Source organism: Ewingella sp. S1.OA.A_B6 (assembly GCF_049889095.1).
Taxonomy (GTDB): domain Bacteria; phylum Pseudomonadota; class Gammaproteobacteria; order Enterobacterales; family Enterobacteriaceae; genus Ewingella.
This window is the reverse complement of sequence record NZ_JBLJFK010000001.1, coordinates 798,501-913,843: the sequence shown is the minus strand read 5'-3', so window position 1 is coordinate 913,843 and position 115,343 is coordinate 798,501. Positions and strand designations below refer to the sequence as shown.

General features: G+C 51.2%; 98 protein-coding genes, 1 tRNA gene, 2 other RNA genes, 1 pseudogene and 1 other annotated feature (2 of these 103 cut by a window edge). Of the genes and pseudogenes, 48 read left to right on the top strand and 54 right to left on the bottom strand.

Annotated features, from left to right (window positions below; all coding sequences use genetic code 11):
• The 5 genes from nirB to ACMV8I_RS04410 all read right to left on the bottom strand — a co-directional run.
• Nucleotides 1-3,194 carry the 5' portion of a nitrite reductase large subunit NirB gene (gene nirB, locus ACMV8I_RS04430; protein ID WP_498863979.1) on the bottom strand. The gene continues 1,048 nt to the left of window position 1, outside the view, so 3,194 of the gene's 4,242 nt are visible here — the first part of the coding sequence; the start codon lies at nucleotides 3,192-3,194; its stop codon lies beyond the left edge, outside the window.
• Between the two features lie 22 nt (nucleotides 3,195-3,216).
• The gene (locus ACMV8I_RS04425; protein WP_498863978.1) at nucleotides 3,217-4,014 is read right to left on the bottom strand and encodes an ABC transporter ATP-binding protein; all 798 of its coding nucleotides are present in this window, start codon (nucleotides 4,012-4,014) and stop codon (nucleotides 3,217-3,219) included.
• A 9-nt stretch (nucleotides 4,015-4,023) separates the two neighbouring features.
• Complete coding sequence (ntrB, locus tag ACMV8I_RS04420) at nucleotides 4,024-4,932, bottom strand: nitrate ABC transporter permease (RefSeq protein WP_498863977.1); 909 nt, start codon at nucleotides 4,930-4,932, stop codon at nucleotides 4,024-4,026.
• Between the two features lie 13 nt (nucleotides 4,933-4,945).
• A complete protein-coding gene (locus ACMV8I_RS04415; RefSeq protein WP_498863976.1) occupies nucleotides 4,946-6,208 on the bottom strand; it encodes a CmpA/NrtA family ABC transporter substrate-binding protein in 1,263 nt (420 codons plus the stop codon).
• A 313-nt stretch (nucleotides 6,209-6,521) separates the two neighbouring features.
• Entirely contained in the window at nucleotides 6,522-7,754 is a 1,233-nt protein-coding gene (locus ACMV8I_RS04410) for a nitrate- and nitrite sensing domain-containing protein (RefSeq protein WP_498863975.1), read from the bottom strand.
• A 192-nt stretch (nucleotides 7,755-7,946) separates the two neighbouring features.
• On the opposite strand from ACMV8I_RS04410, the gene ACMV8I_RS04405 reads away from it, so the two are divergent.
• The 5 genes from ACMV8I_RS04405 (at nucleotide 7,947) to fhuB (ending at nucleotide 14,857) form a co-directional block, all read left to right on the top strand.
• Nucleotides 7,947-8,483, top strand: coding sequence for an RNA polymerase sigma factor (locus ACMV8I_RS04405; RefSeq protein WP_498863974.1), 537 nt, complete (start codon nucleotides 7,947-7,949; stop codon nucleotides 8,481-8,483).
• A complete protein-coding gene (locus ACMV8I_RS04400) occupies nucleotides 8,473-9,510 on the top strand; it encodes a FecR family protein (RefSeq protein WP_498863973.1) in 1,038 nt (345 codons plus the stop codon). Before ACMV8I_RS04405 ends, ACMV8I_RS04400 begins: the two co-directional genes overlap by 11 nt.
• Before the next feature lie 157 nt (nucleotides 9,511-9,667).
• Nucleotides 9,668-12,022, top strand: coding sequence for a TonB-dependent siderophore receptor (locus ACMV8I_RS04395; RefSeq protein ID WP_498863972.1), 2,355 nt, complete (start codon nucleotides 9,668-9,670; stop codon nucleotides 12,020-12,022).
• Nucleotides 12,022-12,924 carry an ABC transporter substrate-binding protein gene (locus ACMV8I_RS04390; RefSeq protein ID WP_498863971.1) on the top strand — a complete coding sequence of 301 codons (903 nt, stop codon included), beginning with the start codon at nucleotides 12,022-12,024 and terminating at the stop codon, nucleotides 12,922-12,924. Before ACMV8I_RS04395 ends, ACMV8I_RS04390 begins: the two co-directional genes overlap by 1 nt.
• Nucleotides 12,917-14,857: a Fe(3+)-hydroxamate ABC transporter permease FhuB gene (gene fhuB / locus ACMV8I_RS04385; protein ID WP_498863970.1), complete on the top strand. Its 1,941-nt coding sequence runs from the start codon at nucleotides 12,917-12,919 to the stop codon at nucleotides 14,855-14,857. Before ACMV8I_RS04390 ends, fhuB begins: the two co-directional genes overlap by 8 nt.
• Nucleotides 14,858-14,967: 110 nt before the next feature.
• Here fhuB and ACMV8I_RS04380 read toward each other — a convergent pair whose 3' ends face one another.
• Nucleotides 14,968-16,398, bottom strand: a complete 1,431-nt coding sequence (locus tag ACMV8I_RS04380; RefSeq protein WP_498863969.1) for a 6-phospho-beta-glucosidase — start codon at nucleotides 16,396-16,398, stop codon at nucleotides 14,968-14,970.
• A gap of 35 nt (nucleotides 16,399-16,433) precedes the next feature.
• Nucleotides 16,434-17,897 (bottom strand): PTS cellobiose/arbutin/salicin transporter subunit IIBC, encoded by a 1,464-nt coding sequence (gene ascF, locus ACMV8I_RS04375; RefSeq protein WP_498863968.1) that lies wholly within the window; start codon nucleotides 17,895-17,897, stop codon nucleotides 16,434-16,436.
• Nucleotides 17,898-18,166: 269 nt separating this feature from the next.
• Here ascF and ACMV8I_RS04370 point away from each other — a divergent pair, with 269 nt between their 5' ends.
• From ACMV8I_RS04370 to ACMV8I_RS04360, 3 genes are all read left to right on the top strand, one after another.
• Nucleotides 18,167-19,198 (top strand): LacI family DNA-binding transcriptional regulator, encoded by a 1,032-nt coding sequence (locus tag ACMV8I_RS04370; RefSeq protein ID WP_498863967.1) that lies wholly within the window; start codon nucleotides 18,167-18,169, stop codon nucleotides 19,196-19,198.
• A gap of 217 nt (nucleotides 19,199-19,415) precedes the next feature.
• Nucleotides 19,416-19,838, top strand: coding sequence for a DUF1090 family protein (locus ACMV8I_RS04365; protein ID WP_498863966.1), 423 nt, complete (start codon nucleotides 19,416-19,418; stop codon nucleotides 19,836-19,838).
• A 48-nt stretch (nucleotides 19,839-19,886) separates the two neighbouring features.
• The gene (locus ACMV8I_RS04360) at nucleotides 19,887-20,624 is read left to right on the top strand and encodes a carbonic anhydrase (protein ID WP_498863965.1); all 738 of its coding nucleotides are present in this window, start codon (nucleotides 19,887-19,889) and stop codon (nucleotides 20,622-20,624) included.
• 105 nt (nucleotides 20,625-20,729) lie between these two features.
• Here ACMV8I_RS04360 and gdhA read toward each other — a convergent pair whose 3' ends face one another.
• Nucleotides 20,730-22,073, bottom strand: coding sequence for an NADP-specific glutamate dehydrogenase (gene gdhA / locus ACMV8I_RS04355; RefSeq protein ID WP_498863964.1), 1,344 nt, complete (start codon nucleotides 22,071-22,073; stop codon nucleotides 20,730-20,732).
• A gap of 407 nt (nucleotides 22,074-22,480) precedes the next feature.
• Here gdhA and ACMV8I_RS04350 point away from each other — a divergent pair, with 407 nt between their 5' ends.
• The 5 genes from ACMV8I_RS04350 to ACMV8I_RS04330 all read left to right on the top strand — a co-directional run bounded on the left by ACMV8I_RS04350 (nucleotide 22,481) and on the right by ACMV8I_RS04330 (nucleotide 28,692).
• The gene (locus ACMV8I_RS04350; protein ID WP_498863963.1) at nucleotides 22,481-24,577 is read left to right on the top strand and encodes a sensor domain-containing protein; all 2,097 of its coding nucleotides are present in this window, start codon (nucleotides 22,481-22,483) and stop codon (nucleotides 24,575-24,577) included.
• Between the two features lie 241 nt (nucleotides 24,578-24,818).
• Nucleotides 24,819-25,580 (top strand): siderophore-iron reductase FhuF, encoded by a 762-nt coding sequence (fhuF, locus tag ACMV8I_RS04345; RefSeq protein WP_498863962.1) that lies wholly within the window; start codon nucleotides 24,819-24,821, stop codon nucleotides 25,578-25,580.
• Between the two features lie 258 nt (nucleotides 25,581-25,838).
• Nucleotides 25,839-26,147, top strand: a complete 309-nt coding sequence (locus ACMV8I_RS04340) for a hypothetical protein (RefSeq protein WP_498863961.1) — start codon at nucleotides 25,839-25,841, stop codon at nucleotides 26,145-26,147.
• Between the two features lie 408 nt (nucleotides 26,148-26,555).
• Entirely contained in the window at nucleotides 26,556-27,818 is a 1,263-nt protein-coding gene (locus ACMV8I_RS04335) for an MFS transporter (protein WP_498864715.1), read from the top strand.
• 1 nt (nucleotide 27,819) lies between these two features.
• Nucleotides 27,820-28,692 (top strand): MurR/RpiR family transcriptional regulator, encoded by an 873-nt coding sequence (locus ACMV8I_RS04330; protein ID WP_498863960.1) that lies wholly within the window; start codon nucleotides 27,820-27,822, stop codon nucleotides 28,690-28,692.
• Nucleotides 28,693-28,894: 202 nt separating this feature from the next.
• Here the strand turns inward: ACMV8I_RS04330 and ACMV8I_RS04325 are convergent.
• From ACMV8I_RS04325 to ACMV8I_RS04300, 6 genes are all read right to left on the bottom strand, one after another.
• Nucleotides 28,895-29,018: non-coding RNA, RtT sRNA (locus ACMV8I_RS04325), on the bottom strand.
• A gap of 394 nt (nucleotides 29,019-29,412) precedes the next feature.
• The gene (gene astE / locus ACMV8I_RS04320) at nucleotides 29,413-30,393 is read right to left on the bottom strand and encodes a succinylglutamate desuccinylase (protein ID WP_498863959.1); all 981 of its coding nucleotides are present in this window, start codon (nucleotides 30,391-30,393) and stop codon (nucleotides 29,413-29,415) included.
• A 17-nt stretch (nucleotides 30,394-30,410) separates the two neighbouring features.
• On the bottom strand, nucleotides 30,411-31,754 hold the full coding sequence (astB, locus tag ACMV8I_RS04315; RefSeq protein WP_498863958.1) for an N-succinylarginine dihydrolase: 1,344 nt from the start codon (nucleotides 31,752-31,754) through the stop codon (nucleotides 30,411-30,413).
• A gap of 31 nt (nucleotides 31,755-31,785) precedes the next feature.
• Nucleotides 31,786-33,264, bottom strand: a complete 1,479-nt coding sequence (gene astD, locus ACMV8I_RS04310; protein WP_498863957.1) for a succinylglutamate-semialdehyde dehydrogenase — start codon at nucleotides 33,262-33,264, stop codon at nucleotides 31,786-31,788.
• Nucleotides 33,261-34,340 (bottom strand): arginine N-succinyltransferase, encoded by a 1,080-nt coding sequence (gene astA / locus ACMV8I_RS04305; RefSeq protein WP_498863956.1) that lies wholly within the window; start codon nucleotides 34,338-34,340, stop codon nucleotides 33,261-33,263. Before astA ends, astD begins: the two co-directional genes overlap by 4 nt.
• Before the next feature lie 29 nt (nucleotides 34,341-34,369).
• Nucleotides 34,370-35,581 (bottom strand): aspartate aminotransferase family protein, encoded by a 1,212-nt coding sequence (locus tag ACMV8I_RS04300; protein ID WP_498863955.1) that lies wholly within the window; start codon nucleotides 35,579-35,581, stop codon nucleotides 34,370-34,372.
• A gap of 674 nt (nucleotides 35,582-36,255) precedes the next feature.
• Here ACMV8I_RS04300 and ACMV8I_RS04295 point away from each other — a divergent pair.
• Complete coding sequence (locus ACMV8I_RS04295; RefSeq protein ID WP_498863954.1) at nucleotides 36,256-37,431, top strand: oligogalacturonate lyase family protein; 1,176 nt, start codon at nucleotides 36,256-36,258, stop codon at nucleotides 37,429-37,431.
• A gap of 66 nt (nucleotides 37,432-37,497) precedes the next feature.
• On the opposite strand, the gene ACMV8I_RS04290 is transcribed toward ACMV8I_RS04295, so the two are convergent.
• The 4 genes from ACMV8I_RS04290 to ACMV8I_RS04275 all read right to left on the bottom strand — a co-directional run bounded on the left by ACMV8I_RS04290 (nucleotide 37,498) and on the right by ACMV8I_RS04275 (nucleotide 43,783).
• Entirely contained in the window at nucleotides 37,498-38,178 is a 681-nt protein-coding gene (locus tag ACMV8I_RS04290) for an oligogalacturonate-specific porin KdgM family protein (protein WP_498863953.1), read from the bottom strand.
• A gap of 65 nt (nucleotides 38,179-38,243) precedes the next feature.
• Nucleotides 38,244-40,415, bottom strand: a complete 2,172-nt coding sequence (locus ACMV8I_RS04285; RefSeq protein ID WP_498863952.1) for a right-handed parallel beta-helix repeat-containing protein — start codon at nucleotides 40,413-40,415, stop codon at nucleotides 38,244-38,246.
• An 89-nt stretch (nucleotides 40,416-40,504) separates the two neighbouring features.
• Entirely contained in the window at nucleotides 40,505-42,070 is a 1,566-nt protein-coding gene (locus ACMV8I_RS04280; protein ID WP_498863951.1) for an MFS transporter, read from the bottom strand.
• Nucleotides 42,071-42,349: 279 nt separating this feature from the next.
• Nucleotides 42,350-43,783: an aminotransferase-like domain-containing protein gene (locus ACMV8I_RS04275; protein ID WP_498863950.1), complete on the bottom strand. Its 1,434-nt coding sequence runs from the start codon at nucleotides 43,781-43,783 to the stop codon at nucleotides 42,350-42,352.
• A gap of 366 nt (nucleotides 43,784-44,149) precedes the next feature.
• Between ACMV8I_RS04275 and spy the strand changes: the two genes are divergently transcribed.
• The 3 genes from spy (at nucleotide 44,150) to ACMV8I_RS04260 (ending at nucleotide 47,245) form a co-directional block, all read left to right on the top strand.
• Nucleotides 44,150-44,647 carry an ATP-independent periplasmic protein-refolding chaperone Spy gene (gene spy / locus ACMV8I_RS04270; RefSeq protein ID WP_498863949.1) on the top strand — a complete coding sequence of 166 codons (498 nt, stop codon included), beginning with the start codon at nucleotides 44,150-44,152 and terminating at the stop codon, nucleotides 44,645-44,647.
• 233 nt (nucleotides 44,648-44,880) lie between these two features.
• Nucleotides 44,881-46,947, top strand: coding sequence for a carbon starvation CstA family protein (locus ACMV8I_RS04265; protein ID WP_498863948.1), 2,067 nt, complete (start codon nucleotides 44,881-44,883; stop codon nucleotides 46,945-46,947).
• Nucleotides 46,940-47,245, top strand: coding sequence for a YbdD/YjiX family protein (locus ACMV8I_RS04260; RefSeq protein ID WP_498863947.1), 306 nt, complete (start codon nucleotides 46,940-46,942; stop codon nucleotides 47,243-47,245). The genes ACMV8I_RS04265 and ACMV8I_RS04260 overlap by 8 nt, the downstream gene beginning before the upstream one ends.
• Before the next feature lie 88 nt (nucleotides 47,246-47,333).
• Here the strand turns inward: ACMV8I_RS04260 and kdgT are convergent, their stop codons facing one another.
• The 3 genes from kdgT to araD all read right to left on the bottom strand — a co-directional run bounded on the left by kdgT (nucleotide 47,334) and on the right by araD (nucleotide 50,168).
• Entirely contained in the window at nucleotides 47,334-48,332 is a 999-nt protein-coding gene (gene kdgT / locus ACMV8I_RS04255; protein WP_498863946.1) for a 2-keto-3-deoxygluconate transporter, read from the bottom strand.
• Between the two features lie 378 nt (nucleotides 48,333-48,710).
• Nucleotides 48,711-49,376 (bottom strand): fructose-6-phosphate aldolase, encoded by a 666-nt coding sequence (fsa, locus tag ACMV8I_RS04250; RefSeq protein WP_498863945.1) that lies wholly within the window; start codon nucleotides 49,374-49,376, stop codon nucleotides 48,711-48,713.
• 96 nt (nucleotides 49,377-49,472) lie between these two features.
• Entirely contained in the window at nucleotides 49,473-50,168 is a 696-nt protein-coding gene (gene araD, locus ACMV8I_RS04245; protein WP_498863944.1) for an L-ribulose-5-phosphate 4-epimerase, read from the bottom strand.
• A 340-nt stretch (nucleotides 50,169-50,508) separates the two neighbouring features.
• On the opposite strand from araD, the gene osmB reads away from it, so the two are divergent.
• The gene (osmB, locus tag ACMV8I_RS04240) at nucleotides 50,509-50,736 is read left to right on the top strand and encodes an osmotically-inducible lipoprotein OsmB (RefSeq protein ID WP_498864714.1); all 228 of its coding nucleotides are present in this window, start codon (nucleotides 50,509-50,511) and stop codon (nucleotides 50,734-50,736) included.
• A 193-nt stretch (nucleotides 50,737-50,929) separates the two neighbouring features.
• On the opposite strand, the gene yciH is transcribed toward osmB, so the two are convergent.
• A complete protein-coding gene (gene yciH / locus ACMV8I_RS04235; protein WP_498863943.1) occupies nucleotides 50,930-51,259 on the bottom strand; it encodes a stress response translation initiation inhibitor YciH in 330 nt (109 codons plus the stop codon).
• Nucleotides 51,260-51,270: 11 nt separating this feature from the next.
• The gene (gene pyrF / locus ACMV8I_RS04230) at nucleotides 51,271-51,999 is read right to left on the bottom strand and encodes an orotidine-5'-phosphate decarboxylase (protein WP_498863942.1); all 729 of its coding nucleotides are present in this window, start codon (nucleotides 51,997-51,999) and stop codon (nucleotides 51,271-51,273) included.
• 191 nt (nucleotides 52,000-52,190) lie between these two features.
• Between pyrF and ACMV8I_RS04225 the strand changes: the two genes are divergently transcribed.
• Nucleotides 52,191-52,472, top strand: coding sequence for an Arc family DNA-binding protein (locus ACMV8I_RS04225; protein ID WP_498863941.1), 282 nt, complete (start codon nucleotides 52,191-52,193; stop codon nucleotides 52,470-52,472).
• Between the two features lie 151 nt (nucleotides 52,473-52,623).
• Here ACMV8I_RS04225 and lapB read toward each other — a convergent pair whose 3' ends face one another.
• The 3 genes from lapB to pgpB form a co-directional block, all read right to left on the bottom strand.
• Complete coding sequence (gene lapB / locus ACMV8I_RS04220) at nucleotides 52,624-53,793, bottom strand: lipopolysaccharide assembly protein LapB (protein WP_498863940.1); 1,170 nt, start codon at nucleotides 53,791-53,793, stop codon at nucleotides 52,624-52,626.
• Between the two features lie 6 nt (nucleotides 53,794-53,799).
• Complete coding sequence (locus ACMV8I_RS04215) at nucleotides 53,800-54,111, bottom strand: LapA family protein (RefSeq protein WP_498863939.1); 312 nt, start codon at nucleotides 54,109-54,111, stop codon at nucleotides 53,800-53,802.
• Between the two features lie 273 nt (nucleotides 54,112-54,384).
• Complete coding sequence (gene pgpB, locus ACMV8I_RS04210; RefSeq protein WP_498863938.1) at nucleotides 54,385-55,155, bottom strand: phosphatidylglycerophosphatase B; 771 nt, start codon at nucleotides 55,153-55,155, stop codon at nucleotides 54,385-54,387.
• Between the two features lie 358 nt (nucleotides 55,156-55,513).
• Here pgpB and ribA point away from each other — a divergent pair, with 358 nt between their 5' ends.
• Nucleotides 55,514-56,104 (top strand): GTP cyclohydrolase II, encoded by a 591-nt coding sequence (ribA, locus tag ACMV8I_RS04205; protein WP_498863937.1) that lies wholly within the window; start codon nucleotides 55,514-55,516, stop codon nucleotides 56,102-56,104.
• 110 nt (nucleotides 56,105-56,214) lie between these two features.
• Here ribA and acnA read toward each other — a convergent pair whose 3' ends face one another.
• The 3 genes from acnA to topA form a co-directional block, all read right to left on the bottom strand.
• Entirely contained in the window at nucleotides 56,215-58,890 is a 2,676-nt protein-coding gene (gene acnA, locus ACMV8I_RS04200; RefSeq protein ID WP_498863936.1) for an aconitate hydratase AcnA, read from the bottom strand.
• Nucleotides 58,891-59,167: 277 nt separating this feature from the next.
• Nucleotides 59,168-60,142 (bottom strand): HTH-type transcriptional regulator CysB, encoded by a 975-nt coding sequence (cysB, locus tag ACMV8I_RS04195; protein ID WP_498863935.1) that lies wholly within the window; start codon nucleotides 60,140-60,142, stop codon nucleotides 59,168-59,170.
• Nucleotides 60,143-60,508: 366 nt separating this feature from the next.
• Complete coding sequence (gene topA, locus ACMV8I_RS04190) at nucleotides 60,509-63,109, bottom strand: type I DNA topoisomerase (protein WP_498863934.1); 2,601 nt, start codon at nucleotides 63,107-63,109, stop codon at nucleotides 60,509-60,511.
• Nucleotides 63,110-63,548: 439 nt separating this feature from the next.
• Between topA and ACMV8I_RS04185 the strand changes: the two genes are divergently transcribed.
• Nucleotides 63,549-63,800 carry a YciN family protein gene (locus ACMV8I_RS04185; RefSeq protein ID WP_498863933.1) on the top strand — a complete coding sequence of 84 codons (252 nt, stop codon included), beginning with the start codon at nucleotides 63,549-63,551 and terminating at the stop codon, nucleotides 63,798-63,800.
• A 137-nt stretch (nucleotides 63,801-63,937) separates the two neighbouring features.
• Here ACMV8I_RS04185 and sohB read toward each other — a convergent pair whose 3' ends face one another.
• Nucleotides 63,938-64,981 (bottom strand): protease SohB, encoded by a 1,044-nt coding sequence (gene sohB / locus ACMV8I_RS04180; RefSeq protein WP_498863932.1) that lies wholly within the window; start codon nucleotides 64,979-64,981, stop codon nucleotides 63,938-63,940.
• Between the two features lie 382 nt (nucleotides 64,982-65,363).
• Here sohB and ACMV8I_RS04175 point away from each other — a divergent pair, with 382 nt between their 5' ends.
• Complete coding sequence (locus tag ACMV8I_RS04175; RefSeq protein WP_498863931.1) at nucleotides 65,364-66,125, top strand: YciK family oxidoreductase; 762 nt, start codon at nucleotides 65,364-65,366, stop codon at nucleotides 66,123-66,125.
• Between the two features lie 13 nt (nucleotides 66,126-66,138).
• Nucleotides 66,139-66,744 (top strand): cob(I)yrinic acid a,c-diamide adenosyltransferase, encoded by a 606-nt coding sequence (gene cobO / locus ACMV8I_RS04170; protein ID WP_498863930.1) that lies wholly within the window; start codon nucleotides 66,139-66,141, stop codon nucleotides 66,742-66,744.
• A 44-nt stretch (nucleotides 66,745-66,788) separates the two neighbouring features.
• Here cobO and ACMV8I_RS04165 read toward each other — a convergent pair whose 3' ends face one another.
• The 4 genes from ACMV8I_RS04165 to rnm form a co-directional block, all read right to left on the bottom strand.
• Entirely contained in the window at nucleotides 66,789-67,385 is a 597-nt protein-coding gene (locus tag ACMV8I_RS04165; protein ID WP_498863929.1) for a histidine phosphatase family protein, read from the bottom strand.
• Between the two features lie 105 nt (nucleotides 67,386-67,490).
• Nucleotides 67,491-68,357, bottom strand: coding sequence for a 23S rRNA pseudouridine(2605) synthase RluB (gene rluB / locus ACMV8I_RS04160; RefSeq protein ID WP_498864713.1), 867 nt, complete (start codon nucleotides 68,355-68,357; stop codon nucleotides 67,491-67,493).
• Nucleotides 68,358-69,106: 749 nt separating this feature from the next.
• Nucleotides 69,107-69,727: an L-threonylcarbamoyladenylate synthase gene (locus ACMV8I_RS04155; RefSeq protein ID WP_498863928.1), complete on the bottom strand. Its 621-nt coding sequence runs from the start codon at nucleotides 69,725-69,727 to the stop codon at nucleotides 69,107-69,109.
• A 15-nt stretch (nucleotides 69,728-69,742) separates the two neighbouring features.
• Nucleotides 69,743-70,648: an RNase RNM gene (gene rnm / locus ACMV8I_RS04150; RefSeq protein WP_498863927.1), complete on the bottom strand. Its 906-nt coding sequence runs from the start codon at nucleotides 70,646-70,648 to the stop codon at nucleotides 69,743-69,745.
• 294 nt (nucleotides 70,649-70,942) lie between these two features.
• Nucleotides 70,943-71,044, top strand: a sequence feature (Trp leader region).
• 44 nt (nucleotides 71,045-71,088) lie between these two features.
• Here rnm and ACMV8I_RS04145 point away from each other — a divergent pair.
• From ACMV8I_RS04145 to ACMV8I_RS04120, 6 genes and pseudogenes are all read left to right on the top strand, one after another.
• On the top strand, nucleotides 71,089-72,651 hold the full coding sequence (locus ACMV8I_RS04145; RefSeq protein WP_498863926.1) for an anthranilate synthase component 1: 1,563 nt from the start codon (nucleotides 71,089-71,091) through the stop codon (nucleotides 72,649-72,651).
• Between the two features lies 1 nt (nucleotide 72,652).
• A pseudogene (gene trpD, locus ACMV8I_RS04140) lies at nucleotides 72,653-74,263 on the top strand (bifunctional anthranilate synthase glutamate amidotransferase component TrpG/anthranilate phosphoribosyltransferase TrpD).
• 3 nt (nucleotides 74,264-74,266) lie between these two features.
• The gene (gene trpCF, locus ACMV8I_RS04135; RefSeq protein ID WP_498863925.1) at nucleotides 74,267-75,631 is read left to right on the top strand and encodes a bifunctional indole-3-glycerol-phosphate synthase TrpC/phosphoribosylanthranilate isomerase TrpF; all 1,365 of its coding nucleotides are present in this window, start codon (nucleotides 74,267-74,269) and stop codon (nucleotides 75,629-75,631) included.
• Between the two features lie 45 nt (nucleotides 75,632-75,676).
• Nucleotides 75,677-76,867 carry a tryptophan synthase subunit beta gene (gene trpB, locus ACMV8I_RS04130; RefSeq protein ID WP_498863924.1) on the top strand — a complete coding sequence of 397 codons (1,191 nt, stop codon included), beginning with the start codon at nucleotides 75,677-75,679 and terminating at the stop codon, nucleotides 76,865-76,867.
• Nucleotides 76,867-77,673, top strand: coding sequence for a tryptophan synthase subunit alpha (gene trpA / locus ACMV8I_RS04125; RefSeq protein ID WP_498863923.1), 807 nt, complete (start codon nucleotides 76,867-76,869; stop codon nucleotides 77,671-77,673). The genes trpB and trpA overlap by 1 nt, the downstream gene beginning before the upstream one ends.
• A gap of 224 nt (nucleotides 77,674-77,897) precedes the next feature.
• Complete coding sequence (locus ACMV8I_RS04120; RefSeq protein ID WP_498863922.1) at nucleotides 77,898-78,212, top strand: BON domain-containing protein; 315 nt, start codon at nucleotides 77,898-77,900, stop codon at nucleotides 78,210-78,212.
• A gap of 66 nt (nucleotides 78,213-78,278) precedes the next feature.
• Here the strand turns inward: ACMV8I_RS04120 and ompW are convergent, their stop codons facing one another.
• The gene (gene ompW, locus ACMV8I_RS04115) at nucleotides 78,279-78,911 is read right to left on the bottom strand and encodes an outer membrane protein OmpW (RefSeq protein WP_498863921.1); all 633 of its coding nucleotides are present in this window, start codon (nucleotides 78,909-78,911) and stop codon (nucleotides 78,279-78,281) included.
• Nucleotides 78,912-79,255: 344 nt separating this feature from the next.
• On the opposite strand from ompW, the gene ACMV8I_RS04110 reads away from it, so the two are divergent.
• The 3 genes from ACMV8I_RS04110 to yciA all read left to right on the top strand — a co-directional run bounded on the left by ACMV8I_RS04110 (nucleotide 79,256) and on the right by yciA (nucleotide 81,158).
• Complete coding sequence (locus tag ACMV8I_RS04110) at nucleotides 79,256-80,008, top strand: YciC family protein (RefSeq protein ID WP_498863920.1); 753 nt, start codon at nucleotides 79,256-79,258, stop codon at nucleotides 80,006-80,008.
• 102 nt (nucleotides 80,009-80,110) lie between these two features.
• Nucleotides 80,111-80,650, top strand: coding sequence for a septation protein A (locus ACMV8I_RS04105; protein ID WP_498863919.1), 540 nt, complete (start codon nucleotides 80,111-80,113; stop codon nucleotides 80,648-80,650).
• 67 nt (nucleotides 80,651-80,717) lie between these two features.
• The gene (gene yciA / locus ACMV8I_RS04100) at nucleotides 80,718-81,158 is read left to right on the top strand and encodes an acyl-CoA thioester hydrolase YciA (protein ID WP_498863918.1); all 441 of its coding nucleotides are present in this window, start codon (nucleotides 80,718-80,720) and stop codon (nucleotides 81,156-81,158) included.
• 80 nt (nucleotides 81,159-81,238) lie between these two features.
• On the opposite strand, the gene ACMV8I_RS04095 is transcribed toward yciA, so the two are convergent.
• The gene (locus ACMV8I_RS04095; protein WP_498863917.1) at nucleotides 81,239-81,985 is read right to left on the bottom strand and encodes an energy transducer TonB; all 747 of its coding nucleotides are present in this window, start codon (nucleotides 81,983-81,985) and stop codon (nucleotides 81,239-81,241) included.
• 214 nt (nucleotides 81,986-82,199) lie between these two features.
• Here ACMV8I_RS04095 and ACMV8I_RS04090 point away from each other — a divergent pair, with 214 nt between their 5' ends.
• From ACMV8I_RS04090 to ACMV8I_RS04060, 7 genes are all read left to right on the top strand, one after another.
• Entirely contained in the window at nucleotides 82,200-82,496 is a 297-nt protein-coding gene (locus ACMV8I_RS04090; RefSeq protein ID WP_498863916.1) for a YciI family protein, read from the top strand.
• A gap of 135 nt (nucleotides 82,497-82,631) precedes the next feature.
• Nucleotides 82,632-82,832, top strand: coding sequence for a YnfU family zinc-binding protein (locus ACMV8I_RS04085; RefSeq protein WP_498863915.1), 201 nt, complete (start codon nucleotides 82,632-82,634; stop codon nucleotides 82,830-82,832).
• Between the two features lie 68 nt (nucleotides 82,833-82,900).
• Complete coding sequence (locus tag ACMV8I_RS04080) at nucleotides 82,901-82,999, top strand: YoaK family small membrane protein (protein WP_444542659.1); 99 nt, start codon at nucleotides 82,901-82,903, stop codon at nucleotides 82,997-82,999.
• Between the two features lie 601 nt (nucleotides 83,000-83,600).
• Complete coding sequence (locus tag ACMV8I_RS04075) at nucleotides 83,601-84,188, top strand: cytochrome b/b6 domain-containing protein (protein ID WP_498863914.1); 588 nt, start codon at nucleotides 83,601-83,603, stop codon at nucleotides 84,186-84,188.
• Between the two features lie 97 nt (nucleotides 84,189-84,285).
• Nucleotides 84,286-84,975, top strand: coding sequence for a VIT1/CCC1 transporter family protein (locus tag ACMV8I_RS04070; RefSeq protein ID WP_498863913.1), 690 nt, complete (start codon nucleotides 84,286-84,288; stop codon nucleotides 84,973-84,975).
• An 891-nt stretch (nucleotides 84,976-85,866) separates the two neighbouring features.
• Nucleotides 85,867-87,327 carry a cardiolipin synthase gene (gene cls / locus ACMV8I_RS04065; protein WP_188471783.1) on the top strand — a complete coding sequence of 487 codons (1,461 nt, stop codon included), beginning with the start codon at nucleotides 85,867-85,869 and terminating at the stop codon, nucleotides 87,325-87,327.
• Nucleotides 87,328-87,390: 63 nt separating this feature from the next.
• Nucleotides 87,391-87,714 carry an HI1450 family dsDNA-mimic protein gene (locus tag ACMV8I_RS04060; RefSeq protein WP_498863912.1) on the top strand — a complete coding sequence of 108 codons (324 nt, stop codon included), beginning with the start codon at nucleotides 87,391-87,393 and terminating at the stop codon, nucleotides 87,712-87,714.
• A 137-nt stretch (nucleotides 87,715-87,851) separates the two neighbouring features.
• Here ACMV8I_RS04060 and oppF read toward each other — a convergent pair whose 3' ends face one another.
• From oppF to ACMV8I_RS04030, 6 genes are all read right to left on the bottom strand, one after another.
• Nucleotides 87,852-88,892 (bottom strand): murein tripeptide/oligopeptide ABC transporter ATP binding protein OppF, encoded by a 1,041-nt coding sequence (gene oppF, locus ACMV8I_RS04055; protein ID WP_498863911.1) that lies wholly within the window; start codon nucleotides 88,890-88,892, stop codon nucleotides 87,852-87,854.
• A complete protein-coding gene (locus ACMV8I_RS04050) occupies nucleotides 88,889-89,914 on the bottom strand; it encodes an ABC transporter ATP-binding protein (RefSeq protein ID WP_498863910.1) in 1,026 nt (341 codons plus the stop codon). The genes oppF and ACMV8I_RS04050 overlap by 4 nt, the downstream gene beginning before the upstream one ends.
• An 11-nt stretch (nucleotides 89,915-89,925) precedes the next feature.
• Nucleotides 89,926-90,834 carry an oligopeptide ABC transporter permease OppC gene (gene oppC, locus ACMV8I_RS04045; RefSeq protein WP_498863909.1) on the bottom strand — a complete coding sequence of 303 codons (909 nt, stop codon included), beginning with the start codon at nucleotides 90,832-90,834 and terminating at the stop codon, nucleotides 89,926-89,928.
• A 15-nt stretch (nucleotides 90,835-90,849) separates the two neighbouring features.
• Nucleotides 90,850-91,770: an oligopeptide ABC transporter permease OppB gene (gene oppB / locus ACMV8I_RS04040; protein WP_498863908.1), complete on the bottom strand. Its 921-nt coding sequence runs from the start codon at nucleotides 91,768-91,770 to the stop codon at nucleotides 90,850-90,852.
• 179 nt (nucleotides 91,771-91,949) lie between these two features.
• The gene (gene oppA / locus ACMV8I_RS04035; RefSeq protein ID WP_498863907.1) at nucleotides 91,950-93,590 is read right to left on the bottom strand and encodes an oligopeptide ABC transporter substrate-binding protein OppA; all 1,641 of its coding nucleotides are present in this window, start codon (nucleotides 93,588-93,590) and stop codon (nucleotides 91,950-91,952) included.
• Between the two features lie 1,165 nt (nucleotides 93,591-94,755).
• The gene (locus ACMV8I_RS04030; RefSeq protein WP_498863906.1) at nucleotides 94,756-95,400 is read right to left on the bottom strand and encodes a YchE family NAAT transporter; all 645 of its coding nucleotides are present in this window, start codon (nucleotides 95,398-95,400) and stop codon (nucleotides 94,756-94,758) included.
• A gap of 106 nt (nucleotides 95,401-95,506) precedes the next feature.
• On the opposite strand from ACMV8I_RS04030, the gene ACMV8I_RS04025 reads away from it, so the two are divergent.
• Both ACMV8I_RS04025 and adhE read left to right on the top strand, forming a co-directional pair.
• Entirely contained in the window at nucleotides 95,507-95,653 is a 147-nt protein-coding gene (locus ACMV8I_RS04025) for a hypothetical protein (RefSeq protein WP_498863905.1), read from the top strand.
• Between the two features lie 274 nt (nucleotides 95,654-95,927).
• Nucleotides 95,928-98,600, top strand: coding sequence for a bifunctional acetaldehyde-CoA/alcohol dehydrogenase (adhE, locus tag ACMV8I_RS04020; protein ID WP_498863904.1), 2,673 nt, complete (start codon nucleotides 95,928-95,930; stop codon nucleotides 98,598-98,600).
• Between the two features lie 78 nt (nucleotides 98,601-98,678).
• On the opposite strand, the gene ACMV8I_RS04015 is transcribed toward adhE, so the two are convergent.
• A complete protein-coding gene (locus ACMV8I_RS04015; protein WP_498863903.1) occupies nucleotides 98,679-99,284 on the bottom strand; it encodes a thymidine kinase in 606 nt (201 codons plus the stop codon).
• 651 nt (nucleotides 99,285-99,935) lie between these two features.
• Between ACMV8I_RS04015 and hns the strand changes: the two genes are divergently transcribed.
• A complete protein-coding gene (gene hns / locus ACMV8I_RS04010; protein ID WP_188471801.1) occupies nucleotides 99,936-100,343 on the top strand; it encodes a histone-like nucleoid-structuring protein H-NS in 408 nt (135 codons plus the stop codon).
• Nucleotides 100,344-100,723: 380 nt separating this feature from the next.
• On the opposite strand, the gene ACMV8I_RS04005 is transcribed toward hns, so the two are convergent.
• The 4 genes from ACMV8I_RS04005 to rssA form a co-directional block, all read right to left on the bottom strand.
• A complete protein-coding gene (locus ACMV8I_RS04005) occupies nucleotides 100,724-101,731 on the bottom strand; it encodes an NAD-dependent epimerase (RefSeq protein ID WP_498863902.1) in 1,008 nt (335 codons plus the stop codon).
• Between the two features lie 8 nt (nucleotides 101,732-101,739).
• A complete protein-coding gene (locus ACMV8I_RS04000; protein ID WP_498863901.1) occupies nucleotides 101,740-103,083 on the bottom strand; it encodes a UDP-glucose dehydrogenase family protein in 1,344 nt (447 codons plus the stop codon).
• Nucleotides 103,084-103,296: 213 nt separating this feature from the next.
• Nucleotides 103,297-104,310: a two-component system response regulator RssB gene (gene rssB / locus ACMV8I_RS03995; RefSeq protein WP_498863900.1), complete on the bottom strand. Its 1,014-nt coding sequence runs from the start codon at nucleotides 104,308-104,310 to the stop codon at nucleotides 103,297-103,299.
• Between the two features lie 96 nt (nucleotides 104,311-104,406).
• Nucleotides 104,407-105,330, bottom strand: coding sequence for a patatin-like phospholipase RssA (rssA, locus tag ACMV8I_RS03990; protein ID WP_498863899.1), 924 nt, complete (start codon nucleotides 105,328-105,330; stop codon nucleotides 104,407-104,409).
• Between the two features lie 142 nt (nucleotides 105,331-105,472).
• Here rssA and ACMV8I_RS03985 point away from each other — a divergent pair, with 142 nt between their 5' ends.
• The 4 genes from ACMV8I_RS03985 (at nucleotide 105,473) to ACMV8I_RS03970 (ending at nucleotide 107,316) form a co-directional block, all read left to right on the top strand.
• Nucleotides 105,473-105,937, top strand: coding sequence for a YchJ family protein (locus ACMV8I_RS03985; protein WP_498863898.1), 465 nt, complete (start codon nucleotides 105,473-105,475; stop codon nucleotides 105,935-105,937).
• Nucleotides 105,938-106,012: 75 nt separating this feature from the next.
• Complete coding sequence (gene purU, locus ACMV8I_RS03980) at nucleotides 106,013-106,861, top strand: formyltetrahydrofolate deformylase (RefSeq protein ID WP_498863897.1); 849 nt, start codon at nucleotides 106,013-106,015, stop codon at nucleotides 106,859-106,861.
• Between the two features lie 196 nt (nucleotides 106,862-107,057).
• Nucleotides 107,058-107,142 (top strand) — tRNA-Tyr (locus tag ACMV8I_RS03975).
• A 44-nt stretch (nucleotides 107,143-107,186) separates the two neighbouring features.
• Nucleotides 107,187-107,316: non-coding RNA, RtT sRNA (locus ACMV8I_RS03970), on the top strand.
• 50 nt (nucleotides 107,317-107,366) lie between these two features.
• Here ACMV8I_RS03970 and ACMV8I_RS03965 read toward each other — a convergent pair.
• From ACMV8I_RS03965 to pspA, 6 genes are all read right to left on the bottom strand, one after another.
• Entirely contained in the window at nucleotides 107,367-108,437 is a 1,071-nt protein-coding gene (locus ACMV8I_RS03965) for a TIGR01620 family protein (protein WP_498863896.1), read from the bottom strand.
• On the bottom strand, nucleotides 108,434-109,831 hold the full coding sequence (locus tag ACMV8I_RS03960) for a YcjX family GTP-binding protein (RefSeq protein ID WP_498863895.1): 1,398 nt from the start codon (nucleotides 109,829-109,831) through the stop codon (nucleotides 108,434-108,436). The genes ACMV8I_RS03965 and ACMV8I_RS03960 overlap by 4 nt, the downstream gene beginning before the upstream one ends.
• Entirely contained in the window at nucleotides 109,806-110,054 is a 249-nt protein-coding gene (locus ACMV8I_RS03955; RefSeq protein ID WP_498863894.1) for a phage shock protein PspD, read from the bottom strand. The genes ACMV8I_RS03960 and ACMV8I_RS03955 overlap by 26 nt, the downstream gene beginning before the upstream one ends.
• Before the next feature lie 124 nt (nucleotides 110,055-110,178).
• Complete coding sequence (gene pspC, locus ACMV8I_RS03950) at nucleotides 110,179-110,538, bottom strand: envelope stress response membrane protein PspC (RefSeq protein WP_498863893.1); 360 nt, start codon at nucleotides 110,536-110,538, stop codon at nucleotides 110,179-110,181.
• Nucleotides 110,538-110,765 (bottom strand): envelope stress response membrane protein PspB, encoded by a 228-nt coding sequence (pspB, locus tag ACMV8I_RS03945; RefSeq protein WP_498863892.1) that lies wholly within the window; start codon nucleotides 110,763-110,765, stop codon nucleotides 110,538-110,540. Before pspB ends, pspC begins: the two co-directional genes overlap by 1 nt.
• An 88-nt stretch (nucleotides 110,766-110,853) precedes the next feature.
• On the bottom strand, nucleotides 110,854-111,525 hold the full coding sequence (pspA, locus tag ACMV8I_RS03940; RefSeq protein WP_498863891.1) for a phage shock protein PspA: 672 nt from the start codon (nucleotides 111,523-111,525) through the stop codon (nucleotides 110,854-110,856).
• A 230-nt stretch (nucleotides 111,526-111,755) separates the two neighbouring features.
• Between pspA and pspF the strand changes: the two genes are divergently transcribed.
• On the top strand, nucleotides 111,756-112,763 hold the full coding sequence (pspF, locus tag ACMV8I_RS03935; RefSeq protein ID WP_498863890.1) for a phage shock protein operon transcriptional activator: 1,008 nt from the start codon (nucleotides 111,756-111,758) through the stop codon (nucleotides 112,761-112,763).
• A 232-nt stretch (nucleotides 112,764-112,995) separates the two neighbouring features.
• Here pspF and zigA read toward each other — a convergent pair whose 3' ends face one another.
• Nucleotides 112,996-114,183: a zinc metallochaperone GTPase ZigA gene (gene zigA / locus ACMV8I_RS03930; protein WP_498863889.1), complete on the bottom strand. Its 1,188-nt coding sequence runs from the start codon at nucleotides 114,181-114,183 to the stop codon at nucleotides 112,996-112,998.
• 216 nt (nucleotides 114,184-114,399) lie between these two features.
• Between zigA and sapA the strand changes: the two genes are divergently transcribed.
• On the top strand, nucleotides 114,400-115,343 hold the 5' portion of the coding sequence (gene sapA / locus ACMV8I_RS03925; protein ID WP_498864712.1) for an ABC transporter substrate-binding protein SapA. The gene runs 733 nt beyond the window's last position; only the first 944 of its 1,677 coding nucleotides appear in the window; its start codon is at nucleotides 114,400-114,402; the stop codon falls past the right edge of the window.

The window sequence follows — 115,343 nt, the reverse complement described above, 5'->3', positions numbered from 1 at the left end:
GCGTGGCCGGTTTCGAAACCGGCATCGACCAGTTGCTGCCAGATCTCCGGCAACTGTTCCAGCCGCGCGCCGAACAGATCGACACGCTGCCCACCGGTGATTTTGGTGTAGAGGTTATAGCGTTTGGCGACCAGACCGATGGCAATCAGTCCGTCCGGCGTGATTTCCCCGGCCGGCACGCGCGGCACCACCGAGTAAGTCCCGTCTTTCTGGATGTTGGCGAAGTAGCGGTCGTTGGTGTCCTGCAACGGCAGATGCTGCGGTTTGAGCAGGTAATCGTTCCAGCACGATGCCAGAATCGAACCCACCAGCGGCTTACAGATTTCACAGCCGTGACCGTGACCATGTTTCAACACCAGCTCATCGAAGCTGCGGATATTCCCCATGCGGACGAGGTGATAAATCTCCTGCCGTGAATAGGCAAAATGCTCGCAGACGTCTTTCTTTACTTCGACGCCCATTTCAGTCAGCGCGTACTCCATCACCTGTTTGGTCAGCGCCGCGCAGCCGCCGCAGCCGGTCGCCGCTTTGGTACAGAACTTTATCGCGGCCATGTCACCGCATCCACCTTTTACCGCGTCGCAGATATCGGCTTTGCTGACGTTATGGCAGGAGCAAATTTGTGCACCGTCAGGCAGCGCAGCAACGCCGAGACTGTGCGGCGCTGCGCCGGCGCGGGCCGGTAAAATCAGTCCTTCAGGGTTGGCTGGCAGCGGCATGTCGTTGAGCATCATCTGCAACAGCGTGCTGTATTCGTTGCTGTCGCCTACCAGTACCGCACCAAGCAGGCGTTTACTGTCCTGTGATACCACAATTTTTTTATACACTTGTGCCGGACCATCTACCCAACTGTAGCTCTGACTGCCCGGGGTGCGGCCATGTGCATCACCGATGGACGCCACGTCGACACCCAGCAGCTTGAGTTTAGTGCTCATGTCAGCACCTTTGAAGGCAACATCGCTGCCGCACAGCGTATCCGCCAGCGTACGCGCCATTTGATAACCGGGCGCCACCAGCCCAAAGATCTGACCGTTCCACAACGCACATTCGCCGATGGCGAAAATGGCCGGATCGGAGGTCCGGCACTGGTCGTTAATGACAATGCCACCGCGCGGCCCCACTTCCAGCCCGCACTCTCTGGCCAGTTGATCGCGTGGACGGATGCCGGCGGAGAACAGCACCAGATCGGTATCCAGATGGCTGCCGTCAGCGAACTCCATGCGGTAACTACAAGTTTCGCCCGTAACAATGCCGCGCGTTTCTTTGCCGGTGTGCACCTGCACACCCAGCGCTTCAATCTTATGGCGTAACATTGCGGCCCCGCCGTCATCAAGCTGAACGCCCATCAGCCGGGGGGCGAACTCAATGACATGCGTTTGCAGCCCGAGGTGCTTCAGCGCGTTGGCGGCTTCCAGCCCCAGCAAGCCGCCGCCGACCACCACGCCGATTTTGCCCTTTTCGGCACAGGCCTGAATGGCCGCCAGATCCTCCAGGGTGCGATAGACCAGACAACCTGGTGCATCGTTGCCAGGGATCGGTGGCACAAACGGATAGGAACCGGTCGCCAACACCAGTAAATCGTAGGCAGTCTGTCGCCCCTGACGGTCAATCACACAATGACGTTGGTTATCGACGTGTTCAATGCTGTGCCCGAGACGCAGTTCAATGCCGCTCGATGCAAAGAAATCCTCTTCCACCATCGACAGCGATTCGGCGCTGCGGCCGGAGAAAAATTCGGACAGGTGAACGCGGTCATAAGCCGGTGATTTTTCTTCGGCAAACACAATCACCTGATATTGCAAATGCAGTTCACGTTCGACCAGTTGTTGCAGAAAATGGTGGCCTACCATGCCGTGTCCGGCCATCACTAATACAGGTTTAGACATCGCATTGCTCCTCGCTACCTCTTGGGGTAACGGTTCTGTTGGGGGTTTGATGTCCATCGCATACGTTTCACCGGGATGGGTTTCATCAGGATTGAAAACGCTCAGTTGCGCCTGCTGAATAGAGGGGCTGCAAAGGCGTGCGAAATAGCCCGGACCGTCGCTGATATCGCCCCACAACAGCACGCCTTTTAACTGGTTATTGCGCAGTAAAAGGCGACGGTAATGGCCGTCGATTGGGTCAAACGCGCTGTGGATTTGTGCTTCATGGGCGACGTGAAGATCGCGGGTGCAGAACAGTTCACCGGCACAAAACAAGTCAATGCCGGTGACTTTTAACCGCAGCGGCACGTTCTGTACGCTGAAAGGCGGTGTTTCCACGCCCGCCAGCCGGGCCGCCAGTATTTCGGCCTGCTGCCAGCACGGTGCCACCAGGCCAAACGTCAGTTCACCTAACTGACAACATTCGCCGATGGCAGAAATATGCGGATCGGAGGTTTGCAGTTGGCCGCTGACCAGAATGCCGCGCGCGCATTCCAGCCCGGCGGCCTGTGCCAGCACGATATTCGGCCGGACACCGGCGGTAACCACCACGCGATGTGCGGGGATTTCGCGCCCATCGATCAGTTTCACTGCCTGAACGCCGCCCGTGGTGTCCTGTGACGTGCCCCGTAAATAAGCGACCGTTTCCGCCAGCAAGACCGTTTCGATTCCGCGCGCCGACAGGCTAATGCGCAGCAGTTCAGCGGCGTGTTCATCAAGCTGCTGGTCCATCAAATGCGCTCCACGGTGCAAAATGCTAACCTGCATGCCGCGCAGCGCCAGCGCGGCGGCAGCTTCCACACCTAACACGCCGCCACCGATCACCACCGCCGGTTGCCCTGCGTAATGCCCGCGCAAAATATTTTCGACGTCGCGCTGATTGCGAAAACCATGAATGCCCTGCAACTCCGCCCCCGGCAGACGCGGGATAAAAGGCCGGGAACCGGTCGCTATCGCCAGATGGTCGTAATGCAGTGTCTGTGCGCCGGCCCTGACGGTGCGGGCTTCACGGTTGATTTCCGTGACCGATACATCCGAGATAAAAGTGACGTTGTGACGTCCGTACCACTGCACATCGTGCGTTACGATGTCATCAAAGCCTTTCTCGCCCGACAACACCGGCGTGAGCATAATGCGGTTGTAAGCGGTCTGCGCTTCGTCGCCAATAATCAGGATGCGATAACGCGCCGGTGCCAGCTCGCACAGTTTTTCAACCAGCCGCACACCGGCCATTCCGTTACCAATCACCACCAGAGTGGGTTTATCCATTGCGCTCACCTCGCCCGCGAATTCAGGCCACGGCCTGATGTTTTTCATACAGGAATTGCAGCACCTGCTGACGGTACTGGTGGAACAACGGATCGTTGGCCAGCGCCAAACGTGAGCGCGGGCGCTCCAGCGCGACCTGCAACACTTCACCAACTTTCGCCGCCGGGCCGTTGGTCATCATCATTACGCGGTCGGAAAGCAGCACTGCTTCATCAACATCGTGGGTGATCAGCAAAATGGTGGTTTTCAGGCGCGACTGAATCTCCATCACTGCATCTTGCAAATGGGCGCGGGTTAAGGCGTCGAGTGCACCGAAGGGTTCGTCCATCAGCAGCACTTTCGGCTTCATGGCCAACGCACGGGCAATCCCCACGCGCTGTTTCATGCCGCCGGAGATCTCACCGGGCCGTTTTTCCATCGCATGACGCATATGCACCAGCTCGAGGTTGTGTTCGATCCACTCGCGCATCTCGCTTTTACTCATCTGGCCTTTAAACACCTGATGCACCGCCAGCGCGACGTTGTCGTAGGTGGTCAGCCACGGCAACAGCGAATGGTTCTGAAACACTACGCCACGCTCAGGACCGGGGCCGTTGATTTCCTGGTTATCACAGAGCAACACGCCACCGGTCGGGCGGCTCAGCCCGGCGATCAGGTTCAGCAAGGTGGATTTCCCGCAGCCGGAATGGCCGATCAGGCTGACGGTTTCGCCTTTGGCGATATCAAAACTGACGTTGTCGAGCGCCAGAAATGGGCCTTTGGCGGTCGGAAAACTCTGCGTCACGTTCTCTACGCGGATAATGGCTTTATCATTTTTCATATCTGGCTCCTAACGGTTGTCGTAGCTAAAACGGCGGGCAATGCCCATCAGGCCCAGTTCCAGCAACATGCCCACCACGCCAATCAGCAGGATTGCGATGATGATGTTTTCCACGTTCAGGTTGTTCCATTCGTTCCAGATCCAAAAACCGATACCCACGCCGCCGGTCAGCATTTCTGCCGCCACAATCACCAGCCAGGCGATGCCAATCGACAAGCGGACGCCGGTCAGGATGTACGGCAGCACGGCCGGAAACAGAATTTTTCGCATGACGGTAAATTCACTGAGTTTCAGCACTCGCGCGACGTTGAGGTAATCCTGTGGAATGCGAATCACACCTTCCGCCGTGTTAAGGATCATCGGCCAGATAGAGCAGATGAAGATGGTCCACGCCGACGCCGGCTCTGCGCGCTGGAACAGCAGCAGGCCAATCGGCAGCCAGGCCAACGGGCTGACCGGGCGCAGCAATGAGATGATCGGGTTGAGCATATTGGCGACAAAGCGGAAGCGGCCAATCAGAAATCCGGTCGGGATGCCGACCAACGCCGCCAGTCCGAAGCCTGTCGCCACGCGTTTCAGCGATGCCAGTACGTTCCAGCCGATACCCATATCGTTAGGACCGGCGATGTAAAACGGATCGGCAAAAATGACTTTCGCCGCTTCCCAGGTTTTCAGCGGCGTCGGAAACCCTTTACTGCTGAGGGCGGCAATCTGCCAGAGGGCAATCAGCACCATCGCGCCCAGAATGCCCGGAACGACTTTTTGCATCATGCGGCGCCCAATGGCGCGCAGCTTAGGGTCGGACGGTGATTTCGCCACGACCGGCGAGGTGACGGCGACAGGTTTAAGCGGCAGGATCTCAGCACTTTCCGGCTCAGCGCCCAGCGCAACAACATGAGTTTTGGCGTTAACAGACATTATTCGGCCTCACTTAGCGTTTCATGGCAAAACTGTTGGCATATACAGCAGGGTTGCTGCCATCCCAGACTTTTCCATCAAACAACGTGCTGCTGCGCATGTCGCTGGATGGCAGAGTGATCCCGCCCACCGCCGTGGCCGCCTGCTTGTAAACGTCGATGCGGTTGATCTTTTTAGCGACCGCCAGATAGTCAGGATCGGCATCAAGCAGCCCCCAACGTTTGTGCTGGGTCAGGAACCACATGCCGTCGGAGAGATACGGGTAGCTGACCGCGCCATCGTTGAAAAAGCGCATGCTGTGGGCGTCTTTCCACTTTTTGCCCAAGCCATTTTCATAGTCGCCGAGCATCCGCCCCTGAATGGTCTCTGCGGAGGTATTGATGTAGGCACGCGCCGCCACAACCTGGGCGGTTTCGATGCGGTTGGCATCGGAGGTGTCAATCCAGCGGGAGGCATCCAACACGGCGGCGGTGAGTGCCCGGGCAGCGTTGGGGTTAGCAGCGACCCAAGAGGATGTCGTGCCGAGCACTTTTTCAGGATGATCCGGCCAGATTTCCTGCGTAGTGGCGACGGTAAAACCGATGTCATCAAGAATGGCGCGCTGGTTCCAGGGTTCGCCGACGCAAAAACCGCTCATGTTGCCGATTTTCATGTTCACCACCATCTGTGGTGGTGGAACCACCACGTTGCGCACATCGTTAAACGGATGAATTCCGGCGTTGGCCAGCCAGTAATACAACCACATGGCGTGAGTGCCGGTGGGGAATGTCTGCGCAAAGGTGTATGTCCCTTTTGCGCTGGCATCGACCATTTTTTTCAGCGACGCGGCATCGGTGACGCCCGCCTGTTTTAATTGATTTGATAAGGTGATGGCCTGCCCGTTGTTGTTGAGCGTCATCAGCATCGCCATGTCATGCTGTGGCCCCGAAACGCCGAGCTGCAATCCGTACACCAGGCCGTACAGCACGTGCGCAGCGTCGAGTTCACCGGACACCAGTTTGTCGCGCACCGACGCCCAACTGGACTCTTTGCTGGGAATGATCTTGATGCCGTACTTCTCATCAAACTTTTTCACCGCCGCCATCACCACCGAGGCGCAGTCCGTTAATGGAATGAAGCCCACGCGGATTTCTTTCTTCTCCGGCGCATCAGAACCGGCCGCCCAGACGCTGTTCATAAAGCCGGGCATCACCATGCTGCCGCCCAGTGCCGCACTGCCGGCAATAAAGCGGCGGCGGGAAAATTGCCCCAGAGGTTTGTTATCGTCTTGCTTCATTGCGGCTTCCTGTACGTGAAAAATGAGCAAAAAAAAGCGTCCAGTTAGCGCTCAGTTTCCTGAACGCTAACGGACGCCTTTATCCGTAACTCTGACTAAACCGCCATTGGCTTAGTGCTTATGTATAAATAGTAATGCAACGGATATGCCAACTTGGTGTAGTGCTTTAAAATCAGTAGATTTTAGTGATAACACACCGTCTATTGGCCGTTTTTATGCACCGGAGTCGCACCTGATGCACATCCGGATGGCACATGAACAGTGCAGCTACTCCGAATGGAGTAGTCTGCTGAGATCCCTGCGCAATGAGGCGTTAGATGTCCTTCTTGCCCAATACCTCGGCCACCGAGAGCATCGCTTCGGCGATCTGCGGCAGCTTTTTATTCTGGTTCATTGCCATATCACGCAGGGTTTTATGCGCCTGCGGCTCGGTGATCCCCTGATGTTGCATCAGCCAGCTTTTAGCACGTTCAACCAATTTACGTTCAACCAGCGTGGTGCGAAGCCCTGCCAGTTCGGCATCCAACGCCTGTAGCTGGCGTGATTGTTTCTCGACAAGTTCGAGGATTGAGCGGCTGAGCTGCGGCGGGATCAGCGCCGCATAGTGGTTATCCTGTAGGGGCATCTGTCCGATTTCCTGCTGCTGCAATGCGCGCGAAACCTCTGCGTCGCGGATCCGCTGGCGGCAGCATTCCATCAGAATATCCTCCAGCAAGTCTTCGACCGTTTTCATGCCGTCGATACGCACCGTGGTCACATCAAACCAGCGCAGCGCCATGTCACTGGCCTCGTCGGTAAATGATGTGCAGGTGCAGGCGATACGTCGGAAACGCTCGAGCTCGCTGTTGTCCGCGCTCAGCTGTTGCTGCCACAGCGCCAGACAGCGGGCGTCGGTAAACTCAGCGAAGGTCTGGAAACAGCGCTCCTGTCCTTCAATCAGCGCCAGTAGTTGCTGATGCGCAGGGGCGTCAAAATGCCGCCCGGCAAAGCCCGCCGCGCCCAGCGCACGTTCCTGAGCGGCCAGCTCCTTGCCCTGCATAAAACTGAACATTGCCAGCAACGCCCGTGAAACCGACGGGTCGCCCGAGGTGTCAGCGGCTTCAAAGACCAGCGCCAGATGGGTACGGATCACCTCGCTATAGTGGTTCATTGCATCGGGCTGGCTGATGCTCAGCGCCTGAACCTGTTGGCGCAGCGGCGGCAACGTGCTCAGGCTGTACAACACGGTAGCAATGCGGCTGAACAGCCGTGATGCGTTCGCCACGCTATGTCCATTGAGTACATGACCGCTGAGATCCAGCGCTACCAATTGGTGGTTCACCGCCTGCCCGGCTATCTGAACCTGTAACGCCCGTTCGCTCAGTTGGTCGCCCCAGATTTCGCCCTGAGAACAGAGATAAATGTTCGACGTGCCGCGCTCGCGTTGCAGTACGTGAATCAACTGGCTGACCGCGCCGACCAGTTTGCCCATTTGCAATAGCTGTTGCAGATCGGTGATTTCACTTTTCTTCGATGCCAGTACAAAATCGAGAGCAGAAAGGGCCATGGATGAACCTGAACAAGTGAAGGAGTTTTGATCGTGATGCAAATAATGTGCCGGATGAATCAGCGCAACGTCTTATGCTTAGAATAGATTAATTTATTTCGCGAATGATTATCATTTAAGAATGAACAATGGGCACGATTATGCGTAATATAGGCATCGCTGAATCCCTCTCCTTCACCACCAGAGAATCAAGTGCCTGCTTTCGAGAAGTATTACACTGAATTATATCGGTTTATAAACCGGAAGCTTCGTGACCGCGAACATGCACAAGACATGGCGCAGGAAACATTTATTCGGGCGCTGACGGTCACGCAGCCCATTCGCTCGCATCGAAGTCTGCTCTACCGCATCGCCCGCAATTTGCTGGTCGATCACTATCGTCGACCAGCACTGTCTTCAAACGATGTGTCTGAAGACACTGATGCCGAACATTTCGCTGCCCCCTCTTATCTGCAACCTTACGAATTAATCGAAGAAAATCAGTATACTGAACTGATGACAAAAACCATCGAAACCTTACCGCCGCGCTGCCGCGAAGCCTTTATTCTGCACCGTTTTGACGGCCTGTCGCAGAAGGACGTCGCCAGCCATATGGGGATCTCCATCAATATGGTCGAGAAACATATTATTCGCGCCATGATGGCCTGCCGGAACAGTAACGACATCTGGCAGCAGGAGCATAGCGGCAGGAAAGCCAGTTATAAGAATAAGGATGTTCATGATGAATAAGGCCATTGATGAGTCTTTGTCCGCTGATGAACAGGCTGCACTCTGGCTGACAAAACAGCTGGCCGGATTGTCGCCCAGTGAACAGCGTGAGTTTGCGGACTGGCTGTTGCAGGATGCAAACGCGGGGCGCTACCAGTCGATGCAACAACTGTGGCAACGCGTCGGTGAATTGCCACAGGATAACGTGGCGCGGTTACGTGCTTCACTTGCGGCTACGCCGCGAAAAACCGCACACCGCAACGTCTGGCGAGGAACATTTACCGTAGCAGCCCTCCTTCTGGTGCTGTTGTGGCCAGCGTGGCAATGGTTGACGCCTCCATTGATGACCACCTCGCTGTACACCGGGCGCGGCGAGTTACAACAGATTACCCTGCCGGATGGCACCGTACTCAGCCTTGATGCAGAAACAGAGTTGCAGGTGGCGTATTACCCGCAGCGACGCGAAGTGACACTCAGCAAAGGTCAGGTTTATTTTCAGGTCAAACATCTGGAAGATAAACCGTTTGTGGTACTGAGCGGCCCCTCCCGCGTGACGGTTCTGGGCACCAGTTTCAGCCTACGTTACATCCCACAATCGATGAGCGGTGACGGCGTTGACGTTGCCGTGAGCAGCGGCGCGGTGCGTATCGGCCCGCGCACATGGCTGCAAAATATGCGCTGGCGGGCAATGGCCAGGCTGCAACTGAGTGCGCACGATCGGCATTTGATGGTGCTGCGCGCCACGCAGCGGGCGACCAGCGATGCCAACGGTTACCTGATCCGCCAGCTTCCGGTCGCGCCAGACGCCATCGCCGACTGGCGGCAGTCACGCATTAATTTTGATAACACACCGCTGAGTCTGGCGCTGGCTGAGTTCTCGCGCTACGGCGACATGCCTTACCGGGCGGCCTCCACCGACGTCGCGTCCATGCGCATCAGCGGCAGTTTTAATGTCCATCGTCCGGACAGTTTTGCCGGTGCGCTACCGAAAGTGTTGCCGGTGAAAATCAGTACACAGCCTGGTGGAACGCAGATCCTGAAACGCTGAGGCTTAATCGCTGCCCTTTGTGCGCAAAATCATCGCTAAAAGACCGCCCGCTGAAAAAAATTAAAAATATTCAGGAGATGACGTCAGGGTTTTGGCGTCAGTCTCGTCTTCAGAAAGGAGAATGATTCTTATTTGATTTATTTCTGGGGAAAACTGCATGACGATTTTTACTTTTTATCAGGGTGCTCACGTTAAGTCTGGCCTCACCGCACTGGCGTTTGGCGTCTGTTCGCCGTTCGCCGTGTGTCAGGCTGCGACCGCTATGCCCATCTCACTTCCGGCTCAGCCTTTAATCAACTCGCTTAATGCACTGGCACAGCAGGCGGGAGTACAACTGATCGCTGCACCGGACTCCGTGGCACAAAAGCGTGCCCCTGCGCTACAGGGAAATATGACGCTGGAAGCCGCGCTCAGCCGCCTGCTAAGCGGGAGCGGTTTGGATTTCAGCATCGACAATGGCACCGTGGTCGTCTCGCCTCAGCCTGCCACAGCCGATACCCTGACCGTAACCGGGCAATCCAGCCCTTACTCCAGCATTCCACAGCAAAGTAATTCCGCAACCAAAACCGACACGCCGCTGCTTGAAGTGCCTCAGTCGGTGTCAGTGGTCACCCGCGAACGAATGGACCGACAAAACGTGCAAAGCGTCACTGAAGCGCTACGTTATGTTCCGGGCGTAAAAACTGAAACTTACGGTGTTGATCCCAAAGGTTATGACTGGATTTACATTCGTGGTTTTAATGCCCTGACCACCAACGACTACCGCGACGGACTCCGCCAGCTCAACAACAGTTACAGCTATTTCCGCACCGAGCCTTACGCGCTGGAACGTATTGATATCGTGCGCGGGCCGTCATCGACGTTGTTTGGCCTGGGTGATGCGGGCGGTATCGTTAACCGCATCAGCAAACTGCCCTCCGCACAGGGTGTGCATGAGGTGGAAGTCGAACTGGGTAATTTCAACCGCCGTCAGGCGCAGTTTGATATGAGCGACAAAATCGACGATGACAGCCATTATCTTTATCGTCTGATCGGCCTTGCCCGCGACAGTGACACACAGTTCCAGTACCGCGACGGCCCGGATGTGGAAGATAACCGCGTTTATCTTGCGCCCTCTTTCACCTGGTTACCCAATACGGATACCAGCCTGACCGTGCGCGCCGACTATATGCGTGATACTTCCGGCGGCACCGTAGCCGTGCTCACCAAACCCGGTGGCAAAATCACCGATACCCTGCTTGGCGATCACAGCTATAACCATTTTCGTCAGGAACAGTTCACCGTCGGGTATGAGCTGAGCCATCAGTTCAACGATACGTTCCAGTTGCGCCAGAATGTGCGTTACGGGCAAACCGACACCATTTTGAATAATCTGCTGCCCGGCTCGGTGAATTTCGATGCTGGCACCGTTTCGCGCAATGCCATTCGTTTTGATGAACACATGAACGCGTTCAACATCGATAACCAGTTGCAGGCCGATTTTTCAACCGCATCGGTTACACACCGCCTGTTAACCGGGCTTGATTACAGCCGCCTTGATGGCAACGCCAAACGCTTTGGTGCCGTCGCCCCAACACTCGATATCTACAATCCGGTGTATGGCCTTGATATTGCCGATCCAACTTATGCGCTGAACAATAACGACCAGACCACTGAGCAACTGGGTCTGTACATGCAAGACCAGATTTCGCTGACGCCGAAATGGCTGCTGACCTTAGGTGGCCGCCACGATGACATCAGTATGCGCACCGAAAATAATCTGACCGAAAACACCAGTTGGATGGATAAAGGCGCATGGACCGGACGTGCTGGTTTGACCTATCTGGCAGAGAGCGGGCTTGCGCCTTATATCAGCTATGCCGAATCTTTCGTACCTAACAGCGGCACCGATCGGCAAAACCGAACATTTGACCCGAGCAAGGCGCATCAGTATGAAGTCGGCGTGAAATATCAGCCGGACCCAAGCCTGCTGATGACCCTTGCCGCCTTTGACATCACCAAAAGTAACGTGCTCACTAACGAGGTGGTGAACAACCTGGTGACGGGTTATCAGGTCGCCTCTGGCGAAGTACGGTCACGCGGCGTTGAAGCGGAAAGCACGGTGAAACTGACGCAAAATCTCGATTTACTGGCCTCATACACCTACACCGCAACCGAAATTACCGCCAGCAACAACGGCGATCGCGGTAATCAGCAGGCCAACGTGCCGAAGCATATGGCCTCAACCTGGCTGAACTACGGCTTCCATCAGGGCGTATTGGATGGATTGCTGCTCAGCACTGGCGTGCGTTATGTGGGTAGCATGTACGGCGATAATGCCAATACGATACCGGTGAAGAATTTCGCCCTGGTGGACGCTGGCGCGAAATATCAGGTTAATCAGCATGTTTCGGTCGGTTTTAACATCCAGAACTTGCTGGATCACAGCTATGTCGGAACCTGCGATGATGACACCAGTTGCTATCCGGGACAGGAACGGACGTTCATCGGCTCGCTGAAATACAGCTTCTGATGTCAGGCATGTTACTCAGCCGTCGTGACTGCCTGAAGGCGTTGCTGGCGCTGCCGTTGCTTAATGCACCGGCGGCGCTGGCCGCCCCTTTATCTCACCGCATCGTCGCCATTAACTGGCTGGCAGCAGAAACGTTGCTATTGCTGGGCGTCACACCAGTGGCGGTGTCCGACAGTGATTATTTCCGTCGCCGGATTGCCACGCCTGAGTTACCGTCCGACGTTCAGGATATCGGCCCTTACTGGGAGCCAAACATTGAGCGGGTGGCAGCACTCAACCCGGCGCTGATCCTCAGCGACATGCTCGCCCCGGAGATCCTCGACAGCCTGCGCCGCATCGCGCCAGTGCAGGTGGTGTCGGTCTATCCGCCCGCCGGCCAACTTTGGCCATCATTACTGGCATTTACCGGCGATCTGGGGCTGACCCTGAATATTCCTACCACGGCGAAACGGATCATGCATGCCACCACCCTCGCCGTTCAACAATCTAAACAGCAGATTGAACACGCCGCAGGACAACGCATTCTGGTTGCCGTTCGCAGCCAGGACGGTAAGTACGCTACGGTCTATGGCGCTAATAGCCTGCCGGATGCCATCCTTACCCAGCTTAGGCTGTGCAATGCCTGGACGTTGCCGGTTGGGGCAATGGGAACGGCCAATGTGGGCGTCGAGAAGCTGGCGTCATTGCAGGCAGACTGGTTATTTTACACCGAATTACCGACGACCCTGACGCGCGTTTCCCGGCTGCGTCAGCCGGACGGGCTGTGGCAGCAGTTGCCGCTGGTTCGCGGCGGGCGGGCGCGTGAACTGTCGCATTTCTTCCCGTTTGGCGGATTAGCCACGGCGGTCAGTCTGGCGCAGTACATCGCTGCGGCGATTGGGGAGTCGGACCGTCATGCATAAAAGCATCCGTTCTTTATTCCCTTGGCTGATCGTCCTGCCGCTGACACTGCTGTGCGCATTTTTGCTGTTCAGCAATCTTTCACGGATAAGTCACGGTAATACCCCTGCGACGGCCAGTCTTCTGCTGCATTACAGTTTCCTGCCGCGCCTGGCGATCGGTGTGATCGCCGGTATGGCACTGGCGCTGGCTGGTTTACTCTTTCAGCAGGTGTTGCGCAATCCGCTGGCTGAACCCGCAACGCTCGGCATTGCTGCCGGTGCTAATCTGGCGATGTCCGCCAGCATCATTCTGTTCCCCGGTTTGCTGTTTATCGGCCTGACCAACCTGGCGCTGGCGGGGGCCGCGCTGACCGCGCTGGTGCTCTATATCCTGATTGCCCGTCAGGGACTGGATCCGCTGAAAGTCATTCTGACCGGCATGGTGATAAGCCTCTATGGCAACGCCATCAATACGCTGATGGTGTTGTTCAATCATGATTATCTCAGCGATTTATTCAGTTGGCAGGCCGGTTCGCTGAGCCAGAGCGGTTGGCAGGCGACGCAGTTTTTGCTGCTGCCGGTGCTGTTGTTGATGGCAGCGAGTGTCTTGTTGGCAAGGCCGCTGATGTTGATCGGCCTGTCAGATCAAAGCGCCAGTGCGCTGGGAGTATCGGTGGTGAAAGTGAGGATCGCCACCCTCGCCGTTGCTGTGGCGATCAGTGCGCTGGTCACCAGTCAGGTCGGCATTATCGGCTTTATTGGGTTGGCGGCTCCGGCGCTGATCAGGCTGACGGGCGTTCGTGTATTCTCGCATCAGCTGTTCTGGGTGCCGCTCTCCGGCGCGGTGTTACTGACGCTGGTCGATCAGCTCGCGCAGTTTCTCTCACCTGCCGGTGGAGATTTGCCGACCGGCGCGCTGTCCGGATTACTCAGCGCACCGCTGATGCTGATCCTGCTGTTTCGCCAACGTAATCCGCTTATCACACCGTCGCCTTTCGGCGCAGCCCAGCCCGGCAGAGCGATCACACATGCAGGTCTGGCAGGACTGCTGCTGATCTTACTGGGCGGCATCGTCGTCTCCCTGTGGGTCAACCGATCCCCTGACGCCTCAACGTCCTGGCAACTGCTTGCGTGGCGCTGGCCGCGGATGGTCGGCGCGCTCAGCGCGGGCGCGATGCTGGCGGTCGCCGGCGTGCTTATCCAGCGACAGAGTGGCAATCCGCTTGCCAGCCCGGAGTTGCTCGGTATCAGCAGCGGTGCTTCGTTGATGGTGATGTTGCTGGTGATCCTGTTCAACCAGCCGCTTTCACAACTGTTTCCGGCGGCACTGGCGGGCAGTCTACTGGCCACTTTCTTGTTATTTATGTTTGGATTGCGTTCGCGCTTTCAGCCGCAGTCAATGGTGATGGTCGGGCTGTGCATGACCAATCTGAGCATGGCGCTGAGTATGCTGTTGCTGATGAGCGGCGATCCGCGCGCGATGATGTTGCTCAACTGGAGCACCGGCTCCACGGCAGGTATCACCGCAGACCGTGCTCTGTGGGGCGCAGGTCAGGCACTGTTGCTGATCCCACTGGCATTGCTGTTACAACGCTGGGTGCAGTTGCTCGGTCTCGGACACCCCACCGCACGTGCGGTGGGCATCGGGCTGCGGCGCAGCAATATGCTGATTTTACTGCTCGCGGCGGCGCTGACGGCGGGCGGCACGTTGCTTATCGGCCCGCTCAGTTTTGTCGGGCTGATTGCCCCACAGCTGGCACGCTACAGCGGCGCGTACCGGTTCCGCTCACAATGTCTGGTCGCGGCGCTGTTTGGCGCCTTACTGATGGTCATCGCCGACTGGCTGGGTCGTAACATTGCCTGGCCGTGGCCGGTTTCCGCAGGATTACTCTGCGCACTGATCGGCGCACCGTGGTTTTTATGGCTGTTAATAAGATCGGGAGGAAATAGGTAGCACGAAGCAGGAAACGGGCCGCTAAACACTCAATCACCTAAATTCTGAATCAAAAAAGGCCAGCATCTCTGCTGGCCTCACTTTTTATTTCTCTAACGCTTCTTGTAAATCTACTCTAAATCCGCCCCATTACTGGCAATCACTTTCTTATACCAATAAAACGATTTCTTTCTCTTTCTTTCCAGCGTGCCGTGGCCGTGGTCATCGCGATCGACGTAGACGAAGCCGTAGCGTTTGCTCATTTCGCCGGTGGAGGCGGACACCAGATCGATGCAGCCCCACGACGTGTAGCCGATCACCGGGATACCGTCGGTGATGGCTTCGCCCATCGCCCTGATGTGCTCACGCAGGTAGCTGATGCGGTAATCGTCGACAATGTCGCCCTGCGGGTTGATTTCGTCTTTCGCACCGAGGCCGTTTTCGACCAGGAATAGCGGTTTTTGGTAGCGGTCGTACATCATATTCATGGTGATACGCAGGCCCAACGGGTCGATGCCCCAGCCCCATTCACTGGCTTCGATGTACGGATTCTTCAGCGATTTGACGATATTAGCCGCGCTGCTGTTGTTGTCGTTCATGTCAGCCGAGGCGCAGCGTGAAGCGTAATAACTGAAGGAGACAAAATCAACGGTGTTTTTGAGGATCTCGTCATCGCCCGGTTCTTTGGCAATGGTAATGCCTTTTTCGGCAAATACGCGTTGGGTGTAGGACGGATAAGCACCACGCGCCTGCACGTCGATAAAAAACAGATTCTCACGGTCTTTTTGCAGCGCCGCCCAAACGTCTTCCGGTTTGCAGGTGCGTGGGTAGAAATTACCACCTGCCAGCATACAGCCGACCTGATTCTCTGGGTTGACCTGGTGGGCTATTTTCGTCGCCAGCGCGCTGGCGAGCAGCTCATGGTGCGCCGCCTGATATTTGACCTGCTCCTGATCCTCACCCGCTTCGAACACCAGACCCGCACCGGAGAATGGGCTGTGCAGCAGGATGTTGATCTCGTTGAAGGTCAGCCAGTATTTCACCAGCCCGTCAAAGGCTTCAAAACAGGTGCGCGCATAGCGGGCGAAAAAATCGACCATTTTGCGGTTGCGCCATGAACCGTATTCAACCACCAAATGCATCGGGACGTCGAAGTGGCACAGCGTCACCAGCGGTTCGATGCCGTACTTTTGGCATTCGGCAAACACAGCGCGGTAAAACGCAATACCTTCCGCGTTCGGCGTCAACTCGTCGCCGTTGGGATAAAGGCGGCTCCAGGCAATTGACATCCTAAAGACGGTGAAACCCATTTCTGCCATCAGCGCGATGTCTTCTTTATAACGATGATAAAAATCAATCGCCTGATGGCTCGGATAAAACTCATCGTCTTTGAGCGTAAAACGTTTTTCCTGACCGATTTTAATCGCCAACCGGTGCGCGCCGTGCGGGATCATATCAACCGTCGTCAGGCCCTTTCCTCCGTCAAAACTGGCACCTTCGGCCTGGTTGGCGGCAATCGCGCCACCCCATAAGAAACCGTCGGGAAATGATGATGCTGCCATGTAAAAGTCCTCTTTTTTACGTTCTTTAATGTTTTTTACAGCGCTTTGCCATACGGCAAACGGGGCGAAGTCTCAGCGTCAGTGGCCTCGTGGTTTTTTTCCTGCGGTATCTCGACCGGAATATCTTCAAAGCCGAGCAGCAAGGTGGTCACAAACGAAATGACAATCGCCAGGATCATCACGCCGAACACCCAAACGATACTCATCGGATTAGACGGATCGAAGAACTGGACGCTGGTGAACAGTCCCGGAGAGGCCATAGAGTGGCTGGCGAGTCCGCCTAAACCGGCAACGCCGCCGCAGATAAATCCGCTGATTAAGCAGGCAATCAGTGGGCGTTTTAAGCGCAACGCGACGCCGTACAGCGCCGGTTCTGAAATGCCGGCGATAATCGCCGAAGCCGCGGCAGCCAGTGCTGTCTGGCGCAGTTCAGGGTTCTTAGTACGCCAGGCCACCGCCAGTGATGAGCCTCCAAGGGACAGATTGGCGCCAATCTCAGACGGCATCACCATGGCTTCTTTGCCGGTCTCAGCGATGGTCTGAATGATGGTCGGCGTAAACACGCGGTGCATGCCGGTCATCACCAGCAGCGGCCAAGCTGCGCCCATTATGGCAACGGATAGCCAGCCGAGATAGCTGTGGACGGTATACACCACGGCGGAAATGCCGGTGCCGATCCAGATCCCCAGTGGGCCAATCAGCATGATGGCGATCGGTGCAGCAATCAGCATGATCAGCATCGGTTTGAGGAAGTTTTTAGTGACCACCGGCGTAATGCGGTCAACCCATTTTTCGATGTAAGACAGCAACCAGGTCATGCACAGCGCCGGAATCACGGTGTAAGTATATTTCACGGCCGTAATGGAAATACCAATGAATTCGACTTTCTGCCCCTGCGCCGCTTTCGCCATCAGTTCGATAAACGCCGGATGGACGAGCACCCCGGCGATAGCAATGGCCAGCGACATATTGGTTTTGAACTTCACCGCAGCGGACGCTGCTACCATCACAGGAAGGAAGAAGAACGCACCGTCGCCGATAGTATTGAGGATCACCAAAGTAGACGCGCCCTTCTCAAATACGCCGCTCATGTCGAGGATCATCGCCAGCAGTTTCACCATCGAGCCGCCGATGATCGCCGGTATCAGCGGTGACATTGTGCCGATCAACGCGTCGAGAATGCCTGCGCCAATGCGTCTTAACGTAATTTTACTTTTAGCCGGTGCTGTGCTTGCGCCAGACAGCCCTTCCGGCAGCAGCTTCAGGACTTCGGAGTAGGCCTGTGACACGTTATTACCAATGATCACCTGACACTGTGTGTCATTGCGCACCACACCCATGACGCCGGTGATGGCCCTGAGTTTATCGCCATCAACCAGAGATTCATCGTTGAGAACGAAACGTAGACGCGTCATGCAGTGCGTAACTGCCACTACGTTGCCTGCGCCGCCGATGGCGTCGACGATTGACTGCGAAATTGCTGCGAAATTCTTAGGCATGAGGGGTAACTCTCTAAAGTTCATAGGGTTATGAGTTATTTTATTGCCGATGACCTGTTCTTCGGTTGTTTTTAGTTTGCTTCTGAAATAATAGGTAACCGGTTACATACAAGAATGTGCAGTTCTCTTTCTGACTTCAACAAATAATGATCACGCCGCTTCATTTTTGTGATGACGATCCCTATGCGGAGGCATTCGATGTCGAAATCATCGAAAAACTGGCGGAATGTGTAGAATGGCGAATCATTTTTCTCTTTCAGGTATGCCGGATGTCGACAATGCAGGAAGTGGCCTCCAGAGCAGGCGTCTCAAAAGCCACGGTTTCACGCGTGCTTTCAGGGAAAGGCTATGTCAGCCAGGAAACCAAGGATCAGGTTTTTAAGGCCATCGAAGAAACGGGATATCGCCCGAATTTACTGGCACGCAATCTGGCTACCAGTAAATCCATGTGTATCGGGCTGGTGGTAACTAACACGCTATATAACGGTAATTACTTCAGTGAACTGATCTCTCAGGCGGCTAAAAAACTGGATGCCAACGGGCGTAAGCTGATTCTGGTGGATGGGAAAAACAGCGCTGCAGAAGAACAAGAAGCCATTGAGTTTCTGCATGACTTAGGCTGTGACGGCATCATTATTTATCCGCGTTTTTTATCCATCGATAAAATGGACACTATTATCGATAAATATAAAAAGCCCGTCATGGTGGTGAACCGTAAACTGAGAAAGCATCAGAGCCATTGTATTTATTGCGACCACCAGGGTTCTAGTTTCAATGCCACTAAAGCGTTAATTGAACGCGGTCACCGGGATATTGTCTTTATTACCGGCTCCATGGACTCCCCGACGGCCATTGAACGTCTTTCCGGTTACAAAGAGGCACTGGCAGCGTGCGATTTACCGGTTCAGGAAGCGCTGATCGTACAGGGTAAATGGTCACCGGCCAGCGGTGCAGCGGCCATCAGCGTGCTGCTGGAGGCAGACATATCTTTTAGCGCCGTGCTGGCAAGCAACGATGAAATGGCGATTGGTGCAATGAAGAAATTAAGTGAAGCCGGAATTAGCGTACCTGAAAAAGTGTCAGTGATCGGTTTTGATAATATTCCAACCGCACCGTTTCTTATTCCCGCGCTATCCAGTGTGAAAGATCCGGTCAGCGATATGGTCAGCGAAGTGATTAATCAGATTATTTCGATGCTCGATGGTGGATATTTGTCCAACGATAATGTGTTCATATCAGAATTGCTGATCAGAGATTCAGTCAACAACGGTCCATTTTTCGCGCCAGTTGAAGCTCAATAGTGGTCGGCTAATGGGTTTAATCTTCGAGTATGACAGTGGGGAAAGTGCATGCATGATGAGACTTTGTCGTCTTAAATTATTTATATTAATAAAATAGTTATGCGCACATTCGCGGTGAACTGTCCCATTTTTAACAAAAATACAGAATAATCCCGCTAGGCAGAAACAGATTTAGAACTATAGAATGCACACTCTTTATAAGGATATATGAGGATTTATGAAAAAGGCTTTTCTATCGGCCGTTCTTTCCGGATTCGTTTTCAGCAGTTATGCAGCAACCAACAGCTGCGCAGAACGCAAAGCGGATATAAAACAAAAAATCGAGGTAGCAGAAGCAAGCGGAAATGTGTACGCAGAAAGAGGGTTAAAAACTGCCCTGTCCGATGTCAATACGTATTGTAATGATTCTCAGCAAAAAAACAGAGCGAAATACGAGGTTTCACAGAAAGAGCAGAGGCTCAGAAATGCGGAACTTGATCTTCAATCAGCTGAAAATGAGCTTGATGAAGCAAAGTCTGACGGGCGGAGTTCGAAGATTAACCAAAAACGCCACAAAGTTGAAGAAAAGAAATTCAAGTTGAAAGCGGCCGAAGAAGAATTACAGCAAGCCAAAAATGATTATAAAAGACTAAACAAGTAATGACTTAACGTCGCTATGTTTATTGTGTAAAGATGAAAAGGAAATTTCATGAAATCAGCACTATTAGCCATCGGTATGATGGTGTTTACCAGCCACGCATTGGCAAATGAACCCGCACACTGGTCATATGAAGGGGAAGTTGCTCCTCAATATTGGTCAAAACTTAATCCAGATTACATGCTGTGTGAAAAGGGTAAAAATCAGTCCCCGATCAATATCCATAATTCGATGAAGGTCCATGCACGACCTCTGCATGTTAATTACCAGATGCCTCCGGTAAGCCTCATCAATAATGGCCACAGCATTCAGGCCAACGTGCAGGAAGGCGACGTTGTCCTGCTAGACGGCGATAAGTTTACGCTGCAGCAATTCCATTTTCATTCTCCAAGTGAAAATACCATCAACGGTAAATCCTTCCCGCTGGAAGCACACTTTGTCAATATGGATGCTGACGGCGAAATTGCTGTCATTGCGGTGATGTTTAAAATCGGCAAAGCCAACCCCGCGCTGACACAAATATCACAACAACTTCCGAAGGATATTGGCGAGACAGTGGTTCTGAAGCAGAAAGTAGATATCAAGAGATTATTACCAGAGAGTCTCACTCATTATCGTTACAATGGGTCTCTGACTACACCACCATGCACTGAAGGCGTTCGCTGGATGGTGGTGAAACAACCTCTGACGTTATCAGCTGAGCAGCTCACCTGGTTCACTTCTGCCATGCATCATGCTAATAACCGTCCGTTGCAAGACTTACATGGTCGCGTGGTTCTCGACGACTAACAGGTATTGCGCGTTATTTTAGTGGTTTTCAAAACGACCAAATACAAAAGACGACAGTAAACCCATTACTGTCGTCTCATTTCCTGCTGGCTAGTTTAACACCGGTTATAAAACGCCCTGCGCCAGCATGGCATCTGCCACGTTGACAAAACCGGCAATATTCGCGCCGTGCACATAGTGGGTCTGCTTACCTTCTCCACCGTGCGACACACAGGACTGGTGAATATCCAGCATGATGTGTTGTAAACGCATGTCGACTTCCTCGGACTTCCAGCTCAGGCGTGCGGCATTCTGCGCCATTTCCAAACCGGAGGTCGCCACCCCCCCTGCATTGGCGGCTTTACCCGGTGCGAACAGCACACCTGCATCGAGGAATGCGTCGGTCGCCTGGATGGTCGTCGGCATATTGGCGCCCTCTGCCACCGCTTTCACGCCATTGGCGATAAGCTGACGGGCGGCATCAATATCCAATTCGTTCTGCGTGGCGCACGGCAGTGCGATATCTACCGGCACGCTCCACGGTTGCTGGCCGGCTAAATAGACCAGGCCACGTTCACTGGCGTACTCTTCGATGCTGCCGTAACGGTTATTTTTGATTTCAGCCAGGTGCGCCAGTTTTTCTGGCGTGAAACCGGCTTCGTCCACCACCGTACCGCCTGAATCTGACGCGGTAACCACGCGAGCACCAAGCTGCATCGCTTTCTCAATGGCGTATTGCGCTACATTGCCTGCACCAGAAACAGAAACCCGGCTCCCTTCAAATCCCAGACCGTGACGTTGCAGCATGGCGTCAGTGAAATAGACCAGACCGTACCCCGTTGCCTCTGGGCGTATCAGGCTGCCGCCAAACGACAACCCTTTGCCGGTAAACACACAAGCGGTGTTATTAGACAATTTTTTCATCATGCCTGACATAAAGGCCACTTCGCGGCCACCTACGCCGATGTCCCCTGCCGGTACATCGGTATCGGGCCCAAGATGCCGGTACAGCTCGGTCATCAGCGACTGACAAAAACGCATCACTTCGTACTGGCTTTTACCCTTCGGATTGAAATCAGACCCGCCTTTCCCGCCGCCCATTGGCAACGTGGTCAGGGCATTTTTTAAGGTCTGTTCAAAGCCGAGAAATTTCAAAATGGATAGATTGACTGACGGGTGAAAACGCATTCCACCTTTATACGGGCCAATCGCCGAGTTGAACTGCACCCGCCAGGCGCGGTTTACCTGCACCTGATTGCGATCGTCAGTCCACGCAACGCGAAACTGAATCACGCGCTCCGGCTCGACTAAGCGCTCCAGCAGGCTCTGTTCAAGGTAATGAGGATGTTGTTCCAAAAAGGGCCACAGCGAGGTGAAGACTTCGCGCACCGCCTGCAGATACTCCGGCTGGTGTGCATCACGTTGGTGTAATGACTCTAAAAACGATTCCAGAGAGGTCAAAACCTTCATTATTAATTCCTTTTACTCAGTAAATTTCCTCAACAACTTTTAAGCCATTTTATTATAAATAACAGTGAGGAGAGGGTGTTGTGCATCCTGAATATATCACTGCTTTATGTTCATCCAGCAAGACCTCTGAAAAAAAATCTTATAGCCATAAAGTTATTGTGGAATTGGCCGATACCTCCTTTCTGTTACATACGCCCTGCGAAGTAAATTGCCTTTAAGTCAGGGGATTTTCTGTGAAAGACAAAATATAAACACGTTACAGTCCAATCCTGGACGCGACTCGAACTTTCTTATGCTCACGTCTGGCTACACAACATAGCAAAATGCGTCGGGACAGACGCAAATCAAAGCCGGACCCTGGTTTGGGAGGATTCTGAACCGTGGTGGTCCGCTATCAGGCAAATAAAATGAACGAAGATTCTGATGTAATGTATCGATTGCTGGTTCAAAGCGTGGAAGATTACGCCATTTATATGCTCACGCCAGAGGGGATTATCGCCAACTGGAATGCCGGTGCACAACGCGCTAAAGGCTACCTGCATGATGAAATTGTGGGCCAACATTTTTCCTGTTTCTACACTCAGGAAGACCAAAATAAAGGGTCGCCTGCGCACGGTCTGGAAACCGCCCGCAGCATAGGCCGTTATGAAGACCAAGGCTGGCGGCAACGTAAAGATGGCAGCCAGTTTTGGGCGCACGTGATCATTGAAGCGTTGTGCGAAGCGGGTAAGCTGATTGGTTTTGCCAAAGTAACCCGTGACATTACCGAACGTCGCAACTATGAGCAGCAATTACTGACGGCTAAAGATCAGGCCGAAGCAAACAATGAGCAAATGACGGTTCTGTCGCAATTTCTCAACACGGTGATCGCCAACATTCCCTTGTCGGTCATCGTTGAAAACGCCGTCTCGCGTGAAATTTTGCTGGTCAACCGTCAGGCAGAATTATTGCTGGGGATATCACGCGACCAACTGATGGGTAAGCGTCCGCAGGATTGCCTCAAACAAGGGATCAGTGATTATCTCAATAAACAGTCCAACGAGTGCCTGCGCGCTGAGGGCCTGCACAAAAGTGAGCAACAACTGATCACGCCGATGGGTGAGCGCATCCTGCAAACCACCGCCTCGATGATAAACGGCAGCGATGCACAAACCAGCTACGTTTTGATGATTGCCGATGATGTCACCGACCAGCACGCCGCCCATACGCAAATTCATCACATGGCCCATCATGACAACCTGACCAGCTTGCCTAACCGTGTGCTGTTCAACCAGCGCCTGTATGAAGCGTTGAATTTGTCGCAATTATCCAACCGGCTCACCGCTACCCTCTGTCTGGATCTGGATAACTTCAAAAATGTGAATGATGCCCTTGGCCACCAGATTGGTGATGAACTGCTGCGCGGTATCGCCAAACGGTTACGCTTTGTGTTGCGTGAAGAAGATACGCTGGCCCGCGTCGGAGGCGATGAGTTTGCTATCGTTCTGCCCAATCTGCCGAATGTGGAAAAGGCTCATCAGATTGCTCAGCGCCTAATCGAAGCCGTCAATCCACCCATTAATATTGAAGGACACTCGCTGAGTGTCGGACTGAGCGTGGGGATTGCCATCGCGGAGAACAGTGATGATTCGGCGGATCATCTGCTGCGCTGCGCGGATATGGCGCTGTACGAAGCTAAACGTAACGGCCGCAACCGCTACGAGTTGTTCCAGGTCGAAATGGACGAAGCGGCCCGCAAACGGCGCGGCATCGAATTGGACTTGCGCGACGCCATTACCGGGCAACAGCTGAAGCTCTATTACCAGCCAATCACCGACAGTGCCCATAACAAAATCATTGGTTATGAAGCACTGATGCGCTGGAATCATCCAGTTAATGGTCTGATCATGCCGATGGATTTTATTCCGATTGCCGAAGAGACTGGGCTGATTCACAGCATCGGCGCCTTTGCCCTGCACGAGGCTTGCCACGAAGCCGCCAGTTGGGAAGGCGAACAGACCATTGCGGTTAACCTCTCGCCGGTACAGTTCAAAAATAGCTCACTGCTTTCGGTTATTGAAACCGCACTGACGGAGTCCGGGCTGGCACCGCACAGGCTGGAAGTCGAAATCACCGAATCGGTGCTGCTCGATAATAACCACAGCAACGTGTCGATGCTGGAAAAAATCAAGGCGCTGGGCGTACGCATTGCCCTGGACGACTTTGGCACGGGTTATTCGTCGTTAAGCTACCTGCGTTCATTTCCGTTCGACAAAATCAAGATTGACAAGTCTTTTATCAATGACATGCATGAAAGCCGCGAAGCCCTGGCGATTATCCGTGCTATCACCGGCATGAGCCGCAGCCTGGATATTCAAATCACGGCAGAAGGCGTTGAGACGGGCGAACAGTTCCGCCGCCTAAAAGAAGAAGGCTGTTCACTATTCCAGGGCTATTTCTTTGGTCGTCCACAACCGTCTGAGACACGGTTGACCGGATTTTTACCCGTGGATTTATCACTCTAGTCTGTACTAGTAGCACCCTACAAATAAGGAATTTAATGGGCTGGTAAAAGACTGATTTATTTCGCTTATTTGGTGATTATCTGGCCGGACAGGTCTGCAAAGCATGACTTACTCTGCTCTGCCGCATTGCAGGATAAATGACGTCGCCAATGCCAATACAAATAGAAATCATTACTATTTCACTTTATTTTTGGTTACCCTGTTTTCATTAGCATGATTTATAGAATCTTTTCATAAAGCGATGATGCAGACGATCCTGAGCAGTTTCCGCGACACCCCAATAAGCTGGGTTGCCGACAGTTTCAAACCGATGACGCCCCTGGTGACAAACGCCCTGCCAATGTCCTTGCTGACCACCGTCGAGGGCTGCAGCCGTGTGCTCAATCATTATCTGTCTTTGCACGCGGATGACGCAGCCCAGACAGAAAAGCGCCGCGCACGCATTTCTATGTGGTCTCAGTGGTATTTCGCCAACCTGCTGCCGAGCTGGGTGATCGTCTCTCTCAGTCACGGCTGGCAACTGCCTATCGCCGCAGAGAATGTCTATCTCTCCCTGCAGGACGAGGGGCTGCCGAATCAGATATACCTTGACGGCCCCGGCGAAAGACTGCTGTCTATGCAGCCGATGGCGCGCTTTGACCAGATGATCGAACAGCATCTGCGCCCGGTATGTCAGGCGCTGGCCGACATTTCCGGCCTGAAACCAGGAATTTACTGGAGCAACGCGGGGATCCGCGTCGGCTGGGGTATTAAGCAGGCTGAACTGGTCAATGCCGATATCTCAGACGGCATGGCGCTGCTTAATGCCCGGGAACTGCATTACGGCGGCAAAAACCCGCTGTATCAGCCTATGCGTCCGGAAGATCCGCAAGATGAAAACAGCACGCAATTTCGCCGACAGTGCTGCCTGCGCTATGAATTAGCCGACCACGTTATGTGCCCTTCTTGCCCCTTATTGCTTGCAGAGCGCAAATCCGGAAAAAAAAGAAAAAGCCCGGCCTGAATTAAGCGTTGTGATCTCCGGCACTTAACTCGTGTAAATCAATAATGCCTAAGCTTATGTGAAAAAAACATTGGCTATTAATCGAAGGAAATTATAAGTATTAAGTCATAAGCCCCTAAATAATTCGAGTGGCATCAAGCTGGCCACTGAATAAACTCCCTGGAGCTTACATGAGTAAGTGACTGGGGGTAAATGAAGACAGCCAACGCAGAAGACACTTGAAAGATGACGGGAATAGACCAACGAGGTATTCACTCTATGACTATCAAATCGCTGGCCTCAGCTGTGCTTGCCACACTGTCGCAACCCATTAAGCGGGTATGGAGCATGTTAACCGGCCAGCAGCAGCCTCTCCGAGCAAGGATTGTTCAACGTTATGCCATTCCCTCATCGCGCACTTTTAGCGTGGCGGAAGGTTTCTTCGGTTTTATCCCGATCAACGCTTACGAAAATGAACGATACATTCTTGAAGTTGCCTGCGACGACCAGCAGTATCAGGTGGAAGTCCCGCGTAACTATTATCAGAACAGTAATATCGGTGATGGTATCGATATTCATACCCTATAAATATCCCCTGCAATCCATGCTCCTGGGATTCATGAGATTGCCGCCTTCCTGCAACTTGAATTATTTTGGGTAGAACGATGTAAAAGGCATATCCAGCCCTTTATAAAAACAGGCTGCCCCTAAAAGGAGCAGCCTGTTTTTTTGCCTGTACCCGCCCTATCTCCTCTAAAACGTCGCCTGCTCCACATCTTTCGCTTTTATTTTGTTCAAAACATGAAAACAATTGACATTAATTCAGCATAAATTTAGAAAATTGTTTACATGATTATTTCAACACCCACTTACGCTTATAAAAAACGATCTTCACCACTTTTGAGGTAGCTAATGAGCAGTTCCGGGAATACAACAGCACACAACCCAAACACCCCATCGCCAGCGGTCAGCACCAGTCAATCACGCAGAGCGCTGATGGCCGGTTCGGTCGGTAACTTTATCGAATGGTATGAATTCGGCGTTTACGGTTATCTGGCAACCCTGATCGCCGGTAACTTCTTCACTCTCGAAGGCCAGAGCGGCATGACAGGTTTGCTCCTCACTTACGCTTCATTTGCGCTGGCATTTTTCTGTCGCCCGATTGGCGCCATCATCTTTGGCCGCATTGGCGATCGCATTGGCCGCAAACCGACCCTGATTGCGGTGGTCTTGCTGATGACTTTCGCCACCGCGCTCATTGGTTTGTTACCGACCTACGCACAAATTGGCGTCGCCGCACCGTTGTTACTGACGCTGCTGCGGATGCTCCAGGGACTGTTTGCCGGTGGTGAATTTGGCGGTGCAGTATCGCTAATGACCGAGTTTGCCCCGAAGGGCAAACGCGGCCTTTACGGTGCCTGGCAGTCATTCACCGTCGCGCTTGGCCTGCTGACGGGCGTTGGCCTGGTGGCGCTGTTAGTACAAACCCTGCCCGCAGAACACATGAAAGAGTGGGGCTGGCGTATTCCCTTCCTGCTGGCACTGCCGATGGGCTTGGTTGCCCTCTGGCTGCGACTAAAACTCGATGAAACACCAAGTTTTCAGGCAAGCCAGCAAACGCCGGTCACCAGCAAAAATACGGCGGATGAGAAAGCTTCAACCACTGCCACACTCAAAGCCATCGCGTTGGGTATCGGCCGCATGATGGGCTGGTCCGCAGGCGGTTACACCTTCCTGGTCGTCATGCCCTCTTATCTGCAAACCTCGCTGCACGCCACCTTCCTGCAGGCGCTGGTTGCCACGGTGCTGGCAAATATTGGTTTTGCACTGGCTATCCTGCCTGCCGGGATCCTTAGCGATAAAATTGGCCGTAAGAAGGTAATGATCATAGCGGTGCTGGCTGTGATTATTCTCAGCTTCCCACTGCTGCATCTGTTGCAGGACACAGGGAGCAGCCTGATGACGAAAGGGATCGCGGTACTGATCGCCGGTGCGGCCATCGGCATGATTGCCGGTCCCGGCCCGGCGATGCTGGCGGAAATGTTCCCAACCCGCGTGCGCTATACCGGTCTTGGTTTGTCCTATTCGCTCTCCAATGCGATCTTTTCCGGCTGTGCAGGACTCATCATTACCGGTTTGATCAAAGAGACCGGCAATCTGGATATTCCGGCCTATTACGTGGTGGGAACCTGCATTGTCAGTCTGCTGGCGCTAATGACGCTGCGCAAAGATGACCACCTGCGCGATCTGGAAAAATAATATGAATGTTTTTTCAGGCGGTCTGGGGCTGGAAGCCCGTTTGCGGGCGCTACAGGGCAGCTTTTCACAGGCTGAACAGCGGGTGATCAACCTAATCGCCGCAGATCCACAGCGCATCGTCCACATCAGTGTCACCGCGTTGGCGAAACAGGCAGCAACCAGCACCGCCACCGTGGTGCGTGCCAGCCGTCGTCTGGGGTTTGACGGCTATCCCGCACTGCGCCTGGCACTGGCCGCAGAACTTTCCCGCGACGAGACAAAGTCATCCTCACCGCTGGTGGCCGACATCACCGATCAGGACAGCCCGCAGCAGATCCTGCAAAAGCTGCTGGCATTTGAAGTTGAAGGGGCGACGGCGACGGCAGAGTTAATTGCCAGCGACGGGCTGGAACAGGCGATAAATGCCCTCAGTCAGGCCAGGAGGATAGATGTCTATGGTGTCGGGGCTTCGGGGCTGGTTGCGCAGGATTTCTGCCAGAAGTTGCGGCGGATCGGCATTGCCTGCCAGACCTACGGCAGCGGAGATGAAAGTCTGGTCAGTGCCTGCCTGCTGACCTCCATGGACGTCGCGCTGGCTATCTCCCATTCCGGCGAAACCAGCGAAGCGGTAGATGCCCTGCAACAGGCCAAGAATGCAGGCGCTTTTACCCTGGCGATCACGGCGAATGCCCGTTCTCCACTTGCACGCAAAGCCGACTGTATCTTACTGACCAGCGGCCGCGAACTGGGTTTTCGCGCCGCCGCCATGGCCAGCCGTACCAGTCAGCTGTTGATCATTGACTGTCTGTTTATTGGCGTCACTCAGCGACTACCCGCCGCGCGCGATGCACTGCAACGCACCCATGAGGTGGTGGCAGCTAAACGGCGCAGATAATCGCTGGCGGGCTACATTGTCGCTATTAACTCTTCAACTTCAGGGTCAAGACCTTGGGTTGCCACCCAAACTGGCCTCAAGGGTGGCTTATCGCCACCACCCTTGAGAATCCCGGGCTCTTTTAAAAATAGCAGCTGCGCAGGTCACAATGGCCGTGTTTCAGATATCTCAGTGATAGCCGCAAAATGTCATCGCTCCGCGATGCTCGGCTGCGGGTTTACTCGACCTTTGGCCTCGCCCTTCGGGCCGTCGCAGTGCGACGTTGTCTCGCTACGCTCGGCTTAAGCCAACGGTAAGGATGTTGTCTCGCCACCGACTTGCCGGTGACATTTTGAATGCGGCCGAAGCTTTTCTAAATTCAAAACCCACACCCCATCCCCACCTTCCCCTCGTGAGAGGTGAAGGAGCAAACCGAGTGCTGTTTTAAGAGCCAAGGCCGCATTCAAAAATGGCGCTGAATGAGCGGTGAGAAACGGCGAGTGGGTTTATTGCGAGCTGGTCCGAACCCGAAGTGAAGGGACCGCCTAAGCGGCGGCATTTGGCGGCTATAACAACGGTGACTGAAACACGGCCATTGTGACCTGCGCAGCAGCTGTAATTCCATGAAAAAAACGCAGGATTGTCAAGGGTGGCGTTTACCACCCTTGACCCGGTGTGGGCCGGCGCCCACGACCTTGAAGTTGAAGTTGAATCTGAGTTGAAAAAATTTCCAACGCTTTATCAAAAGCGCTCCAACATCAGTCCAGCCCTGAGTCCCACCGCTACTGAAGCATTCGGGAAAAGGACATATTCCTCTGCGGCTTCAACCCGGTAAACCTTACCGGCCTCTTGCGCAATCACAAACCCCTTCGGGTATGGGGTAAAGTTGAGTGCATCGGCGGGAATATGCAGCTGGAATGCTTCCTGCGAACGGATAACATCCTGCGTGACGCGGTAACTTTTCATAGGGACAGCAGACTGCCTCTCTGGCAAAGGGACATCGCTAACCAGTGCTTCCAGCGCATGGCGGATACCCGCGAACTGCTGGTGGTCATTGCTGCCAAACGGCCGGGCTTTGCCGAGCTCCAGCGTGCAACTGTCGGCGAGAAACACTTCGCTGCTGAAATGCGTAAAGGTGCCACCGGGAGATCGGTGAAAGACCAGTGCATCCAGTCCGGCGGCGTCCAGCCAACTGAGCATCTCCGCGTCGTGCGGACGGATCTGCAATGGCAGTAAACCAAAACGCACATGCAGCGAACCGCGGATCGCAGTATGCAGATCATAATGAAAACGCCGGGTGGCACCGGCGGCGGAAGATGTGCGGTAAAACAGCGCCATTATCTGCTCAAGTTGGTGCGCACGGCCGGTTTCACCGTTCGGGCAATAGCGCGCATGACGACCACCGAACATGCGGTTCATGTCGGCATCCACAAAGCGCTTATTCATCCGCATCGACGGAGGATTGCCCAACAACACCAGCAGCCGCACCTTCAGCAGTCGCACGCCGCTCAGGAGTTCAGACACCAACTGATTAAGCAGTTCGATTGGTGCAGTTTCATTCCCGTGAATACCGGCTGAAATCACGACCGCACTGTCGCAGGCATGGTGCGGCGAAAGCTCAAGAATGCCCTCGCCCCGCCATATCCAGTCAAACTGTGTCGTCTGACCGGTGGTGACCGCAGGCGGTTCACCACTCAGCGTCTGGCTTAGAAAATCAAACATAGATACTCCGTGTTAACTCAGCGCTGGAACGGGTAAATAGCGCCCAAACCCAGGATCAGCGTCAATTCATCCAACGCGTAGCGCACTTCGGTCAGCAGTTGCGGATCGGCCAAATCTTTGGCCTGCATGCGGTCACGGTAATGCCGGTCTACCCATTGATTGAGACGGGTAAACGACACGTCGTTGATCAGCGAGCCGTCATTGACTGCGGAGAGTTCAGCGCGGTTCAATGCCACCCGCAGACGTAGACAGGCAGGCCCGCCGCCGTTACGCATACTTTCGCGCAAGTCGAACACTTCTATTTGATCGATCGGCCCACCACTTTCCTGCAATTCGCAGAGATAACTCCACACGCCAATGTGCTGACGGGACTCTTCCGGTACCACGATCATCATCTTGCCGTCGTTCTTACTCAGCAACTGGCTGTTAAACAGGTAGGTCGCCACCGCATCGTCAAGCGACACCTTGCTCTGCGGCACCGCGATGGGCTGAAAATCCAGCTCCAGCGCAGCCATTTTGTCGCGGATCTCACCCAGCGCATGGTCAGAATTGAGGAATGCCTGCTGATGGTGAAAGAGGACGTGGCGGTTGCTGACACAAATCACGTCGTTATGAAACACGCCGCGGTCAATCGCTTCGGGGTTTTGCTGCACGAAAACCGTACGTATCGGGCTGAGCTGATGCAACCTCGCCACGGCTTCACTGGCTAAGCGGGTCTGACGCGCGGGATAGCGCACCGGCTCGTTTTCACCGGCCACCAGCCCGTCGCGGCCATACACAAATACCTGCACGCCAGGCTGGTCGTGATCGCCACACAGCCGGTTATGGTTGGCAGCACCTTCGTCGCCCAATGCAGCTACCTGCGGCAGCGCATCATGATGGGCAAAGTGCCCCTCGTGCTTAAAGGTGGCGCGCAAAATGGCTGAGGTAGTATCGGCTTCGATCGCCCGGTGAAGCTTGTTATTGAGATTGGCGACGGTGAAATGTGCGCGTCCGTCAGCGCTGTCCGCAGAAGGGGAAACCGTCGCGGCGTTCGCTACCCACATGGATGATGCGGAACTGAGCGATGAAAGCAGGCGTGGCGAGTAAGCCTGCGCCTGTGCCAGCACCTCACGATCGCTGCCGCCAAATCCCATCTGGCGCAGCGTAGCTAAGTGAGGTCTCTCATGCGGTGGCAGAACACCTTGAGCAAAGCCGAGATCGGCCAGAGACTTCATCTTCAGCAAACCCTGTTTAGCCGCCAGTTTTGGGTTCGCAACCGCATGCTGATTGCGTGTCGAGGCCTCGTTACCGAACGACAAACCGGCGTAGTGGTGCGTCGGCCCGACCAGCCCGTCGAAATTTGCTTCACATCCTGACATTCGTCTCTCCTTGTGCATGATGTAATGGCATTCAGACGCGGCTGAAATCCATTCCAGGTGACAACGTCACGGGAAGTTCCAACTTGTCACTTTCCAGTGATGCCATCGGCCAGGCACAGTAATCTGCGGCATAATAAGCGCTCGGGCGGTGGTTTCCGGATGCCCCGATACCACCAAAGGGTGCATTACTCGAAGCACCGGTCAGCGATTTATTCCAGTTGACGATCCCAGCGCGGGCTTCGATCAACAACTGGTCAAACTGCCGACGCTGATGAGAAATCAGCCCGATTGCCAGGCCGAAGCGGGTCTGATTGGCCAGTTCAATGGCCTGGTCGAAGTCAGTGTAGCGAATAACGCTGAGCAGCGGCCCGAAGTACTCTTCGTCCGGCACGCCTGATACACCGGTCAGATCGATAATACCCGGTTTAAGTAAGGTACTGTGTGGGTCCGGGCGTATCAGCGTCAGTAACTGTTTGCCGCCAAGCGCAATTAAGTCGTCCTGTGCTTTAAGCATACCGCGGGCGGCGGCATCGGAAATCACTCCGCCCATAAACGGCTGAGGTTGATCGTCCCAGTGACCAACAATCAGTGACACCGTCACTTCCACCAGCCGTTGGATAAATGCATCCCCCGCTGCACCCTGCTTAACCAGCAGGCGCCGCGCGCAGGTGCAGCGCTGTCCGGCGGAAATAAATGCCGACTGAATCGTCAGGTTCACTGCCGCATCGATATCCTCCACAGGTTCAACGATCAGCGCATTATTGCCACCCATTTCCAGGGCCAGAATTTTCTCCGGCTGCCCGGCCAACTGTCGGTGTAATTGATAGCCGGTCCCTGCGCTGCCGGTAAACAGCAAACCGTCGATCTGCGAAGACGCCGCCAGCGCTTCACCGGTGGAGCGTCCGCCCTGTACCAGGTTGAGTACACCGTCAGGCAGTCCCGCCTGTTGCCATAGTTTTACGGTCTCTTCCGCCGTTTTGGGCGTCAGTTCGCTGGGTTTAAATACCAGGGTATTACCCGCCAGCAACGCCGGAACAATGTGGCCATTGGGCAGGTGTCCGGGGAAATTATAAGGGCCGAACACCGCCAGTACACCGTGCGGACGATGACGCAAGACGGCTTCACCGTCGGGCATTGGTGTATGTTTTTCGCCGGTTCGCGCCTGATTGGCTTCGAGCGAGATCGCCACTTTGCCGATCATCGCCTGAATTTCTGTTAACGTTTCCCAGTGTGGTTTGGTGGTTTCGAGGCTGATCACTTCCGCCAGGCGATTTTTATGTTCGGTGAGTAATTCGGCAAAGCGGCCGATCACCACGGCGCGCTCGGCCAGTGTTTTACGCGCCCAGGCAGGGAACGCATTACGTGCAGCGGCACAGGCAGACTCGACATCTTCCGCGCTGGCACACAGCGCAGACCACAGCGCGGCGTTATCAGCCGGATTCGTTTTCTCCAGTAACGTACCTTTTCCGCTACGCCACTGGCCTTCTATAAACAGTGCGGGATGCATCATGCGGGGCTCTCCTCCATGCTTGAATCGGTGTGTTGGTCAATTAAGGGTGCCGGAGAGGGAAACAGCGCCACAGCGCGGAGTTTATCTCCGGCAGTAACACCCAGTTCCAGAGCAGTTGCAGCATTAATCTTCAGGTCATTCAGTAACTGCCCACCCGGAACCAGTGCCGCACGAAACACCTGATAGTCTTCATTGGCAACCAGGTAGAGCGGTGCATCTTCCTCAAACGTTTGCTCACTGATTTTTACGGTCAGCAGACGGCTGTTTTTCACCGCCCGCAAGTCATCAATTTCACCTTCCAACGTCGGACCGCCGTCGAAAATATCCACGTAGCCAGCGTAGCGCAGTCCTTCACCTTCCAGTACGGTGCGGGCCGGTGCGGTTTGCGGATGCACCTGACCAATCACTTCACGTGCTTCGGGGCTGAGCAAATCGGTATAAAGAGGGTGTTTCGGCATCAGCTCAGCGATAAAGGATTTTTGCCCCATGCCCGTCAGGCGGTCAGCTTCGGCGAATTCCATACCAAAAAAGTGCCGCCCTACGCTGTCCCAGAATGGCGAATGGCCGCTGTCATCCGACATACCGCGCATTTCCGCAATCACTTTGCTGGAGAAGTGTTCGCGGAACGCCGCCATAAAGAGGAAACGGACTTTCGACAATAACTGGCCGTTCTTGCCATGGCGTTGATCGGGGTCGAGAAACAGCGTACAAAGTTCGGTATATCCCGTGTGATCGTTGCTGAGAAACAGCGTCGGTACGGGTTTATAGATGTTCAAACTTTTAGAAGCGTGCACCAGCGTGCCAAGACGGAAGTTGTACCAGGGTTCACTCAGCCCCACCGCCACTTCGATGGCGCTGACACCGACCACCTGCTTCAGATCGGTATCTTCCAGCACAAACAGATAGCCCTGTTCAGCTCTGCCCAGCCGCCCCTCCCAGGTGGCCACTGAGCGCTCAATGCGCGTGCGCAGATGTGCCTCATCTTTTGGCAAAGAGGTTAAGCCGATGCCGGTTTTGCCTGACAACTGCAGGATGTCGGCGAGATCGCCGGGCCGCACAGGACGTATCAACATCATGGTGTTTACCTCGTTAACTGAGTTGGATCTTACACACAGAGGCGTTTTACCGCGCGTTCGAGTCTGTTCAGGCCTTCTTCAATATCGGAACCCGGAATGATCAGCGACGGCGCAAAACGCAGTACATCGGGACCGGCGATCAACGCAATCACCCCCTCCTCAGCAGCCAGAGTGTTGAGCTGTTTAGCCTGACCGACATAACGTTCGCTCATTACGGCACCCAGCAGCAATCCGGCACCGCGCACTTCACTAAATACGTGGAACTGATCGTTAATGCGTTTCAGGCCATCAATAAACCACTGATGACGTTTCTGCACGCCGTTCAGCACTTCGGGCGTATTGATAAGCGCAAATACCTTGCCCGCCACCGCCGTCGCCAGCGGGTTACCGCCGTATGTTGTACCGTGGGTACCCGGCTGGAACAGCACGGCGTAGCGATCCAGTGTCAGCATCGCACCGATCGGGAAACCACCACCCAGCGCTTTGGCGCTGGTCAGGATATCCGGCACTACGCCGTAGCACTGATAGGCGTAAAGCTCACCGGTACGACCGACACCCGTCTGGACCTCATCGAAAATCAGCAACGCATGATGTTTGTCGCACAGTTCACGCAGACCTTGCAGGAAGTGGGCATCGGCAGGCAATACGCCACCCTCGCCCTGAATCGGCTCGACGATCACCGCGCAAGTGCGGTCAGAAATTTGGCTGGCAACGGCGGCCAAATCGTTAAATGGCAGATGGGTAATGTCCTGCGGCAATGGCGCGAAATCTTCGGAGTATTTTGGTTGTCCGCCCGCGGTCACGGTGAACAGTGTGCGTCCGTGGAAAGCATTGTTGAAAGCAATGATCTCGCTCTTGTTGCCGCCCAGTTTACGCCCATACAGACGCGCCAGTTTCAATGCCGCTTCGTTGGCTTCCGCCCCCGAATTACAGAAAAACACTTTGTCAGCAAAGGTGGCATCAATCAGTTGTTTCGCCAGACGCAACACGGGTTCGTTGGTATAACCGTTACCCAGATGCCAGACTTTATCCGCCTGCTCCATCAACGTTTTCTTGATCTCCGGGTGCGCGTGGCCCAACGCATTGACCGCAATGCCGCCGGCGAAATCGACATAATCTTTGCCCTCCTGGTCCCACAACCAGGAACCGTCACCGCGAACCGGAATAAAAGTGGCGGGTGCGTACACTGGCACCATCCAGTCATCAAAGTTTTGGCGGCTGACGTTTTGTTGTTGTTGCATATCTACCTCAGAGTCAAAGGGGGTCGGACTGCTGCGAAATTGTTATTTTAAAGTTAAAAATTCAACTCTCTTGGCTTGATAATAGATTGCACCGTTCGTGCCAGCAAAGGAAAAAAATGCATAAAATTGACCAGACCATGAAAAAACAATGAGTTAAAAATGACAGCCATTCACTTAAAGTGCATAAAAAATGAATAATTTAAATAATTCCCTTTCAAAGCATGAAAACCATTCGACTGAATATGCAGGCATAAATTTTCTAATTTTTCGCTCAGGAATGTGATCGGCGGCATGCAGAGATAATGCGCAACGCAATGTAATGCACCGTTTCAGGGCGATGGGTGCACTTTGTTTGTGATGTTGCGTTCAGGTTTATGGGGTAATGGCTCAGCATGTTCGGCAGATTGCTGTTTCATTGTATTGATTCCGGTTTCGGCTACGGAACTTCGTTGATAAGAACTGCCCCTCTCTGACCTGCATTGATCTGCGTTACCCCCTTGATAGAATATTTTTGCGCAGGTGAAAAACGTGATCAACCTTACATTTCCGGCAGGGTCTGCCGCCAATCCCTCACGCCAAGTGGTAATGTGTTTTTAATTTAATGAAATAACATTTCAATTAATAAAGCGAAGCCATTCTAACGGCTGATTTTGTTGCCACTTATGAGGTGAATCATGGCGAAAGGCTCTCAGATTCAATTCAGTTTTCATACCGTTCAGGATCCCCGGACCGGTGCGTGCGTCACACGTCTGACGCCTCCCGATGTACTCTGCCACCGTAACTATTTCTATCAGAAATGTTTTACCTGCGACGGCAGCAAGGTACTGTTTGCTGGCGAATTTGACGGACATCGCAACTATTACCTGCTGGATCTTAGCACCCAGACAGCGGTGCAACTTACCGAAGGCACAGGCGACAATACTTTTGGCGGATTCCTTTCCCCGGACGATCAATACCTGTACTACGTCAAGAATGAACGCCGTTTGCAAAGGGTAAAACTGGCTGATTTCAGCGAAGCCACTGTGTATCAGGTACCGGAAGAATGGGTAGGATATGGGACCTGGGTGGCAAACAGCGAATGTACGAGTCTGGTGGGGATCGAAATCAGCCGCGAAGACTGGACGCCGCTGTCAGACTGGAAAATTTTCCAGGAGTTCTACCACAGCAATCCGCATTGTCGCTTGCTGCGGGTAGATTTACTGAATGGTCAATCTACCGTGATCCATGAGAAGAATGAATGGCTCGGTCATCCGATTTATCGTCCGTTCGACGACAGCTCCGTCGCGTTCTGTCACGAAGGTCCGCACGATCTGGTCGATGCGCGTATGTGGCTGGTTAATGAAGATGGCACTAATGTGCGCAAGGTGAAAGAACATGCGCCGGGCGAAAGCTGCACGCACGAGTTCTGGGTACCGGATGGTTCCGCACTGATGTATGTATCCTATCTGAAAGGCCAACACGATCGCCATATTCGTCGCTTTGACCCGCAAACGGGCGAAGATATCAGTCTGATGACCATGCCTGCGTGCTCACATCTGATGAGCAATGAAAACGGCTCGCTGCTGGTGGGTGACGGCTCGGGGACGCCGGTCGATGTGAAAGATACGGCCAGCCATACCATCGAAAACGATCCCTGGCTGTATATTTTCGACGCCAAAAACCGTCAATATGCACCGCTGGCGGCGCATAACAGCTCATGGCGCGTACTCGATGGTGACCGTCAGGTGACGCATCCGCACCCTTCATTCTCGCCGGACGATCGTCACGTACTGTTCACGACTGATTATGAAGGACTACCGGCGCTGTATCTGGCTGAAATTCCTGACGCCCTGCTCAGCTTAAATCGATAAACCCAAACGCCGGTCAGCATGAACGGACCGGCGTTGATTAACCAAAGTGTTTATCAGATATACTCGTCAAAAATTGTATTGCACACCTATGCGGAACCGCGTCTGGCGTTCATCTGTGGTTTTACGCACCGAAACATTGCCGACCTCAGCGTAAGGTGTCCATTGCTTATTAATATTATAAGCGACTTTTAAATCCTGCTCGTAATCCCACTTATCATTATCGTATAACACTTGATCACTGTGTTTATAAATATAGTTATATTCAAAGCGCCAGTCAGCCAGACGATAACCCAGCCAGAATTCACCACGATTTGTTTTACGGTCTTCGGTATTTTCTTTGGTATAACGGGTATATTCATAGCGATAACGGGCATTAAAATAAATCCCGCTATCAAACGTATATCCCGCGGTCAGATACGGTTTGTAGATACTGCTGTCCGAGCTGGACTCCAGCGTAAAACCGGGTTGCAGGAAGAATGCCGGCGCCACCTTATACTGATAGCTAATGGTGCTTTCCGTTCCGTTATCTACCAGGTTATTAAAAGGTTTATTTTCATTGTCACCGCCGGATTTCCACTTGGATTCCAGCGAGAAACCAAATCCGTTATCAAAACGGTGGGATATTAGCGCCCGGTCTTTATTTTGCTTACTGTCATCGAGCCATTCATGTCGCAAATCGATCGTCACAGCCTGACTGCTGGCGCTAGCCAGCAGCAGACCGCAGAGCAGCAGTCTGTTATTTTTCATGTTTTATTAATCCCAAAGATATTGATCAGTGTTTTTATAAGTAATTTATAGAACGTGTTTTTACTTCATTTATTTATTTGCAAGAAATCCTTATAATCGAATTCACCATCCGGTTTATGCAACACCGGGTTTGGCAACTTAAGTGTTCTAAAATTATCAGGCTTTATTTTTTTCCCCGCTTTATTCACGCTTTTATGATCCATATAGAAATAATTACTGTTATCCACATTGCCGCTGACCGCATCGTCATACTTGCCTGCCGTGGTGCGCAACGAAATATTGTCTTTGAAGTCGCCCTGCTTGTTTGCGGTAGTGTAAGGCGACGGACGAAACAGGAAGTTGAAGCGTTTGTTGTCCACCGCGTGGTTACCCTCAACCACCAGTGCGCCAGGGTTGAAGTTGTCGGTGAAGCCGTCCATGCCGTTTTCCACCGCAACGTTATCATGGGCGACGTGCGCGACGGGGAGTCCTTCGCCACCGAGTTTGAAACCGTTGCTGCCGTTGTGGACGGACAGACTGTTTTCAATGGTGACGCTGCCGTTCGGGCCGTCTTCAATCTTATTGAACAGGTCAAAACCGTCATCAATGTTGTCGTGGGAATAGCAATTCACCAGCCGATTTCCCTCGCCCACGCGCATTTTCACCGCAAAACCGTCGGCATTCTTACGCCCGGGATCTTGATTTCCCCAGGATTCTGAATTGCTGATCAGATTATGGCTGGCCCACAGCGCGCGGCCGATACCGTCTGGTGATGCCACCCAGATGCCAGTGTCGTCGGCGTTATGGGCCTTAACACGGTCGATATGGTTGAAACTTCCGGCAATGTGAAAGCTTTTCTGCGTGACGGTAATGCCCTGAATATTCCAGTAACTGCCATCGAGTTTCAGTCCGTTGAACACCACGTCATCGCCCTGTGCGCGCAACGTTTTCATGCTGTTTTTCATACCGCTGGCCGTCGCCGGGATCAGGCTGGCCAGATACTCACCGTCAGCAACCCACAGGGTCCCACCTGGTGCTAAAAGATTGACTGCACTGGCGAAATCCAACGGATGTGCATGTGAACCGTCGTTGCCTGCCTTGCCCTGTGGCGAGACATAAAGTTCATCAGGATTGCTAACCACCGCCATGCGGATCGGGAATTCCTGCTTCAGGATCTGACCGTTTTCCGGCGTAAATGTCACGTTCAGCATGGCCATTGGCTGATCGATATTGAACGGCACGGTAACCACTTCGCCGCCGCGCACGTTTTTTTGTCGCAGTAACGACTTGCCGCCCTGTTCGATCTGCAACTGACCACCACCGTTGGTGCGCAGCTGGAATAGGCTGTCACGGCGTGCGATCACCGGAGATGACATCACTTCGATGCGCGCTTTAAGTGACGGCGTCACGTAAAGCGCAGACGGCTGCGTATGCGCTTCACTGAGCGCCAGCTTAGCGTGGTTCACGGTGATACTGGCATTGCGCGAGGCGAAGAACCCGACGTAATAACCGGTTTTATCAAGCTGCGTGACAAGGTCCGCCCCTTCAACGGTTTTGCTTGTCCACTGGTCGCTGCCCTGCGGCGCATAGGCGACATTAAAGCCGGTGTCAGTGCGGGTCAGCCGCAATAAAAAATGTTGAGATGTGGTGAGCGGATGATAGCCCTCACGCAGAATACCGATACCAGTATTGCCCCAAGGTTGCTGCACACCCTGCCTTACAATCAGCGCCACCGCCGGCGGTTTATCACCGATCGCCATCACGCTGTTCATCACCATGTTGGACGCCGCCGGTAATTCTTCAATGCCCGGTTTAGTTACCAACTGGCGTGGTGCGCCTAAAATATCGCGCACCAGTAATCCGGCACCTTCCTGCCCCGCCGGTTTCGCGCCGTTTTCGGGGCCAAACTGATTAAGCGTGATATCGGCTTCCAACTGGAAGTTCACATCCACCGGTAAGCGCGTGTAGAAATAAGTTAATCCATCGTGGCTGTTGCCCACTTTCCCACCGCGGCTTTCAATGGTAAATGGCGTGGTCAACGACGCACCGGCTTTCGGGATGTTTTTCCCGTCGGCCAGACGCGTTGCGTTCATGCCGACTTTTTCCGGTAAAACGTTGGTGGCGAAATTGATATCGGTTGACTGACCAAAAGTGATGCTGTGCCAAATCAGACTGCTGGCGGCAGGCAATGCGGCAGCCATGCCATGTGCGCTCACTCCGAGAGACAGCGCGACAATAAACAAGTTACGTTCCCACATAGTCGTTCTCATCTTAAAAACGTAAGGCGTCACTGGCCGGTTTTCCCGGCCAGTCGATAAGGTGGTTAATCAGGTGGTAAAGCTAAGGTTTACCGGTGTTGCGTGGTGCCCACCATGGGCTTCGGCTTGGTTAGCTCAATAGCTGGCGTATCGAAGATTTTGCGGCAGACTTCACTATTGCCCCAGCATTGTTCGTATGGATAGCCAATCAGTTCTTCCATCACCACGCGTACATCCGGTTGAATCCCGCGGATCTCACCGCCGGCTTTGATGCGCGCGACTTCACCGAGGACAACAAGGTGCGTTTTGCGGTTTAATTTCATCTGATTACTGAACACCATGGCCATCAGGGCCAGCGTGATCACCCCGATACCGAACACCATCGCGATCGCCATCACGGCGCTTTCCGGTTGGGTATGTGATTTGGACTGGAAGCCGTAAAAGCTGAGGATAGCACCCATCACGAACACGATGACCGAACGCGTCAGCTTACCCGAGAAGGTCATTGCGCCAGCGTAGATACCTTCGCGACGACGGCCAGTGAAGGCCTCATCAATGTCCGCCAGGAAGGTGTAAACCGTCCAGGGAATGTAATACACGCCACCGGTACCAATACCAAAGATCACGGTGATGGTCAGCATCGCAGCCGTTGCATACTGCTGTGGCAGATGCAGGAAGTGCAGCAAGCAGTAACAAGCGACAGAGAACACAACGATGCTCAGCGCCAGAATATAAGGCTTACTGAAACCGTGCTTCACACAAATACCGATAAAGATTGCAGTAGAAAACAGTTGCAGAATCGAGTTCAGGCTGCTGAGTCCGGCGACCATGGTCGGGTCATATTGCAGTACGAAAATGATGAAGTAGGTGAAGGCTGAAGCAAACAGCCATTCCGCGCCGAAACCACACAGGTACATGCCCAAATGTTTACGGAATACGCGCAGGTGAAAGGTTGATTTCATGTCGCGAAACAGCGTGAGCATGGTTTTGCCCAGGCTTTGTTTCTTATCATCAACCGGCGTGGTTTCTTCGGTCGGCCGTTCCCATGAAGATAAATACAACATGCCGATGGCAACACATAAAATCACGCCATAGGTCAGCGCAGTGTAGAAGAACGGTTCGGCGGAATCTTTACCGTAGATCAGAATGAACTGACCGGGGATGAACGCGGCGAGGAAGTTCGCGACTTTACCGAAAATTGCTTTGTAACCGGTCAGCTTGGAGCGTGCAGAAAAGTCAGTGGTCATTTCCGTCGCGAGGGTTTCATACGGCACCATCACGGAGGTGTAGATCAACTCGAACACGACATAGGTTGAAAGGTAGTACCAGAAACCAAAGCCTTCGACCCACAGCAGCGGGTAAAACATCATCAGCGGTATGCCGAGCAGGATGAAGAATCTACGGCGACCGAAACGTTTGCCAAGGCGCGTTTTACCGAAGTTATCGGAAAGGTAACCCATCAGTGGGTTACTGATCGCATCGATAACGCTCGCAACGGAGAAGATCGCCGCTGCCTGTAACAATGTTAGACCACAGAAGGTGGTGTAGAAGTAAAGCAGCCAGATACCGGCAATGGCCAGCGCTCCGCTGCCTAGTAAATTACCACCACCATAGGCCAGCTGATGTCTGAATAAAATTGGTTTTTCTGCGTTCATTATTTTTCCCGCCCAGAGAGTGACTTAATATTTATGAACCGGTGTTTTATTTTTTTAGAGATAACGTTTTATATAGGCGAGATTGATGAATAGATGTGAATGAGTTCACATTTGAAATAACAGACAGATAGTTGAACGTGTAATTTGTGAGGTGATTATCATTCTTCTTCAAAAAAAATAAAATAACCAAGGTTATCATTTTAATTGAATTAATTCACAGACTACCTATTGCAAGGCGAGCGCTTCACCGGGTCGCGACTCACAGAAATATAAGGAAGCTTAAGTTCTCAGCTCCTCATTCACCAGGTTAGCCAGAATCTCTACAGCCCGTGAGGTATGCGGCCCCCACTCAAAAGAGGTATTGATGCGTATGCAATGACGATAACGGTCGTCGACGGCGAACATAGTGCCAGGCGCAATGCTAACACCTTGCGCCAGCGCCCGTTGATAGACTCTGGCTGCATCGACTTTTTCGCTTAAATCCAGCCACAAAAAGTAACCGCCTTCGGGTTGGCTGAGCGAAACGCAGTCAGGAAAAGCATCAGTGATAGCATTGACCATCGCCATCATACGCTGCTCCAGTTGTCGCCGCAGACGGCGCAGATGAGTTTCATACCCGCCTGGCGGTCCTCCTTTCTGCAAAAAGTCAGCCAATGCCAGCTGTACCGGCACGCTGGCTGACAAGGTACTCATCAATTGCAAGCGCTGAATATGTTCAGCATAGGCGCCTGCCGCCACCCAGCCCACCCGGAAACCAGGCGCCAGACATTTAGAAAACGACGAACAATGCAGGATCTGGCTACGGTTCTCTGACGCCTTAAGCGGCATTGGGCGCTCTGTGCCGAAATAGAGCTCACCATAAACATCATCTTCAATCACCGCCACACCGTGGGCCTGTAAGATAGCCACCAGGCGCGATTTCTTCTGCGGCGACAGCGTACATCCCAGAGGGTTCTGGAAATTCGACATCAGCCAGCAGGCTTTAATCGGATAGGTGTTGAGAGCCTGTTCCAGCGCATTAAGATCCATCCCGGTGCGCACATCAGTCGGGATTGCCACTGCTTTCAGCTTACGCCGCTCAATGGCCTGCAAAACACCATAAAAAGCCGGGGACTCAATAGCCACCCAGTCTCCCGGTTCGGTCACGGCCTGTAAACTTAGCCCCAAAGACTCCATCGCACCCGACGTAATAACGATTTCATCAGGCGCCACTTCCATGCCGTTCTGCGCGTAACGCTGGGCAATGCTGCGGCGCAGCTCTTCATTACCGGGAGGCAGATTGGCCATGGCGCTGTGCGGTGACATACGGCGTACCGCGCTGGCAAGAGAGCGCGCCAAACGGGGTTGAGGAAAGAGGGTTGGGTCGGGAAAAGCCGAGCCGAAAGGAACTATTGATGCATCCTGTCCGGCTTTGAGAATATCGAAAATAGCATCGTTGATATCCACCTGTTCGGCGGCGTGTAATGTTTGATCAGATTTACGGCTCATAGTCCGCATTTTACGCGGCGCAACGTAATAACCTGACTGAGGCCGGGCGACAATCAGTCCCTGACTTTCCAGCAATTGATACGCCTGTAATACGGTCATCAGACTCAGGCCCGACTGTTTGCAGCTCTCCCGTAGCGAAGGCAGTTTGTCTCCGGGTAGCCAGATTTGAGTATCAATCTGGCGACGCAAGGTTTGGGCGAGGGTTTCGTAACGGGTTAGGGCCATAATTCACTTCACTGTTATAGATAGTGTTAATACAATGCTAACTATTATAGGCGCAATGGTTACTTCAACGCGTGTTAAACAGAATGACAAGGGTCAAATAGTTTCATTCTCAGTGTCTGGCACTGATTCATTAAACCTGATAATGTTTTGAAAATGACTTCCTGTTAGGAATAGTCTCACTGAATGGCAGGATTTTGTTCGCAAGCTTACGCTTTCTAAACATTTTCTCCACGATTGTCTGAATATCGACACCACGCCTTTCACTCTTTTACAACTTCCTCGTATTACTATTCATTCATGAGTTTAGACTTTCCTTCGTCAACACGAAACGGGCGACGTGCCTGAAATTTTATGAGGAATTAAATTATGCGTAAACTTACCGCAATGATTGTGGCTTCTACTCTGGCTCTTAGCTCTGCGTCTTTCGCTTTCGCCGCTGAAACGACTCCGGCCCCTGCCGCAACAGCCCAGGGTAAAATGATGCAACATAAAGGCCCGCAACGTATGAACCCATTCGCTGGCCTGAATCTCACTGAGCAGCAAAAAACTCAGATGAAAGAGATCATGAAAGACAGCGGCCCGCGTCCTGACCGCGCCGCGATGAAAGCGCAGATGGACAATATGCACAGCCTGGTCACTGCTGATAGCTTCGACGAAGCCAAAGTGAAGTCACAGATTGACACCATCACTCAGGCGCAGTCCCAGCACATGCTGGATCGTGCGCGCGCTGAGAACAAAATGTATAACTTGCTGACACCTGAGCAGAAAAAACAGTTCAATGAGAACTACCAGAAACGTGCTGATAAAATGGGGAAAATGCACGAACACAAACCAGGTCAGGCAGCCCCTGCCAGCGCTGAATAATCGTTAACCTGAGTTTGTATGACGGCCAGCTATGCTGGCCGTTTTTTTATGTTTACCGCCCACTTCACCGTTTTGCACCGCCTCCTCACTGAAAGCACAAACCTCATCACACTTCTGCCGTTTACTTATCGCCAATTACTCCGAAAACACTATTTTTAAACAGAAAGTCAACATCACAGCAATGTATTTCCTTTTGCCCTGCCGCAGACCCTTTATTCAAGGAGTAATTAATCATGAAAAACGTCAAGTCCAGGATAACCTGGCTGGTGGTGGCGTTAGTCGGCGCCTTTGCCTTTGGCATGCTGGCCCTAAGCCGTGGTGAGCACATTAACGCGGTCTGGTTGGTAGTCGCAGCCCTCGCCTGTTATAGCATCGCTTACCGATTCTACAGCAGGTTTATTGCTGAGAAAGTCTTCGATCTTGATGACCGGCGCATGACGCCAGCCGAGCGGCATAATGACGGTCTGGATTATGTCCCGACCAATAAATGGGTCCTGTTCGGCCACCACTTTGCCGCGATTGCCGGTGCGGGTCCGCTGGTCGGTCCGATTCTGGCGGCGCAAATGGGGTTTCTGCCGGGCACAATCTGGATTTTAGTCGGCGTGATGCTGGCGGGTGCGGTACAGGATTTCCTGATCCTGTTTATTTCGACCCGCCGAGATGGCCGTTCGCTTGGTGAAATGGCCAAACAGGAGTTAGGTCATTTCGCCGGCGTGGTCACAATGCTCGGCGCGCTCGGCGTAATGATCATTATTCTGTCGGCACTGGCGCTGGTGGTGGTGAAAGCGCTGGCGGACAGCCCTTGGGGCTTGTTCACCATTGCGGCGACGATCCCAATTGCGCTGTTTATGGGCATTTATATGCGTTTTCTGCGCCCAGGCAAAATTGCCGAAGTGTCAGCCATCGGTTTTGTGCTGATGATGCTGGCGATTATTTACGGCGGTAACGTGGCTGCTGACCTGTTCTGGGGGCCTATTTTCACTCTGCACGGCACCACGCTGACCTGGGTGCTGGTGATTTACGGGTTTATCGCCTCCGTGTTACCGGTCTGGCTGCTGCTGGCTCCGCGTGACTATCTTTCGACATTTTTGAAAATCGGTGTAATTGCCGGCCTGGCCGTCGGCATTGTGTTTGCGATGCCGGAAATGAGAATGCCGGCGGTAACGAAATTTATCGACGGCAGCGGTCCTGTGTTCTCCGGTAGTCTGTTCCCGTTCCTGTTTATTACCATTGCCTGTGGTTCTATCTCCGGCTTCCACGCGCTGGTTTCCAGCGGCACCACGCCGAAACTGATTGAGCGTGAAAGCCATATCCGTTTCATTGGTTATGGCGCGATGCTGATGGAATCTTTTGTGGCGATCATGGCAATGATTTGCGCCTCGGTTATCGACCCCGGCGTCTACTTTGCCATGAACTCACCGGCCGCGCTGATTGGCACCACGGTAGAAAGCGCATCGCAGGTGATCAACAGCTGGGGCTTCGTGGTTACCCCTGAGACTCTGGCCATGATCGCCAAAGACGTCGGCGAACACTCGATTCTGTCCCGAGCCGGTGGCGCTCCGACCTTCGCGGTTGGCATGGCGCATATTATCACCGAGGTGTTCAACAGCCGCGCCATGATGGCCTTCTGGTATCACTTCGCCATTCTGTTTGAAGCCCTGTTTATCCTGACAGCCGTCGATGCCGGGACCCGTGCCTGCCGCTTTATGGTGCAGGATCTGGTCGGCGTCGCGGTGCCGTCTCTCGCCAATAATCGCTCATGGGTCGGTACGATTGCCGGAACTACAGTAGCCGTAGCCGGTTGGGGTTTTTTTGTCTATCAGGGCGTGGTTGACCCACTCGGCGGTATCAATACGCTGTGGCCGTTGTTTGGTATCGGCAACCAGATGCTGGCATCGATGGCGCTGATTCTGGGTACCGTGGTGTTGTTCAAGATGAAGAAACAACGTTACGCATGGGTAACTATTCTGCCCACCGTCTGGCTGTTTATTACGTCGATGACGGCTGGCTGGCAGAAAATTTTCCACGAGAAGCCGTCGATTGGTTTCCTGGCACAGGCGAAGAAATTCTCCGCTGGAATCGACAGTGGTGAGATTATCAAACCGGCTAAAACGCTGGCAGACATGCATACCATCGTGCTGAATAATCAGATCAACGCTGCACTGTGCGCCTTCTTTATGTTAGTGGCAGTCACCATGCTGGTTTCATCGTTCTTTGTGATCCGCCGCGCGCTGAATTCAGCCACGCCGACGGTACATGAAACAGCAGTCGTTCAGCGCCGGGAGGCCCGCAATGTCTGAAAACCGCCTGATATTCACTCCACTGCACCCGGGCGCGCTGACGATTATCCGCTGCCAGCCGCTGTTTGTGGTCGAACCCAGACCGCAGAATACTGCGCAGTGGCTAAAGCTGATCGCCCGTCGCACCGCCCAAAGCTTTCGTCTGATGGTCGGCGTGCAGGATTACGGCAACTACGTCGCCCACTTTAGCATTCGTAACCCGCACGGTATTCCGCTCTCTGAGCGGGATTTTCACCGAAGATGCCTTGAGGCGAGGTTTCCAAGCGAAGGGGGGAAAATGGGGAAATGTCCCTGTTGATGAGCAAGTGTGGGGCGATTTGTCTTTCGCCCTTTAAATTCAGCTTCTTTATTTTTAATTTAAAAAGGCATGTTCGCATGCCTGAAACCTACTTAATTCTCGCCATTTGGTCGTCCAGACTCACTTTATCTTTGATTGCCTTATTTCGCATCCGGCGAGACCACATGGCGGTGATGATGGGTACAAGTACCGAGGTAACAATCACTGAGGTCGCGACCAGTGCGGTGGCAGCCGGAGCGACGGCTTTAAACTGCGGCACCATTTCCGCAATGAGTACCGGCGTCGCGACAGCAGCACCGGCAGAACTGGAAGCTGCTATTCCGGCCGTTCCGTCACCACCTCCGATAAACTTATCAGTCAGCATCAGAGGAATGCCGGTAACGATGATCACTGACACACCCAGAGCTATACCCAGCAAACCAGTCTGCGCAATCACGGTCAGATTGATGGTATTACCGAGTGCAAAAGCGAAGAATGGAATGAGAGTCTGTACAGCTTTGCCGAAAAATTCGCGCAGTTCAGGGTCAAGATTACCGAGGGCGAAACCAACCAGGAAAGGCAATACCGCGCCGACAAAGACGTGCGGCTCAAAAGAGGCAATACCGGCGGTACCGAGGATGATCATGGTCATCAGCGGGCCGGACTCCAGCGACATCAGTACAAACGCACCGGCCTCTTCCTTAGTACCATATTGCTGCATAATTGAGGCATACAGGCCGCCATTAGTCATGTCCATGGAAGCCACTAGCGCCAGTGTGGATAGCCCAGCAAAGAAGCCGAACTCTACGCCATTCTCCGGAATAAAGTGTGATGCCAACGCAGCAACAACCCAAGCTACAGCGATTTTCGTTAGCACCAGCGTACCAGATTTACGCAGTACCGTTCCAGTGGCACTGAGCTTGATGGAAGCACCCATGCAGAAGAACCAGACTGCCAGAATAGGCACGGTGCCGGAAAGCAGCCCGTTAGTGAATGAACCAAAATACTTTCCGGCTTCCGGGGCAAAAGTGTGGCAAATCGCCCCGATAAATAACGGCACTAACATCATCCCGCCTGGGATCTTTTCTATAGCACGTTTTATACGCATGTTATTTCCACCTGATCTTTATGCTCATTAGCAAAATCCTCGATACAAGTCCCTGCAAGCTATTGTTAAACAACAACAAGTGATTGTATGAAGTGTTTTTTCGATTGACGTAACTGCCGATGATGTCTCATAAACGAACTCAATGGTCGCTAAGGTATCTATTTAAGGGGCTTATGAAAGTGATCAAATTCATGTAAATGAAACATTGTTTCTTTTTTTATGGATCATTGGTTTTATTTAAATGAAACATTGGTTTTTGATCATAAATGGCGACCACATTTCTGTGCGCTATTTGGCAGAGTTAGTGAACAGACGTAAAAAAACCCGCATCGGGAAGACCGGTGCAGGTTTAGACAAAAAAGAAAGAGACTCCTGGCGTTAATTCAGCGCGCAGGTTCCAAAGGCCTGTTGCCAATCCTCATCAAACTGAGCAACGGCGGCGGTGACGGCCGGTGTCCCCAGGAACTGTTCTGCCACATCCACCGGCAAAGTGATCGACTGGCAACCCGCCAGCATGCAATCCACCACCTGACGCGGGGTTCGGAAACTGGCGGCCAGCACTTTGGCGGCCGGTGCGTGTAAACGCAGCAGCGTTTGCAGTTCAGTCACCATCACGATACCGTTCCCGCCCTGCGCGTCGAGACGGTTAACATAAGGCGCAACGTATTCCGCCCCGGCCAGCGCCGAGAGTAACCCCTGACCTGCGCCGTAAACCGCCGTTCCGAGCGTCGGAATGTTCATCAGTTTGAGTTTTTTTATCGCCGCCAGCCCTTCTGCCGTCGCCGGTATTTTAACCACCAGGCCAGGAACACGCTGGGTCAACAGAACAGCTTCGGCTACCATTTGTTCAGCATCCGCCGCCAGCACCTGCGCAAAAAGTTTGCCCGTACCGCCCAAAGCATCCCGCAGCGCTGGCAGGACTTCCCATAATGATTTGCGCTCTTTAGCTACGATGCTCGGATTGGTGGTCACACCCTGCAATGGCAGAATGCGCGACAGGCGTTTTACCGCGCTGACATCGGCGGTGTCCAGATATAACTCCATAACTTTCTCCTTGAAACCTGTAAGCAAATGCAAAGTATTCAAGAGTCTACTCTTTCAGACGCGGTTTTTGTTAAGAGTCATTTAAATGACAGAACCTTACTGACCATAGTAGGCATTTTTACCGTGTTTACGCAGGAAGTGTTTATCCAGCAATTGTGGCTGCATATCGGCAAGGTCTGGCGTCAGCTGGCGGGAGAAGATCCCCATGTAAGCCACCTCCTCAAGCACCACCGCATTATGCACGGCGGTCTCGGCATCTTTTCCCCACGTAAAGGGTCCGTGGGAATGCACCAGAACGGCGGGAACATCACGTGCCGACAGTTTCCGCTCGGCAAAGGTTTTAACAATCACCTCCCCCGTTTCCCATTCATAACGCCCGGCGATCTCCGCTTCGGTCATTTTTCGCGTACAGGGTATATTACCGTAGAAATAGTCAGCATGCGTCGTACCCCACGCAGGAATGTCTTTGCCTGCCTGAGCCCAGATAGTGGCATGGCGCGAATGAGTATGCACAATGCCGCCCGCTTCTGCGAAATTAAGGTACAGCACGCGGTGTGTGTCAGTATCCGATGAAGGCTTTTTGCTGCCTTCCACTACTTTCCCTGTCTCCAACTCGACCACCACCATGTCATCAAGATGCATGTTTTCATATTCCACACCCGACGGTTTAATCACCATCAGTCCCTGCTGACGGTCAACCGCGCTGACATTTCCCCAGGTAAAGGTCACCAGATGGTGTTTTGGCAGCGATAAATTGCCGTGTAAAACCTGTTCTTTAAGTTGCTTTAGCATCGGATATCCCTCAGTGGCCGAAGTTTCCTTTATTCTCTGGTCGGAGCCGACTGTCAGGTATGGGGGAAATAGCTAAAGAGTGCGTAAGGATCTGCTGCAACCTCAAGTTTGCAGCGTGACGCAGTTAGAAGCACAGAGAAAGGTAGAATGGTGTTATTGTGCTATCAGCCCGAGCCATAAAAGCGAATTAAGACTATTCACCTAGTGAATGAACTAGAATTTCACTACTTTATATTCCACTGGGTCGATGTTGCATCCAGATAAAAGGTGAATTAACGGTTATTACCTATACTTATTCATGAGTATGCGGGCTAAATCGTTCCTAAGGAGAGTTACCATGATGACATTTTCAAGTTGTACAACAAAACGTATTGCCAGTGTTGCACTGGTTCTGACTTTGGCGATGTCTGTCAGTGCCTGTGGCAACTGGTCAAAACGCGACCGTAATACCGCTATCGGTGCAGGTGCAGGTGCTTTGGGTGGTGCAGTCCTGACTGACGGAAGTACATTAGGGACATTAGGCGGTGCAGCAGTCGGTGGGATTGTCGGTCACCAGGTGAGTAAATAATAGTGGTTAAAAAAGTATGAAATAGAATAAAGGTTAAAAACTAAAAAAATTTATTTGCTGTGCTTTCATGTCTTTCTTTATTTACTTGTCCTCCCTTAAGAGGATAAACCGGTTATTAAAAAATGCTGCTTCGATGAGGAAGCAGCATTTTTATCAAACGTATTAAACAACATTATTCCTGCTGCGCATGATGTTAACCGCCCGCAAGCTTAACTTTATGACCTTTATCTTCTAACAGCTGCTTCAGTAATTCCCGCTTGTCGCCCTGAATTTCAATAACACCATCTTTCACCGAGCCTCCACAGCCACATTTCTTTTTCAACTCGGCGGCCAATTTGTCAAGAGCCACATCATCGAGACTCAGCCCCAAGAGCAGGCAAACCCCCTTGCCTTTACGGCCGCTGGTCTGTCGTTGAATGCGCACAATACCATCACCTTTAGGGCGTTCGACTTGCGCTTTGGGCGCATCAATTCTGCCGGAATCCGTGGAGTACACCAATCGGCTATTGCTGTCACTTCTCATTTAGGTTCGCCTTAACGCAAGGATTCGCGGATATCACGCAGGGTTTGTGCGGGATCAGCTGACTGAGTTATTGGACGGCCAATCACCATGTAATCGGCACCAACGGCCAGCGCTTGCTGAGGTGTCATCACTCGGCGCTGATCGTCAGCCTGGCTACCTGCGGGGCGAATACCGGGAGTGACCAATTTAAAGTCTCGCCCCAGGGCCGTTTTGAAACGGGTAGCTTCCTGCGCAGAGCAGACCACACCATCAAGGCCACAATCGCGGGCCAGGCGCGCCAGGCGTTCGGCGTAATCAGCCGGAGAAAGCTGGATACCTAAATCGGCTAAATCGCTCTCTTCCATGCTGGTCAGTACAGTAACTGCAATCAGTAAAGGGGCATCACGACCAAAAGAGCTCAGCGCCTCTTTGGCTGCCGTCATCATACGCGCACCACCGCTGGCATGGACATTAACCATCCACACACCCAGTTCAGCCGCAGCGGCTACGGCATGCGCCGTAGTATTAGGAATATCATGGAATTTCAGATCCAAAAAAACATCAAAACCACGCAATTGCAGGTCTTTGACAATTTGCGGGCCAAAATGGGTAAACATCTCTTTGCCGATTTTTAGACGGCAATCACACGGGTCAATGCAATCGGCAAAAGCAAGTGCGGCGGACCTATCGGCATAGTCGAGTGCGACAACAATGGGTGATGATTTCAAGTCATTGTTATGGATGCTATTTTCAGACTTCATTTCGCCAACCTCTTGTCAGTGTTCAGGGAATATTGCCATCTGGCACTTTCTGCCGCCAGCATTTTACCTTTCATCTATTGCAAATCCCAGCCACATCTAATGTTACGTTTTTATGAATTTTTTATGACCCTCTAGACGGCGTAACGCGTGTGGCATAGCGTGGAGTTTTAAGCTGAAGGAAATAGAGCAAAATGAGTGAGATATCCACCCTGACCATCAAGATTCCTGTGGAATTAAAAGAACAGATCCGCGCCGCCGCCGCTGAGGCAGAACATTCACTGAGCGTTGAGGTTTGCGCACGTTTGGAGGAGAGTTTCACTCACAAGGAGAAGAAAAGCGCGAAAGCCAGCGAACATGATATCGATAACCAGCACACCAGCGAAAATGCCGAACCCGCGCTGACGCAAAAAGAACTTAAGAAACTCCGTACCCTGCTTGTCTCTGCACGTAAAACTACCAGTAAGAAGAAGTAGTTTTAAGCTTAGCTCCAAAATTATTTCCTCTAAATCATTCGTGATGCATCAAGGTGGCAACGGTAGGAAACCCTGGGAACTGACATAAGTCAGTGACCAGGGTGACAATCGGCAGCCAACGCAGAAGCTACGCGAAGGAGGAGGAGGATTTTTATTGACCGTCGAGGCCGCGTATCGGCTTGACCGTAGCCCAGGCCCGGCAGGATGGACAATGCCAGTAAAGGGAATGTGCTGTAAAACCACATTTATGACATCGATAGCGCGGTTTGGTGCGTATTTGCTCGCCTACCATATCGCGTAGCAGCATCAGGCTCTCTTTCGCACGCCCTTCCTCTGCATCGGCCAGATGGTAGTCCATCAGATGGTGGAACACGCGCATAGTCGGATGACGCTGTAGCTGGCGGTTCATATAGACCTGAGCAACTTCACGGCCTTCATCTAATTGAATAATCTCTGCCAGCATCAGCTCCGCGCTAGCGCCGGTGTTTTCATCCACACAGCGTTTGAGAAATTCAGCCCAGGGCTGTTGCTCGCCGAGATGCTGGTAGCACTCCTGTAGCATCACCAGCGTTTCGCTGACCACTTCTTTGTCCTGCTCAAGTACGCGTTTTAGCGCATCGGCGGCTTTGGCATATTCACCCTGAGCCATCAGGATACGCCCCTGCATGATTGAGACGCGGGCACAGAGCTTATCGGACGAGGCGGCTTTTTTAAGTAAACCCGTGGCTTTATCCAGATCGTCTGAGGCCATCGCCTGCAGCGCAAGCTCACACCAAAAATGAGCAATCTCTTTACGCCGATTGTCTTTCCCGAGCTTAACCAAACGTTCGGCTACTTCAATGGCATTCTGCCAGTCGCTGGTCGCCTGATGGATAATGAGCAGTTGTTCGAGCGCGAACAGCTGATAATCCTGCTCTTTCACCAGTTGGTTAAACATGTCTTCAGCACGATCATACAACCCGGCAGCCATGTAATCACGCCCCAGTTGCTGTACGGCCAGTAAACGCTGATCGAAAGTCAGTGAGGCACTCTCCATCAATGACTGATGGATGCGAATAGCACGGTCAACTTCACCGCGGGAACGGAACAGGTTGCCCAGCGTCAGATGAGCCTCGACAGTGCTGCTGTCCTCTTTTAGCATTTCGAGAAACAGGTCAACGGCCTTATCCTGCTGGTTAGACAGCAAGAAGTTAACGCCCGCAACGTATTCACGCGACAGGCGGTTGGCGTTTTCCTGTTTATCCTGCTGAGAACTTCTGCGCCCCATGTACCAGCCATAGGCGGCCGCAACGGGCAACAACAGAAACAGCAGCTCTAACATAAAGGGTTATTCCTTGCTGGCAGCGGAAGGCACGACGGGAGTCACAACCGCAGGTATCGGTGCGATCTGCTGTTCCAGACGTTTAATTTTACGCTGAGCACGCCCAAGTGAAAGCCGCACACGCAAATAGAACAAACCACAAATAACCCATCCCAGCACGAAGCCGGTCGCGAACAGCACAGCGAGCAGCGTGGAAACACGGTAATCGCCCTGTGCCAGCAAATAATTGAAGTTTACTATCTGATCGTTATGGGCACCGAGAGTAATGGAGATGACCACAACAACCAGCACAAGCAAAAAAATTAGCAAATATTTCACATTCATTCCTGTAATGCCGGGTGTACCGGATGAATTATGCCAAAAACTCACGTCCTGACCTAATAAGTTAGCATTTCCACTCAAAGCATGGAAATACTCAGAACGGATAAAACACACTTCGGAGAAAGTTTGGACAACTACGTCGCGAAGCAGGTTTCAATTCATATCTGGGGCCTCATATAGCTGGCCTATCCGTGAGATATGGGGACGACTTGCTTGATTTTAAAGGATCTGCCGGTTGGGCACGGTACCGAAACCGGTATCCCGGTCCGATTATTCTACCCCATCACCTTCGCGCCCAGCGATTTCTTGTCTTTCCAATGCCGGCGGTGTCAGCGGACCAATAAACCGTTCGGTCAACCAGCACGCGAGCACCACCAGTATGGCGCTTATACCTACTGATGCCATTAAATCACGCGGCCAATGCATGCCGAGGATCAGACGACTGCCCATCACTATCACCGCCCAGCTCATCATAAAGATCACGGTTTTAAAGTGCCGACGTGGCCATAGAATACCCAACGCCAGCAGCGCCCAAGTGGCGGCAAACATGGTATGTCCCGATGGAAATGCGTATCCGGTATCATTTTGCCAGCTTTTTTTCAGCCAGTGCGGCAGACTGGCATCATCGCCAAGCAGTGCTTTAACCTCATTGCCTCGCGCCTTACCCTTCATGGCATAGAACTCAAGCACATCCATTTCATGGTAAGTCCCTAACCAAGCCACGTAGGGTCTTGGCTCTTTTACTTGCCCTTTAATGAAATCTTTTACGTACTGACCGACTACAATGGCAGCGGCCAGAATGAACACCAATACCACGGCGGCTTTAAGACGAAACCTCAGGCACCAAAGGAACCACGCGCACAAGATTATGGTGGTGATAATTCCCCAGGGTTTGCTGACTGTTTCCGTCACCCAAAACAACGGACGAAGAATCAATGGATTCTGACCGGGGATCCATAGCCAGCCACTGGCCCATACTACCGCGGGCATAGCTAATAAAATGAGTGTGCCAATAATGACACGCCTGACAATAGGGTACATGGACGCCCTCAAAAAAAGTCAAAGAGTCGTAGTGTAGCAATCTTGTAACACCTTAACATCCAATAAAAAATCCCCGTTGAAGAAGCAGATATACCTCATGATATTTGAAAGATTGATTCAAATATTCAGGCTAAAGAATCGACATTTTTATGGCAAAATAGTGCCTTAATTGTTGTGAACTCTGTGTGCGAAAGCTTTTGTGCTGGTCAATTCAGGCATCTGAACGTAGGATGCGCAACAGCGAATAAAATACTAAACGTTAATAAACAATACTCACCTCATTCGGGCATGTGATTCAGGTAAATAAGCGTAGCTAACACCGCTGCAGCTTGAGGAACGAAGAGTAACGGAGCATAAAATGCAGCTGAAAAGAGTGGCAGAAGCCAAACTGCCTACGCCATGGGGCGATTTCCTGATGGTGGGATTTGAAGAGCTGGCAACAGGTCACGATCATCTGGCATTAGTTTTCGGTGATATCACCGGTGATACACCCGTGCTGTCTCGCGTTCATTCCGAGTGTCTGACCGGCGATGCATTATTCAGCCTGCGTTGCGACTGTGGTTTTCAACTGGAAGCCGCGCTGAGTCACATTGCCGAAGAAGGCCGTGGGATCCTGATGTATCACCGCCAGGAAGGCCGTAATATTGGTATGCTAAATAAAATACGCGCCTATGCCCTGCAAGATAAAGGTTATGACACGGTCGAAGCTAACCATCAGTTGGGTTTCGCCGCTGATGAGCGTGACTTCACCCTCTGTGCCGATATGTATAAGCTGCTGGGCGTGCAGGCTGTACGGCTGCTGACTAACAATCCGAAAAAGGTCGAGATCCTGAGCGAAGCCGGTATCAACATCGTTGAACGCGTTCCGCTTATCGTTGGCAAGAACCCGAAAAATGAGCGGTATCTGGCGACCAAAGCCGCCAAGATGGGTCATCTGCTCGATCAGTAACCTCTTTCAATAAAAACGAAAGGCACCATTTTCAGTGCCTTTCATCTTCAATTTTCCTATTACAGCCCTTCACACATCTGTGTATTTTTCGGATCATTGCATTTTATGGATCACAACATCTTGCGGATCACATAGTGCAAAATACCGCCGTTTTCGAAGTACGTCAGCTCATTGCCAGTATCGATACGGCAGCGGGCATCGACGACTTCGGTATGACCATCGGCATAGGTGATGTGCACCGGTACAGTCTGAGCCGGCTTTAAAGACTGCATACCGCTGATACTGATGGTTTCATCACCGGTCAGCTTCAGCGTTTTGCGCGTCACACCCTGCGGGAACTCCAGCGGAAGAATGCCCATACCGATAAGGTTCGAACGGTGAATACGCTCGAAAGATTCGGCAATCACTACCCGCACGCCCAGCAGACGTGGGCCTTTCGCCGCCCAGTCACGGCTGGAGCCTGAGCCATATTCTTTACCAGCAATCACCGCTGTCGGCACGCCCTCATGCTGATAGCGCATCGCCGCGTCATAAATTGCCAGCTGTTCCTGTGACGGAATATGCCGGGTAAAGCCCCCTTCTACACCCGGTACCATTTCGTTGCGGATACGGATGTTAGCAAAAGTACCGCGCATCATGACTTCATGGTTACCACGACGTGAACCATAGGAGTTAAACGCCTTAGGCTCAACGCCATGTTGCGTAAGATAGCGACCAGCAGGACTTTCCGCTTTGATATTACCCGCCGGGGAAATGTGGTCGGTCGTTACTGAGTCGGCCAGGATCGCCAGAATACGCGCATCGCAGATATCCTCGATAGCATCAGGCTCGGCTTTCATGTTGCTAAAGAACGGTGGGTGGCGAATATAGGTGGAATCCTCCTGCCATGCGTAGGTCGGCGTTCCATCGACCTTAATAGCCTGCCAGTTCGCATCACCATTGAAGACTTCGGCGTACTCCCGGTGGAACATGTCGGTTTTTACCTGTTCTACCGCTTTGGCAATCTCGTTTGACGATGGCCAGATATCTTTCAGATAGACCGGCTTTCCATCCTGATCTTCGCCGAGCGGGTCATGCGTCAGGTCCACTTTCATGTTACCTGCCAACGCATAGGCCACCACCAGCGGCGGCGAGGCCAGCCAGTTAGTTTTGATCAGTGGGTGAATACGTCCTTCGAAATTACGGTTACCCGAGAGCACTGCGCCGACAGTAAGGTCACCCTCTTTGATCGCTGCTTCGATGGGATCGGCCAGCGGCCCGGAGTTACCAATACAGGTGGTACAGCCGTAACCTACCAGATTGAAACCCAGTTTCTCCAGATATGGCATCAGTCCGGCAGCGTTGAGATATTCGGTCACGACTTTGGAGCCTGGCGCCAGTGAAGTTTTCACCCACGGCTTACTGGTCAGGCCTTTTTCAGCAGCATGTTTCGCCAGTAGCCCGGCGGCCATCAGCACGCTCGGGTTAGACGTATTAGTACAAGAGGTAATAGCCGCAATGACTACAGCGCCAGTTGTCAACTGGTGATGCTGTCCGTCGAGAATAAAGCTTTCTGACTGCGTCTGTTTGCCTTTGGCATTGCCAATTTCTAGCTCAGTGGCAGCGTTAAACGCGTTTGGCACGTTAGGCAATGCGACACGGTCTTGCGGACGTTTCGGCCCCGCAAGGCTAGATTCCACCAGCCCCATATTCAGTTCCAACGAGCTGGTAAATACGGGCTCGTCACCTTCATTTCGCCACAGCCCCTGTGCACGGCTGTAGGCCTCAACCAACGCGATTTGCTCGTCGCTGCGCCCGCTGAGTTTCATATAGCTCAAGGTGACTTCATCGACCGGGAAGAAGCCGCAGGTTGCGCCAAATTCTGGTGACATATTGGCGATAGTCGCACGGTCAGCCAGCGGCAAGTCCGCCAGGCCATCACCGTAAAATTCGACAAATTTCCCTACAACACCATGTTTACGCAACATCTGGGTCACGGTCAGCACCAGGTCGGTGGCGGTGATCCCTTCACTGAGCTTGCCGGTCAGTTTAAAACCGACCACATCAGGGATCAGCATCGATACCGGCTGGCCCAACATCGCCGCTTCGGCTTCAATCCCGCCCACGCCCCAGCCCAAGATACCAAGACCGTTGATCATGGTGGTATGGGAGTCGGTGCCCACTAAGGTATCGGGATAGGCCACGGTTTTACCGTCAATGTCTTCATGCCATACCGTCTGCCCCAAATATTCGAGGTTTACCTGATGGCAAATGCCGGTGCCCGGTGGTACGACGCGGAAACGGTTGAAGGCTTTTTGCCCCCAGCGCAGGAAAATATAGCGTTCATGGTTGCGCTCCATCTCCAGACGGACATTCTCGTCGAACGCTTTACTGTCACCGTATTCATCGACCGTGACCGAGTGATCAATGACTAAATCAACAGGGGTAAGTGGATTGACCTGTTCCACATTGCCGCCCAAACGCTTTACTGCCTGGCGCATGGCAGCGAGATCGACAACCGCCGGAACGCCGGTGAAATCTTGCATAAGTACTCGGGCAGGACGGTAGGCGATTTCACGATCGGCATGGCCTGTTAGCTGCCAGTCGACCAACGCTTGCAAATCATCTTCGGTGACAGTGTCACCATCAATGTTACGCAGCAGGTTTTCGAGCAGAACTTTGAGGGATTTAGGCAGGCGTTGAATATCACCCAGCTTTTGCGCCGCTTTCGGCAGACTGTAATAGTGATATTCCTTATCGAGGGTTGCCAGCTTATCCTGACTATTCTTCCGAAGATCCGACGACATAGCTTCTCCTTATTATCACGCTTAGCTTTCAGACTACTTTTATTTCAATGGGTTGCAATCAATACAGGTCTTATGCAATAACCTGACAGTGTATAAGTCCTCTTCTAAACATAACACAAAATATGATTAACATTTTGATAACAACACAAAGTGCTCATGCTATTTCGCTTCACTGTTCAACGCGAGTATAGACAGGCAAAAAAAATCCCAACCGCCTTGATGGGCGTTCGGGATCTCTATGTATGCACAAAAGCAGGCGGTTATTTTTATCGTTACATCATTTCACCGGCAGCTTGATGTCCTTGAACATCGCTTCGATATCTTCATTTGAACGCAGTGCAACGGCAGTATCGACGACATCACGTGTCAAATGCGGTGCAAAACGTTGAATGAAGTCATACATGTAGCTGCGCAGGAAAGTACTGCGACGAAAACCGATCTTAGTAGTGCTGAAGGTGAAGATATCGCGGACGTCAACGGTGACCAGATCCGGATCTTGTATCGGGTCCACCGCCATACTGGCAATCACCCCAACACCCAAGCCGAGACGCACATAGGTTTTGATCACGTCAGCATCCGTCGCAGTAAAGACGATATGAGGCGTCAAACCCGCCCGATTAAAGGCGGTGTCCAGCTCGGAACGACCCGTGAAGCCGAAGGTGTAGGTGACAATCGGATAAGCAGCCAACTCTTCGATAGTGACTTTATCTTTACCTGCCAGCGGATGATCGGGCTGAACGACAATGGTGCGATTCCAGTGATAACACGGCAGCATGATCAGGTCATCATAGAGATGCAGCGCTTCGGTCGCGATGGCAAAGTCCGCATTACCCTTTGAAACCGCCTCAGCGATTTGCGTCGGTGAACCCTGATGCATATGCAGGGAAACACGTGGATAACGCTCTATGAAGCCTTTGATAACGTTTGGCAGTGCATAACGTGCTTGTGTGTGGGTGGTCGCCACGTAGAGCGAGCCTTTATCAGGATAAGTGTGTTCACCGGCAACTGCCTTGATAGCATCCACTTTCGACAGCACTTCGCGGGCGATACGGATAATTTCCTGCCCGGCAGGCGTCACTTGCGTCAGATGTTTACCGCTGCGCGTAAAAATCTGGATGCCCAGCTCATCTTCCAGCATACGGACTTGCTTACTGATACCAGGCTGCGAGGTGTATAGGCCTTCCGCCGTAGAAGAGACGTTCAGATTGTGATTAACAACCTCAACGATGTAGCGCAGTTGCTGCAATTTCATTTGTTACACCATCCTAGTTTATTAACCCTGCCTGCCACCCCTGTCCACCCTACGGTTTAAAGGTTTGGAAATTTGTTATTTTTTCCCATTACGCCAACGTTAATCGTCTTCATGCAAAATTTGTTACCGATGCATTATTGATAATTTTTATGCATAAAAACAGTTTTTATATAACTATTGCATCAATTATTTAACCGTTCTACCGATATATAGCGTGACAAGCATGTCCTGAGCAAAGCAACAAACACAACACGGGTTCCTGACAAAAAGGACTAATAGATTCCGATGATAGATCTTAACGCAATAAAAAAACCAGCTTAATGAGCTGGTTTTTTGCAGGTTTGTAACCGACTTAAAACAGTGTGCTTATTTTTTGCCTTCGACCCATTTCCCGTCAACGTAAAACGCTGACCAGCCACTGGCCTTGCCATCTTCTTTTTCAGAAGAGACATATTGCTGTTTGGTCTTACGGCTAAAGCGCACCATCGCTTTGTTGCCATCGGGATCGGTTTGCGGAGCATCAGCCAAATAGCTGAGTTTTTCTGGCAGACGATCTTTAAAACGAGCTAACTCTTCCACTAACGGCGCACGAGTTTCACGCGATTTAGGGAAAGTATTGGCCGCCAGGAAGACGCCAGCTGCGCCATCACGCAATACGAAGTATGCATCTGATCTTTCACACTCCAACTCAGGTAACGGCACCGGATCTTCTTTCGGTGGCGCCACATCGCCGTTGCGTAAAATCTTACGGGTATTTTTGCACTCATCGTTGGTACAACCCATGTATTTCCCGAAACGCCCCATTTTCAGGTGCATCTCAGAACCACATTTGTCGCACTCAACGATCGGGCCGTCATAACCTTTGATGCGGAATTCGCCTTGTTCGATTTCGTAGCCATCACACTCAGGGTTATTACCACAGACGTGCAATTTACGCTGGTTATCGATCAGGTAGCTGTCCATTGCCGTGCCACATTTCTCGCAGCGACGCTTGGCGCGCAGTGCGTTGGTTTCGGCCTCGTCACCTTCCAGGACATTCAGAATTTCGGCATCAGCGATCAGATTAATGGTGGTTTTGCAGCGCTCTTTGGGCGGCAATGCATAACCGGAACAACCGAGGAACACTCCGGTACTCGCCGTACGAATGCCCATAGGGCGGCTACAAGTCGGGCATTCGATGCTGGTCAATACCATCTGATTAGGGCGCATACCGCCCTCTTCAGGATCTTTTTCCGCAATCTCTAACTGATGGCTGAACTGGGCGAAGAATTCATCCAGTACGGTTTTCCATTCAGCCTTGTTGTTAGCAACCTGATCGAGGCCATCTTCCATTCGCGCGGTAAAATCGTAATTCATCAATTCGCGGAAGTTGTCTTCAAGACGGTCAGTGACGATTTCGCCCATTTTCTCAGCGTAAAAACGACGGTTCTCAACGTGAACATAGCCGCGGTCCTGAATGGTCGAAATGATCGACGCATAGGTAGACGGACGGCCAATACCCCGTTTTTCGAGCTCTTTCACCAAAGACGCTTCGCTGAAACGCGCAGGCGGCTTGGTGAAGTGCTGAGTTGGCAGCAACTGTTGCAGACTTAACTCGGTACCGACTTCAATCACCGGCAGCACGCGGTCTTCATCGCCTTTACGCAGTGCGGGCATGACTTTAGTCCAACCGTCAAATCGCAAGGTACGGCCTTTGGCCCGCAGCGAGTAGTCTGCCGCTTTAACGGTCAGCGTAGTGGAATCGTACTGCGCAGGTGTCATCTGACAGGCAACAAACTGGCGCCAGATCAGCTGATACAAACGCTGTGCGTCCGCTTCCATGTCTTTCAGTTGTTCAGAAACGACGGCAACATCAGAAGGACGAATCGCTTCATGCGCTTCTTGTGAGTTCTCTTTGTTGCTGTACTGCAGAGGGGCTTTCGGCAGGTATTTGTCGCCGAAATTATCACCGATATAGCCGCGTACCATTTCTACCGCATCCTGACTCAGGTTCGTAGAATCGGTACGCATGTAGGTGATATGACCCGCTTCATACAGGCGCTGTGCCATCATCATGGTTTTCTTCACGCCAAAGCTAAGGCGCGTACTGGCTGCCTGTTGCAATGTGGAAGTAATAAAAGGTGCGCCCGGCTTGCTGCTGGTCGGCTTGTCTTCGCGATCCACCACGGTGTAACGCGCTTTTTCAAGCAACGAAACAGCGGCATGGGTTTGTTCTTTATTTACCGGTTTAAACGGTTTCTGGAGGTGATGCGTGACTTCCATTTGCAGCGCGGTGTCTTTGTTCGCCAACAAATCTGCATGCAGCTCCCAGTACTCTTCCGGCACAAAGGCTTTAATCTCTTTTTCGCGCTCAACCACCAGGCGTACCGCCACAGACTGAACACGACCAGCGGAAAGACCGCGGGCAATCTTCTTCCACAACAACGGCGAGACCATATAACCCACAACGCGGTCCATAAAGCGACGCGCCTGCTGTGCATTAACACGGTCAATATTCAGCTCGCCGGGTTGTTTAAACGCGTTCTGAATCGCATTCTTGGTGATTTCGTTAAACACCACACGGCTAAAGCGTTTTTCATCACCACCAATCACTTCCCGCAAATGCCAGGCTATCGCCTCTCCTTCGCGGTCAAGGTCGGTTGCGAGATAGATGTGGTCGGCTTTTTCGGCTAAGGCTTTTAACTCAGCGACGACTTTTTCTTTACCCGGGAGTATTTCGTATTGCGCTTCCCAACCGTGGTAAGGATCAACGCCCATTCGATTAACCAGCGCAGTTTTCTCATCCTTTTTTACTTTTTTCTTTGGTTTTTCTTCGGTTGAGCTGGCGGTTTTTTTAGCGGCGGAACCACTGGTTGGTAAATCACGGATATGACCGACGCTGGACTTAACCACGTAGTCATTTCCTAAATACTTATTAATCGTTTTGGCTTTTGCCGGGGACTCAACTATTACGAGAGCTTTGCCCATAATTACCTTTTACCTAATTTATTCTTCTGCTGAGAAGAAGATTTTAACTTGTTATGCCGCGGCACACTGTAACGTCTTTTTTTATATTGCGGCAGTGAGTCAGGAGGTCAACACTTTTTTTTAAAACGTCGCTCAAACTGACTTCCAGAGGCACAATTTACTGATTTAAAATAAGTTTAAAGGTAAAACTTATGCAGAATAATTCATTTTATGATGACGAAAAGTGACCAAGCGTAAACAAAATATTCCACCTAAAGCCACAAAATCCCACACTGTACCTGATAAAAATTGCCACGCAACTTAATTAGCACGTTAATGTGCTTTTTGCCAATGTGTACAAAATACACGCAATTAAGATTTTGCATAACCTTAGCAGATTTGCGGTTTTATCCACGGCAGGATTACAATACCGCAGCAATTATAGTGGGGAGTAAATAACATGCACGGAAATACATCGGCAATTAGCCGGGAAGCTTTACTGGTTGAAGCGAATAAAGTCATTCGCGAGCATGGCGATTATCTTCACGGAATGGTCGCCAGCAGGGTTGAACAGAAAGGAAATGTGCTGGTTTTTGGCGGGGACTTTTTTCTTGATGACGAAGGATTACCTACGCTGAAAACCACGGCCGTGTTTAATATGTTCAAACATCTGGCGCATCTGTTTTCAGAAAAATATCATCTGGAAGATTAACCTTTTCCCAGCCGATATAGTGGTATTTATCGGCGTCGTATTTTCGGAGCGGTATCTAAGTAGTAATGAAGCTTTATCGCCCGTTTTATGAGCAATAAAAGGGACATTTGTCCCTTTTATTCATTTATAAAGCAAGCTCAGAGCAACGGCTTCTGACTACGTTGCAGCCAGCGCAGGAACAGACGATCTGCGCTTTCTGCTGCGCTGCCGGTAAACCTGTCCATCATGCGTTTACGACGACTGTAACGCACCGCAATCACCTCATGATTTTTCATCTCGGCAATCAGCAAATCATCGCTGGTGCCAATAGCATCAATCAGTCCCTTGTCACGCGCTTGCGTACCAAACCAGTGCTCACCGGTGGCTACACTGTCAATGTCCAGTGAGGGACGGTGCTGATGCACAAACTCTTTGAACAGCACATGCGTCTCGTTGAGATCCTCACGAAATTTTTCGCGCCCTTCTTCCGTGTTTTCACCAAACAACGTTAAGGTGCGTTTAAACTCGCCGGCGGTATGCAGTTCAACATCAATATCGTTCTTTTTCAGTAAACGGCTGAAGTTAGGGATCTGTGCCACAACACCGATGGAGCCAATAATGGCGAACGGTGCCGCCACGATCCTGTCGGCAACGCAGGCCATCATATAGCCACCGCTGGCAGCAACTTTGTCCACCGCAACCGTCAGGCGAACACCGCCCTGACGCAGGCGTGCCAATTGGGAAGATGCCAGACCGTAACCGTGAACCACACCGCCGGGACTTTCCAAACGTAGCAGGACTTCATCCTCTGGCGTGGCAACGGCGAGTACCGCAGAGATCTCTTCACGCAGCGAAGTCACTTCATGAGCATCCATACTGCCTTTGAAATCGAGCACATACAGACAGGGCTTGCTTTTCGATATGCCGGTTTTAGCCTGCGATTTTTTTTGTTTCGCTTCAGCCTTCTCCTGCTTTTTAAAGGCTTTAATACTCATCTTTTGTTCGCTTGGATTAAGCCGCGCGGTACGCATTTCACGCTGCATTTCGCGGTATTGTTCACCCAAGTCCACCAGATGAAGTTCACCTTTACTCTGCGACTTACGCTGCCTCAGGCCTACGACCAAAATCACTAACACTCCGATGGCAATAACCACGGTGACAACTTTGGCCAGAAACAGACCATAAAGAGATAATAAATCCACACATACCGCCTTTTACACTGTGGTAATAAGATGCTGCTTATTCTAGACAATCACTGTCGTGACGTCTTGTTCGAATGTGTTGCTGGCAGCAGGATTGAAAGCAGGTTTCTCCGTACTTGCCCTGACGACAGGTAAAAAGGGATGCAGTATTGTTCCGTTTTTGTTACAAAAGAATCTACAGAATATAGGTTAATCGTTGAAACAGATGTGCATTTCAGGCATATAAACCGAGTATTGATCCGCGTGATGAACCAATTTTAGTCAAAGTGCGCACGGACGGTAGAGCCAGTTTTTCATTCATCTTGCTCCCGCCAAAAGCGCTTCGACACAATGTGAGACGCCATGTGCGCCGCATTCCGAATCAGGCAAGAGGACACACCCTGTGCACTATCATCCAAAATCAGACCTGCTCAATCGCCGTATTATTCTGGTCACCGGCGCTGGTGATGGTATCGGTCGAGAAGCCGCCCTGACTTACGCGCGCTTCGGTGCACAACTTATTTTACTGGGGCGCACCGAAAGCAAACTGGCGCAAGTCCAGCAAGAGATCGCGCAGCGTGGGTATCACCCGGCACAGATTTACACCTTGGATTTGCTTACCGCCAGCCAGCAAGATTGCCAACACGTGGCAGAGCAGATCACGCAATGGGTCCCACATCTTGACGGCGTACTGCATAACGCCGGTCTGCTGAGTGAGATAACGCCGATGGCGGACATTAAACTCGAAGACTGGAACAATGTGATGCAGGTGAATGTCAACGCAACCTTTATGCTCACACAAGTTTTATTGCCCCTGCTACTGAAATCGTCCAACTCATCACTGGTTTTTACCACGTCAAGCGTCGGCCGCGAAGGCCGCAGCGGCTGGGGAGCCTACGCAGTGTCGAAATTTGCTACCGAAGGCATGATGCAGGTGCTAGCCGAAGAGCATAAACAGTCAAACTTACGCGTTAACTGCATCAATCCGGGTGGAACACGCACTACTATGCGGGCATCTGCATTTCCAGATGAAGACAGCAAAAAACTGAAAACCCCAGCAGATATTATGCCGCTGTACCTATATTTAATGGGTGATGATAGCCGTCGTAAAACCGGTACCAGCTTTGATGCACAACCTGGTCGCAAAGCTGGCCCAGCAGAATAATAAGGCCTGTCTAATGAGTGAAGAAAACAGCAGTAATGTCCGGCATAAACAGCGACAACAGCGACTCAAAGAGCAGGTTGATGCTCGTATCGAAGCCGCACAGGAACGACGCGGTATCCTGATCGTTTTCACTGGTAACGGGAAAGGCAAGACTACGGCAGCCTTTGGCACCGCGACGAGAGCCGTTGGTCACGGCCAGCGTGCTGCCGTTATCCAGTTCATCAAAGGTGAATGGCCCAACGGCGAGAAAAACTTGCTGGAACCGCATGGCGTCGAGTTTCAGGTGATGTCCACCGGGTTTACCTGGGAAACCCAGAACAAAGAGACCGATACAGAGGCCTGTCAGGGCGTATGGCAGCATGGTAAACGCATGCTGGCAGATTCCTCGCTGGATCTGGTTGTGCTTGATGAACTGACCTATATGGTCAGTTTTGGCTATCTGGATCTACAGGAAGTGGTCGATGCATTGAAGGCGCGCCCAACCCATCAGACAGTCATTATCACGGGCCGTGGTTGCCACCGCGAACTGCTCGAACTGGCCGACACGGTGAGCGAACTGCGTCCGGTGAAACATGCTTTTGACACCGGAATTATGGCGCAACAGGGAATAGACTGGTAGTAACCGCCCGCCTGAGCCGCACTTTCCCTTTCGAATTGACTCACTCAGAGAGTGCCACTGTCGTTAAGACGCTGAATAACACAGGAGCCGTTGGTGAGCTCAATCTCACTGACGCAACCCTGTTTGAACGGGAAGCGGCACATATCGGCGGGTGCCAATTTCAGCATCATCACCAGCATCAGGCTTAATGAACTCTGATGTGCGACGATCGCCAAACAACTTTCTGCCGGCATGAGATACAACTGACGCATTGCCCGCCGGATTCGCTGGGTGAAAGCTGCAAAAGACTCACCCTGTGGTACTGCAATTTGCCTGTCATCACACCATAAATCGTAGCCTGCGGCTCCGGATGCCCGCAGATCGCGGTGGTGGCACAGTTCCCACTCGCCAAAACACATTTCCTGCAACAGTGGCTGAACTTGCAGCGCCGTATCGCGACCAACTGCTATCGCTTCTGCAGTCGCGCGGCTGCGGGCCAGATCGGTATGAATAATAGTATCGAGCGTGATGGATGCTAACTGTTGCGCCACATGCTGAGCTTGACTGACACCGATCTCCGTCAGCGCCACGTCACTGCTACCGCAAAATACGCCATCCACATTGGCGTTTGTCTGACCATGTCGAACCAGATATAACCTCATATCGTTTCCATCCGCATCACATTCCTGACAGTCGTACAAAAATCGGGGCAAAAAAAACCGCAGTCACAGACCGCGGTTTATCGGGATAACGCTCCGCTTGTGAGCTTATCCGTTGCGCTTAGACGGCGTACCGCTTCGGCGTGCCGGCGCAACCTGAGTATGACGCTTCACGGCGCGGCGGATTTGATTGGCCTTCACGCGGCGACGGTCACGCTCAACCGGCAGTTTGCTGACGGTTTCTTCCTGCATCTCCACCAGCGTACGCAGGTAGTTAGTTTCCGACAGTTCCAACTCTTTATAGCCACCGCGAGGCAAGCCTTTAGGCAAGGTCAGATCACCGTAGCGAACGCGGATCAGACGGCTCACCTGTACGCCTACCGCTTCCCACAACCGGCGAACTTCACGGTTACGGCCTTCGGTCAGCGTAACGTTGTACCACTGGTTCACGCCTTCGCCGCCCTGATATTTGATGCTACGGAATGCAGCAGGGCCATCTTCCAACTGCACACCACGGCTCAGCTGTTTGATTTTTTCGTCGTCGATCTGGCCAAACACGCGCACGGCGTATTCACGCTCAACTTCACGGCTTGGATGCATCAGGCGGTTTGCCAACTCACCATCAGTGGTAAACAGCAGCAGGCCAGAAGTGTTGACGTCAAGACGGCCCACGGCAACCCAGCGCGAACCTCGCATTTTTGGCAGGCGGTCAAATACGGTCGGACGGCCTTCCGGATCGCTGCGGGTACACAACTCGCCTTCCGGCTTGTAGTACGCCAATACGCGGCACACAGTATCCTGCGACTCGATAATCGACAATACGTGACCATCAAGACGAATTTTCGTCCCGGCAACCATTTCTACACGATCACCGAGCGAGGCAATTTTACCGTCAACGCTGATACGGCCAGCCTGTAACATAGCTTCCACTTCACGGCGTGAGCCATGACCAGCGCGGGCCAGAATTTTTTGCAGCTTCTCGCTCTGACCTTCGGTGCTGTCGAGAGCATTTTTAGGCTTTTCGTATTTCGGCTCGTCATCTTCCGGCGCATCGACATCGTTGTTCAGCACCGCAGACACTGCTTTTGGCTTGGCGCTGCGGGATTTATCCCCACGCGGTTTGTCACTGCGGGCGCTGTCTGGACGTACTCTATCGTTACGCTCGGGACGCGCACCTTCAGGGCGTGGTTTGCCACTGCGCGGTTTTTCTATACGAGACTTTTCGATCCGGGAGTCACCACGAGCAGCGTCAGGACGGGCTTTATCAGTACGTGATTTGTCGTTACGTGACTTATCAGTACGCGCCTTGTCAGCCTGGGGTTTTTCACCGCGCTTTTCGGCACGCGTTGGCTCCGGCCGGCCTTTGGCTGCACCAGAATTTCTTCCGCTTTTTGGTTTGTCAGTGGCCGAACGGCCTGATTTGGATCTGTCGCTTGTATGCTTCTGGGAATTATACTTCTCGCTCATTGAGCAGCCTCATTTGTCGCCTTCACAGGCGTCGGGGGTGAGCCGGCAGCACAATGTGACCCATCGCCTGCCCGCCAGAATTAGTATCAGTAAATAAGCCAGTGGCTGTTGCGGAATTCCTGTGGAATACAGGCGATACTTCTCGTCGCAATAACAGCATTACCTATCAAAACAAAGACTTATGAAAAGTCAGCCCGCCATTATACACAATCACACTGTTTTTGTATCTATCTGTGGGCTGAATAATAAATACACTATTATAAAAACGGGGTTGGATCGCCAGCCCCTTCACGCACCACTTCAGGGGTGGATTCGGTCAAATCCACTACAGTGGTCGGCTGCTGGCCAATCGTGCCGCCGTGAATAATCAGATCCACAAGTTTGCCCATATTATCTTTTATGTCGTCAGGATCCGATTCGGCAAAATCATTACCTGGCAGCATCAACGTGGTGGACATCAGCGGTTCACCGAGCACGTCCAACAGCGCCAAGGCAATCGGGTTAGAGGGAACCCGCAGGCCTATGGTTTTACGTTTTTCACTCATCAGGCGGCGCGGCACTTCTTTGGTCGCTTTCAGAATGAAAGTGTAGTTGCCCGGCGTATTGTTTTTGATCAGACGAAACGCGGCGTTATCGACGTAAGCATACGTTGAAAGCTCAGACAAATCGCGGCATACCAGCGTGAAGTTATGATTGCCATCCAACTGACGAATGCGGCAAATGCGCTCCATGGCGCTTTTATCTTCCAGACGGCAACCCAGCGCATAACCGGAATCCGTCGGGTACACAATCACGGCGCCTTTACGCAAAATATCCACGGCCTGATTGATCAGACGCGGCTGCGGGTTCTCGGGGTGAATATAGAAAAATTGACTCATAGTTCCCTTCTTAACTCATTCTGTAATAGAGGCAATGCGTGCAGGCTGCGCCCACTCTTTCCACACGGGTTCTACACCAGCAGGAAGCCACAATTTTCGCCCCAGTTCTATCCAGGAGCAGGGTTGATGAAAATCAGAACCCTGCGATGCCAGTAAACTGTAGTCTCTTGCGAAAGCGGCGAGCTGACTGCGTTCATTCGGTGCCTGCTGACACTGGGCTATTTCCATTGCATCTCCGCCCTGTTCGGCAAAATAACCCAGCAGACGTTTTAGCCATTTTGTTGAAAGGCCATAACGTCCCGGATGAGCGACAACGGCTTGGCCGCCTGAGTGATGAATGGCTTCAATCGCCTGTACTATTGTACACCAGTGTGGTGGCACGTAGCCTGTTTTACCCTTGACGAGATACTTTTTGAAGACCTGTGCGATGTTGTCGCACTTGCCTATTTCCACCAGATAACGCGCAAAGTGTGCACGGGTGACCGCACCACCTTGTGCCAGTCGCAAAGCCCCTTCCCAGGCACCTTGTACCTGAGCCTTTTCAAGTCTGCGGCCCATCTCCTGTGCGCGTTCTATGCGCAAAGCTGCCTGCGAAGCCAGTAAGGTCAGCATCGCTGGATGGGCAGGATCGATCCCTAATCCCACGATATGAATTTCGTGATTCTCCCATAACGTGGAGATTTCAACGCCGCTCACTAGCTGCAAAGGGTGGCTATTTTCGGCAATGGCCTGCGCCGCACGAGCCAGTCCGTCAGTCGTATCATGGTCAGTAATGGCCAGCACCCCCACCCGCATTTCTACTGCACGGGCGACCAGCGCTTCAGGCGATAAATATCCGTCAGAGGCGGTAGTATGGCTGTGCAAATCATAGAGGGTGAAGGCGGAACTGAGTTCTGGAATATCGGTGGCGATTGAAGTCATAAAAATAGCAGTGATTAAACCGGTTGCTGAAAACGGCGTTTATCATAACCCGTTAAACGTCTGCAGGTTACCCCTATCTGACTTGACGGCGCGCACATATCACTGGCATAACGGGATATCACGCAGGTTTGATTGTTTATCCTTAACAAGAAAGTTCAAAAAGAGGGTTGACTAACGTCTCGCGAACTAGTTTACTAGTACGCAAGTTCGCAGAACAATGTGGTTTCTCGTTGAGTGTTCTGTTTAAGATAAAACGAAGGGTATCTGATGATGAAAATTTCAATGATTTCTGTACTCAGCTGGTGGCACCACTTCCCTTCGCGGGCGGTGTGATCATGCATAGCTGTTAACAGGCCATGCAGATACCCGAAGCCCGCTGATTGCGGGCTTTTTTGTGGCCGTCTTCTATTACTACAATGAACAAAATTTCAGGAACCAACATGACTATTCAACGACCTCGTTTAGAACTGCTGACAGCACAGGGAAGTTATCGTGATGATCCGACGGCCATCTTCCACCAGCTTTGTGGCGCACGTCCGGCCACCCTATTGCTGGAATCGGCTGAAATCACCAGTAAACAGAATTTGAAAAGCCTGCTGGTTGTTGACAGCGCACTGCGCATCACTGCACTGGGCAATAACGTGTCAATTCAGGCGCTGACTGCCAATGGCGCATCGCTGCTTCCGCTAATGGATGCAGCACTGCACGCTGATGTGCTCAATGATGTTCGCCCTAACGGCCGTGAACTGACCTTCCCTCCAATCGATCAGATGCAGGAAGAGGATGCCCGTCTGCGTTCACGTTCTGTCTTTGATGCGTTGCGCAGCATTCTTGATGTGGTGGAAACACCCGAGGAAGAGCGTGAAGCCATGCTACTGGGCGGTCTGTTCGCCTACGATTTAGTCGCCGGGTTTGAAGATTTACCGCAGCTGCGCGCCGATCAGCGCTGCCCGGATTTCTGCTTCTATCTTTCAGAAACCCTTCTGATTCTCGATCACCAGAACCGCAGCAGCCGTTTGCAGGCCAGCCTGTTCACACCGGACAGCGATGAGAAACAGCGTCTGCATTCACGCCTCGAACAACTGCAACATCAGTTGCAACTGCCGCCACACGCTATTCCGCATAAGGATGTGACGGACATGAAACTTAGCGTCAATCAGAGTGACGAACAGTTCGGTGCCGTGGTTGAACAAATGAAAGAAGGCATCCGCGCCGGTGAGATTTTCCAGGTGGTGCCTTCACGCCGTTTCTCCCTGCCTTGCCCTGCTCCGCTGGCGGCCTATGAAACACTGAAAAATAACAATCCAAGTCCGTATATGTTTTTCATGCAGGACAATGATTTCACCTTGTTTGGTGCTTCACCGGAAAGCGCACTGAAATATGATGCCACTAACCGCCAGATTGAAATTTATCCTATCGCCGGAACCCGTCCACGTGGCCGCCGTGCTGACGGAACGCTGGACCGCGATCTCGATAGCCGTATCGAACTGGAAATGCGCACCGACCATAAAGAGCTGGCTGAGCACCTAATGCTGGTTGATCTGGCGCGCAACGATTTGGCGCGTATTTGTGAGCCGGGCAGCCGCTATGTGGCTGACCTGACCAAAGTTGATCGTTATTCCTTTGTAATGCATCTGGTCTCGCGCGTAGTGGGAACACTTCGTGCAGATCTGGACGTGCTCCACGCCTATCAGGCAGTGATGAACATGGGTACGCTGACCGGTGCACCGAAAGTACGTGCTATGCAGCTGATTGCCGCTTCCGAAAAAAGCCGTCGGGGGAGCTATGGTGGCGCGGTAGGGTACTTTACAGCGCAGGGTGATTTGGATACCTGCATTGTGATCCGTTCCGCCTATGTCGAAGACGGCATTGCTACCGTTCAGGCGGGGGGCGGCGTCGTGCTGGATTCAGTGCCGCAGGCCGAAGCTGACGAAACCCGCAATAAAGCGCGCGCCGTACTCCGTGCTATAGCCACTGCCCATAATGCCAAAGAGGTGTTTTAAGATGGCCGACATTTTATTGATCGACAACGTAGATTCCTTCACCTACAACCTAGTGGACCAACTGCGCGCCAGCGGTCACAACGTAGTGATTTATCGCAACCAGATACCGGCCGACGTGATCCTCGAAAAGCTTAGCCAGTTGGAAAAACCGGTACTGATGCTCTCTCCTGGCCCCGGTACGCCTTCGGAAGCGGGCTGTATGCCGGAACTGCTGAAACATCTGCGCGGCCAACTGCCTATCATCGGTATTTGTTTGGGCCATCAGGCGATTGTTGAAGCCTACGGGGGTTATGTTGGACAGGCTGGAGAGATCCTGCACGGTAAGGCTTCCCCGATCACCCATGATGACGAAGGTATGTTCGCCGGAATGAATAATCCGCTGCCGGTGGCGCGTTATCATTCACTGGTTGGCAGCCAAATACCCGCTGACGGGTTGACGGTCAACGCCCGCTATGGCGACATGGTAATGGCCGTGCGTCACGATAAAGATCGCGTTTGCGGTTTCCAGTTCCATCCAGAATCCATTTTAACCTCTCAGGGTGCGCGTCTGTTAGATCAGACGCTGGCCTGGGCTTTGGCATAAGACGGGGAGCTGACTATGCAAACTCAAGATATCGCCGGCATCCTCGAAAACCTGTATCGCGCTCAGGTGATGACGCAGGAAGAGAGCCAGCAATTATTTACCGCCATTGTGAATGGTGAGCTTGAGCCAGCCCAACTGGCGGCGGCGTTGATCAGCATGAAAGTACGCGGTGAGCAACCGGCAGAAATTGCCGGTGCTGCTCAGGCACTGCTGGCTCACGCCGAACCTTTTCCGCGCCCCGATTATCAGTTTGCTGATATCGTCGGTACCGGTGGTGACGGCACTAACAGCATCAATATTTCGACCGCGAGCGCCTTTGTCGCTGCAGCGTGCGGTGTACGCGTAGCCAAACACGGTAACCGCAGTGTGTCGAGTCGTTCAGGTTCATCGGATTTGCTGGCCGCGTTTGGCATCCGGCTGGATATGCCAGCGCAAGCATCCCGCGACGCGCTTGATGATTTGGGCGTCTGTTTCCTGTTTGCGCCGCAATATCACACCGGTTTCCGCCACGCGATGCCGGTACGCAAGACGCTGAAAACCCGCACGCTGTTCAACGTACTTGGGCCACTGATTAACCCGGCTCGTCCACCGTTAGCACTGATTGGCGTTTACAGCCCAGAGTTGGTAAAACCGATTGCCGAAACGCTGCGGACCCTGGGTTATGAACGTGCAGCAGTCGTTCACGGTGGTGGCATGGATGAAGTGGCGATCCACGCGCCGACGCGGGTGGCGGAGCTGAAAAATGGTGAAATCACCACCTATGAACTGACGCCGCAGGACTTCGGATTGGACAATTATCCGATTGAAGCGCTGCTCGGCGGCGAGCCGGAAGAAAACCGTGACATTCTGGAACGCTTATTACAAGGTAAAGGAAGTCCGGCCCATGAAGCCGCAGTGGCCGCCAATGTGGCGATGTTACTGCGCCTTTTCGGTCAGGAAAACTTAAAACAAAACGCACAACAAGCTTTGGAAGTAATACGCAGCGGCGCAGCTTACCAGCGTGTTACTGCATTGGCAGCAAGAGGATAAGTGATGCAGCAGGAAACCGTACTCCACAAGATTGTCCGTGATAAAGCAGTTTGGATCGCGGTACGTAAAGAACAGCAACCCCTGGCCAGTTTTCAAAACGACATAAAACCCAGCCAGCGTAATTTCTACGACGCCCTGCGAGGGGCAAAAACTGTCTTCATTCTTGAATGCAAAAAAGCGTCACCCTCTAAAGGTACTATCCGCGATAACTTCGATCCGGTGGAAATCGCCAGCGTCTATAAAGATTACGCCTCCGCCATTTCTGTTTTAACTGATGAGAAATACTTCCAGGGCAGTTTCGACTTCCTGCCGCTGGTGAGCAAAACCGTGACACAGCCGGTGCTGTGCAAAGATTTCATCATTGATCCTTATCAGATCCATCTGGCGCGCTTTTATCAGGCCGATGCGATTTTACTGATGCTTTCGGTTCTTGATGATGAGCAGTATGTGCAACTTGCCGCCGTGGCGCACAGTCTGCATATGGGCGTGCTGACGGAAGCCAGTAATGAAGAGGAACTGGGGCGTGCCGTTCAACTGAAAGCTAAAGTGGTCGGCATTAATAACCGCGACCTGCGTGATTTGTCTATCGACTTAGACCGGACGCGCCAGTTGGCCCCGCGCGTACCACACGGCGTGACGGTGATCAGTGAGTCAGGCATCAATAGTTATGCTCAGATCCGCGAGCTGGGTCGTTTCGCTAATGGCTTCTTGATTGGCAGCGCGCTGATGTCAGAGACCGATCTGACCGCTGCCGTTCGCCGCGTGATGTTGGGCGACAACAAAGTCTGTGGACTGACCCGCCAGCAGGACGCCGCCGTAGCCTATAGTGAGGGAGCGGTTTATGGCGGACTGATTTTTGTCCCCGCGTCACCGCGCTATGTCACCCTTGAGCAAGCTCGTATCGTGCAGTCGGGCGCGCCGTTAAAATATGTTGGCGTATTCCGTGATGAGCTAATAGTTAACGTGGTTAACATCGCCGAAGCGCTGAAATTGATCGCCGTACAACTGCATGGCGATGAAGATCAAACCTATATTGATGGGCTGCGTGCAGTATTGCCGCAACGCTGTCAGATCTGGAAAGCGCTGAGCGTGAAAGGGTCGATGCCAGTCCGGGATCTGAATCAGGTTGACCGCTATGTGCTCGACAATGGCAAAGGGGGCACCGGCCAGAGTTTTGACTGGAGCAAACTGGCGGGACAGGATTTGAGTAACGTTTTACTCGCCGGTGGCCTTCGTGCCGATAACATCGTTGATGCTGCTCAATTAGGTTGCGCGGGGCTGGATTTCAACTCCGGCGTTGAACGCGAGCCTGGCATTAAAGATGCCGATAAAATCACTGCCGTATTCCAGACGCTGCGGGCTTACTGATTTAAGCCGGCAACGCCGTAAAATTGACAGACAGGATGGAATAACATGACTTTACTTAATCCCTACTTCGGCGAATTTGGCGGCCAGTATGTGCCACAAATTCTGATGCCTGCACTGGCACAGCTGGAGGAAGCTTTCGTCAGCGCGCAGCGCGATCCCGAGTTCCAGGCCGAATTCATCGACCTGCTGAAAAACTACGCGGGTCGCCCTACTGCGCTGACACTATGTAGAAACCTGACGGCGGGTACTAAGACCAAACTATATCTTAAGCGTGAAGATTTATTGCACGGCGGCGCGCACAAAACCAACCAAGTTTTGGGGCAGGCTTTGCTCGCAAAACGGATGGGCAAAACTGAGATTATTGCCGAAACCGGTGCAGGTCAGCACGGAGTGGCTTCTGCTCTCGCTTGTGCGCTACTTGGTCTGAAATGCCGCATTTATATGGGAGCCAAAGATATTGAACGTCAGTCACCTAACGTGTTCCGTATGCGTCTGATGGGTGCTGAAGTGATCCCAGTTCACAGCGGTTCTTCTACGCTGAAAGACGCGTGCAACGAGGCGCTGCGCGACTGGTCCGCCAGCTATGAGAAAGCACACTATATGCTCGGCACCGCAGCAGGCCCACACCCATACCCGACTATTGTGCGTGAGTTCCAGCGCATGATTGGCGAAGAGACTAAAGTGCAAATGCAGGAGCGCGAAGGTTGCTTGCCTGACGTGCTCATCGCCTGCGTCGGCGGCGGCTCCAACGCCATCGGTATGTTTGCCGATTTCATCGACGATACCAGCGTGAAACTGATTGGCGTCGAGCCTGCGGGTCTGGGGATTGAAACTGGCCAACACGGCGCTCCGTTGAAACATGGCCATGTCGGGATTTATTTCGGCATGAAATCACCGATGATGCAAACGTCAGAAGGCCAGATTGAAGAGTCATACTCTATTTCTGCCGGGCTCGATTTTCCTTCCGTCGGCCCGCAACATGCCTACCTCAACAGCATTGGTCGCGCGGAATACGTTTCAATCACCGATGATGAGGCGTTGGATGCATTTAAAGCGTTGTCACGCCATGAGGGTATTATACCGGCCCTTGAGTCTTCACACGCACTGGCCTATGCCCTGAAAATGATTAAAGAGACACCGCAGAAAGAACAGATTATTGTGGTGAATCTTTCCGGTCGCGGCGATAAAGATATTTTCACCGTCAATGACATTCTGACTGCCCGGGGAGAAATTTAATGGATCGTTATCAGCAATTATTCAAACGTCTGGAAAGCAAAAAAGAAGGCGCGTTTGTTCCTTTCGTTACGCTGGGAGACCCTGGGGTTGAGCTCTCACTGTCAATCATCGACACGATGATTGAAGCCGGTGCCGATGCACTGGAGCTGGGCATACCGTTCTCTGATCCGCTGGCAGATGGCCCGACCATTCAGAACGCCAACCTGCGTGCGTTTGCTGCCGGTGTCACGCCAACGCAGTGCTTCGGCATGCTGGCACGTATCCGGGAAAAACATCCGGACATCCCAATTGGTCTTCTGATGTATGCCAATTTGGTCTTCCATAACGGTATCGATGCTTTCTATCAGCGCTGTGCCGAAGTCGGTGTAGATTCTGTGCTGGTAGCAGACGCGCCTTATGAAGAGTCAGTGCCCTTCCGCGCTGCAGCTATTCGCCATGGCATTGCACCGATCTTCATCTGCCCGCCAAACGCCACTGATGATTTATTGCGGGAAATTTCTTCGCATGGCCGCGGATATACCTACTTATTATCTCGTGCGGGGGTGACAGGCACGGAGAAACGCGCACTGACACCGCTGACTCATCTGGTCAATAAGTTGCGTGAATATAACGCAGCTCCACCGCTGCAGGGTTTTGGTATTTCGGATCCTGGACAGGTAAAAGAGACGCTGGCATCGGGTGCCGCCGGGGCTATATCCGGATCTGCTACTGTGCGGATCATCGAAAACAATCTGCATCAGCCCTCAGAAATGTTGGCACAGCTTTCGCGCTTCGTCAGTGAGATGAAAGCCGCAACACGCGCCTGACTCTGCTGAAAGCCTTTCCAACGCCTTATTTGATGATGCAGATAAGGCGTTGTTTATTTGGATGAGTTAAGTTTTTATTTTACCGTTTTTCATTTGTATATCCTCCATACTTACACCACAATTAGGGTTACCCGCAGGTTCCATTTCATTTTTGTGGCTTCCGTTCGGGAAATACACGTTACTCATCATTTAATGAGTTTCAAACTTGGCATGGAGAGTTATTTATGAAGTTATTCAAGACTTTGTCGGCATTTTGCATGGCAGCTGTTGTCGTCATGGCTGTAGCGGCTTGTGCGCCAACTAAGAAATCAGAAGGCACTGGCGGTTATCTGGATGACACGGTAGTCACCACCAAAGTGAAATCTGCTTTGCTGGCGGATAAAACCATTAAGTCGCGTGAAATCAGCGTAGAAACCTTCAAGGGCCGTGTACAGTTGAGCGGTTTTGTCAGCTCACCGGCTGAAGCAAACCGTGCGGTTGAAGTCACTCGTAGCGTGGCTGGTGTTAAATCCATCGAAAATGATACTCGCGTAAAATAAACCCTCGATTGGTTTAACTAAAGACGAAGAGGCGCAAAAGCGCCTCTTTAATTTTTGTCCTGACGATCAGAAACGATAGCCCGCACCAAACATAAAGACCCATGGGTCGATCCGGGTGTTGATGTTTTGCTGCTCACCACCGGCTTTGAACTTAACTTCAGTATCAATATCCATCCACCACACAGACATGTTAATCAGCCAATTGTCATCAAGGTTGTAATCCAGACCTGCCTGCGTTGCCACACCCCAGGAATCCTTTACGCTCAGATCAGTCAGCCCGGCATCGCTGCCCGTCTGGTTGAATTTGGCATCGTAGAATGTGGTGTAGTTGATACCCACACCGAGGTATGGCCGCAACTTGTCCTGCTTATCACCAAAATAGTACTGAGCCATTAATGACGGCGGTAATTGTTTTACTTCGGCGATCGTTCCGGTGCTTTGCAGTCCAACTTTATGCTGGAATGGCGTGGCCGCAAGCAGCTCCACCCCAATGTTGTCGGTGAACATGTAACCAAGAGTCATGCCCATCTGAGTGTTATTGCTAATATCAAACGACCCCAGGCCCAGTACGTTATCTGACCCTTCGGTTGGCCGCACAGTGGCTGTCCCTACCCGAAAGATCACATCTCCTGCCTGATGTGCACTCGCAACTGCCGGAAGTGCCGCTGCCGCAACTAATGCCCAATATGCTGCTTTCATTATCCCTTCCCTTTGTATGGATTAATTATTTCCGCGCAAATAATACCTACTATTTGCCAGGATTTGATCAATGCGGGATCACATCTTTAAAACAAATTTTCGAAAAATGCATCCCCGACAATCTGATCTAAATCTCTAAAAAAGAAAGAATTGATCTACATCAAAACAAAGGAATAAAGATCCTACTATCCATTTTTACAACGGTTCCCCTTTTAGCGTTTCGCAATTGAACAGGCTGAACAACAAGAAATGAATCAGATATCATTGGCAGGGTGCCACCGTGCCACATTACAGGGTACAATCCCCGACTGATTGTCTTTCGATTATTTTGCCAAGGAGCGTTCATGCCTATCACGGCCAGCACGTTGTACCGTGACAGTTTCAATTTTATGCGTAACCAGCTGACCAGCATTTTGCTGCTGGCTCTATTGACCGCATTTATTACCGTCATTTTAAATCAACTCTTCATCCCTGGTGCCGATCAACTGAGCCTGCTCAGCGCAACCAGTGATGACCTGTCAGGCACGACAGGCATGAGCTTGCAGGAACTTATTCAGAACATGTCACCGGAACAGCAGATGGTGCTGCTCAAAGTCTCAGCTGCAGCAACCTTCTCTGCACTCGTCGGCAATGTGTTGCTGGTTGGTGGGATGCTGACGCTGATTCAAATGGTGTCAAATGGCATGACGACCAGCGCCCTGCGTTCAATTGGTGCTTCTGCGCCAATTCTGCCGCGCCTGTTAGGGCTGATGCTGGTCTGTACGCTGCTGGTTCAGTTGGGCCTGACGCTGTTTATCGTCCCTGGCGTACTGATTGCAGTAGCGGTTTCTATGGCGCCGGTCATCAGCAGCACTGAGAAAATGGGCGTATTTAAGTCGATTAAAATCAGCAGCAAGCTGGCCTTCGCCAATGCACGTCTATTATTCCCGGCGATTATGTTCTGGCTGGCAGCCAAGATGCTGGTCCTGCTGGCGGTAAGCCATCTGACGATTCTGCCCGCCATGGCCGCGACCGTCGTGTTGAGTACGCTGAGCAACCTGATTTCAGCTTTGTTGCTGATTTACCTGTTCCGTCTCTACTCCAAATTGCGTGTCTGAATATCATCAATAGTCTCTGAAAGGGTGCGCTGGCGCCCTTTTCTTTTGTCTGTGAAATGATTCCGGTATAGTCCAAACCATACAATAAACATGGAATGAAGTATGAAGCAGCTACTCGATTTTCTTCCCCTGGTCGTCTTTTTCGTTTTTTATAAAATGTATGACATTTTTGTCGCCTCCGGCGCGCTGATTGCCGCGACCGCACTGGCGCTAATCTTCACCTGGATTAAATACCGTAAAGTCGAAAAGATGACGCTCATCACGTTCGCCATGGTGGCTATTTTCGGCACACTGACGCTGGTATTCCACAATGATGAATTCATTAAATGGAAAGTGACGGTGATTTACGTGCTGTTCTCCGTTGCCCTGCTGGTGAGCCAGTTGGTCATGAAGAAGCCGTTGATCCAACGGATGTTGGGCAAAGAGCTAACGTTGCCCGATCATGTTTGGAATAAGCTAAACTTCAGCTGGGCCTTGTTCTTTCTGGTATGCGGGCTGGCCAATATTTACGTGGCGTTCTGGCTACCGCAAGAAATCTGGGTTAATTTCAAAGTATTCGGCCTGACTGCTCTCACGCTGGTATTTACCCTGCTGAGCGGGGTCTACATTTACCGGCACATGCCGGATGAAGAAAAAAAATAAACATTCTCCCGCATAGGCCTTTCTCTTCGAAGGGCCTTCATTTTGATGAGCCAAGAAGCCGACCAATATGAACGATAAACAGAGCTTACCCAATGGTGAAATGGTATTGCGCACGCTGGCAATGCCTGCGGATACCAATGCAAATGGCGATATTTTTGGCGGCTGGCTGATGTCGCAGATGGACATGGGCGGAGCGATTCAGGCAAAAGAAATTGCCAAAGGTCGCGTTGTCACAGTACGTGTCGATGGTATGACGTTCCTGAAACCCGTCGCCGTGGGTGATGTGGTGTGCTGCTACGCTCGTTGCATTCGTACGGGTAACAGCTCCATCACCATCAATGTGGAAGTCTGGGTAAAGAAAGTCTCTTCTGAGCCCATCGGGCAGCGTTACCGGGCGACTGAAGCGGTATTTACCTATGTGGCGGTCGATGATGAAGGCAAGTCACGTACTCTGCCAGAGGGACGAAGTAATTTCAGCGTGGATTCTGGCGGTATGTCCGAAGATTGATGTTGTTTTTTGTTCGATTAAATACCGAAAGTAAAAAGGTCGCCCACTGAGGCGACCTTTTTGTTAGAGATCTTACGAGATTATTCCACAGAGCTTCCGCCGTTGATTTTGAACACCAGGTTAACAACCAGATTGTTCGCCGCCTTCGGTTCATAGCGCCACTTACGCATCGCCTGTTTGACTTCACGCTCGAACATATTGCGCGGTTCAGCGGAAAGAATACGCACGTTATCCACGCGCCCTTCACTGTCCACATCAAACTGTACCCGAACACGCCCTTCCAAACGCAGCGCAAAGGCTCTGGCCGGATATTGAGGCTTAGAACGATCTAACGGCCTGGGCCCGGCGTTAGCTCCCGACGTTGCTGGCATAGAAGGTTTCGTCGCAGGTTTGACGTCAGTCCTGTTGGTATTCAACATCGACGCATCATCAGTGACGTTTGATTTTTCCGCTTTATCAACGGTCTTCTCTACCGGTTTAGCCTTAGGCTTAGGCTTTTCAACCGGCTTTTTCACAGGTTTCGGTTTAGGCTTCGGTTTTGGCTCTGGAAGCGGCACCGCTTCCGGTGGAGGTGGTGGTTCTGGCTTCACTTCCGGCTCGGGTTCCGGTTCAGGCTCGGTTGCAACCTGAGGTTTCGGTGGCGGCGGTGGTGCGAAATCTGCCGGATTGACCATCGTCACGCTCATCACCTGCGGTTCCTGCTTTGGCAAGGTAATGGTGTCCGTCATAGTCACATACAGTAAGGCACCAATTAACGCGACATGCATGCCGATGGCAATGATAAACGGCAAAGTAATACGAATAAATCCAAACTTTTTTAGCGGCATAATGATTCATTTTCCCCGTGAAGCCGCAAGTTTAAATGCAAATAGCAATCATATTCAACTCCGAGATGACAACTATTCTCAAATAAGACGCTAATTGATCTAGCGCAAAGCACTTTATTCCCGTCGGAGGTTTCGCTATGGTGATCAGCTCGGTGCAGAATATGACCTTTTTTCCGTTACTTCTTAACAACCCTGATGATTTTAAAGGTGACCCATGCTTTACGTAATTTATTCAGTAGATGTGGCTGACTCGCAGGAAAAGCGCCGCATTGCCCGCCCCGCGCACATCGAACGTTTACAGAAGTTGCATGAACAGGGCCGTGTGCTGGTGGGCGGTCCGACGCCGGCTATCGACAGTAATGACCCAGGCGATGCTGGCATGAGCGGATCAGTACTGATTATGGAGTTTGAAACACTGGAAGCGGCGAAAACATGGGCCGACGCGGATCCATATGTTGAAGCCGGCGTGTATAAAAGCGTCAGTGTGAAGCCATTCAAACGCGTTTTCTAAGTCACATCACCAACAGACACACGACTAAATGTTATCTCAACGAGATCAGGCCGCTACTACGCGGCCGTTTTTATTGAGGAGTATCCAGAAGTGCGTTCGGGCTGTTAAAGCAATCACAATCAACTTACAGCTTCTATGGTAGAATGCGTTTCCCTACCCCAGAGGTACGCTCTTATGTCATTCTTCGACGGATTGAAGTTTCTCTCCAGCCAGAAAACCAAAGTAACTTGCCCGGAATGCAAAGCGGTTACCGAACAGATAAGTTCTAAAGTTCGCAAGAATTCAACGCTGGTTTGTCCGAAATGCGGTGCTTTATTTCAACCTAAAGAACGTTGAGCAAAAAACTATTCGTACGCTACCGAATAAAGGTAAGATGCCCGAGTGAAAAATAGGATTCGTATCACATGAAAATAAAATTTCTTCCCCCGGTCATCGTATTACTGGGTGCTGCTGGCTTTATGATCTGGTTCTTTGCTAGTGGCGCTGCTATGCCGGGTGGCTGAAAAGACGTTTGGGTTAGGTTTTACTTTGAGTCGCCCCGGTTTTGATAGACACCTCAAACTCATTTATGGGATAGGATTCTCTACGGACACGGGGCAGTCCAAATATGGCGTTGCACACAAGATCAGGTGCAACGGCAGGCAAAAACCTATTCATTATCGATCAATGCCGCAACGTTTCAGTGTGTAGTAGACTTTTCTGCCAATATTTGCCCTCCGTTCAAAACAGCTCTGCTTGCGCAAATGCAGCCGGGTTTCCCTAAAGGTCAGACATTCAATTAACTCCGCTTCTACCTGACACCCCAGTTTTCCGGCTTAATTACATCGCGATCGGCAATTTGTTCGCTTAACTAATTAATCTATTGATGCAATGCCGACGTTGAGAGTAAAGGCTTGTTCTGCTGCAAGTTGAGGGTTGCCAACTGGCGCTATGCATTCATTCATAAGCCAGTAGATAAAAAAATAGAAATAGAAATAACAATAGTTATCATTTTAGCGTGAATTATTGAAAGGTATTATTATATTTTAATAAACTAAGGTTTCATTAATAATCGGGCCATATAATCCACTCTATCGATAAGAATACAAACCAAGGCTGCCATTAATGAAATCGCGAATATTTAACCTGTTACCCCATGAATATGCGCCTTTTTTTCGAGTTCTGCATATCATCGTAGCCCTCCTAATACTTTCACAGATCATTAATTCAAACCTGACCGAAAGTGAGGCACTGAGCGAGCACACTCTGGAAGGGTTCATCACCTGGTTCCACGTCATTTCTGGGCTAGGGCTGATTATATGTGGCTTCCTCATGTTAGGTTGGATGTTGACTCAGCGGGGTTTTACATATTACTTCTCATGGGTAAAGTATGATTTCAAAGGGATTATTGACGACATAAAAACGTTGAAAAAATTTCAGCTACCAGAGGCGCACAGCGGCGGCATTGCCAGCACCATTCAAGGACTTGGCGTTCTGGCATTGTTGAGCGTAGCACTGTCAGGAGGATTGTGGTTCCTGTTAAGCACCGTTATCAATTCACCTTTTTCTGCATCAGCATCGATGTCGGTGCTTCACTGGCATAAATTTCTAACAACTTTCATTGAGATTTATTTTTATGCGCACGGTGTGATGGGGATTTTACATATTCTGATTGAGCGATATAAAAATCGTCTGTCGCACGGAATGAATTAGTGAATTAAGGTTTATTTGTTACGGCTGAGGAAAATTATCAGTCGGGGGCATCAGGGTATTTAACCATTCGAAATAGTGACGTCCAAAGGATCACTTAATGCAAAAAGAGCGACACAGCATTGATAGAATAGGCTGGCTTCGGGCAGTGGTTCTTGGTGCCAATGACGGAATTGTCTCGACAGCCAGTTTGTTGTTGGGCGTGGCGTCGGCTAATGCAACTCATCAGAATATCCTGCTGACAGGCGTGGCCGGTCTGGTGGCGGGAGCGATGTCGATGGCGACCGGTGAGTATGTCTCGGTCTCCTCCCAGTCAGATACTGAAAAGGCAGCGCTGGCGGAGGAACGGGATGAGTTGAGCACTGATTATCATGGGGAACTTAACGAACTCGCCTCTATTTATGTCAGCCGGGGTCTGGACATCACGTTGGCTCAACAGGTGGCACATCAGTTGATGAAATATAACGCATTAGGCGCACATGCGCGTGATGAACTGGGGATCTCAGAGATCACTACCGCGCGCCCCCTTCAGGCGGCATGGGCGTCTGCATTAAGTTTTTCTGCGGGGGCAATATTGCCTCTCACGGTGGCGATCGTCGTGTCAGCACATTGGGCACTGCCGGCAATCGCTCTTTCTGCTTTAGCGTCTCTTGCTTTTCTGGGTGGGATTGCCGCGAGGGCCGGTGGCGCACCATTGCTCCCAGGTATTGTTCGGGTGACGTTCTGGAGTGCGCTAGCCATGGGCGTCTCATCCGGAGTTGGCGCACTTTTCGGTTTAGCCATCGCATGATCCTACAACGCATAATTCGAATTTAATTTAACTTTAGTTATCTATCTGAACTCAGAGGCCTACTATCATCTTAGCGATATGTTAATACTCGCTAGTAAGTTCTGATGATTCTGCAAAGATGCAGGCCCGGCCCTCGAGCCGGTTTTTTGTGTGGGCTTTACGCAGCAGATAACTATGCCAGCCATGGCCCGGGAATATAGCAGTCCATTTCTTTATGCGTCAGACTCTGCGATAAAGAAGCCATTAAGTGGATACTTTTCGCTCGTTTCATTTCGAGCAGTCAAAAAATCTCACTTTCCTATTAGAAGAAAGTGAGGTTGCCAATTCGGCCAACACCAGGGAAGTCATCAGCCTACAGAGTCCGTGATAAATACTTAAATAATTTTTAAGTCAAATTAAGACTGCCTATCGATGACGTTTTATTAGCCCAATGCTTTCATGGAAATATCGCTATGCTGACCGCACGGCAGTAGGTATTAATGTTAAAACCTCAATGTCAGAAAGCGACTTTTCTACCATGTTATAGAAATCGTTGGGGCCATTGCCCTCTTCTTTAAACCGAGTGTGACATACAAGAATTGTGCTGGTTTGCAGGAATAATTTTTAGGTTCACACCGTTTTGTAGCAGAGTTTTGCAGGCGGATTTTATACACCCTCTTAGGCCGCTAAAATTGACAATCTAAACCTCTTCACAAGGCTTTGCGTGTATTCCACCTAAAATGTCAGTTTTCAGCTACCCTTGATGACAGTGCGATGAAGGTTTTTACTTCCGGCACTATTTTCAGCTGTAGCTGATTGATTGAAGGGCGTAAATTCGTTAAAACAATATCCCCTTTCACTAACACTGCGTACACTGCCTTCCATGGCTTGCGAACAGGATTTTTCGCCCTTATGACAACTTTTTATGCGGTAATTAGCTGGCTTTTGATTTTTGGCTACTGGTTACTGATTGCTGGCGTGACCCTGCGCATTTTAATGAAGCGACGCGCGGTGCCTTCTGCTATGGCATGGTTGCTGATTATCTACATCATTCCGCTGGTCGGTATTATTGCCTATCTTTCCTTTGGTGAACTGCATCTGGGCAAACGCCGGGCAGAGCGCGCCAAGGCTATGTGGCCCTCTACCGCGCGTTGGCTTAATGATCTAAAAGGCTGCCACCGGATTTTCGCGACTGAAAACAGCGAAATCGCCAGCTCACTTTTCCAGCTATGCGAGCGCCGCCAGGGCATCGCAGGCGTTAAGGGCAACCAACTTCAACTACTGACCACCAGCGATGACACGCTGCACGCCATTATGCGAGATATCGAACTGGCCCGACATAATATTGAGATGGTGTTCTATATCTGGCAGCCCGGTGGGTTGGTCGACCAGGTCGCTGAGTCGCTGATGGCAGCATCACGTCGTGGCATTCACTGCCGTCTCATGCTTGACTCCGCGGGCAGCGTCGCCTTCTTCCGCAGCCCTTATCCGGCGATGATGCGTAATGCCGGGATTGAAGTCGTCGAAGCGCTGAAGGTAAACCTGTTCCGTGTCTTCCTGCGACGTATGGATTTACGTCAGCACCGAAAAATTATCTTAATCGATAACTATGTAGCCTATACCGGCAGCATGAATATGGTCGATCCACGCTTCTTTAAACAGGATGCTGGAGTCGGCCAGTGGATTGACCTGATGGCCCGTATGGAAGGTCCGGTGGCCACAACCATGGGGATTGTCTACTCCTGCGACTGGGAGATTGAAACCGGTAAACGTATTTTGCCGCCAGAGCCTGATCTCAATCAGATGCCTTTCGAGAAGGAAAGTGGTCACACCATTCAGGTGATCGCCTCAGGTCCGGGCTTCCCGGAAGATATGATCCATCAGGCACTGCTCACCGCCGCCTATTCTGCCCGAGAGCAGTTGGTGATGACTACGCCCTACTTCGTGCCGAGCGATGACCTGCTGCACGCTATTTGTACCGCAGCGCAGCGCGGTGTTGATGTCAGCATCGTGATGCCGATGAAGAATGACTCTATGATGGTTGGCTGGGCAAGCCGGGCCTTCTTCAATGAGTTGCTGGAAGCAGGCGTTAAGATCTATCAGTTCGAAGATGGCTTGCTGCACACCAAGAGCATCTTGGTTGACGGACAATTGAGCCTGGTCGGGACGGTCAATCTCGATATGCGCAGTTTATGGCTGAACTTCGAAATCACGCTGGTGATTGATGATGATGGCTTTGGTAACGATTTGGCGCAGGTACAAGATGATTACATCGCTCGTTCGCATCTGCTGGATGTCGAAGCCTGGCTCAAACGTCCGTTCTGGCATCGGATCATCGAGCGGTTGTTCTACTTTTTCAGTCCACTGCTGTAAAAATCGCGGCAGGAATGTTTAAATACGCACGTGATACACACTACTTTTATTAAAGAGAATTTTATGGATCTGAATAATCGCCTGACCGACGATGAAACCCTTGAACAAGCCTACGATATTTTCCTGGAACTGGCGGGCGACAATCTTGATCCTGCGGATATCCTGATTTTTAATCTGCAGTTTGAAGAACGCGGTGGCGCAGAACTTTATGACCCGGCCGAAGATTGGGTAGAACACGTAGATTACGATCTGAACCCGGATTTCTTTGCCGAAGTGGTGATCGGGCTGGCTGATGCAGAAGACCAGCCTATCAACGACATTTTTGCCCGCGTACTTTTGTGCCGTGAGAAGGACAACAAGCTGTGTCATATTCTCTGGAAAGAATAACTTTACCCGCCACCCTTCGCGCTGACTCTGTGTGAACTCTCCTGACGCAGTTGGAATAATGTAGGGTAGGCATTTAATTTCCATAAAAAAACCTGCCACTGGCAGGTTTTTTTATGCTTCCAATCCACGCTATATTCTCAGAGCGGATCCACTTTCAGACAGGAGACCGCGTGACGGAAACTGCCTTCGAGCAGCGGACGGGTGATGGCACATTCCGGTCCCGCAATCGGACAGCGAGTACGGAATACGCAGCCCGAAGGCGGATTAATTGGTGAAGGCAGATCTCCCTCCAGCAACTGAATCACCTTATTACGCTCTTTATCCGGATCCGGTACAGGTACCGCTGACATCAGCGCACGGGTGTAAGGGTGTTGCGGATTATGATAAACCTCATCATAAGTACCAAGTTCTACTGCATGGCCGAGATACATCACCAGCACGCGATCGGATATATGTTTGACTACCGCCAAATCGTGGGCGATAAAAATCAACGACAGCCCCATCTCACGCTGCAATTGCTGCAACAGGTTAACCACCTGAGCCTGAATCGACACGTCAAGTGCAGAAACCGGTTCATCACAAATGATCAGTTTGGGTTCAAGGATTAAAGCACGCGCGATACCGATGCGCTGACACTGACCGCCGGAAAATTCATGTGGGTAACGGTTGATCAGGTTAGGCAACAGGCCAACCTTGAGCATCATCGCCTTCACTTTTTCCTTCACCTGCAACTTCGGCATTTTAGGATTATAGGTTTTTAGCGGTTCAGCAATAATCTCACCAATGGTCATTCGCGGGTTAAGCGAGGCCAGAGGATCCTGGAAAATCATTTGAATGTCGCTGCGCGTATGGCGCCATTCAGCATCAGACATATTCAGCAGGTCTTTGCCTAGCCAGGCCACTTTACCCTCAGTCGCTTTCACCAAGCCGATAATGGCGCGAGCGAAAGTCGACTTACCGCAGCCTGACTCCCCGACCACACCGAGGGTTTCACCTTCGTATAAACGCAGGGTGACACCATCTACCGCTTTCAGGGTTTTGGCCGGCTGCCAGAACCATTGCTTGCCATCTCTGATATCAAAGTGCACTTTCAAATCTGCCACTTCGAGCAGCACTTTTTTATCTGGCGGTGCTTCATTATTCACTGACGGGCTGTGCAAAACGGTGTGATCTGTCATACCAACTCCTCGACCGGCTTAAAGCAGGCACGTAAACGACCCTCACCAAAACGCTCAAGCGGAGGCGCAGTGTGACAGATATCCATCGCATACTGGCAGCGGGGCTGGAAAGGACAGCCTTTAGGTAAACGCAGCAAGTTTGGCGGGTTACCTGCAATCGTTGTCATCATTCCGCCTTCAGCATCAAGACGGGGAACGGCATTGAGCAGGCCAATAGAGTACGGATGGCACGGGTCATAAAACACATCGCGGGCCTGACCATATTCCATGGTACGGCCAGCATACATTACCAGCACTTTGTCACAAATCCCGGCAACGACGCCGAGATCGTGCGTGATCATGATGATAGCGGTATTGAACTCTGCTTTGAGCTCATTGAGCAGCGTCATTATCTGTGCCTGAACGGTGACGTCCAGCGCCGTGGTGGGCTCATCGGCAATCAGCAATTTAGGACGACATAGCAATGCCATAGCAATCATCACACGCTGTCGCATACCGCCGGAAAATTCGTGCGGGTACATCTTCATGCGTTTGCGTGCTTCCGGCATTTTCACCGCATCAAGCATACGTACTGACTCTTCAAAAGCTTCTCTTTTGCTCATGCGTTTATGCAGCATCAGCACTTCCATCAACTGCTCGCCCACGCGCATGTACGGATTAAGCGACGTCATGGGATCCTGGAAAATCATCGAAATCTGTTCAGCGCGCAGCTTGTTGAGCTGCTTCGGTGGCAAATTGAGGATTTCACGACCGTTGAATTTTGCAGAACCACCGATGTGGCCATTGCTGGCCAGCAGGCCCATAAGCGCAAATGCGGTTTGCGATTTGCCGGAGCCTGACTCACCGACGATACCCAGTGTTTCACCCGCTCGCAGGTCGAAGTGCAGATCGTTAACAGCGGTGACATCACCGTCCGGCGTGTCAAAAGTGACACGCAGGTCTTTAACATCAAGCAGAATTGGCGGCGACTGGCCGTCAACAGCCGCGGGTGCGGCGAAAGTAGCAGGATTAATGGTGCTCATGGTTGCACTCCTTAACGATCTTTCGGGTCGAGGGCATCACGCAAGCCATCGCCGATAAAGTTGAAACAAAACAGAGTCACAACCAGGAAGCCTGCAGGGAACAGCAGTAACCACGGTGAAACTTCCATCGAGTTGGCACCGTCACTTAATAACGCGCCCCAACTGCTTAACGGTTCTTGCGTACCCAATCCGAGAAAGCTAAGGAAGGATTCGAATAAGATCATGCTTGGAACCAGCAGAGATGCATAAACTACCACCACGCCGAGCACGTTCGGCACGATATGACGCAACACTATATTGCGGGTAGAGACACCACTGACTAAAGCCGCTTCAATGAACTCTTTTCGTTTCAGGCTGAGGGTCTGGCCACGAACGATACGTGCCATATCCAGCCAGGACACCATGCCTATGGCCACAAAAATCAGCAAAATGTTTTGCCCAAAGAAAGTGACCAGCAGGATAACGAAGAACATAAACGGGAAAGAGTTGAGGATTTCTAATAAACGCATCATCGCAGAGTCGATTTTGCCGCCGAGATAGCCTGATAGTGAACCATACAGCGTCCCCAGGATCACTGCCACCAGCGCCGCTGACACACCGACCATCAGAGAAATACGTCCACCGATCGCCACGCGAACCAGCAAGTCACGTCCGGATGAATCAGTACCGAAATAGTGGTGGGAGGCAAAATCTGGCGCGGCTGACATCATATTCCAGTCGGTATCCGCATAGGCAAATTGCGACAACACTGGCGCAAAGGCCACGAATAACGCGATGAATGCCAGCACAATAAGGCTGGTAACCGCAGCACGGTTGCCCATAAAACGGCGACGTGCATCCTGCCATAAACTGCGGCCCTCAACTTCCAGCTTTTCGCTGAAGTTTTCCAGAGCGTCGTTTTTTTTCTTACTTAACATCATTGACAAACTCCAGCATTAATAACGGATTTTCGGATCGATAACGGCGTAAAGCACATCGACGATCGCGTTGAACAAAATGGTCAGCGCACCCACCAGAATTGTCAGGCTCAGTACCAGAGAGTAGTCACGGTTGAGTGCGCCGTTAACAAATAACTGGCCGATACCTGGCAATCCGAAGATGCTCTCAATAACCATTGAGCCGGTAATAATGCCTACAAACGCAGGCCCCATATAAGAGAGTACCGGCAGCAGTGCGGGTTTAAGCGCATGGCGCAGAATAATGCGATGCAGCGGTAAACCTTTGGCACGCGCAGTACGAATAAAGTTGGAATGGAGAATTTCAATCATCGAACCACGGGTGATACGCGCAATACTGGCAACGTACGCTAAAGAAAGCGCTACCATGGGTAGGATCATATATTTCACCCCACCACCGTTCCAGCCGCCGCCCGGTAACCATTTCAGGGTGATTGAGAATACCAGTACCAGCAGGGGTGCTACCACGAAGCTCGGGATGACAACACCGGTCATGGCTACCCCCATTACCGAGTAATCCCATTTGGTGTTCTGATTAAGCGCGGCAATAACACCGGCAGTCACACCAAAAACAATCGCCATGATGAATGCGGCCAGCCCGAGTTTCGCAGAAACTGGGAATGAAGCCGCAACCAAATCATTAACGGTGTAGTCCTTGTATTTGAACGATGGGCCGAAATCACCTTTGGCCAGTTGCTCTAAATAATGGAAGTACTGTTTATAGATGGGGTCATTGAGGTGATATTTAGCCTCAATGTTCGCCATAACTTCTGGCGGAAGATTACGCTCCCCCGTAAATGGGCTTCCCGGCGCGAGACGCATCATAAAAAACGAGATGGTGATCAGAATGAATAGCGTCGGAATCGCTTCCAGACAGCGGCGTAAAATAAACTTTAACATTGCCCGTACCTGTTTCTAAGCCTGCACTACAGCTTGATAGTTTTGGCTTTATCGCCACAGCAAATCATAGTTGCCGTGGCGGTGGCTCTTTGCTTTAGCACTGACAATGCCAGTACTAAGAACATTAACTTGATCAAATAACGAGCAGGACGGCTCGGGGACGCCCTGCTCTGCACTGATTAGTGTTTAATAATGTATAAATCTTTAACGTAGACGTTATCCTGCGGATCTTTACCTGTGTAACCACCAACGTAAGGTTTCACCAGACGCGCATTCACGTAGTAATAAACAGGCACGATGGCGGAGTCTTTGTCTAGCTGGGTTTCCGCTTTTTGATAAAGGGCTGCGCGCTCGTCATCAGTCTTCGCATTCAAAGTGGCAGCAATGGCTTTGTCAAAGTCTGCGCTCTTATAGTGAGCGGTGTTGTTGCTGCTATTAGAGAGCATAGTATTGAGGAATGAAGAAGGTTCGTTGTAGTCAGAACACCAGCCCGCACGTGCAACGTCGAAGTTACCCTGATGACGGCTATCCAGGAAAGTTTTCCACTCCTGGTTTTCCAGTTTCACGTTGACACCCAGATTTTTCTTCCAGATGGCAGCAGCGGCAATAGCCAGTTTTTTATGCAGATCAGAAGTGTTGTAAAGCAGGCTGAAGGTTAACGGCTTAGCATCGGTATAACCGGCTTCGGCCAGCAATTTCTTCGCTTGCGCGTTACGTTGATCCTGAGTTTCTTTGAACCAGGCCGGTGGCGTCAGTTTGGCACCATCAGTGTAAGGAGGGGTATAGCCGTAGGCTGGCAGATCGCCCTGTGCTTTAACTTTATCAACAATAATATCGCGATCCAGGCCCAATTTTAGTGCGGTGCGAACACGCTCATCGTTGAACGGGGCTTTCTGATTGTTGATTTCGTAGTAATAAGTACACAGATACGGGTCAACATGAACTTCAGTTGGGATCTCTTTTTTCAGTTTCTGGAACAGTTCAATCGGCATGTTGTTGTACGTCATGTCGATTTCGCCGCTGCGGTAACGGTTAACATCAGTCACTTCTGAAGAGATTGGCAGGTAAGTAACCTGATTAATCACTGTTTTAGCATTATCCCAGTACGCAGGGTTACGCTCAAGAACGATACGTTCGTTGACGGTCCAGGCTTTCAGTTTGTAAGCGCCGTTGCTGACGTAGTTCTCTGGCTGCGTCCACTTGTCGCCGAACTTCTCAACGGTTTTTTTATTGACCGGTTTCATCGCGGTGTGGGACAGCATTTTTACGAAGTATGGGACGGGTTCAGTCAGGGTAACTTGCAGAGTGTGGTCATCAAGCGCTTTCACACCCAGCGTGTCAGGGCTTTTTTTACCGCTGATGATGTCATCGATGTTTTCGATATGACCATATTGCAGGTAGCTTTCATACGGGGATGCCGTTTTAGGGTCAGCCAGGCGCTGCCAGCTGTATACGAAGTCTTCGGCAGTAACGGGGTCACCGTTTGACCATTTCGCGTCTTTACGCAGGTGGAAAGTCCAGACTTTAAAGTCTTTATTTTCCCAGGTCTCAGCAACACCCGGAATAACATGGCCATCCGCATTCGATGTATTGATCAACCCTTCGAGCAGGTCGCGGATCACGTTGGATTCAGGTACACCTTCGACTTTATGCGGGTCCAGTGATTGTACTTCTGAACCGTTGTTACGCACCAGTTCTTGCTTGTCAGCCAGTTTTACACCAGCGGGAACGTCAGCAGCGAATGCGCTGCCTGCAGTTGCCACACCCATTGCGGCCATGATGCAGGCGGCGAGGATAGTTTTTTTTGTGATGTTGGTCATTGTCATTCAACTCCAGTTTTTATTATGAACTTGCGCACTATAGGCAAGATAAACCCCTGTGTGGGTTTTCGGTTGATCATGGGCAGGAACGACTTACCCTATAGAAAAATCCGATGTTTTAGCCAAGCGAGGAAGCCGGCTATCCCCTACTACCTTTTGCTAACTGATGAAATTTGAGACTGTTAATCGCCTTTCAATTTCAGAGATCGTTTAAGGAAGACCCCGTCCTTTCGCTTGCCGTGTTCAACGAGTTGCAACTGAGGAGTTCATACCTTTCGAACACAACAGGCTAATGCTTTATTTGTCTTAGCTTTCCAGATTCAGATGTCACAGTGCTCACCGCGCAATTGAACAGATTGGAAAATAGAGACCGTGAAAACTGATTGGTAGGATTACTGGCCGCCGCAACGTTATGCATTAAAGGTGCCAAACACACCCGTTGGGAAATGCAGAAACATAAAGAATATATGATTGTCTTTACGTGCACAGTTTCGACCAAAATATGCTCCAAAAACAAATTAAAATGCTTATTCTTATTCTCTTAGTGAGATCCAATTTCACTTCGGCATTAAACCGAAACAACTTTCCATTTGTAGAGACGTCCCGAAAATTATCAGAAGCTTGTTAACTGCGCCAATAAATTTTACGAAAATGTTATGCATTTCTCCTTTCTTTGTTACCAAACGATTTGAACCACTTTGGGCAACATCAAGAAACAATGCCATAACTATATGTTTAATAAACAAATAATACCAAAAAAAAGGTTATTACTTAAACATCACTGCCCAAAAAATCCACTAACACAATAAGTTAACATTCAGCGTCTTTTAAGAATAAACACCTATTGGGAGCGAGGTAAACACTAATATCATCTCGATACATCCTGTACAAGCCCTACAGAATGATGTGATTAAATTAACATCGAAACGGGCAGCAAAAGTGTCAATAAAGGGAATATTTGTGCCAGTAAACTAATAAAAATAACAGTTTGAGATATAAATAGGGTTAGAAAGTGCGTTTGAGCTACATTTGAGTGCAGATGGTCATTAATAAGTCATTAGTTGCACTAAATTAATGCATGCAGGTATTAGTGGGGTTAATAATTACCGCCACTAATACTGAGAAAGTGCTGGCTTACAGCGTCTTAATCTAGGGGTTGTAGGGGCTAAAGCAGACCGGGGAAGATTGCCTTAACGCCGGTCACGATGAACTCGATACCTAGCGACATCAACAAAAGGCCCATAATACGAGTAATGACGTTAATCCCGGTTTGCCCCAGCAGCCTTACAAGCAGAGGTGCAGCACGGAATAGTAGCCAGCAACAAAAAGCAAAAAAGGCAATCGCGACCGTCAAGCCCAGTAAATTTTGCCAGCCGTTAAAACGCGAACTCCAGACGATGGTTGAACTGATGGCACCCGGACCGGCCATCAAAGGAAGAGCCAGTGGAACCACACCGACATTTTCGCGTATGGCTGTTTCTGACTTCTCTTGCTTATTCTGTTTGTCTTCGCCGAGTTTGCCGCTGATCATCGACATGGCGATGCTTACGACCAGAATACCGCCAGCAATTCGGAATGAGTCAATAGAGATCCCAAAAATATGCAGTATTGCGTCACCGAGAAATAGTGCAGTCCACAATATAATGGCCACCGAGAGGTTGGCTGTCATATTGGTTTTATTTCGGCCTGCCGCCGCCTGGTAGCTGGTCATGCTTATGAATACCGGCAAAATCCCCACCGGGTTAACCAAGGCAAAAAGGCCGACGAAAAATTTGATATAGCCTGAAAAATCTAACAAAGATTGGCTCACGCAGAACTCCGCACAATATGCCAGTAAAGGATGGTCAAGATTTGGCGCTAATCTACTGGAATTACAGTGGAGACGCCATGCTGTTTGGCAGTATTTAGCACCAGATATGTTACAAAAAGCAGTTTTAATCACTATTGTTAAAAACATCGGCTTACAGCGTACTCAATCAGTTACATTTGTTAAGGACTTAGTGCATGATGATATCGGTTCTCAACAAGGTGAGCTGAAAGGTGTCAGCAAAGGTGTTTTTTGATTCAGATCAAAATTGGTCTAGCCACTAATAGGTATGCTTTATACATAGTCACTGAGTAGTTCACGCAATGGAGAGACCATACTCCCAAGCGGTTTCAACAATTTACCTAGTAGGATATTCTTTCCCAATTAAAGCTATTTGAGCAAATAAACAACCAGAGACAACATCGTGATAACAATAGTATTACTTTGTTTTCACAGTGTGGGGTGGCACAGCTATACTAGCCTCTGGCGGATTATTTACTAAAAGAGTTTAACTTTATCAGGAGAGCATTATGGCTGTAACAAATGTCGCTGAATTGAACGCACTCGTAGCCCGAGTCAAAAAAGCACAGCGCGAATATGCTAACTTCACCCAAGAACAAGTAGATAAAATCTTCAGCGCTGCCGCTCTGGCTGCCGCCGATGCCCGTATCCTGCTTGCTAAATTGGCCGTTGAAGAATCCGGTATGGGTATCGTTGAAGATAAAGTGATTAAAAACCACTTCGCTTCCGAATACATCTATAACGCCTACAAAGACGAAAAAACCTGTGGCATTCTGTCGCAAGATGACACCTTCGGTACCATCACCATTGCTGAACCTATCGGCATCATTTGCGGTATCGTCCCTACCACCAACCCAACTTCTACCGCGATTTTCAAAGCACTTATTAGCTTGAAAACCCGTAACGGTATTATCTTCTCTCCACACCCACGTGCTAAAAACGCCACCAACAAAGCTGCAGATATTGTTCTTCAGGCAGCGATTGCAGCGGGTGCGCCGAGAGATATTATTGGCTGGATCGACGAACCAAGTGTTGAGCTGTCTAACCAACTGATGCATCACCCAGATGTGAACCTGATTCTGGCAACCGGTGGTCCTGGTATGGTTAAAGCAGCATACAGCTCTGGTAAACCCGCCATTGGTGTAGGTGCAGGCAACACCCCAGTAGTCGTAGATGAAACAGCTGACATCAAACGCGTTGTTGCTTCTATTCTTATGTCTAAAACCTTCGATAATGGCGTGATCTGTGCTTCAGAGCAGTCAATTATCGTTGTTGATTCTGTATATGACGCTGTTCGTGAACGTTTCTCTTCACACGGTGGTTACATGCTGCAAGGCAAGGACCTGAAAGCTGTTCAGGATATCATCCTGAAAAATGGTGGCCTGAATGCGGCTATTGTTGGCCAGCCAGCGACTAAAATTGCAGAAATGGCAGGGATTAAAGTTCCATCACACACAAAAGTGTTGATTGGTGAAGTGAAAAATGTTGATGAGTCTGAACCATTCGCTCATGAAAAACTGTCCCCTACCCTTGCAATGTACCGCGCCAAGAACTTTGAAGATGCGGTAGAAAAAGCAGAGAAACTGGTAGAGATGGGCGGGATCGGCCATACATCTTGCTTATACACTGACCAAGACAACCAGCCAGAACGTGTTAACTATTTTGGCGACAAAATGAAGACCGCACGTATTCTGATCAACACCCCAGCCTCTCAGGGTGGTATCGGCGACCTCTACAACTTCAAACTTGCTCCATCATTGACCTTAGGTTGCGGCTCGTGGGGTGGTAACTCCATCTCTGAAAACGTCGGACCTAAACATCTGATCAACAAGAAAACTGTAGCGAAGCGAGCAGAAAACATGTTGTGGCATAAACTTCCGAAATCAATCTACTTCCGTCGGGGCTCACTGCCAATCGCCCTGGAAGAAGTGGCGACTGATGGTGCAAAACGTGCCTTCATCGTAACTGACCGTTTCCTGTTCAATGCTGGTTATGCTGACCAGATCACCAGCGTGCTGAAAGGCCACGGTATCGAAACGGAAGTGTTCTTCGAAGTCGAAGCGGATCCTACCCTGAGCATCGTTCGTAAAGGTGCTGAGCAAATGAACTCCTTCAAACCAGACGTTATCATCGCGCTGGGTGGCGGTTCACCAATGGATGCGGCTAAAATCATGTGGGTTCTTTACGAACATCCAAATACTCAGTTCGAAGATTTGGCACTGCGTTTTATGGACATCCGTAAACGTATCTACAAGTTCCCGAAAATGGGCGTAAAAGCCAAAATGATCGCGGTTACCACCACTTCCGGTACCGGTTCAGAAGTAACGCCATTTGCGGTTGTAACTGATGATGCAACAGGGCAAAAATACCCACTGGCTGACTATGCGTTAACTCCAGATATGGCAATTGTTGATGCCAACCTGGTAATGAACATGCCAAAATCTCTTTGTGCTTTCGGTGGTCTTGATGCGGTAACTCACGCACTTGAAGCTTATGTTTCTGTGCTGGCTAACGAATACTCCGATGGTCAGGCTCTGCAAGCGCTTAAACTGCTTAAAGAATTCCTGCCTGCCAGCTACAAAGACGGCGCGAAAAACCCGGTTGCCCGTGAACGTGTTCACAATGCCGCGACTATCGCTGGTATCGCCTTTGCCAACGCATTCTTGGGTGTCTGTCACTCTATGGCTCACAAACTGGGTTCTGAGTTCCATATACCGCACGGCTTGGCTAATGCGATGTTGATTTCTAACGTTATCCGTTACAACGCGAATGACAACCCAACTAAACAAACTGCTTTCAGTCAGTATGACCGCCCACAGGCGCGTCGTCGTTATGCAGAAGTGGCTGACCACTTAGGTCTGAGCGCTGCGGGTGACCGTACTGCCCAGAAAATTGAAAAACTGTTGACCTGGTTGGACGAAATTAAAGCAGAACTGGGCATCCCGACGTCAATTCGTGAAGCGGGAGTTCAGGAAGCTGACTTCCTGGCTAAAATTGACAAACTTTCTGAAGATGCCTTCGATGACCAGTGTACCGGTGCTAACCCACGTTACCCACTGATCGCAGAACTGAAACAGATTCTGATGGATACATACTACGGCCGTAAATTCAGCGAAGAAGAAACTGACGTGGTTGTGGCTGCGCCCACTGTAAAAGTGGAAAAGAAGTCTGCCAAGAAATAATTAACTAGTTGGCTGAAATAAAAAACCCGCTTCGGCGGGTTTTTTATTTTTAAGTACAAATATAGCCTGCCGGGGCGCTCACGCCTCCTCAGATACGTCACTGCTGCATTCCGCCATCGCCTCTTTGAAATGCTTACGGCAGACGGAGACGTAGCTCTCATTGCCGCCTATCACCACCTGCGCGCCATCGTGAAGCGGTTCACCATGTTCATCAAGTCGTAATACACGATTAGCTTTACGCCCGCAGTGGCAGATAGTTTTAAGCTCAACCAATTTATCTGCCCAAGCCAGCAAATATTCACTGCCCTCAAATAATTCCCCTCGGAAATCGGTACGTAATCCGTAGCAGAGCACTGGAATATCCAACTCATCGACAACATCCGTCAATTGGGCAACCTGTGCTTTTGAGAGGAACTGACTTTCATCAATCAAAACGCAGTGTATCAACTGCTGAAGGTGCTCCTGCGCTACCATAGCGTAGAGTTCACTTTTTTTGTTATAGAGCTGCGCCTCTGATGATAAACCAATTCGAGAACTTACTTTACCCACACCAAATCGGTGGTCAATTTCTGCGGTTAATACTAACGTGCGCATTCCACGTTCTTGATAGTTATAAGAAGACTGTAACAAAGAGGTCGATTTTCCGGCATTCATTGCCGAATAGTAAAAATAAAGTTGTGCCATAGACCGGCAGCTCCGTAGGTATATTGGGGCGTAAGTTCTGTGTTATCAATTGTATCATAAGGTTCAAACTAGCCAACATAGGGTTCTAACGTGCTACAAATTCTGCGATGACAACATTTTTTTCTTGCGTAGCATCACAGTTATTTACAATCGAATATTAGGAATAAGTTTAAAACATATAAGTTTTATCTGGTTAACTCGTTGAGAAACGATGTGGGCACGCGCTATATAAGTTAGACAACAATTTATCTACTTAGCATTGAATGCTCACAGCATGGGTATATCCCACATTACCTTTAGCATCGCTAATCAACCGGGTTGCTTAAGCCAAGATAGTATTAGCTATTTACTGGCAATCTGCCTGATTCCTGTGCCGAAATCGACGCGTTTAATTTGGTACAATTACAGCTTGAAGTTATAAAACCTCATGACAGCGCTCACAAAAAGTCACCATCCGCATATTGAAATTTAGCTTATAGACGCAAGATAAATAGGGTTCTTTAAGGCGATTATATTTTTATCAAACAATGCAATTAAGGTTTTAAAAGAGTAAATTCTCGTCAAATAAACAAATTGGCTATTGCAGAACGCTAGAGAGCAATCTATTATTAGTTAACAACGCCTCCCACCAATATAATTGAGACTAGTATAATGAGCGAAGCATTAAAGATTCTGAACAACATCCGTACTCTGCGCGCGCAAGCAAGAGAATGCACTCTGGAAACTCTGGAAGAGATGCTTGAGAAATTAGAGGTTGTAGTTAATGAGCGCCGTGAAGAAGATACTCAGGCAACTAAAGATATCGAAGAACGCACTCGTAAACTGCAGCAATATCGCGAAATGCTGATTGCTGATGGCATTGATCCTAACGAATTACTGCAAACTATGGCTGCGACTAAAGCCACAGGCAAAGCAAAGCGTGCTGCACGTCCAGCCAAATACAAATATATCGACGAGAACGGCGAAAACAAAACCTGGACTGGTCAGGGCCGTACTCCAGCAGTGATCAAGAAAGCTATCGAAGAACAAGGCAAAAAGTTGGATGACTTCTTGCTGTAATAGTTTATTACCGCTCTCGCTTAATTTTACTTATAAAACCTGCCCTGGTCGGCGGGTTTTTTGTTTTGACTCATGCAAAAACTGACTACAACTCAGTAAACAGATGAATTGTGATTACCATTTGTAGAAATATTCAACAATTATATAACCAAGGGAAACAGGGTATATACCCAAAATAACTCAAGCTGCAGGACTGATCTGCAGTAAGCAGATTTGAACGTTGCTTGTAGCGGCCCCTAATGCTCGTCAATCCCGGTGAGTTTGCGTGAGTCAATGATCCAGGTGAGTAACCGTAGCCAATGCAATGGCAAGTATCCTGGGTAAAAAGTGAATGTAAAAAGGGCTGCCGTAGCAGCCCAGAGCTAGCCTACACCCTCGTTTTAGCTTGGGTAGAACGTCCGATACCAATTAACGAAGTTCTTTACCCCCTCGTCAACCGGTGTCTCAGGCCGAAAATCAATGGCTTCGTATAATGCCTGGGTGTCTGCACTGGTCTCAAGTACATCACCGGGTTGCATCGGCAGCATGTTTTTACGTGCCTTAACACCCAAAGCTGATTCAAGCGCCTGGATATATATCATCAAACTTATCGGATCACTATTGCCGATATTGTAAACCTTATAAGGTGCCGAACTGCTTGCCAGTGACCCCTGTTCTACCGTCCAGTTATTATCAACCACAGGAACTACATCCTGCAGGCGTAATATGGCCGCAGCGATATCGTCGATATAGGTAAAGTCCCGTCGCATTTCCCCATGGTTATAAACATCAATGCTATCCCCTGCAAGAATAGCTTTAGTGAACTTAAAGAGGGCCATGTCAGGCCGCCCCCAAGGTCCATAAACCGTGAAGAATCGTAAACCCGTGGTTGGCAGTCCATAAAGATGTGAATAGCTGTGAGCCATTAACTCATTCGCTTTTTTCGTGGCCGCGTATAAAGAAATCGGGTGATCTACAGAGTCTTCCGTTGAGAACGGTTGCTTTTTATTAAGCCCATACACAGAACTCGATGAAGCATAAAGTAGATGTCCCACCTTATTATACCGACATCCTTCCAAAATATTGACGAAACCAATCAGATTTGAATCCGCATAGGCCAAAGGATTTTCGATTGAATATCGAACACCGGCTTGCGCAGCTAAATGAATAACACGGTCAAAACGGTGTTGCTCAAACAATGCTGCAATGCCTGCGCGGTCGGCCAGATCCAGTTTTATGAACTGAAAGCCGTCTTTATTTTCGAGCTGTGCCAGGCGCGCAAGTTTCAGGTTGACGTCATAATAGTCATTCAGATTGTCAATCCCGACAACCTTATGGCCTGCTACCAGCAGAAGTTGTGACACATAGAAACCAATAAAACCCGCCGCGCCAGTAACCAGATATTTCATGAATACTCCTACAGAACCGGGTTGACTGATGCACCACGGCCAATACCGTAGTAAGTGAACCCACGTTTTTCTAAACGTTCAGGATCGAATAAATTACGACCGTCAAAAATGACGGGTTCTTTTAATGCATTTTTGATGACATCAAAATCTGGGGCGCGGAAATTCTGCCATTCGGTACAGATAATCAGCGCATCGGCGTTTTGCAATGCCGATTCTTTAGTTCCCATCAATTCGAGATCGTCCCGATAACCGTAGATCCGCTGAGTTTCATTCATTGCTTCCGGATCATAAGCTTTGATTTTGGCACCCGCGGCCCACAGCTGTTCCATTAATACACGGCTGGAAGCTTCACGCATGTCATCTGTATTCGGTTTAAATGACAGTCCCCATAAAGCAAAGGTTTTACCTTCCAGGTTCTGCCCAAAGTGACGGTTAATAAACTCAGGCAATTTATACTTTTGTTGGTAATTAACCTCTTCTACCGCTTTTAACAGTTTCGGCTGGTAACCAATCTGTTCCGCAGTACGGATCAAGGCTTGCACATCTTTCGGGAAACATGAGCCACCGTAACCACAACCGGGATAGATAAAGTGATAGCCGATACGGGAATCAGAACCAATACCCTGACGGACTTTCTCAATATCAGCACCCAGCATTTCCGACAGATTCGCCATCTCATTCATAAAACTGATTTTCGTTGCCAGCATGCAGTTGGCAGCATATTTGGTCAACTCAGCGCTGCGGATATCCATCAGGATCATACGATCGTGATTGCGGTTGAAAGGTTCGTAAAGCTCGCGAATCGGGTCAATTGCATCTGGATTATCTGTTCCGATAACAATGCGCTCGGGACGCATGCAGTCGGAAACTGCGGCGCCTTCTTTAAGAAACTCAGGGTTTGAGACTACGTTGAAGTCGATATCAACACCGCGTTGTTTTAGCACTTCTGTCATTACCGCACGGACTTTATCCGCAGTGCCGACGGGAACGGTTGACTTATCGATAACAAACTTAGGTTCTGTCATATGTTCAGCGATAGTGCGTGCAACAGCAGTAACGTATTTCAGGTCTGCTGAACCGTCTTCATCGGGCGGTGTGCCAACGGCAATAAACTGCACTGTGGCATGCGCCACACCTTCGGCTGCATCGGTGCTGAACAATAGGCGCCCGGCTTCATAGTTCTGTTTAACCAGTGGTGTCAATCCTGGTTCAAAAATCGGAATGTCACCATTTTTAAGGTTTTCTACCTTTTTTGCGTCAACGTCGATACACAAAACTTCGTGGCCGACTTCAGCCAGAACCGCCGCCTGAACAAGTCCTACGTAACCAATGCCAAAAACTGTTACTTTCATCAGCGAATTCCTTTTAAATTTTTTAAACAATGTGAAGTAGTGAGTTAAATTTCTGCAGCGCATTATACCAGCTTCAGGCGTAAGTACCTCTGCAAAGGCAAGTTTTGCATAAGATACGTCTTAGAATAATAATATTAAACATGAATATAGAGGGTTATGCAGAGGAAATACTGATTATTATTAAGGCATTATTCTTATTGGTAAGAAATAGGCTCACTCAGTAGACAGCATTAATCTCAGACGCCCACCCGAACCCCATACCTGACATTGGAAAGCCTCGCATCGCTGACTTATCTGATTCGAATAGGTTGAGCCTGTCGTGCCAAGCGGTACGCCATTACTCAACTGAATTTGGTGAGTACCCGTATTCACATTAGCATGCAGTCCGGCACTCACTAAGATAAGATTTTTTTGGGTGGCGTTATAATAACCGAGTAACAAAGGAAATTGTCCTTCAAGGCGAGCCTGTTTAAACAACTGATTTACCTGTTTAAGTAAGGTCGACATCTGGGGCAGTCTCTGATGTTGATCGCTTAGATGCTCACGCAACAATCCATCAAAAATGGCCCGAAGCAGCAATGCGGCCAGTACGCCATTTTCTTTTGCGCGCGTCACATCCAGACAATAAAAACCCAGATCTGTCGAAGACAGTGCCGCTATATCCAGCACCAGCCCGGCATTTTCTGCCATCGTCAGCTGACGATAATTGATCCGGCAATTTCCCAGGGTTTGTTGTACGGGAGGTTGAAGTTCCTGAAGTAACCTTGCCGCCTCTTTAGGATTACGGCACAGGGCCTCCCAGTCCTGCATAAGATCACTTTTCTGTAACGCCTGGGAGGTGAACAACTTAGGGAATAAACTCGCCAGAAGCGCATCGCGCAGACGCTGAAGATCGTTGATAGGTTTAAGCAGAACATCCTCAACGCCCAGGCGCAACATCGTTGCTACGTCAGTCATTTTATCAGTGGCAGAAATGACCAAAACTGGGATTTTTATCCCCTGCAGGCGTAAGTTCTCGACAAATTCAATCCCTCCCATTTCAGGCATCGCCAGATCGCATAAAATGAGGTCGGGTGGATGATCTTCTACCAGTGCTAAGGCTTCAAGTCCGTTGACTGCTTCGGTGAAGGTCGCACCCAATGAACTCACATACCCAGCTAGCAACGAACGGAAAACGGCTTCGTCTTCAACGATCAGAATGTGCTTGCTCGTAAGTGGTCTATCCATCAGGGTCTCCCAGTCATTCTTCTCTTAATAGTGGCCCATAAAGCCTGAATTTGCTTGTCAGAATTGTCAGATTCCTTTAATGAATTTTTAATCTACTTAGAAAGGTTTGTTTTTTATCAATGGGAGTAACTGCTCTCTTTGCTTTTCAACTGCCAACCTTCCCGCTTCGATTGCCTCCTCTGCACGATGAAAATCTAACATGGAAATCTGCGGGCAGTAAGGCTGTAAAATGACATCTGGGGGGTCTCCTGCCATGCGGTTACGTTTCAACCGATTCTCGAGAACCTGGATCGAGGTAGACATAATTTCCATAGCCGTCGGGCTGACATCTGGCCGCCGGACCCGCGGTCGTGAAAGCCGCTGCCGGATTTTATTACGCCATCCGAGGTCTTTATCGTCTTCTAAGGTATCCGGCGTCACGGGGGCCGATAGAAGATCCTGATGCATCAGATGTGCATCATGTTGAAGATCGACTGCGATGACGATATCTGCACCCAAAGCGCGCGTCAGTGAAACCGGCACCGGGTTGACGACCGCTCCATCGACCAGCCAGTAACCATTGTACCAGACCGGAGCCAAGAGGCCGGGCATACTGCAAGAAGCACGAATCGCCAAATGTAAATCTCCCTGGGTCAGCCATAGCTCCCGGCCGGTGCTTAGATTAGTCGCTACGGTACCAAACTTAATGTGGCACTGTTCGAAATCGTTCACCCGAATCAGTTGCGCGACCGCATTAAAGACCCGCTCACCGCGTAACAAACCACCGCGACGCCATGAAAAATCCATCAGTCGCAACACATCCCAGTAACTGAATGAGCGAACCCAACTCTCCATCGCAGGCAAGCGGCCACTAACCTGTGCGGCTCCGACCAATGCACCGACCGAACATCCCGCCACTACGTCAATTTGGATCCCCATCTCTTTGAGGGCATTAATGACCCCGATATGTGCCCAACCCTTCGCAGCACCTGCGCCAAGCGCCAGCCCGATCTTGAATTGTCTGTTCGTGCCTGTATTCACTTCCATTTACGATGGCTCCAGCCCGTTGGCTTCTGATTGACAGTGCAAGTGCGTTGTCACCCGGCAGGGTTGTTAGGTAACATATCGTGATAATGCATTCAATAGCGCAACCCACGCGGTTCTTGCCCATCCAGGAGTTACTTTGTCACATCCCTGTCCTTGCGGAAGCGGTGCAGCGTTTGAAAAGTGTTGCCAACCTTTTCTTCTTAACGCGCTTTTTGCACCTACCCCGTCAGCGCTGATGCGTTCGCGTTACAGTGCTTACGAGATGAAAAATGCCAATTATCTGATTGAGACCTGGCACCCCGACTGCCAACCAGCACGCTGGCGTGAAAGTCTGGAACAAAGCTTCGCCACCACACAATGGCTTGGCTTAAATGTCATTGCCCAGCAAGAGGGTAAAAGCAGCGATGAAGGCTATGTTGAATTTGCCGCACGTTTCCAGGAACAAGGCGCGGAAGAAGTACATCTGGTGCATGAACGTTCGCGCTTTCTTCGAATGAATGAACGCTGGTACTATATCGACGGAGTCAAACCGCAGATCGGCAGAAATGACATTTGCTCGTGTGGTTCTGGCAAAAAATATAAGAAGTGTTGCGGTCACTAACTCTGCCTGGCAGATTTTCCGCTCCCTTACGACGACATCCAGAATTACGACACACAGGACAGGATCCTCACCGCCATGCCGCAACAGAATGTACAAACCAAGGTATTACGCACCATTTGCCCAGATGCCAAAGGCCTGATCGCCAAAATCACCAATATTTGTTACAAGCACGAACTGAATATCGTGCAGAACAATGAGTTCGTTGACCACCGCACCGGCCGTTTCTTTATGCGCACGGAGCTTGAAGGTGTTTTCAATGACAACACGCTGCTCGCCGACCTTGACAGCGCCCTGCCGAAAGGCTCAGTGCGAGAGCTTCAAAGTACTGGCCGTCGCCGTATAGTGGTTCTGGTGACCAAAGAAGCACATTGTCTGGGCGATCTGTTGATGAAATCTGTCTACGGTGGGCTGGATGTAGAAATTGCTGCAGTCATCGGCAATCACGACACTCTGCAAACTTTGGTCGAACGCTTTGATATTCCGTTCCATCTGGTCAGCCACGAAGGCCTGACCCGCGAACAGCACGATAGTGCCATGATCGAGCAGATCGACCAGTATCAGCCCGACTATGTGGTTCTGGCGAAATATATGCGCGTCCTGACACCGGGTTTTGTGCAGCACTATCCGCATCAGGTGATCAACATCCACCACTCATTCTTACCGGCATTTATCGGCGCCCGGCCTTACCAACAGGCTTACGAGCGCGGCGTAAAAATCATCGGTGCCACGGCACACTATGTGAATGACAGCCTTGATGAAGGCCCAATCATCATGCAAGACGTGATTAATGTCGATCACACATACACCGCAGAAGATATGATGCGTGCTGGCCGCGACGTTGAAAAAAACGTCCTCAGCCGCGCGCTTTACCACGTCCTGACTCAGCGCGTCTTCGTTTACGGTAACCGCACCGTTATTTTGTAATACGCGCCCGACGGTGCTTTTTGTACAGAGAAGCACCGCCACGGGCAAAAAAACATCAAACGAACATTATTATCAGTTTCAGCACTTTACAGCTTCGATTCATTTGGTATTATGCGCCCCGTTCACAGCAACAGCCTACGCAGTGAATGAAGTTTGCGCTTTATGCAGTACACAATTCAAAATCCACGAATTTCGTGGTGGGGTTCCCGAGCGGCCAAAGGGAGCAGACTGTAAATCTGCCGTCATCGACTTCGAAGGTTCGAATCCTTCCCCCACCACCATCTCAAATACGCACTGTTCCCTTCATTTTTTACTTATCTCCAAATAAATATACAGTTCGGGAAGGATAGAGAATCTTCGACCCGAAGGTTCGAGCCGAGCGAAGCGAGACAACGTTGCGCAGCAATGACCCGCAGGGCGAGGCCAACGGCCGAGTCATCCTTACCCCACCACCATCTGAAATACGCTTCAATATCTTCCAAATACGTTACCAAAAATAACGGGCTTAAACACCGACGTTACGCTTATCTGTCTTCTGTAAACTGGCCTTCAGTTTGCCAATCAGCTCACTGCGGAAATCTCCGAGTTTAGGCTTATCGCCTTCCAGCCACGGCAACGGGCGACACAACTCCATGGTTTTAATCCCCAGACGTGCGGTGAGTAATCCAGCACCGATACCCTGCGCAGCACGGGCGGACAGCCGCGCAGCCAGATCCTGCGACATCCAGTCCATACCCACTTCGCGCACCAGCTCGGAGGCACCAGCAAAAGCGATATTAAGCAGCACCAACCGAAACAAACGCAGGCGGCTGAAATAGCCCAATTCAATGCCATACAGTACGGCAATCCGGTTAACCAGACGCAAATTGCGCCAGGCGATGAATGCCATGTCCACCAGTGCCAACGGGCTGACGGCGATCATCAGCGCAGACTCTGCCGCTGAATGGCTGATTTCGCGCCTTGCCTGTGCATCCAGAACCGGTTGCACTAAACACGCGTACAGCTCGACCACTTCGCGGTCGTTTTGCGTTTCATGCAAAGATGCCATCCAGCGTTGCAGCGCCGGATGGCTGTTGTCCAGCCCGGCCTGCGCCGCCAGTTTTTCGCAGAATACCCGCCCCTGCCCGAGCCCGTGGCTATGCAATAAGTCTCTTGCGGTGTCACGGTCGTCAGCGCGTTGCCGCAAACGGTAGAGTCGACGCCATTCGGTCAACACTGACCCGACGCCCGCCACCACAATCAAAGCACCGGCGGTACAGGCACCGAGCGCCACCCAATCCTGCTGGATCCATGCGCTATGAACCCATTGCACCCCTTGCCCAACGACGCTGATACCCAATACCGCCAGCCCCAGACGTACCATTTTGCCCCACAGACTGCGGCGCGGTTTCAGCACGCGGTTGATCACCGCTTCGGCTTCGCCTTCCTGCTGCTCAATTTCCAACTCGGTTGAGTTCACGGGCAAAAAACGCTCAGCCACTGCGCCATCAAATGTCTGACCGGCACGCAGGAAAGGTTGTTCAGGCTCTTTCAATTCCTGTTCGAAATCGATACGCGGTTTGATTGGCTCGCTCATCGCATTTTATCTCCCAGTAAAAACTCCATCACCGCATCAAGGCGGATATGCGGTAACGGCGTATCCACGCTCATTTCACGCGGACGGAACTCATCAAAATGAAAACCCTGCTGCTGCCAGAAGGCGGCACCCGGCAAACGCGCGGGTACTTCGCCGGGGAACACCGTGAGCGGTGCGCCGTCGCTCAACCGATGACCTTTAAGCGCCGGAAGGGGCTGCCCCTGATATTCCACTATGCCCGTTTCGGTGGCCTGCACCGATGCCAAACCGGCGCAATCCATGCTGATCCCCTCAAAGGCGGCATTTTGCCAGGCTTCCTGTACCAACTGTTGTAACAGCGATACCAGATTAGCGTGCTGATCGCCGGTGATGTGGTCCGCCTTGGTCGCTGCAAACATCAATTTGTCGATGCATGGGTTAAACATGCGGCGAAACAGCGTACGTTTACCGTAGTGAAAACTTTGCATCAGCTGCGTCAGCGCCAGCCGCATATCATTGAATGCCTGCGGACCACTGTTGAGCGGTTGCAGGCAATCCACCAGCACAATTTGCCGGTCAAAGCGGACAAAGTGTTCTTTGTAGAAACCCTTCACGATCGACTGGCAGTAATAGTCAAAACGGGCGCGCAGCATACCCAGATTGCTGTGCTTGTCTGCCTGGGCTAGCTGAGCATCGTTGTATTGCTGCATCTCAGGCCAGGGGAAAAACTGCAGCGCTGGCGCACCGGCCAGATCGCCGGGCAGCACAAAACGGCCAGGCTGAATAAAGTGCAGCCCTTCCTTCTTACAGCGGGTGAGATAGTCAGTGTAGGCCTGCGCAATAGCGGCCAATTGATTTTCGTCAGCCGGTGCCAGCGGGTCACACGGCTGGCACAATGTCAGCCACGGCTTTGCCCACTCCGCTCGCTCACCCTGCAATAGCCCGGCCATCTGCCGGGACCACTCAAGATAACGTTGTTCCAGCATGGGCAAATCGAGCAGCCATTCGCCGGGATAATCGACAATTTCCAGATACAGCGTCGACGTATCTCTGAAGTGTCGCAGCAAAGAGTCATTGGAGCGGTAACGTAGCGCGAGGCGAATTTCACTCACGCCACGCGTCGGCGTTGGCCAGTTGGGTGGAGTGCCATGTAGCTGCGCCATACCTTCATCATAGGTAAAGCGTGAGACGCCGAGATCGCGCTGCGGAATACGTTTAACACCGAGCAGTCGCTCTTCGCGGGCGGCGGAAAAAAGGGGCAAACGTGCGCCGCTGTGCAGATGAAGCAGCTGATTGACGAAAGCGGTGATGAAAGCGGTTTTACCGCTACGGCTAAGACCGGTTACGGCCAGACGCAAGTGCCGGTCCATTCCGCGATTGACCAGTGAATTAAACTCGTTTTGTAGCCTTTTCATTACTCTCCCTGGCGTAGCGACCAAACAACGCAGTCAGAATACGTTTGAATAACGGTTCTAATAATAGAGCTAAAACGTAACGCAGTGGACCGTTTCCTGCCACTCTCAGCACACGTGCCGCCATACCGGCAGGCCCAAAGGTCAGCGCCAGCATAATGACAAACTTGAAGATTTTCTTCAGCAGGCTGCTGCTACCCGGCAGCGAGGAAGTCAGAGTACGCATAATAAGTTGATTCCTTTGGCGCGAGAGAGGAGAAGCGTTGCCGTCTAATGTTGTCAATAAAGCGTCGCGGCAACGTTTGAAGCGGTAGTGGGTCCGAACCTTGTCGTTTAATGATGACGAAAGTTTAAAGCTGACGAAAACGGCTGCGTACCCCAAAGGTTTCAGAAGTCACATAGCGTTCAACCTGACGTAAACGCTGTTCGCTGGCCTTCAGCTCGCGGTCGGCTTCGTCAAGTAAGTTGCGAGGCGACGGCGCATTCTCATCATCAAATTCATTGGCAGGTACGGGATCCAGTACATAACTGAGGATCACGTAGGCCACAAAGGTAAACATAAATAAACCGAAGAATATCGACAGTACGGCCATGATACGCAGTAGTTTAACCGGCACGCCGAGATAATGAGCAAGCCCGGCCAGTACCCCTTTGATCATGCCCTCTTCCGGCACCCTATATAATTTTCGCTCAGATAATCCTGTCGCCATTATGATTGCCTCCAGGTTGGATGCTCAGCGTCCAGAATCTCTTCCAGCGCCTGAATTCGTTCACGCATGCGGCGTGCATCTTGGGTTAACTGAGTGAGATTTTGTATCTCATGCTGCGTTAGCTGACTGCCATTTTGTGAACGGTTGCTGTAGTGAAGCCAAAGCCAGATAGGCGCCACAAACAGCACAAAAATGGTCAGTGGAATGGCTAAAAACAGGAAGCTCATTGTCTCTCCTTATGAGTCTTATTATTGCCGGGAATGAACCCGAGTCAGTGATAATCTGCCTTAGAAACGGCAGATTTATCGATACCACCTATGCGTCAGGTGCGTTCTGCATCTTGGCTTTCAACGCTGCAATCTGCGCACTGATTTCATCGTCGGCTTTCAGCTCGGCAAACTGCTGGTCCAGTGACTTCTTTTTACCGACGCTGACGGTTTCCGCTTCGGCTTCCATGTGATCGATACGGCGTTCGAACTGTTCAAACCGCGCCATTGCCTCATCAATTTTACCGCTGTCTAGCTGACGACGCACATCGCGTGATGACGAAGCAGCCTGATGGCGTAAGGTCAACGCCTGCTGACGAGCTCGTGTTTCGGTCAGTTTATTTTCCAGCTCACCGATTTCAGACTTCATCCGGTCAAGCGTCTCTTCAACGGTGGCGACTTCATTTTTCAGCGTGACAACTAAATCCGTCAATTTCTGTTTTTCGATCAGTGCCGCACGCGCCAGGTCATCTTTATCTTTACGCAGCGCAAGTTCGGCTTTGTCCTGCCATTCGGCCTGCTGGGCTTCACCCTGCTCAATCCGACGCTTCAGCTGTTTCTTCTCAGCCAGAGCACGGGCTGAAGTTGAACGTACCTCGACCAGCGTGTCTTCCATTTCTTGGATCATCAGGCGTACCAGTTTTTGCGGGTCTTCAGCTTTATCCAGCAACGTGTTGATATTGGCATTTACGATGTCAGCGAAACGAGAAAAAATACCCATAATCGAAATTCCTCTTTGATTCTGTGGACTACCGGTCAAATCAGTTACCGGTGAAAAAAGTCAGCCAAAGGCTTCCTGTACAGTGAATCTATATCAAATCCCATGCCAACTTTTTGAACTGATTATCTCAATGAATAATAATGATTTTTTTATTTTTTCATCTCTTATACTTTTTTATCGTATGATTAAATTCACTAAGGGTTGGTATTTTTCACCACATAGGAATCACCATGAACAACACGACAGATAACCTCCTCGGCGAAGCCAACGCCTTTATAGAAGTCCTCGAGCAAGTCTCCCGTCTGGCTAAGCTGAATAAACCGGTACTGGTCACCGGTGAGCGCGGCAGCGGTAAGGAGCTTATTGCACACCGTCTGCATTATTTGTCGCCTCGCTGGCAGGGGCCGTTTATCTCGCTCAACTGCGCCGCGCTGAATGAAAACCTGCTCGACTCGGAACTGTTCGGTCATGAGGCTGGGGCGTTTACCGGCGCACAGAAACGTCATCTGGGGCGCTTTGAGCGCGCGGACGGCGGCACATTATTCCTCGATGAGCTGGCCACCGCCCCGATGCTGGTGCAGGAAAAGTTACTGCGGGTGATTGAATACGGCCATCTGGAGCGCGTCGGCGGCAGCCAGCCGCTGCAGGTTGACGTACGGCTGGTTTGCGCCACCAACGATGATCTACCGGCTCTGGCCTCCGCCGGGAAATTCCGTGCCGACCTGCTCGACCGCCTGGCGTTTGATGTCGTTCAGTTGCCGCCTCTGCGCGAACGTCAACAGGACATCATGTTGCTGGCCGAACATTTCGCTATCCAGATGTGTCGGGAACTCTCCCTGCCACTGTTTCCAGGTTTTACGGCCCATGCACGCAATACACTGCTGCAATATCGCTGGCCGGGCAATGTGCGCGAACTAAAAAACGTCGTTGAACGCTCCATGTACCGTCACGGCAGCAGCGAGTTTCAGCTCGACGATATTATCCTCGACCCCTTTGCTAAAAAATCCTCCCTTCAGGAAGACAAACATGCTACATACGGCCCGGTTGCACGGCCCGATTTACCGCTGAATTTTAAATTATGGATCAACGAACAGGAAAAACAGCTGATTGAACAAGCATTACGGCAGGCACGCTTTAACCAACGAAAAGCGGCGGACTTACTGGCGCTGACGTATCATCAATTACGGGGGATGTTGAAGAAACATGACATTCAGGTCAATGTACAGGAAAGTGGCTAAAACAGGCAAAAAAAAGCCAGCACCCGAGCTGGCTAAGTAATACTGGAAGCAATGTGAGCAATGTCGTACCGGTCGATTCAACGCCCAAGCGGGCATCTCTCTTCCGGAAAAACGAATGATAATAGTTATCAGTATCGTCTGTAAAGGTGTTATTGAGAATATTTCTCATTACCACACTAAGCGTGCCACTACTTGTTTATCAAAAAAAGCATAGCCATGAAACTGGTGTGGATCACCATTGTGGGAAGGGATCGGCCATAGACATCCAGCTGTCAATCCCCTCTGCCATCTGCTCAACACTCAACAAGCAGCCGTCGAGTAGGCGAATAATCTCATCTTTATCAATATGCTGACCGATAAACACCAACTCCTGACGCATATCGCCAAACGGTTCCTGCCATTTGTCCATAATACTTGCGCGGGTCTCCGGGTCATGCGGCCAGTCACTTTCTGGCAGCCCACGCCAGAAAATGCCAGCCATGCCGTAACGAGCAATACCACCTGCCTGACTCCAATTACCGGCATGGCGGGGACGCGTTGCCAGCCAAAAAAAACCTTTAGAGCGTAATAACGTACCGCCGCCCCAGTCACCATGTACCACGCGATAGAATTTTTCAGGGTCAAAAGGACGGCGTGCCGTGTAGACAAAACTACTGATACCGTACTCTTCGGTTTCAGGCCGGTGTTCTCCTCGCAGCTCTTTAAGCCAGCCCGGCGCTTGCTGCGCCCTGGTGAAGTCAAAACGATGAGTATTCAGCACGCGTTCCAGCGGCAGGCTGCCTGGCCAAATAGGTAGAATATCGGCCTGAGGGTTCAGACTTTTCAGCAACGCCACCACTTCCCGCTGTTGAGCAGCATCGAGCAGGTCAGTTTTGCTGACCAAAAGTACATCGCAAAATTCAATCTGGTCGATCAGCAAATCAGTAACGCTGCGCTCATCGTCTTCACCCAGGCTTTCACCGGCTTCCTGAACGCTGCGTGCCTCCTGATATTGCAGCATAAAATTAGCGCCATCGACCACCGTCACCAGCGTGTCAAGTCTGGCAAACTGCGACAGGCTCCGCCCATCTTCGTCCTCGAAGGTGAAGGTTTCAGCCACCGGTAGCGGTTCTGAGATGCCGCTCGATTCGATCAGTAAATAGTCGAAACGCCCGGCCTGCGCCATCTCACGCACTGAAATCAACAGATCCTCGCGCAAAGTACAACAAATACAGCCATTGCTCATCTCCACCAGCTTCTCCTGCTGGCGGTCGAGGGTGATTTCATTGGAAATCAACGCCGCGTCAATATTCACCTCGCTCATATCGTTGACAATCACGGCCACGCGCATGCCCTGCCGGTTATTAAGAATATGATTTAGCACGGTAGTTTTACCGGCGCCAAGGAAACCGGACAGCACAGTAACAGGTAATAAAGACATGTTGACCTCACGAGGACGAATGCAAATCTGATGCATTTCGATTAAATGTTACGATATAACATTACAATTAATGGCTATTTTCAAGATCTTTCTTGCCGAGTCTTGCAAATAATTGCGTGAAGTCTCGACATACAGGACGGAGTTTTGCGCAATGAATTGGGGAGGCTGGCAGAGTACGGTACACTTAAGCTATTGCTAATTAACATTGAAGCCTTTATGCGTCGTTTACCTTTGTGGATGCTGTTGCTGGGCGGTCTGGCTAATGCGGCCACTGCCGCACCCATGCCCCCTCCAGCCAAACCGCCTGTTGCCAGTTCACCTGTTACCAGGCAAAACAGCGATATCCGCCAGAGCGGGTTTGTCTATTGCGTCAATGGGATGATCAACACGTTCAACCCGCAGAAAGCCAGCAGTGGTCTGATTATCGACACCCTCGCTGCTCAGTTGTATGACCGGCTGCTCGATGTTGACCCCTACACTTACCGGCTGGTCCCCGAACTTGCACAAAGCTGGGAAGTGCTTGATGACGGCGCTACCTACCGTTTTCATTTGCGTAAGGATGTGCCTTTTCATAGCACGCAATGGTTTAAACCTACACGCATGATGAACGCTGACGATGTGGTCTTTAGCACCCAGCGTATTATCGATCCGAACAATCACTATCACGCCGTCAACGGCGATCAATACCCCTACTTCGACAGTCTGCAATTTGCCAGCACGGTCAAAAGTGTGAAAAAACTCGATGATTACACGGTAGAGTTTCGTCTAAATAATCCGGACGCTTCTTTCCTGTGGCATTTGGCAACGCACTACGCGCCGGTTTTATCGGCGGAATATGCCAATAATTTGCAAAAAACGGGCAACGAAGAGCAGATCGACCGTGAACCGGTCGGTACAGGGCCTTTCCAGCTAAGCGAATACCGTACCGGCCAGTATGTGCGTCTGGCACGCAATGGTAAGTACTGGAAGGGTGTTCCGCGCATGTCGCAGGTGGTGATTGACATGGGCGTGGGCGGGACCGGTCGTCTGTCAAAACTGCTGACCGGTGAGTGCGATGTGCTCGCCTATCCGGCGGCAAGTCAGCTCTCTATTTTACGTGATGACCCACGCCTACGTCTGACGCTGCGCCCCGGCATGAACGTCGCTTATCTGGCTTTCAA

What these genes read in the sequence shown, in the direction of transcription:
- ACMV8I_RS04425 (WP_498863978.1), bottom strand. Translation starts at nt 4,014, where the DNA reads ATGAAAAATGATAAAGCCATTATCCGCGTAGAGAACGTGACGCAGAGT.
- ntrB (WP_498863977.1), bottom strand. Translation starts at nt 4,932, where the DNA reads ATGTCTGTTAACGCCAAAACTCATGTTGTTGCGCTGGGCGCTGAGCCG.
- ACMV8I_RS04415 (WP_498863976.1), bottom strand. Translation starts at nt 6,208, where the DNA reads ATGAAGCAAGACGATAACAAACCTCTGGGGCAATTTTCCCGCCGCCGC.
- ACMV8I_RS04410 (WP_498863975.1), bottom strand. Translation starts at nt 7,754, where the DNA reads ATGGCCCTTTCTGCTCTCGATTTTGTACTGGCATCGAAGAAAAGTGAA.
- ACMV8I_RS04400 (WP_498863973.1), top strand. Translation starts at nt 8,473, where the DNA reads ATGATGAATAAGGCCATTGATGAGTCTTTGTCCGCTGATGAACAGGCT.
- ACMV8I_RS04395 (WP_498863972.1), top strand. Translation starts at nt 9,668, where the DNA reads ATGACGATTTTTACTTTTTATCAGGGTGCTCACGTTAAGTCTGGCCTC.
- ACMV8I_RS04390 (WP_498863971.1), top strand. Translation starts at nt 12,022, where the DNA reads ATGTCAGGCATGTTACTCAGCCGTCGTGACTGCCTGAAGGCGTTGCTG.
- fhuB (WP_498863970.1), top strand. Translation starts at nt 12,917, where the DNA reads ATGCATAAAAGCATCCGTTCTTTATTCCCTTGGCTGATCGTCCTGCCG.
- ACMV8I_RS04380 (WP_498863969.1), bottom strand. Translation starts at nt 16,398, where the DNA reads ATGGCAGCATCATCATTTCCCGACGGTTTCTTATGGGGTGGCGCGATT.
- ascF (WP_498863968.1), bottom strand. Translation starts at nt 17,897, where the DNA reads ATGCCTAAGAATTTCGCAGCAATTTCGCAGTCAATCGTCGACGCCATC.
- ACMV8I_RS04370 (WP_498863967.1), top strand. Translation starts at nt 18,167, where the DNA reads ATGTCGACAATGCAGGAAGTGGCCTCCAGAGCAGGCGTCTCAAAAGCC.
- ACMV8I_RS04365 (WP_498863966.1), top strand. Translation starts at nt 19,416, where the DNA reads ATGAAAAAGGCTTTTCTATCGGCCGTTCTTTCCGGATTCGTTTTCAGC.
- ACMV8I_RS04360 (WP_498863965.1), top strand. Translation starts at nt 19,887, where the DNA reads ATGAAATCAGCACTATTAGCCATCGGTATGATGGTGTTTACCAGCCAC.
- gdhA (WP_498863964.1), bottom strand. Translation starts at nt 22,073, where the DNA reads ATGAAGGTTTTGACCTCTCTGGAATCGTTTTTAGAGTCATTACACCAA.
- ACMV8I_RS04350 (WP_498863963.1), top strand. Translation starts at nt 22,481, where the DNA reads ATGAACGAAGATTCTGATGTAATGTATCGATTGCTGGTTCAAAGCGTG.
- fhuF (WP_498863962.1), top strand. Translation starts at nt 24,819, where the DNA reads ATGATGCAGACGATCCTGAGCAGTTTCCGCGACACCCCAATAAGCTGG.
- ACMV8I_RS04340 (WP_498863961.1), top strand. Translation starts at nt 25,839, where the DNA reads ATGACTATCAAATCGCTGGCCTCAGCTGTGCTTGCCACACTGTCGCAA.
- ACMV8I_RS04335 (WP_498864715.1), top strand. Translation starts at nt 26,556, where the DNA reads ATGGCCGGTTCGGTCGGTAACTTTATCGAATGGTATGAATTCGGCGTT.
- ACMV8I_RS04330 (WP_498863960.1), top strand. Translation starts at nt 27,820, where the DNA reads ATGAATGTTTTTTCAGGCGGTCTGGGGCTGGAAGCCCGTTTGCGGGCG.
- astE (WP_498863959.1), bottom strand. Translation starts at nt 30,393, where the DNA reads ATGTTTGATTTTCTAAGCCAGACGCTGAGTGGTGAACCGCCTGCGGTC.
- astB (WP_498863958.1), bottom strand. Translation starts at nt 31,754, where the DNA reads ATGTCAGGATGTGAAGCAAATTTCGACGGGCTGGTCGGGCCGACGCAC.
- astD (WP_498863957.1), bottom strand. Translation starts at nt 33,264, where the DNA reads ATGATGCATCCCGCACTGTTTATAGAAGGCCAGTGGCGTAGCGGAAAA.
- astA (WP_498863956.1), bottom strand. Translation starts at nt 34,340, where the DNA reads ATGATGTTGATACGTCCTGTGCGGCCCGGCGATCTCGCCGACATCCTG.
- ACMV8I_RS04300 (WP_498863955.1), bottom strand. Translation starts at nt 35,581, where the DNA reads ATGCAACAACAACAAAACGTCAGCCGCCAAAACTTTGATGACTGGATG.
- ACMV8I_RS04295 (WP_498863954.1), top strand. Translation starts at nt 36,256, where the DNA reads ATGGCGAAAGGCTCTCAGATTCAATTCAGTTTTCATACCGTTCAGGAT.
- ACMV8I_RS04290 (WP_498863953.1), bottom strand. Translation starts at nt 38,178, where the DNA reads ATGAAAAATAACAGACTGCTGCTCTGCGGTCTGCTGCTGGCTAGCGCC.
- ACMV8I_RS04285 (WP_498863952.1), bottom strand. Translation starts at nt 40,415, where the DNA reads ATGTGGGAACGTAACTTGTTTATTGTCGCGCTGTCTCTCGGAGTGAGC.
- ACMV8I_RS04280 (WP_498863951.1), bottom strand. Translation starts at nt 42,070, where the DNA reads ATGAACGCAGAAAAACCAATTTTATTCAGACATCAGCTGGCCTATGGT.
- ACMV8I_RS04275 (WP_498863950.1), bottom strand. Translation starts at nt 43,783, where the DNA reads ATGGCCCTAACCCGTTACGAAACCCTCGCCCAAACCTTGCGTCGCCAG.
- spy (WP_498863949.1), top strand. Translation starts at nt 44,150, where the DNA reads ATGCGTAAACTTACCGCAATGATTGTGGCTTCTACTCTGGCTCTTAGC.
- ACMV8I_RS04265 (WP_498863948.1), top strand. Translation starts at nt 44,881, where the DNA reads ATGAAAAACGTCAAGTCCAGGATAACCTGGCTGGTGGTGGCGTTAGTC.
- ACMV8I_RS04260 (WP_498863947.1), top strand. Translation starts at nt 46,940, where the DNA reads ATGTCTGAAAACCGCCTGATATTCACTCCACTGCACCCGGGCGCGCTG.
- kdgT (WP_498863946.1), bottom strand. Translation starts at nt 48,332, where the DNA reads ATGCGTATAAAACGTGCTATAGAAAAGATCCCAGGCGGGATGATGTTA.
- fsa (WP_498863945.1), bottom strand. Translation starts at nt 49,376, where the DNA reads ATGGAGTTATATCTGGACACCGCCGATGTCAGCGCGGTAAAACGCCTG.
- araD (WP_498863944.1), bottom strand. Translation starts at nt 50,168, where the DNA reads ATGCTAAAGCAACTTAAAGAACAGGTTTTACACGGCAATTTATCGCTG.
- osmB (WP_498864714.1), top strand. Translation starts at nt 50,509, where the DNA reads ATGACATTTTCAAGTTGTACAACAAAACGTATTGCCAGTGTTGCACTG.
- yciH (WP_498863943.1), bottom strand. Translation starts at nt 51,259, where the DNA reads ATGAGAAGTGACAGCAATAGCCGATTGGTGTACTCCACGGATTCCGGC.
- pyrF (WP_498863942.1), bottom strand. Translation starts at nt 51,999, where the DNA reads ATGAAGTCTGAAAATAGCATCCATAACAATGACTTGAAATCATCACCC.
- ACMV8I_RS04225 (WP_498863941.1), top strand. Translation starts at nt 52,191, where the DNA reads ATGAGTGAGATATCCACCCTGACCATCAAGATTCCTGTGGAATTAAAA.
- lapB (WP_498863940.1), bottom strand. Translation starts at nt 53,793, where the DNA reads ATGTTAGAGCTGCTGTTTCTGTTGTTGCCCGTTGCGGCCGCCTATGGC.
- pgpB (WP_498863938.1), bottom strand. Translation starts at nt 55,155, where the DNA reads ATGTACCCTATTGTCAGGCGTGTCATTATTGGCACACTCATTTTATTA.
- ribA (WP_498863937.1), top strand. Translation starts at nt 55,514, where the DNA reads ATGCAGCTGAAAAGAGTGGCAGAAGCCAAACTGCCTACGCCATGGGGC.
- acnA (WP_498863936.1), bottom strand. Translation starts at nt 58,890, where the DNA reads ATGTCGTCGGATCTTCGGAAGAATAGTCAGGATAAGCTGGCAACCCTC.
- cysB (WP_498863935.1), bottom strand. Translation starts at nt 60,142, where the DNA reads ATGAAATTGCAGCAACTGCGCTACATCGTTGAGGTTGTTAATCACAAT.
- topA (WP_498863934.1), bottom strand. Translation starts at nt 63,109, where the DNA reads ATGGGCAAAGCTCTCGTAATAGTTGAGTCCCCGGCAAAAGCCAAAACG.
- ACMV8I_RS04185 (WP_498863933.1), top strand. Translation starts at nt 63,549, where the DNA reads ATGCACGGAAATACATCGGCAATTAGCCGGGAAGCTTTACTGGTTGAA.
- cobO (WP_498863930.1), top strand. Translation starts at nt 66,139, where the DNA reads ATGAGTGAAGAAAACAGCAGTAATGTCCGGCATAAACAGCGACAACAG.
- ACMV8I_RS04165 (WP_498863929.1), bottom strand. Translation starts at nt 67,385, where the DNA reads ATGAGGTTATATCTGGTTCGACATGGTCAGACAAACGCCAATGTGGAT.
- ACMV8I_RS04155 (WP_498863928.1), bottom strand. Translation starts at nt 69,727, where the DNA reads ATGAGTCAATTTTTCTATATTCACCCCGAGAACCCGCAGCCGCGTCTG.
- rnm (WP_498863927.1), bottom strand. Translation starts at nt 70,648, where the DNA reads ATGACTTCAATCGCCACCGATATTCCAGAACTCAGTTCCGCCTTCACC.
- ACMV8I_RS04145 (WP_498863926.1), top strand. Translation starts at nt 71,089, where the DNA reads ATGACTATTCAACGACCTCGTTTAGAACTGCTGACAGCACAGGGAAGT.
- trpCF (WP_498863925.1), top strand. Translation starts at nt 74,267, where the DNA reads ATGCAGCAGGAAACCGTACTCCACAAGATTGTCCGTGATAAAGCAGTT.
- trpB (WP_498863924.1), top strand. Translation starts at nt 75,677, where the DNA reads ATGACTTTACTTAATCCCTACTTCGGCGAATTTGGCGGCCAGTATGTG.
- trpA (WP_498863923.1), top strand. Translation starts at nt 76,867, where the DNA reads ATGGATCGTTATCAGCAATTATTCAAACGTCTGGAAAGCAAAAAAGAA.
- ACMV8I_RS04120 (WP_498863922.1), top strand. Translation starts at nt 77,898, where the DNA reads ATGAAGTTATTCAAGACTTTGTCGGCATTTTGCATGGCAGCTGTTGTC.
- ompW (WP_498863921.1), bottom strand. Translation starts at nt 78,911, where the DNA reads ATGAAAGCAGCATATTGGGCATTAGTTGCGGCAGCGGCACTTCCGGCA.
- ACMV8I_RS04110 (WP_498863920.1), top strand. Translation starts at nt 79,256, where the DNA reads ATGCCTATCACGGCCAGCACGTTGTACCGTGACAGTTTCAATTTTATG.
- ACMV8I_RS04105 (WP_498863919.1), top strand. Translation starts at nt 80,111, where the DNA reads ATGAAGCAGCTACTCGATTTTCTTCCCCTGGTCGTCTTTTTCGTTTTT.
- yciA (WP_498863918.1), top strand. Translation starts at nt 80,718, where the DNA reads ATGAACGATAAACAGAGCTTACCCAATGGTGAAATGGTATTGCGCACG.
- ACMV8I_RS04095 (WP_498863917.1), bottom strand. Translation starts at nt 81,985, where the DNA reads ATGCCGCTAAAAAAGTTTGGATTTATTCGTATTACTTTGCCGTTTATC.
- ACMV8I_RS04090 (WP_498863916.1), top strand. Translation starts at nt 82,200, where the DNA reads ATGCTTTACGTAATTTATTCAGTAGATGTGGCTGACTCGCAGGAAAAG.
- ACMV8I_RS04085 (WP_498863915.1), top strand. Translation starts at nt 82,632, where the DNA reads ATGGTAGAATGCGTTTCCCTACCCCAGAGGTACGCTCTTATGTCATTC.
- ACMV8I_RS04080 (WP_444542659.1), top strand. Translation starts at nt 82,901, where the DNA reads ATGAAAATAAAATTTCTTCCCCCGGTCATCGTATTACTGGGTGCTGCT.
- ACMV8I_RS04075 (WP_498863914.1), top strand. Translation starts at nt 83,601, where the DNA reads ATGAAATCGCGAATATTTAACCTGTTACCCCATGAATATGCGCCTTTT.
- ACMV8I_RS04070 (WP_498863913.1), top strand. Translation starts at nt 84,286, where the DNA reads ATGCAAAAAGAGCGACACAGCATTGATAGAATAGGCTGGCTTCGGGCA.
- cls (WP_188471783.1), top strand. Translation starts at nt 85,867, where the DNA reads ATGACAACTTTTTATGCGGTAATTAGCTGGCTTTTGATTTTTGGCTAC.
- ACMV8I_RS04060 (WP_498863912.1), top strand. Translation starts at nt 87,391, where the DNA reads ATGGATCTGAATAATCGCCTGACCGACGATGAAACCCTTGAACAAGCC.
- oppF (WP_498863911.1), bottom strand. Translation starts at nt 88,892, where the DNA reads ATGACAGATCACACCGTTTTGCACAGCCCGTCAGTGAATAATGAAGCA.
- ACMV8I_RS04050 (WP_498863910.1), bottom strand. Translation starts at nt 89,914, where the DNA reads ATGAGCACCATTAATCCTGCTACTTTCGCCGCACCCGCGGCTGTTGAC.
- oppC (WP_498863909.1), bottom strand. Translation starts at nt 90,834, where the DNA reads ATGATGTTAAGTAAGAAAAAAAACGACGCTCTGGAAAACTTCAGCGAA.
- oppB (WP_498863908.1), bottom strand. Translation starts at nt 91,770, where the DNA reads ATGTTAAAGTTTATTTTACGCCGCTGTCTGGAAGCGATTCCGACGCTA.
- oppA (WP_498863907.1), bottom strand. Translation starts at nt 93,590, where the DNA reads ATGACCAACATCACAAAAAAAACTATCCTCGCCGCCTGCATCATGGCC.
- ACMV8I_RS04025 (WP_498863905.1), top strand. Translation starts at nt 95,507, where the DNA reads ATGTTACAAAAAGCAGTTTTAATCACTATTGTTAAAAACATCGGCTTA.
- adhE (WP_498863904.1), top strand. Translation starts at nt 95,928, where the DNA reads ATGGCTGTAACAAATGTCGCTGAATTGAACGCACTCGTAGCCCGAGTC.
- ACMV8I_RS04015 (WP_498863903.1), bottom strand. Translation starts at nt 99,284, where the DNA reads ATGGCACAACTTTATTTTTACTATTCGGCAATGAATGCCGGAAAATCG.
- hns (WP_188471801.1), top strand. Translation starts at nt 99,936, where the DNA reads ATGAGCGAAGCATTAAAGATTCTGAACAACATCCGTACTCTGCGCGCG.
- ACMV8I_RS04005 (WP_498863902.1), bottom strand. Translation starts at nt 101,731, where the DNA reads ATGAAATATCTGGTTACTGGCGCGGCGGGTTTTATTGGTTTCTATGTG.
- ACMV8I_RS04000 (WP_498863901.1), bottom strand. Translation starts at nt 103,083, where the DNA reads ATGAAAGTAACAGTTTTTGGCATTGGTTACGTAGGACTTGTTCAGGCG.
- rssB (WP_498863900.1), bottom strand. Translation starts at nt 104,310, where the DNA reads ATGGATAGACCACTTACGAGCAAGCACATTCTGATCGTTGAAGACGAA.
- purU (WP_498863897.1), top strand. Translation starts at nt 106,013, where the DNA reads ATGCCGCAACAGAATGTACAAACCAAGGTATTACGCACCATTTGCCCA.
- ACMV8I_RS03965 (WP_498863896.1), bottom strand. Translation starts at nt 108,437, where the DNA reads ATGAGCGAGCCAATCAAACCGCGTATCGATTTCGAACAGGAATTGAAA.
- ACMV8I_RS03960 (WP_498863895.1), bottom strand. Translation starts at nt 109,831, where the DNA reads ATGAAAAGGCTACAAAACGAGTTTAATTCACTGGTCAATCGCGGAATG.
- ACMV8I_RS03955 (WP_498863894.1), bottom strand. Translation starts at nt 110,054, where the DNA reads ATGCGTACTCTGACTTCCTCGCTGCCGGGTAGCAGCAGCCTGCTGAAG.
- pspC (WP_498863893.1), bottom strand. Translation starts at nt 110,538, where the DNA reads ATGGCGACAGGATTATCTGAGCGAAAATTATATAGGGTGCCGGAAGAG.
- pspB (WP_498863892.1), bottom strand. Translation starts at nt 110,765, where the DNA reads ATGAGCTTCCTGTTTTTAGCCATTCCACTGACCATTTTTGTGCTGTTT.
- pspA (WP_498863891.1), bottom strand. Translation starts at nt 111,525, where the DNA reads ATGGGTATTTTTTCTCGTTTCGCTGACATCGTAAATGCCAATATCAAC.
- pspF (WP_498863890.1), top strand. Translation starts at nt 111,756, where the DNA reads ATGAACAACACGACAGATAACCTCCTCGGCGAAGCCAACGCCTTTATA.
- zigA (WP_498863889.1), bottom strand. Translation starts at nt 114,183, where the DNA reads ATGTCTTTATTACCTGTTACTGTGCTGTCCGGTTTCCTTGGCGCCGGT.